Genomic DNA, 110,891 nt, shown 5'->3' on the forward strand with positions numbered 1-110,891 from the left:
GATCCGCTCCCGATCCCCCATCGCGTCGAGATCGCCGAGGCCGATGTTCTCCGCCGCGCTCATGTCGTAGGTCATGTAGTCCTGGAACACCGAGCCGATCCGCCGCCGCAGCTGTGCGGGATCGACATCCCTGATGTCGACGCCGTCCCAGAGGATCGCACCCCGCTCCGGGTCGTACATCCGGCACAGCAGCTTGACCACCGTGCTCTTGCCCGCGCCGTTGCGGCCGACGAGGCCGACCGAGTGTCCGTACGGGATGGTGAACGAGACACCGCGCAGTGCCCACTCGTGCTCGGCCGAGTATCGGAACCAGACGTCGCGGAACTCGATCCCCCGCCGCAGCCCGGGCACCGGCCCGGACCGCACCGGGAGGTCCGGCGGGGCCGCCAGCACCGACAGATAGTGACCGAAGAGCAGGGCCTGCTGGTGCAGCCTCGCGACCTCCCCGACGAGGCCGACGATCGCCCCTTGGACTCCGGCGACGGCGGCGACGAACAGCGCGATGTCCCCGACGGTCCGGCCCCCGCCGAGTGTCTCCAGCAGGGTCCAGAGCAGGCCCGCTCCCGCCAGCAGGGCGCTCGTGCCGCTCATGACACTCTGGACGGCGAGCTCCCGGCGGTCCGTGCGGCGGCGCTCGGCGTTGGCCGTCACGCGTTGCTCGCGCATCAGACCGCGAAGGTGGCCCGCGAGGCCGAACAGCCGGATCTCCTTGGCCGCCTGGACGCCCAGGAGGAGGTCCTGGAAGAAGATCTCACGGCGCTCGTTCGGGCCTATCACGAGCAGCATCGCGGCGCGGCGCCGGGACAGCCAGACCTCGGACGCGAGGCCCGGCACAGCGGTGGCCGCCACCAGGACGGCCATCCACGGGCTGATCAGGGCGAGCGCGCCGAGGAAGCTCACGCCCGCCAGCACCGACCTGACGGTCCCGAAGACGGCCGTGACCACCATGCCGGGCGTGGCGCCGCCGTACTGCAGGGCGAGTCTTAGCCTGTCGAGGAAGGCGGGTTCCTCGAACCTGGCCAGCCCGACGAACCGCTCGGTGGCGAGGAACAGGCGGTCCTGCGCGATGACGCCGACCCTCCTGCCGATTTCCTCCTTCAGGTACAGGGAGGCCTGGGGGACGACGGCCGCCGCGATCCCGCAGGCGGCCAGGGCCGCGCCCAGCCAGGCGATCGACGCAGGGGTCGCCGTCCCGTGGGCGACCAGGTCGAGCACGACCTTGGTCAGCCAGGCGACGGCCGGTGGGATCACCGCGCCGGCGACGGTCAGCGCGCCGTAGGCGGTCAGTCGCGCCCGGCCCGACTCCCAGGCCAGCCGGACGGCCGCCCAGACCGCTCTCACGCGCCCAGGCCCTCCATGCTGGTGCCGCTCGCGAGGATCGTGCGGGAGGCGGCGACGAGCGCGAAGGCGGGGAACCCGGACACCGACAGCGCCCTCGTGAGGCCGCCGCCGGAGCTTTCGATCACCACACGGGCGACGGGTTCGAGCGCGGCCCGCTCCGCCGCGACGTCCTCCTCTCGACCGGCCAGTACGGCGAGGACCGACGACCTCCCGCCCGCGTGGTTCTTGGCCGCGTCGACGAACGACGGCAGGCGCTCGGCGCAGGCGGGGCAGCCCGGTGAGAACACGCCGACGAGCGTGGGCGTCTCGGAGAAGGTGTCGTCGGAGACGGTCTCCCCGTCCGTGGTCACGGCGGTGAACGGCCCGACGACCGACCCGGCAGGGGCCATGACCGCCGGCCCGCGCCGCAACGCGGCCAACGCCTCCGAGTGCTCACGGAGCCTTCTGATGATGCCCACGGACAGGACGAGGTCCACGGCGCACAGGACACCGACGACCGCGACGAAGGCGATGAGGAACGGCATGAGATCTCCCTGCTCGGGCCGTGGTTTTCATCGGTTTTCCGGCGGCAACCGCCGCAGGACCACACCCAGGACCCGGTCGGCGGGCACGAAGCCGCGCTGGCGCGAGTCCAGGCTGGATCCGGGATTGTCGCCCAGGACGACCAGATGGCCGGACGGCACCCGGTCGGCGTTCCGGAGTGCGGGCGCGTCCGCGACCGGTGCGGGCACCGGATCGTCCCCGACCGCCGCCACCCGCTTGATGTGCCACTTTCGTTCCGGCCCCGGCTGGTGATTCCGGGGCCGCGGCGCCTCGATCACGACGACCTCGCCCACCCGTACGCGCCGCGCCGGGATGCGCCGCACCAGGACGCGATCGCCGGTGCGGAAGCTCGGCCGCATGCTGTCGCCGGAGACCGCGACCACGACGAACCGCCGGCGCAGCCAGGCGACCACGGCCAGGCCGGAGAGCGCCACGGCCACGACAGGAAGGAGGACCAGCCGCCTCCGGACCGGGTGGGGCACCGCTACCTGCTCTCCCGGGTGAGCCCGAACAGGTCGGCGATCTCTCCCGTCAGCACGACCAGGACCGTGACCAGGAGCGCGGCCATGGCCGCGACCGCCGCTCCCGCGAGTTCGGCCGGCCCGCGTACGGGGACGAGGACCGTCAAAGCCAGGCCGGTGAGGGCGATCAGCCCGAGGAGGGCGTTCCTGGCGAGGTCGGCGGGCCCGACCGGCAGTCTCCGGCCGCCGAAACAGTGGCAGGGGACCGCGAGCCCCCTGCGGATCGCGGCGTGGATGACGAAGGAGAACGCCGCCAGCGCGGCCAGCGCCACCGCGAACCCGGCGGACGCCGCGGCCGGGACGGTCATCAGCACGACGACGGCTCCCTCCGCGGTGGCGACCACGGTCGCGAGCGCGTGGCGCCGCTCCGCTCGCACGGCCCCCATACGGGCGGGAAGCAGCCGTGCCGTGGCGTCGGCGAACCGCAGCCAGGACTCCCGCCCGCGCAGCTTCGACGCGAGTGAGATCAGGAACGTCAGCCCGATGGCCATCCGGCAGGCGAGGAGCAGGTAGTTCATGGATTCCCCCTTCGGCTTGGGACTCCGTCGCGCACCGCACGTGATCGCCGAGAGGTGACCGGCGGCAGGGACCCGGCGGGAGCCGTCGGCTCCAGGGGGATGCCGTGACGCCCTGCGGCACGTCCCCCGGGGCCGCACCGGCAGGCACCGCGTGCGGACGTCGTCCGCACGCGGCCCGCCGCGGCAGGGTCTCAGCAGGTGCCGACCTGGCCGCAGTAGTAGCCGTAGTTGCCGCCGTAGCAGCACCACTTCTGCTGCATGCACCAGCACGGCACCGCTGCCGACGCCTCGGTCCTCGGCACCAGACGGGCGAGCAGACGGTCGCCCCAGGACTGGAACGTGCGAACCATGGAGACTCCTCCCTTCGCGGGCTGATCACTCGACCAGCCGTCATCACGTTCTCATCGGGGCGACGGAGATCAACCGACGAGACGTCGCGATGCGGTCCGGTGGCCCTCGCAGTCAGGGGTCCCGGCGCGGTGACATGCGAGGTCGCCGCCCGGACCGGAACCCGATCCGGCGCGGGTGACATCGCCTGTCATGAAAGGTTCAGGCCGGGAGCCGGAGCGTTCCAGGGTCAAGACACCAGGTGTGGTGTGGGCCGCCTTCGCGAGGTCCTCGCCTTGGAGAGGTCATTCCGGCTCGTTCCCGGCCGTCCCGCCCACGGTGAAGGGCGTGGTGACTCCCTCGTACATGAGGTGGGCGACGAGCCCCTCCGTGGCGTGCGGCAGGTTGTGGCAGTGGTCCATCCAGATGCCCGGGTTGTCGGCGACGAAGGCGATGTCGTACGACTCGCCGGTGCCGACCTCGAGCGAGTCCACCCACCACGGGCTGCCCGTCGCCCGCACGCCGTCTCGGCTCAGCACCACGGCGTGATGGCCGTGCAGGTGCATCGGGTGCGGCTCGCCGCTGTCGTTGACGATGCGCACCCGCACCACGTCGCCCTCGGCGACGACGAACATCGGCACGTCGGGGAACATGTGGCCGTTGATCGTCCACCAGACCCCGGGACGTCCGTCCAGGAAGCCCGGGCGGCGCCCGATCTCGTAGTCGAACCGCCGGTCGGGCCGGTCCGGATCGAACCCGAGTGACGCCGGAGTGCCGTAGGAGAGCAGGTCCAGTGTGGCCGCGGGCCGGGGAACGGCGGGCGCGTCGTACGACCGCGAGCCGAGCACGACGCCGGCCGGGCCGCCGATGTGGACCCGCACCGGCGAGCCGTCCTCGGGCATGGTCACCTCGATGTCGGCGCGGCCTCCCGCCGTGACCGTCACGGCGGTGTCCCGTACGGGAGCGGGCTCGTGCAGGTCGGTGCCGTCGACGGCGGCGAGCCGGAACGGGGCGCCGCCGACCCAGACGGGCGTCTGGCCGTTCTCCGTGTTGATCACCCGTACGCGCACCCGTTCGCCGGGACGCGCCTCGGCGCGGACGTCTCCCTCCCGCCCGTTGATCGTGCGGGCCCCGTCGTAGAGGTGCAGCAGCGCCACGACGTCGGCCGTGCCTGCCGGCGGTCGCGCCGCCGGGGTCACCACCAGGGCGCCCAGCAGGCCACGGCGCACCTGCTCGTGGGACACCTGGTGGGAGTGATACCAGAAGGTGCCGGCCTGGCCGGCGACGAAGCGGTAGGTGAACGACCGGCCCACGCCGACCGCGTCCTGGGTGACGCCGGCGACCCCGTCCGCGGCGTTGGGCACGTCGACGCCGTGCCAGTGCAGCGTGATGCCGTCCGGCACCGACTCGTTGACGAGGCGGACCTCCACCAACTGCCCGACGGTCACGTGGATGACCGGGCCGGGCGAGGCGCCGTTCAGCGTGTATCCGTCAACCGAGCGGCCGGTGGGCAGCCGGAACCGCTGCTTGCGCGCGACCAGGGTGATCGCGACGTCGGCCGGGCGGTCCGGGTCGGCCGTCAACGACGTCAGGCTCCGCGCCGACGCCGTGTGCTCGGAGTGCCCGCTGTGCTCGAGGTGCCCGCTGTGTTCGGAGTGTTCGGAGGTGCCGGCCACGCGTGTGAGAGCGCCGCCGTAGTCCGCGTACCCCATGTCCATGACGGAGTACGCACCGGGCATGAGACTGTCCTGCCACATCCAGGCCAGCGGGCCGAGCAGGGCGATGGTCGCGGCGCCCGCCAGAGCGAGGCGGAGGCGGGCGCCGCGACGGCGAGTCCTGTTCATGCGAGATGTCGTCAGGCGACGGTCTCGACACGGGCGTGCGACTGGGCGGGCGCGCTCACCACGGCGCCGCGGCCGCGACGCGCGGCGTGGACGGCAGCGCTGAACAGCAGCAGCGCGTTCAGGCCGTGCAGGGCGCCCAGGGCGGGGATCTGGTGGCCGAGGAGGCCCAGGGAGACCTGGACCGCGACGAGCAGGACCACGAGGGCCGCCCCCTTGACCGCTCCGGGGATCTTCGCGAAGAACGAGGAGACGAGGAGGAGCAGCGCGATCGAGGGGATGACCATCATCCCGTTCACGCCGTGGACCACGAAGGCGAAGAACTCGGGGAAGTCGATCCCCCCGCTCTCCGCGCTCGCCTTGTCGATCACGCCGCCCTGCTCGACGTACTTGAACAGCCCGGCGTCGCCGAGAACGACCATCATCGCCTGCACGGCGACCTCGGCCGCGACGAGGGAGGCCAGGACCTTGTAGACCAGTTTCATGACGCTCTTCCCATCCGGACCGGCAAGCCCTTCGACGTCCGGGCCCCGCGGTCCTCTCCTGTGCCGGCCGGCGCCCGTTTCCGCACGCCGGCCCTTACACAAGGGAAGTTAGGAACGCCTCCATGGCGAACACTTAATGCCGACTTCGGCACCTCTTGGCGTCGCAGAACCCCGCACGGAAGCGCAGCTCAGCGCGGCGCCGGGGGTCAGTCACAGCTCGCCCTGGTGCTCCAGCTGGCCGCGCCAGGAGGGGACGTCCGGGGCGGCATCCCGCTGACGCGGGGTGAACGCCTCCGCCATGACCCGGAACGTGGGGCACGGCCAGCGCCACATGCAGCTCCGGCACCGCAGGATCGGGTTGGCCGGGTCGCTCGAGATGCCGCCCGCGTCCCTGGGCTGGTGCAGATCGAGCAGCCGGATGCCGAGCTCGGAGAAGCTCAGCAGTTCCTCGCGCGCCTCGGCGAGGAAATCGAGGTCCTCGGCCGCCAGCCGGGCGCTGACCGGGACGTACCCCTCGCGGTTGACCAGGCCGCGCAGCGGCTCGGCCGCGTCGCGCCACGACGAGGCCTTCTCGGTGCGCACCTGGATGGTCTCCAGATGCTCGCGCAGCACGCGCCGTTGTGGATCCTCGGGTATCTCACTGTTCATCTGCTCTCGGGCCCGCTGTGCTCGGCGCCCGCCCTCCTTTGCGAAGTGACGACCAAGACGCGGAGGTTCCGGGCCCTCCATCCGGCGACGCCGGTGTCGCATAGCGTCAAGCTTCGCGCACTCCCCGTTTACATGGGGCCGGAATCGGGGACAAAGCGCGGACGACTCTTCGATGAATCCGATGGAGCGTGACCCGGGGCCGGGACGACGCTAGTGTGCGCCTCGTGGAGCTCAAAGTCGCGACGCAATCCCACGCCGGTCAGGCCGTCATGGCCGTCTTCGGCGAAATCGACCTATATACCGCGCCCCGGCTGCAGGCGGAGTTCACCCGTCTGCTGGAGACCGGGCCGGACCGGGTGGTCATCGATATGTCCGGAGTGGAGTTCTGCGACTCCACGGGCATGAACGTGCTGCTGTCGGCGCTCAAGCGGCTGCGCGAGCGGGGCGGCACGCTGGAGGTGGCGGCGCCGAGACCGGCGGTACGCAAGATTCTCCAGGTCACCGGCCTGGACTCGGTGTTCACCGTGCACGACACGGTGCCCGCCGACCTGCTCACGGCCGAGCATCAGGGCTAGGCGCATGGGGGAGATGGCAGTGCCCGAGCCGGACACCGCGGTGGTGATCCCGGCGAAGGACGAGGCCGACCGGATCGGCGCCACCGTGACCGCCGCCCTGAAGCTGCCCGGCGTGGATCTCGTGGTCGTGGTCGACGACGGCTCGTCCGACGAGACCGGCCGGGTGGCCAGGGCGGCGGGTGCCCGGGTCGTACGGCACAGCCGCAACCGGGGCAAGGCGGCGGCGATGGAGAGCGGCGCCGAGGCCGTGCGCCTCCTCGACGAGGACCATCCCCGGCACCTGCTGTTCCTCGACGCCGACCTGGGCGAGACGGCGGCGGCCGCCCTCCCGCTGATCGCGCCGGTACGTGCGGGCGAGGCCGACCTGGCCATCGCGAAGTTCGCGACCAGGGTCAAGCTCGGCGGGCACGGCATCGTCGTACGGCTGGCCCGCGACGGTATCAAGCGGCTCACCGGCTGGGAGGCGACCCAGCCGCTCAACGGGCAGCGGTGCCTCACCCGGGCCGCGTTCGAGGCGGCCCGGCCGCTCGCGCACGGCTTCGGCGTCGAGACCGGCATGACCGTCGACCTGCTCAGGAAGGGCTTCCGGGTGACCGAGGTCGAGGTCGAGATGTCGCACCGGGCGACCGGCACCGACTGGCGCTCCCAGTTGCACAGGGCCAAGCAGCTCCGCGACGTCGGCCTGGCCCTCGCCGCCCGCGAGCCCGCCGTGGACCAGGCGCGCGCCGCCCTCCGCCCACCGCGCCGCTGAGCCGCGCTGTCGAGCCGGGCCACCTGGTGGCTTCGCCCACGTCGGCGGGCCGGTGTGGTGGAATTCTCGGGTGGATTCGAGGGGGCGCGCACGGATCGCCGCCCGGCTGGCCCCGGCCGCCGGCGGCCTGTCGATCGTCCTCACGATCGCGATCGGCGCCCTCGGGCCGTCCGCGATGGTGCCCGGGCTGCCCGGGCGGTCGTGGCAGCCTCCCTACTCGCTCGATCTCGCGCCCGACGGCCGTCTCGTCGTCGCGCTGGCCGCCGCGGCGCTCGTCCTCGGCACTGCCGGCCTGGCCGCCGGTCTCGCGTACGCCGACCGGATGCCGCGGGCGCGCACGCTGGTCGTCGCCGGATGCGCCGCCGCCGCGGTCCTCGCGTTCCTCCCGCCCTCCGGGTCGGCCGACCACCTCAACTACGCGGCGTACGGCCGGATGGCGGCCCTCGGCCACGACCCGTACGCGACCGTGCCCGCGGACCTTCCCGCCGATCCCGTCGTCGGCCGCGTGGAGGAGTGGACCAGAACCCCGAGCGTGTACGGCCCGGTCGCGACGGCCGTACAGGCGCTGGCGAGCCACGTCGGGGGCGATTCTGTCCGCCTGACGGTCTTCGTGATGGCCCTGGTCAACGCCGCCGCCTTCGTCGCCACCGGCCTGCTGCTCCACCGCGCCACCTCCGGCGATCCCGTACGGCAGCGCCGCGCGGCCCTGCTCTGGACGGCCAACCCGCTGATCGTCTACGAGCTCGTGGCCGGGATGCACCTCGACACCCTGGCGATCGCGCTCGTCGTGGCCGGGCTGGTCGCCCGCCGGGGCGTGCCGCTCGGCCTGGGCGTCGCGGTCAAGGCCACCGTGGGCCTGGTGGCGCTGGGCACGGCGTGGGAGCTGCGCCGGAGCCCCCGGCGGCTCGCCCTGGTCGCCGGGCTGGCGGCGCTGACCGTGCTCGTGGCATACCTGCTCGCCGGGCCGCATTCGCTCGACCAGTTGCTCAACGCCAGCAAGTCGGTCTCGCTCGCCACGCCGTGGAAGCTCGTGCAAAGGGCGCTGCAGGGGGTCTTCGGGTCCGGGGCCTACCGGGCGTGGATCCAGGCGGGGTCGCTGCTCCTGCTGGCCGCGCTCGCCGTCCTCCTACTGCGCGGCCGTCCGGCGGCCGAGCGCGAGGGGCCGGTGGTCGCCCTGGCCGTCGCCGTGGCCTGGCTGTTCGCCACGCCGTACGCGCTGCCCTGGTATGACGGGCTGGGTTTCGCGCTGCTGGCCCTGGTCGCCTGGCCGGGCCTGGAGGCGTTCCTGGTCGCCCGGCTCGCCGTGCTCGCGCCGGCCTATCTTCCCGCGCGTCAGACGGACCAGCCGGACGACCTGCGGTGGCTCGTCGACGTGGTCAGGGGCTGGATGGCGCCGTCGCTCCTGCTGGCGCTGACGATCGCGCTGCTGTGGTGGGCGGCGCGGTCTGGAGCGCGCGTACGGACGCTGCCAGTGCCAGCGGCACCGCGACCGTCAGGGCCATCGCCGGAATCGCGATCCCCGAGTCGTTGATCAGGAACCCGGCGAACGCCGCGGTCAGCGCGCCGAACAGCCCGGCCCGCAGCTCCGGCGCCCGCTCGTAGGCCAGGCTCAGCGCGGGCGCGCCCCACCGGGACGGCCGGGCCAGCACGAGGAACAGGAACGCCAGCGCGACCAGCGACAGCAGTGTCAGCGGGAGGTTGCCCAGCGTGTGGAGCATCGCCCCGAGCTTGCGCCCGACGACCGAGCCGCCCTCGCCGCCGATGATCTGCTGGACGAACGCCCCGAGGTGGGTGCGCCGGTCGGCGGGGCGCAGCCAGTCGGCCACCGCGATCAGCGAGATGAGCATGACCCCCGCCACGGCGATCAGCCCGAGCCGGAGAACCGACACCCGCCTGCCCGCGGCCATCAGCACGAACACCGCCACGCCGAGGACGAACGACGGCACCCCGCCGAAGTCCGCGCCCCACGTCGGCCAGCCGTCCCCGGCGATCGCGAGCAGGCCGTACGCGACGCAGACGGCCACGGCGAGCCTCGGCCGGCGGCGCAGCGCGTGGGCGACGGCCGCCAGGAGCAGGATCGTGCCCGTCGAGTAGACGGCGAAGGCCATGTTGCCGAAGCCGTAGAACCTGCCGCCGGTCACCGGCTCGTAGCCGGCCACCGCGTTCACCTGCAGCCGCGAGCCCGTCACCACGTCGGCGAGGAGCGCGAGCGAGCTGATCCCGGCGACCACAGAGGCCGGTCCCAGCACGTGGCGGCGCCACGGCCCGGCGTACGCGAGCCCGGCCACCAGGACGGCGAAGCCCAGGATCGTGCCGAGCAGGGCGGGCATCGGATGCGCGAAGCCCCACCACGGCACGAGCTGCGCCAGGAAGATCGACACCGGGAGCGCGCCGCTGACCGTCGCCACGACCCGTGTGGTCGTCAGCATCCGCCGGTGGCGCCTGATCACGAGCGCGGCCAGGCCGTAGAAGAGCAGTTGCGCGGCGACCAGCGTGATGAAGAACGGCTCCCTGACCTCCCTGAGCACCTGACTCGCGAGGTCGGCGTCGGCCAGCCCGGGGGCCGCCTCGCTCACGGGCGGCGCCGCGCCGCCGCCCGACCACGCCCTGCCGACCGCGCCCTCGGGAGTGGGCAGGCCGAGCAGGTGCGTGACCGTCGTCGTGACGTCGGTGATCGTGACCAGCGCCCGCTGCCGGGTCGAGGCGGCGGTCAGCCACCCGTGCCCGTACGGGCCGCCCGAGGCGATCGCGACGTGCAGGTGGGCGATGGAGCCCTCGCCGCGGCCGGGGGAGTCGGACAGCCCCGCCACGAGCACGGTCGAACCGGCGGGCACCTTGGCGAGCACCTCGGCGACGGTCCGGTCGGCCGCGCTCACGGCCGCCCGCCGCGCCTGCCCGCGCCCGTCGTCGGCCGAGGCCCGGGTGATCTCTCCGGCCTCGGCGACGACGAGGGCGTACGGCGTGAGGTCGGGCAGCGCGGCGGGCGTCGCGGCGTACGTCGCGACCCTGCCGGACCCGTCGGCGGCGGCCAGGGCGGCCCCCGGGCCGATGGCCGCGATCTTCCCTCCGGCGGCGGTCACGGCGTCGGCGAGGAGCCCGAGCCGGGCCTTGAAAGGACTGGCCTGCTGCACGGCGACCAGTTCGGACCAGTTGGGGACCGTCGCCGTGCCGCCGGCGGCGGTGACGGGCTCGGGAAGGGGCCCGCAGCCCGCGCCGGGGGCCGCCGCCCGCTGGCCCGCGGAGACCGTCAGCCATCCGGCGGCCGGACAGGTCACCGGCAGCCCCTCAGGAGGGACCGCCCTCGTGGACAGCGACGCGCTGGAGCCGCGGGCGGCCAGCCCCCACAGCGCGGGGGTGCGCCGCGGGTCGAGGTCGTCCCAGCGGAGGCCGGGCACCCCGACCACCACGACCCGGCCCGTCACCGCGGCGGCCTGTGGCGAAGCCGACGCGGGAGCGGCGGGCAGGACGAGGGCCGCCACGACGAGCACCAGGATCGACGCGAAGAGCCCCGCCAGCCTGCGACGCACTGTTCCGCGCTCCCTCATGATCGATAACGGTGCGGACACGGTCCACGGTAGCCTGCCTGGTCATGACGACTGGCCGGATCGCCGGGGCCCGCCGGCCCGCCTGGGCGTGGGCGCTCGCCCTGGTGGCGCTGGCCGCCGCGGCGTCGCCGCTGATCGCCTACTGGCTGACCAACCCCGAGGACCAGCGTCTGGTGGACCTGGACGTCTACCGTACGGGCGGCTGGGCGCTGCTGCGGGGTCTGCCCGTCTACGACGTGATCACGCCGGCTCCCCAGTTGCTGCCGTTCACCTATCCGCCGGTGGCCGCGATGCTGGCGGTGCCGCTCGCCGTCCTGTCGTGGCCGGTCGCGCAGTGGGTGTGGACGGTCGCCATCGTCGCCGTCCTCGCGGTGACGGTCCGGCACGCCTTCCGGGCCTTCCTGGACGGCGTGCGCGGCGCTCTGGCCGCGCCGTTGCTGTTCGCCGTGCTGTGCGCCGCGTGCACCTATCTCATGCCGATCAGGGACCAGTTCAGGTTCGGCCAGGTGGACCTGTTCCTCCTGGCGTTGTGCCTGCTCGACTGCGTGGTGCGCAGGCCGTGGTGGCCGCGCGGGATGCTGATCGGCCTCGCCACGGCGGTGAAGCTCACCCCCGGCGTGTTCCTCGTCTACCTGGCGATCACCGCCTTCCCCGCCCGGGAGGGGGATGCAAGGCAGCGCCACGGGAGCACAGCACAGCGCCGGGCCTTCTTCATGGCGGTCTTCACGGCGGCCCTGCTCACGCTGCTGCCGTTCCTGGTGATCTTCGACGACGCCCGGGACTTCTGGTTCGGGGCGTTGCTCGACTCCGAGCGGCTGGGCGCGAACGCCGCCACCACCAACCAGTCGCTGCGCGGCATGCTGCTCAGGCTCTACCTGCCCGGCTGGCTGACCACGGTGCTCTGGCTCGCCGCCGTCGCCGTGATCGGCTGGTACGGCTTCCGCCGCGCCCGGCGGGCATACCTGGACGGCGACGTGACGACCGCGGTGGCGCTGACCGGGCTGATGGCGGTGCTGCTGTCGCCGGTGGCCTGGATCCACCACATCGCCTGGGTCGTGGTCGTGCTCGCGGCCCTCGCGGGGTCCGGGCGCGACCGGGTCCGGCTGCTGGTCGCGGCGGGTGTGTGGCTCTACTACGTGCTGCCCATCCCGTGGTGGGGAGTGACGCTCAAGGCGCTGGAGATCCCCGTGCTCAGCCCGGTCGCGGGGAAGATCGTGCAGAACGCGTTCGGGCTCGGCGCCATCGGCCTCGTCTGGCTCCTCGGCGCCTGGCTGCCCCGGCGGCGGGCCGCTGTCGCCGTTCCCACTGCGGCCTCTTGACCAATTCATTACGCTCGGTGCCGTGCTGGTTACCGTTGTGGAGTTGGCCGGTGTCCTGACGGGTGTGACCGGCGTGGCCGTCGGCCTGACCGCGCTGCGCGCCGCTCGCCGTTCCGTGCGGGTGTGCCTGGACGCCCTCGATCGGCGGGCCGCCGTCGAGGGCCCGGTGGACAGCAGGGCGATCCGCGACGTGGCGCTGTATCGGTATGACGCGCTCGACGAGATGACCGGAAGGCTGTCGTTCTCGCTCGCGCTCATCAACGGCTTCGGTGACGGCGTCGTGCTGACGTCGATCAACGGACGCACCGAGACCCGCACGTACGCCCGTGCCGTACGCGGGGGGAAGGGGCTGCAGCCGTTGTCGCCGGAGGAGGAGCACGCCGTGTGGGCCGCCAGGCTCGGCATCGGGCCGGAGGTCGAGCCGCAACGCCTTCCCCGCTGAGGCGGGCCGGCGTTCCCCGGGTTGGCGGCTCATGGCGGCGGCCCTCCACGGCGAGAGGCCGCCCACGGATGGGACGGCGGTTCATCGCGGCGCGGTTGTCCACAGGATGAGCGGGCCTGTCCACAGGACGAGCCGGACGTGCGTGTTTTCCACAGGAGTGTCTCCGCATGCCCGCCACACCTACCTGCGGATACCCTTGAGGACATGTCGAAGCTCGCGTACCTGGGGCCTCAGGGCACCTTCTGTGAGGCGGCCCTGCGACTCCTGGAGCCGGATGCCGAGCGCCTGCCCTGCGCCAACGTCGGAGTCGCGCTCGACGCCGCCCGCGACGGCGCGGCGGACGGCGCGGTGGTCCCGCTGGAGAACTCGGTGGAGGGGGCCATCACCCAGACCCTCGACGAGCTGGCCGGGGGAAGGCCGCTCCACATCACCGGTGAGCTGCTGCTCCCGGTCGAGTTCTCCCTGCTGGTGCGGCCCGGCACCGAGCTGGCCCAGATCAAGCGGGTCATCACCCACCCGGCGGCCCACACCCAGTGCCGTGGGTTCATCGAGCGCGAGATGCCCGGCGCCGTGGTGATCGCGGCCTCGTCGACGGCCGCCGCCGCCCAGGAGGTCGCCTCTCCCGAGTCTCCCTACGACGCGGCGATCAGCCCGGCCATCGCCGGGGAGTACTACGGGCTCGACGCGATCGCCTCGAACATCGGCGACCGCTCCGACACCGTCACCCGGTTCATCAAGGTGAACCGGCCCGGGCGGCTGCCCGAGCCCACCGGTGCCGACCGCACCTCGCTCGTGGCCTTCCTGCGCGACGACCACCCGGGCGCGCTGCTGGAGATGCTGAGCGAGTTCGCGGTGCGCGGGGTCAACCTGACCCGCATCGAGTCGCGTCCCACCGGGGACGGCATCGGCCGCTACTTCTTCCACTTCGACTTCGAGGGTCACATCGCCGACGCCCGGGTCGGGGAGGCCGTCGCCGGTCTTCACCGGCTCTGCGACGACCTGCGTTTCCTCGGCAGCTATCCGCGGGCCGACCGGGTTCCGACGCAGATCAAGGAGGGGACGACCGACACGGACTTCGCCGAGGCCGCCGAATGGCTCGGAAAGATCCGCGCCGGTCTCGCTTGACGGGCGGGAGCCGCACCGGCTCCGGTAGCCTTTGAGCCGTGATTGACCTGCGAACCCTTCGTGAGGACCCTGACCGGCTCCGGGCGTCGCAGCGCGTCCGCGGCGAGGACGACTCGGTCGTGGAGACCCTGCTGTCGCTCGACGAGCGCCGCCGTGCCGCGCTCAACAACTTCGAGTCGCTGCGCGCCGAGCAGAAGAGCATCGGCAAGTCGGTGTCCCGCGCGTCCGGAGACGAGCGCCAGGCGCTGCTCGACCGCGCGAAGGAACTGGCCGCGCAGGTGAAGGCGGCCGAGACCGAGGCCGCCGCGCTGGCGAGCGAGCTCGACGAGCTGCTCATGACCGTGCCGAACATCGTCGAGGAGGGCGCGCCCCCCGGCGGCGAGGACGACTACGTGGTGCTGGAGGAGGTCGGCGAGAAGCCGGTCTTCGACTTCGAGCCCCGCGACCACGTCGAGCTGGGCGAGTCGCTCGGCGCGATCGACATCGAGCGCGGCGCGAAGGTCTCGGGCGCCCGGTTCTTCTTCCTGACGGGTGTCGGCGCGCGGCTTCAGCTCGGGCTGCTCAACATGGCGATGCAGCAGGCGATCGAGGCGGGCTTCACGCCGATGATCACGCCTGTGCTCGTGAAGCCGGAGTCGATGCAGGGCACCGGATTCCACGTCGCCCACGACAAGGAGATCTACCGCCTGCCCGAGGACGACCTCTACCTGGTGGGCACCTCCGAGGTGCCGCTGGCGGCCTACCACTCCGACGAGATCCTCGACCCCCGCGCTCTGCCTCTGCGCTACGCCGGCTGGTCGTCCTGCTTCCGCCGCGAGGCCGGGTCGTACGGCAAGGACACCCGGGGCATCATCCGGGTCCACCAGTTCGACAAGGTCGAGATGTTCTCCTACTGCCGGCCCGAGGACTCCCACGAGGAGCACCTGCGGCTGCTCGCCTGGGAGAAGGAGATGCTCGAGAAGGTGGAGCTGCCGTACCGCATCATCGACACGGCGGCGGGCGACCTCGGTACCTCGGCGGCCCGCAAGTACGACTGTGAGGCGTGGATTCCCTCGCAGGGCCGCTACCGCGAGCTCACCTCGACCTCCAACTGCACCGACTTCCAGGCCCGCCGCCTGAAGGTGCGCTACAGGGACGAGGACGGCAAGCCGCACCACGTGGCGACGCTCAACGGCACGCTCGCGACGACCCGCTGGATCGTGGCGATCCTGGAGAACCACCAGCAGGCCGACGGCTCGGTGGTCGTCCCCAAGGCACTGCGGCCGTACGTGGGGCTCGACGTCCTGGAGCCGCTGTCCCGGTAGACCTACCGGCCCTCATCGAGGACCTCCGGCGTGGTGCCGCCCACCGCGTCCGGAGGTCTTCGTGTATGTCCGGGCGGTCCCTGCGGCGGCCGGGGGTTCCCTGGCGCGGCGTCGTGCGGCCGGAAGCCTCAGATGTCCCTGAAGTGCGATCTGCACCTTTGACGGCAGGGGCGTCAGATGTGATGTAAATCTCTCGGTTTGGATGAGAGTCGAGTGCGAAGAAGGCCCTCGCGCGTGAAACTTTCATGCGCGCGGGCCTTCCGCGGGTCCGCCGCAGCGCTTACGGCCGGGGCTCCCCAGGTACGCAAAAGGCGGGGCTCGCCAGCGCGAGCCCCGCCTTCGTCACGTCAGGTCAGAGGCCACGGACGTTCGACGCCTGCGGGCCCTTCGGACCGGCGATGACCTCGAACTCGACCCGCTGGCCGTCCTCGAGGTTGCGGTAGCCGCTGCCCGTGATCGCGGAGAAGTGCACGAACACGTCGGGCTCGCCGCCGTCCGGTGCGATGAAGCCGAAGCCCTTCTCAGCGTTGAACCACTTGACGGTTCCCTGAGCCATTACTGCTCTCCCTAAGGAAGTGAATCTTGGGGACCACACCTCGTGGACCCCGGGTGTGTCGCACAGCTCCCCGGGTGGCTCATACAGTCAAACTGGTTTTCGCTACGGGAACAGCTAATACAACGCCTTCACATCTAACACTATGTAGCCCGTTGGTGTTCCACGTCCGGGGGAGATTTCTCGCCCCGGGGGTGGCTGAGGGCATGGCACGGCATATCTCGGTGCACACTGGAACCTGTCATGACCTGCCCCCGCCTCGTCGCCACGGACCTCGACGGCACCGCTCTGCGCACCGACGGAACAGTCTCTCCACGTACCGCCGCCGCCTTCGCCCGGGTGGAGGAGGCCGGCGGCACCCTCGTCTTCGTGACCGGGCGGCCGCCCCGGTGGATGCACAGCGTCGCGGGAGCCGTACGGCACCGCGGGCTGGCCATCTGCGCCAACGGCGCGCTCGTGTACGACCTCCACACCGAGGAGATCGTCGAGTCGCATCTGATCGACCCCGACGTCCTCGAAGAGTGCGTCGCCCGGCTGCGGCGGAATGTGCCCGATCTCACGTTCTCCGTCGAGTACGAGGGAGGCTTCGCGCACGAGTCCGACTACGCGCTCGGGCGCTGGGACGCCCGGGAGCTGTCCTATGGGCAGATGGTGGCCATCGCGGCGCTGACCTCCCGGCCGTGCGCCAAGCTGCTCGCGCAGCACCCCTCGATGGACCCCGACGAGTTGCACCGCGGCGTGCTGGAGATCGTCGGCGACATCGTGACCCCGACCCACTCCAGCGGGCGGGCGCTGATCGAGATGAGCGCGTACGGCGTGACGAAGGCCACAGCGCTGGCCACGCTGGCCGAGGAGCGGGGGATCAAGTCCGCGGAGGTGGTCGCCTTCGGCGACATGCCGAACGACCTGCCGATGCTGACCTGGGCCGGCACGTCGTACGCGGTGGCGAACGCCCACCCCGACGTGCTGGCCGCCGTCGATCATGTGACGGCGGCCAACAACGACGACGGTGTGGCGGTCGTGCTCGAGACCCTGTTCTGAGTCAGCGGGCCGGGGTTCTACAGGTAGGGACCGCCCGCGCGGTGGCCCTGGTCGTCCTGTGCGGACTGGCCTATGCCGCCGGGGAGTGCGCGGCGCATCTGCTCCAGCTGCGCCCGCGCGGCCATCTGCTGGGCGAACAGCGTGGTCTGGATGCCGTGGAACAGGCCCTCCAGCCAGCCGACGAGCTGGGCGTGCGCGACTCTCAGCTCCGCGTCGCTCGGCGGGGTGTCGCTCTCGTCGCTGAACGGCAGGGACAGCCGTTCCAGCTCCGCCACCAGTTCGGGGGCCAGGCCCTCCTCGAGCTCCTTGATGGAGCTCTGGTGGATGTCCTTGAGCCGCTTGCGGCTGGCATCGTCGAGGGGAGCCGCCCGCACCTCCTCCAACAGCTGGCGGATCATGCTGCCGATCCGCATCACCTTGGCGGGCTGCTCCACCAGGTCGGCGACGGACCGCTCCTCGTGCTCGCCCTTACCGTCGCCGCCGGAGACCGAGAGGCCCTGCGGCCCCACGACCACGATCTGCGGCGTGCTCTCGTCTGCGTTCATCGATCGCTTACAACTCCTGATTCGCTCCGCTGGGCCACACCCTGCTCACCCGATCCAACCTAACTCACCTGACCAGCAGGAGCTTTCCGATGTGTTCGCCCTCCTCGAGCATCCGGTGGGCGCGGGCGGCCTGGTCGAGGGGGATCCGCTCGTGCACCACGGGCCGTACGGCCCCGGCGGCGACGAGCGGCCACACGTTGTCCACCACGCCCCGGCAGATCACGCCCTTGTCGTCCACCGGGCGGTTGCGCAGCCCGGTCGCGTGGATCGCGGCCCGCTTGGCGAGCAGCGTGCCGAGGTCGAGCTCGCCCTTCGCGCCGCCCTGCATGCCGATGACGACCAGGCGGCCGCCGGTGGCGAGGGCGCGCAGGTTCCCGGGCAGATACTTCGCGCCGATGATGTCGAGGATGACGTCGGCCCGGCCCTCGAACCGCTCGGCGAAGTCCTCCTCGCGGTAGTTCACGCCCTCGTCCGCGCCCAGCTCGCGGCAGCGCGCGAGCTTGTCCGCCGAGCCGGCCGTCACGAGCACGCGGGAGCCGTACGCCTTGGCGAGCTGGATGGCCATGGTGCCGATGCCGCTCGCGCCGCCGTGGACGAGCAGGGTCTCACCCTTGCGCAGGCGGGCGGTCATGAAGACGTTCGACCACACCGTGCAGGCGACCTCGGGCAGGCCGGCGGCCTCGTCCAGCGTGACGCCCTCCGGCACCGGCATCACCTGCTGCCAGGGGACCGCCACCCGTTCGGCGTATCCGCCGCCGGCCAGTAGGGCGCAGACGCGGTCACCGGGGGAGAGATGCGGGACGTTCTCGCCGACTTCGGTGACCGTTCCCGAGCATTCGAGCCCGGGGATCTCGGAGGCTCCGGGCGGCGGCGGGTAGAAGCCGCGGCGCTGGAGCAGGTCCGCCCGGTTGACGGCCGAGGCGGCGACCTCGATGACCACCTCACCTGCGCCGGGACGCGGGTCGGGCACTTCCTGCCAGGCCAAAACCTCAGGTCCGCCGGGTTCGGAAATCACGATCGCACGCATGTGACCTAAAGTAGCGTGGCGGAGAACTCGGCGGTTGCCCGCATTCACCGTATTACGTGGCGCTAATCTGCAATGTGTTTGCTACCCCATTAGCCCAGCCCGAGGGGGTACACGGTGGCGAGACATGATCGTGAGGATCCCCATTCTCTCGAGGACCAGCTGGCATGGCTTGACGCGATCAAGGAAATGCCCGACGAGGTGGAGATAGCGGTCAGCGCGGTCACCTCCGCCACGCTCGCCTCTCCACCGCCGCCGCCGCAGACCGACCCCGAGCCCGCCTCGCCGTACCCCGCCGACCCCTGGAGCCTCGTCCCGGCCGAGCCCGCGTCCGGCGGCCTGCTCCGCGGCACGGCCGACAGCGCGACCGGCTCCGCGTACGGCGCGCCGGCACAGGAGGATGCGCAGACCTCCGAGGCGTCGTCCACCGGTCCCGTCCGCGAGCCCTTCTTCGGCGCCGGCTATTCCGAGAGTTTTGGGTACGAAAGTAGCGAAAAGTCCGGATTTGGGTCCGGATATGGCGCCGACTCGGCGTACGGCGAGAGGAACTTCGGCGACACGAACTTCGGTGACACGACGAACGTGAGTGACACGACGGCCTTCGGCGATACGACGGCCTTCGTGACCAGGCCCGAGTCATCGCCCTCCGAGGAGCGTGAGGACCCGTCGCCGGCCGAGTCGCCCAGCGCGAGCACCGCGTTCGGCACACCGCCGGAGACGAGGGGTGAGGAATCCGCCACGTCGACCGGGCCGGTGAGCGCCCCGTCGTTCGGCTCGTCTCTCGGTTCGTCCTTCGGCGCGGCGCCGGAGTCGTCTTTCGGGGAGTCGTCTTTCGGGGCGGCGCCCGAGTCGTCTTTCGGCCAGGCGCCGGATCGTTCTGCGGAGTCGTCCTTCCCGGGGTCTTTCGGTGCCTCGTCCGGTGCGGGATCGGAATCCCCGGCAGCGTCCTCGGGCGCGACGCCGGAGACGCCGGGCGACGACCAGGAGTCGCCGGAGGGCGAGAGTCACCCCACCACGCCGCCGGGCGGCCTGAGCGGTTCCTCGTCCTTCACCACCCCTCTGTTCGGCGAACGGGCCTCCGGCGGTGCCTTCCCCGGCTCCCCGGCGGACACCGACGCCTACAAGAACATCGGCGCGTTCTCCGGCAGCGAGCCGCTCAAGCCCTTCGCCTCCCCGGCGTCCGGCTCCACGAAGGAGCCGCTGCGTGGCTGGCTGGAGCCGGCGGTGCCGGTGCCCGCCGCCCAGCAGGAACCCGCCGCCCCCGCCGAGCCGGAGGAGCCGCCCGCGCCGCCGGAGATCCCGTCTCCGTTCGCCACCCCACAGGCCGAGACCGCGCCGGACTTCGCGGACGACCGCTTCACCGGCTCCCTGCGGGAGGACCTGGCCGCCGAGGAGCGCAAGCCGTACGAGCCGGGTCCGATCGCGGCGCCGACGCCCCTGCCAGCGCCTGCACCCGCACCTCTACCCGCGCCCGAGCGCGCGTCGGCGCCGAGCCCCGCACCCGACCAGGCGCCCGCCGTGGAACGGGACGCGGTGGCGGAGCGGGAGGCCTACCAGCCCCCGCGCCGGCCGGCTCCCCCCGTCTCCGCCTTCAGCTCGCCCGCGCGTACGACGGGGAGGTCGGCAGGGTCGAAGCCGACCGCCGACAGCCTCGACCCGGTCACCCTGCTGAGGGGACGGAGAAACGCTCCCGCGACGGGCTGGCGGCGGCTGGTCTACAAGGCGTCCGCCGGGCTGATCAAGCCGGGTGAGGCTCCGGAGGTGCGGCGGCGCCGTGAACTCGTGCAGCGCGCCCGCACGCCCGTCGCCACCGGCCACCACCGGGTCGCCGTGCTCAGCCTCAAGGGCGGGGTGGGCAAGACCACGACGACCGTCGGACTCGGCGCCACGCTCGCGCAGGTGCGCGGCGACCGTGTCATCGCGGTCGACGCCAACCCCGACCGTGGAACGCTCTCCGACAAGGTCGAGCTGGAGACCGCGGCCACCGTACGCGACCTGCTGAACGAGCGCGCGCAGATCAAGCGGTACGTGGACATCCGGGCCTTCACCTCGCAGACGCCCTCGCGTCTGGAGATCCTGGCGTCGGACCGCGACCCGTCGGTGTCGGAGGCGTTCAGCGCCAAGGACTACCACGCGGTGGCGAACGTGCTGGAGAACTTCTACTCCATCTGCATCACCGACTGCGGCACCGGTCTCCTGCACTCCGCCATGTCGGGTGTGCTCGGCATGGCCGACCAGATCGTGCTGGTCAGCTCGCCGTCCGTGGACGGCGCCCGGGCGGCCTCGGCCACGCTGGACTGGCTGGAGGCGCACCACTACGGCGACCTCGTCCGGGCCGCCACCGTGGTGCTGTGCAGCGTACGGCCCCGGTCGAAGTCCACGGTGGACCTCGACAAGCTGGAGGCCCACTTCGCCGCCCGCTGCCGCACCGTGGTCCGCGTGCCGTACGACGCCCACCTGGAGGAGGGTGCGGAGATCGACCTGGATCGCCTCCAGCAGGCCACCCGGGACGCCTACCTTCGCCTGGCCGCCTCCGTGGGCGACGGCTTCGCCGGCCCACAGGCGCTGGCCGAGCCCAGGTTCTCGGAGATCCCGGACCACCTGTAGACAAGGGTGATCTCTTTCGCGGTCGCGGTCACGCGCCGAGGAGTGAGAGACTAGGCTGCTGCGTGGCGCTCCAGGGTGGGGTGCCGGGGAGAGCTCGCCTAGTGGACGATGGCGGCGGTCTTGAAAACCGCTAGGCCGGGTGACCGGTCTCGTGGGTTCGAATCCCACGCTCTCCGCTCAACCAGCCAAAACGGCGTCTGACCAGCGGTTTCGCTCGGTTCAGACGCCGTTGATTGTTACGGCCATGCGCAGCCGTACGCCACCCTGAGCAGCCCCCGGCCGCTGTCCGCGGGATATACGCGGGGTGGATTTTGAGGTATTTCGCCTGGTAGGCAGGACGTGCGACCGACAGCAGAGGAAACAGCGGGCCGGGGGATGCTGTCTGGCGTCCAGGACGTGAGAGCTCTTATACAGCACCTCATGCAGCTGCCAAGCTTGCCCGGCCGACAGCACTACAGGGCCAGTTGGTCCGGGTGCCTGGGGCGGGCGCCTGCTCATCTGCATGGCCGGAACCTAGGAGACATAAAGGACCATACTCCATAGAAAGGTGCTGTAGGTCGTCGGTCCTGGAACGGCGTTCGTTCCCGCCCACGCGCCGGCTCTCTCGATGACGAGTAGACGCTCAGAGATCATCGATGCAGAATGCCCGTATTGGGAACTGGTCTTGCAGCCGCTGGGGGCCATCAATTGACTGATCCCTATGCGGAGTCTGCCGTTTTCGCCGGGAACTCCATCGGCTCCCGGCGTCTATGGCATTCCATGGAATGGTGGCCCAGAGGCAAGCGAAAGAGGTAAAAATAGTTTCATGCTCCGCCGTGCCCAGATTGTGCTGTCCGTTCTCTTCATTGCGTTGCTCGGGGTGGCGACGAATGTGGCGACCGGGGTTCTGCCGTCGTCCTGGGACAAGCACCTATGGGTGGCGTGGCCGCTGATGATCGTAATCGTGATCGGTGCGGCAGTGCTGGAGGTCGCTCAGAAAGACGAGCAGCCAACAAGTTTTCCCTCGGCACAGGCTCGTACTGAACTTATCCGCCGGGTGCGGCGATTCTGGGTAGCCGGTGTTCTGGAGAAGTCGCTCTACAACGAGGCTCGGATTGAGCTTGACCTGGTGGTTCAGGAGTCCGCGGACCGGCCCTGGGACATCGCTGTAACATGGGTGAACGGTGCGCAGGAGCGACTACCGCCGGGAACGGGAATGGCGGAAGTTTTCTCGCTTATGGACCGGCGGGTTGTCATCCTGGGTGCTCCGGGAGCGGGTAAGACGACCATGCTCCTCGAACTCGCCAAGAGTCTCCTCCTGGCAGCCGAAGACGAGAGTAATCCGGTTCCGGTTATCCTGCCGCTCGCATCGTGGGCGCGGCACCGTAAGAGGATCGCGGACTGGATAGTCGATGAGCTCGTGGAAAGCTATGGCATGCCACGGCGACTCTCGAGCGAATGGCTGCAAAATCACCAGATCCTGCCCCTCTTCGATGGGCTTGACGAGGTTGCAGCAGAAAATCGCCCAGGATGCGTTTCTGCGTTGAATAAATACCTGCAGGGGAATCCGATCAGCAGTGCAATTTGCTGTCGTGAGGCCGAGTATGCAATGCTTCAAGAGCAAGTGAAATTGCACGGTATCGTGACGATCCAGCCGATGACGGAGGATCAGACCCAGCGCTTTCTTGCCGAGGCGGGGCCCGGGTTGAACGGGTTGCGAGCAGCGCTCACCGCTGACTCTGAATTGTGGCGGCTGGCCTCGTCGCCGCTATTACTGAGCATCATGGCCCTCGCCTATCGTGACGGCCCCGAGCTACCTCCGGCAACTCAGCAATCTGGCCCGCGCCGTCGCCTTTACGCCCAATACGTGAGGACAATGCTGCGTTGGCGCAAGAACCGAAAATATCCTCCGGAAGAATCTCGTCGTTATCTACATCTTCTTGCGAACCGGCTCCGCGGTGAACGGCAGACCGTGTTCACGCTCGATCTGTTAGGAGCCAAGTGGCTCCCCTCGGGTAGTTATCTGAGCGGCTCACATTTCGTTGTACTGCTCACTATCGCGTCCTCGTCCGTGTTCATGTTCCTCGCATCTTGGCCGCTGGCTGGGGCGACGGTGGCCTTGATCGCCGCGATTATTGTGGGGATTGGCCTCACTGCGCAAATACTCAGTAATGATTATGAGGATATTGCGGGCATTTCCTGGTGGAGTCGAGATGAGACAAGGCAGGTCTGGCTGCCCAGAGAACCGTCTCCGCGAGGAGACGTAACTGTCAATTCAGTGATGAAGTCTCTGGTCATGGCGGTTGGCGGTTTCGCGGTGCATGGGATTGGAGACAAAATTGTCGCGTCTGTGATCAGCCTGGCCGTTGCCGTTGTCATCGGGTTCAAGGAGTCCGCGCTTTCCGGGCCAATATATGCAATTGACTTATTCGTCTGCTATCTCCTAGTTTCTGGCCTGGTAGATGGCTTCATGCACGAGCTCTCGGAGTCGGGGCGAACCGTAGTCCGGAGACGAGAGGTGCCGAGTCCCTCACTACGTCCTCGGGTCCGCCTCGCTCTACGTGTCGGTCTCGCGTGGAGCCTGATCACTGGTTTTGTTTCCGTATATGTCACGGGGGTGGCACCGGCGGAATCGGTTCCTCCAGCCACTTATGGGCTTCTCGTCGGTCTGGCATCTCTCCTCTTGACCTTCGTCTCGATAGGTGGCGGGCCCCTTCTTGAGCAATTTGTGCTTCGGGTGGAGCTGAGCTGGTCGCACCGGTTCCCGTGGCCGTGTTTGCCGTTCCTTGACTTCATGACGGAGTGTCTGATCCTCCGGAGAGTTGGGCACGGGTACATTTTTGTGCATCGCGAACTCATGGATTTTCTCGCAGATCCCGAGGCGAGAACCGAACTCGAACGCCGCCCAGAGTAGATGTCCCGCGTGGTCCGGCCAACTAGCTTGATAGTGCACAAGAAGGATGCGCCTATGTCGGGACGATCGCACGGGATGCCGTGTCTCAGAGCGTATCGATCAGGTACGACAACGGCAGCGAACAATCGGCCTTGCTAGCGCCCCCGCTGGCACGAGTCCTTCGATGATCATGGCTGACGCTGACTCTCTAGAGACCGATTTCTCCGATGATCAGGCATGTCTGTCACGGGTGGACGGCTCTGACCATGTTATGGATCAGGTTCGCTCTCTGTTCTGACCACTCTGGAGTTCATCGAGGCCTCGCTGGCAGACGGCCCACTGGATGTTTTCGCTGCCAGCATCAGCGAGAACCACGCTGGCGACGATCGCGTCATGACAGGGCGGAGTTCCGTGCTGGCTGCAGCCGCCTCTGGCGGCCGCGCTGTTCCGGTTCTTGTACCAATTGGAGGGCTGAGGAGCCAGGATTTCTACGATGGTCGACTTCATGACCCTCAACGTAGAAACTTGCGTCATCCGCAGCAACCCCATGACGCCATGCACAGCCGTACGCCCCTCAGCAGCCCCTGGCCGATGGGGAGCCGCTCCCGACGGGTGGGCTTCCTCGCTGTCTCGCCGGTCTCAAGCGATTATGCGGGCGAGTGGATCAGTGGCCAGGCGACGGAGGGTCATGGCCGTCTGGATTGCCTGGCCGGCGAAGGGCTCAGGTCGTCTACCGGACTCGATTGCCTCAGCGATGGCAAGAAGATCATCGGGAGGCATCAGCGGGGTATGGACATCGCGAAGGTACAGCCGTCCGCTGGCAGAGGCGGACTCCACTATCTGCAAGTAGGGGATGCGCCGGCCGATCGTGGCATCCAGGCGCACGTGCGCCGTGGACAGGTCGAAGCGCTTGGCCTTCAGGGCCCCTTGAATGACGAGCACCGTGCCGAAGAGATCGGCGCGAAAGCGCAATACCCGCACACTCAGATAGGTCATCGCGAACACGGGAACGAGGGTGATCAACGCGACGCCTGCGATCGGGACTAGCGCGGACGAAGGCCCGCAGCCCAGATAGTCCCTTATTTCCTCCTGCTGGCTTGGCGGAGCATCATCCGGAATGAACTCGCAGAGGACCGGCCCATGTAAGGCTTCCTGAAATGCCGATGATCGCACGAGCGTGACCGCGGATATGGCCAGGTAGAGGATGCCGAGAAGAGTGGTCACCGGGATAGCGGTCTGCGCCAGGACGGACGGGCCTACGCGGAGCCGCAGAGGGGAAGTGGCCACCCGATCAAGGCTATAGATCTGGTGCTCTTCCCGATAGCCCTGTCCAGGCGACGGCAGTGCAGGGGGCACACCCTGGACGAGGAAACGCCGCCGCACGTTATACGGCAGAGTGCGGCAATGGGGCCGCACTCATGGAGTGCGGCCCCGTGCCTGTCGGTACGGTCAGTTGCGGCCCGCGCCCGGGCCGGAGCGGTGCGGGGCGCCCGCGGCGAGTGCCAGGTCCTGCTGGAGCACGTAGTACTGCGACTTGGGCTGCAGGTTCCCGTCATACAGCAGGGCGGCGCCCTCCTGCGGGTTGTCGAACCAGCCGGGGATCCAGGAATACGTGTCGCCGAATCCCCAGGGGGTGAACGAGATGCATTCGCGCACGGCCAGACACGCCTTCAGGGCGCGGGACCAGTAGCTCTCCTGGGCGTACCCGGCCAGCGGGTTGGTCGGGGTGTTCTCGTTCGGCGGGGCCTGCGTGAACGTGCGGACGTCCACCTCGGTCTCGGCCACCTTCAGGCCGAGATCCGCGAAGCGCTGCAGGTTGTTCTGCAGGTCCGGGAAGCCGTACTGGGTGTCCAGGTGGCCCTGGAAGCCGACGCCGTCGATGGGCACACGCTGCGCCTTCAGGGACCGGACGAGGTCGTACACGGCGTTGCTCTTCGCCCCGGTGAACTCGAGGTTGTAGTCGTTGTAGAAGAGGAGTGCCTTGGGGTCGGCCTCTCGGGCCCAGCGGAAGGCGTCGGCGATGTAGCCGAGGCCGCCCCACGCCTTGTACCAGATGGTCTGGCGGGGCTGTCCGTCGTCGTCGAACGCCTCGTTGACCACGTCCCACTGCCAGATGTCGCCCCTGAAGTGCTTCACCTGATCCTGGATGTGCTTCTTGAGCAGGGCCTTCAGCTCGTCGTTGGACAGGGTGGTGGTGTAGCCGTCGGAGGAGAGCCAGGTGGGCAGCTGGCTGTGCCACACCAGCGTGTGGCCGCGGACCAGCTGCTTGTTCTTCTTCGCGAAGGCGACCAGCCGGTCGGCGGCAGCCCAGTCGTATGTGCCGCGAGTGGGCTCCACCAGCTGCCACTTCATCACGTTCTCGGGAGTGACGCTGGAGAACTGCTCGGCCGTGATCCGGGTGTAGTCGGCGTTGCTGCCGAGTTCGTCCGTGTTCACGGCGGTACCGATACGCAGCCCGACCCGGTCGCCGAGGGCGCGCAGCGAGTCCGCGGGGTACTTGGCGGCCTGGGACTGTGCAGGGGCGGCGCCGGGTTCGGCCGAGGCCGAGCCGGTGAGAGCCATCCCGCCCAGCAGGACCGTGGCGCTCACGAGGCCGATGGACAGTACGGGACGAAGCAAAGGAACTCCTCGGGTTGGGGGGAAACGGGGGGTGATGGGTGGTGCGTTCAGGTCAGCCCCGGCGGGCGGGCAGCGACAGGTGCCATCCCTCCGACCGGAGCGCGGGGATGACGGCGTCCACGGCGTCGACGGTCTGGCTCCGGTCCCCGCCGCCGTCGTGCATCAAGACCACCGCGCCCGGCGTGATTCCTTCTCGCAGGCGGCGGATCAACTCGGCGGTGCCCGGCGGATCCCAGTCGCCGATCGCCAGGCGCCAGCCCAGCGCCTGCATGCCGAGATCGGCCGCGACGGTCGGCGTCTGCCCCCAACTGCCGTACGGGGCTCGGAAGTACGGGATGTGCGCCCCCGGCACCGCTGCGCGGATGGCGGCGCTCGTCTCCAGCAGATCGGCGCGGATCTGCTCCGCCGACCAGGTCGCCATGTCGTCGTGGTGCATGCTGTGGTTGCACAACGTGTGCCCGTCGGCGACGATCTGCCGGACGATTTCCGGATGCCGCCGTACGTGATCGCCCCAGAGGCAGAAGACCGCTTTCACGTGGTGCTCGCGCAGCACGTCGAGCAGGCGCAGCGTGTCGGGCGGGTTCGGGCCGTCGTCGAAGGTGAAGCCGACCGACAGCCCGCCACTGCGGGTCGAGTCCACGACCGTGGGGATCGGGTTGTCCGCCAGGACCGGATGTGCCATGCCCAGCACCAGACCTATGGCGGCCAGCGGGACTGAGAGAAGACGTGGCCGGCGTGGGCGTCGGCTTCGATTGACCACCACGACTCCTCTTCGGACGACAAGACTGGCCGAAAGTTTCGGCAGTGTTGCGAAAGCAATGCCGACCATAGGAACCTGTCTGTTGTACGTCAAGAGTCACGACCACCAGCGAGTTCGCGTGCGGCGTGGGTTCCATGGTGTGGGACATGAGAGTCGGCTCCCTTCGTACCGCGAAACGAGTGGCAGATGTTCCGAAACTTTTCGGCGGCGCCGCGGCGGGCGCGCCGGTGACGGTTCTTGCGACGTCCGCCTCCCTCCGCGCCGGGCAGGGGGCGATCGTGCGAGGTGGCCTTGCCGGCGGGATCACTGCAGCACCTCGGCGAGTACGTGGAAGAGGCCCGGGAGGTCGGCGAGCGGAGACCTTGTAGAGGGGACGCCGGTGAGAGCGCGGGACATGCGGTGAGAGCGCGGGACATGCGGTGAGAGCGCGGGACATGCGGTGAGAGAGTGCGGGACATGCGGTGATCTTCTTGCGCCCGCGCCTCCATCTGCGGCTCAGTCTCGGGCTCACCACCACGTGTGGCCGTATGTGGAGATCCTCTGCCGGTGAAAACCGGGTGACATTTCGGGTTGCTTGCCGGAATGTCGGTTGAGGACGATGAGTTTTGTCGGTGGCGCCTGTCAGGCTCTCAATGACCACAACTTCTGTGAGACCCAAGGCTGGGGCCGGCAAGGGCCTCGTCATGTCCCGACAACGCTGATCGAGGTGCCGTGTCCATCACCCAGTCCGATTCACCTGTGAAATCCGCGACGGCCGTTTCGAAGAGCACCCCCGGCACCCCGCCCGTGATCCGGCTGCTGGTGCTCGCCACGTTCGTGGTCGTCCTCAACGAGACGATCATGATCAATGCGATCCCCCGGCTGATGGGCGCTCTGCACATCACCGAGCAGACCGCGCAGTGGCTCTCGACCGCCTTCATGCTGACCATGGCCGCCGTCATCCCGATCACCGGATGGTTCCTGCAGCGGGTGACCACCCGTCGCGCGTACGCCACCGCGATGGGTTTGTTCCTGATCGGCACGACGTTGGCCGCCGTCGCCCCGTCGTTCGAGGTGCTGCTGGGCGCCCGGATCATCCAGGCGTCCGGGACCGCCGTGATGATGCCGCTGCTGATGACCACATTGATGCAGGTAGTGCCTGAGGCGGACCGGGGCCGCGTGATGGGCAACGTCAGCCTGGCCATCTCGGTCGCGCCCGCGATGGGCCCGGCGGTCTCGGGGTTGATCCTCCAATTCGGGTCCTGGCGGCTGCTGTTCGCCGTGGTGCTCCCCATCGCCGCGCTGATCACGTGGCGTGGCCTGAAGCAGCTCAAGAATGTCGGAGATCCCCAGGTCAGCACCATCGACTGGCTGAGCGTGGTGACCGCTGCCGGCGGCTTCGGCGGCCTGGTCTACGGGCTCAGCCGGTTCGAGGGCGGTGACGTCCGCGTTGCCGCCGCAGTCGTCGCGGCGGGCCTGGTCGCCATCGTCGTCTTCGTCGTCCGCCAGTTGTCGTTGCAGAAGCGCGGTGTGCCGCTGATGGACCTGCGCACCCTGCGCCACCGCACCTACACGGTCGCGCTGATCCTGATGTCGGTGGCCTTCATGGCGATGCTCGGTTCGATGATTCTGCTGCCGCTGTACCTGCAGAACGTCCGTGAGCTCAGCCCTCTGGAGACGGGACTCCTCGTGATGCCGGGCGGCCTCGCGATGGGGCTGCTCGGTCCGGCCGTCGGTCGCCTGTTCGACCGTTTCGGCGGACGGGTTCTGGTCATTCCCGGCGCGGTCGGAATCACGCTCGCGCTCGCCGGCTTCACACAAGTCACGATGACCATGCCCTACTGGCAGCTCCTGGGTCTGCACGCGTTGCTGATGGTGAGTCTGGCCGCGGCCTTCACCCCGGTGTTCACCCTCGGGCTCGGAGCGGTTCCTCCACGGCTCTACTCCCACGGCAGCTCGATCCTGAGCACGCTGCAGCAGGTCGCCGCGGCCTTCGGCACCGCGCTCGTGATCACCGTGATGAGCGCGCGAGCCGACGCCCTGAAATCCGCGGGAACCGCGGAGACGCTCGCCAACCTCGAGGGCATGCGGCTGGCCTTCATCATCGGCGCGGTGCTGTCTTTGGCCGTGGTCGTCACCGCTGTGCTCCTCCCGGCCCGTGCGGACAGCACCGTCGAGGTGGAGGAACCCGCCCGGTGAAGCGGCGTGACGGCTGCTCGTCTCCGTCCCGGTCACAGCCTGGGCGTTCACGCTGCCGTCGCCTCGGCCTGGGCCGGTGTGGGTTCGCAACACGGTACGGAACAACAGTCGGCTGAGGGCCAGCATCGCTCCCGGGGCCCACTACCCGAAGAGGGCCGCGCCTGCCGTTTTGGCGTAGTTTCGAGATCTACGGGCCGATGTGGAGGTGTTCGTGCGAGTCGTGGTGACACAGCCTGCGAAGTGGCACTCTGACGGCGACCGGAACTTCGACGCGGTGCTGCGCGACGCCGAGCGGTCGCGCATCCGGTTCGGTCCGGATGACGTGGTGGTGCTGCCCGAACTGGCCGGCGCGGAGCTCGGCGACCGGCAGTATGGGCGGCGGGTGGAAGGGCTCGCCCGGTCGCTGGGCAGCTGGGTCGTCGGCGGATCGCACCACTGCGCGTCCGGCTCCGGCACGGTCAACCGCGGAGTCGTGGCCGACCCCGGTGGATCGGTGGTCGCGGACTACGAGAAGCTCAATCCGTACGGCGACGAGCGGGCCGCCGGAGTCCTCGGCGGCAGCCGTCCCCGTGCCGTCGAGGTCGGCGGCCGTCAGTTGCTCGTCCTGTTGTGCGCGGACTTCTGGTACTTCGACTCGCTCACCGCCGAGTCCGGGCCCGACCTCGTGATCGTCCCGGCGTTCTCGGTCACCCAGCGGCCGTCGCCCGCCATTGCGCGCTCCCTCTGGCGGCACATGGCCGTGTCGCGGGCGTACGAGGTGACCGCGTTCGTGGCGATCAGCGATTGGGCGCACCCCTCGGCGTACCGAGGGCGGACGGGATGCGGGGTGGCGGGCTTCGCCGATCCCAATCCCGCGACCTCCCGAGGGCTGTTCCGCGGGCTCGGCAACAGGCGCTTGGCCGCCTTCGAGCCCGACTTCGCGGCGCTCACCGACCTGCGGGACAACCGGAGGGACAGGAACTTCGCCGCGGTGCCTTCCCGTCCTGTCGCCTGACCAGGAATTACGGTCGCCATACAACGGGCGAATCGGTTGTGAATACGCCGAACGGATGAGACGTTTTTCCGTCTGTGGCCGGATTGACATAAATTTCTCACAGTCAGTGCTCCATGGTGTCATCCCCAAATGGAGGGCCGTGTGCGAGCACGAGGGCGATTGACCGTCGGCGTCTCTTGCCTCATCGCCGCCCTGCTTCCCCTCTCGCCGGTCGCCGCGGGCACCGCCGATCAGGGCAGAGGCGGGCCCACCCCATCCGTCACCTGGACGCCCTGCGCGGAGGACCCCACCGCGGACTGCGGCACGCTGGCCGACTTCACCGCTCTCGTCGCCTTCAACCACGGTTGCGCGTGAGGACTGCCGGACGCGCACGGGGCCGCTGTTCGACCACGTGGACACACTCAGCGTCGTACGCGACCTCGACGCCATCCGCGCCGCTCTCGGCGAGGACGAGCTGACCTACTGCGGGATCTCGTACGGCACGCTCATCGGGCAGCTCTACGTGGAGCGCTTCCCCGGCCGCGTACGGGCCCTGGCGCTCGACAGCAACATGGACCACAGCCTGGGCGCCGGGGCGTTCCGGCCCCGTGGCCCGTGCCGTCCGGATCCATCCCCGGCCTGCCCGGCTGGCGATTCCGGTCCCGACCGATGACACCCCGGGCGTGGACCGTACGGCTCGCGCCCAGGACGGGCCCCGGTCCGTGCGCCGTGGCTAGACTCGGTCAGGTGACGTTCGATCTTCACGGGCGGACGAGGCGGCTGGAGCTGACCGACCAGGATCTGCGGTCCTTCGAGGCCGTTGTGCTGGAGGCCACGCCGGACGGGATCGTCCTGGACCGATCGGCCTTCTACCCGGGCGGCGGAGGCCAGCCGCCGGACCACGGCGTGCTGCTGTGGCAGGGCGTCGAGACCCACATCGAGGGCGTGCGCAAGGGGGACGACCTCTACCTCATCCCGGCGGCGGACGACCCGATCCCGCCCGCCGGCACGGTCGTACGGGCGGCGGTCGCCGACGAGCGGCGCTCCGCGCTCATGCGCACCCACTCGGGCCTGCACGTGCTGTGCGGCGTCGTGTTCCGCGACTACGGGGCCCTGGTCACCGGCGGGAACATGGAGCCGATGACCGCGCGGATGGACTTCAACCTCCCCGAGGTGCCGCCCGGCTTCAAGGAGGCGGTCGAGGACGCGTGCAACGCCGAGATCGCCGCCGACCGGCGGATCGACGTACGCGTGCTGCCGCGCGCGGACGCCTTCGCGATCCCCGACATCATCCGCACCGCGACGAACCTCGTGCCGGAGGACATCCCCGAGGTGCGGATCATCGACATCGTGGGCCTCGACACCCAGGCCGACGGGGGCACGCACGTCGCCTCGACCAAGCAGATCGGCAGGATCAAGGTCGCCAAGATCGAGAGCAAGGGTCGCGGCTTCCGCCGCCTCCGCATCGCGATCTCCGACTGACGGTCCCACCACCGCCGCCCGCGAGGCGGGGCTGCACCTGGTGCACCACGCCGGGGAAGAGGTTGCTGGTGGCCATCCACAGGATCAGCCTGGCGCTGTCGTTCGTCGTAACGTCGTACGCCGCGGGACGGTCAGAAGTCGATCCGCACGACGGCTCGCCTGAGGGTCGGCCTGCTCACCTCGGTGAACCCCGCGTCGAGGAAGACGTCGCGGCTGCCGACGTGGAGTTCGCCCCAGGTGATCTCGACGCCCGGGCGGGTGATCATCGGGTACGCCTCCAGGGCCCGGGCTCCCCGCGTCCGGGCGAAGTCGATCGTGGCATGTGCGAGCGCGTACGTCACTCCGCGCCGGCGGAAGCCCCTGCGGGTGACGAAGCAGGTCACGGCCCAGACGCTGTCGTCGGTTTGGTCCTCCTGCCGCCCGGTCCAGGGGACGCGGGTGCGGGTCAGCTGGGGGTAGGCCGTCCGGGGCTCGACCGCGCACCACCCGACCGGCTCACCGTCGAGATAGGCCACGAGACCGCTGGTCGACCGGGCTCCGGGGGTTCCGCAGCCGGTCTGCTCGCGCAGGCGCGCGGCACGCTCGGCGTCCGAGACCGAGCCCCACTGGTAGGTGAAGATCTTGTAGCGCTGGCAATGGCAGTCCGTCGTACCGAAGATCGCTCGCAGGTCGTCCCACGACGCCCGGTTGGCGGGGACGATGACGAGCCGATCGGCGGGAATCGGCTCAGTGATGTCCTGCCTCATCCCGCCGGCTGGTCCTCTCCGACCAGGCCGTCGACGGACTCGCGGATGAGGTCGGCGTGTCCGACGTGGCGGGCGTACTCCTCGATCATGTCGATCAGCAGGCGGCGGAGGCTGGGCGACTCGCCGCGTGAGCTGGTGTACGCCGCGAGCCGCCCGAGGCCGCCCTCGGCCAGCGCCTGCCGTACGTTGGCCCGGGAGCGGGCCACCGCCTCCTGCCACAACGCCGTCAACTGTTCGGGAGTGTCGTCGGCGGCCGTGCGCCACTCCCAGTCGGGGTCGGCGTCGAAGTCCACGGTGTCCCACGGCGGCGACGGCGGTCGCCCGAACAGCTTCTGGGAGAACATGTCGTCCTCCACCAGAGCCAGGTGCTTGCGCAGTCCTCCCAGGGTCATGGACGACGCGGCGGTGGTCGCCCGCAGGCCTGCCGCGTCGAGCCCGCCGCACTTCCACGCGAATATCCGGCGCTGACGGTCCAGGGAGCCCAGCAAGGTGTCGATCTCGTCGCCCGCGACCGGTGGCTCATGAAGGACGTTTTCGGTCATGGCGGACAGGCTACGGTGCATTCCGGACGATCCACTTCCGGAATGTGACGGGTTGCCGAATGACGCACGACGAAAGCCCGACCGCCCGGGCGCTCCTGCTCCTGGAAATGGTCCAAAGCAGCCCCGGCATCACGGCGGAGCGGCTGGCCGGCCGGCTCGGCGTCTCCGAGCGGGCGGCCCGGCGTTACGTCGGCATCCTGCGCGAGGCCGGCATCCCGATCGAGTCGGAACGCGGCCCCTATGGGGGATACCGGATCGGCCGGGGGCTACGGCTGCCTCCCCTGATGTTCACGCCGGCCGAGGCGCTCGGGCTGGTGATGGCCGTGCTGGACGGCCACCACGACACGGGGGACCCGGCCGATCCCGTGGGCGGCGCGCTCGGCAAGATCATGCGGGTGCTTCCGGAGGCGGTCGCCGGGCCGGCCGCGGCGGTGCGGAGCCTGAGCACGAGACACCCCGAGCCCGGGGCCAGGACTCCCGACCCGGAGACCACCGCCGTTCTCGCCCAGGCCTGCGCCGTGCACCGCCGGCTGCGGCTCCGATATCGCATCCACCCCGGAGACGAGCGGGTCATGGAGGTCGACCCATGGGCTGTCGTCGTACGCCGCGGCCGCTGGTATCTACTGTGCTGGTCGCACACGAGGAACGCCCGCCGGGTGCTGCGGGTGGACAAGGTGGCGTGCGTCGAGGTTCTCGACGTCCCGGCCGTCCCTCCGGCCGATCTCGACCCGGCGGAGATGCTGGAAGACCACTTGTCGGCAGGGTGGCGGCATGAGGTGGAGGTCGTCGTCGACGCGTCCGCCGAGGCCGTGGCCGAGTGGATTCCGCGCAGTCTGGGCCGCCTTGAGCCGATCGACGCGACCGGTACGCGCCTGGTGGGCAGCACGGACGAACCGGACTGGTACGTCCGGCAGCTCACGGCGATCCGGGCGCCCTTCCGCATCGTCGGGTCACGCGAACTGCGGGAGGCCGCCGAAGCCCTGGGACGACGCCTCCTCCACGCGGGCGCTTGACGCGGGCGTTTCAGGACGGCATGAGGATGGTGGAAAGGATGCGCCGGATGCGCGTCTCGCGCCGACCATGCCGGCCTTCGTCCGCGCCGCGCTACGCCTCACCCGCACCGACCTGGTCGCCAAGGTGGCGAAGAACCACGAGCGCATCCGCCGTACGACGACCGACGTCGCCCGCATCGGCGGGGTCCGGGTGAACGCCCGGTGGACCCGCGAGTTCCTCGACTACGATCCCGCGGAAGATCTCGCCCGGATCCAGGCGCCGGTGCCGGCCGTCACGGGGGACAAGGACCTCCAGGTGAACCCGGAGGACCTGGCCCGCATGGCGGAGCTGGTGCCGGGACCCATCGAGACCCATGTGATCCCCGATCTCACCCACATCCTGCGCAGGCAGCCCGGACCGCCGTCGCTGCGCGCGTACCGGCGTGAGGCGCGCGAGCCGATCGACGCGCGGGTCAGGGAGCTCGTCACCGGCCGGCTCTCGGCAAAGCTGTCGTCCCCTGCGCGAGACGCGGCGTGATGAGTTCATCCTTCCAGGCCGTCCCGCCGGGCAGTGATGGACCGCGAAGGGAGTTCGGCTACCCGAGGGAGCCGGTGACGAGCTTGTCGAACTCGCGGTCCGGCAGCGTCCTGTTGAGTTCGAGCAGTTTGTCGGCCATCCAGCCGACGGCGTAGCGGGTCTTGGGTTCACCGGCTTCGACGGCCTCGCGGATGGCCGCGGCCACGACGCCGGGATCGGAGGCCTGGCTGTCCACGCCGAGTTGGGTCTCGCTCCGCCTGGCCATGGCCTCGGCCATCGCCCCATAGGCGGTCGCGCCGGAGATCTCCCGCAGGTCCTGCGCGGTGTGATCCTCGAACCCGGTCTTGATGATCCCGGGCTGGATGATGACGACCTCGACGCCGAACTGCTCGACCTCCATGCGCAAGGAGTCGGAGTACGCCTCCAGAGCGTGTTTCGTGGCGTAGTACCAGCAGCCGAGCGGCAACGCGATCTCGCCGCCGATCGACGACACGTTGACGATCGTGCCGGACCTCCGCTCGCGCATGTGTGGCAGGACGAGCTGGACCAGCCTGGCCGGTGCGAAGAGGTTCACCTCGAACTGGTCGCGCGCCAGTTCCAGGGGGACGTCTTCGGCCGCGCCGTGCACCACGGTGCCGGCGTTGTTGACCAGGACGTCGATCCGGCCCTGCTCCTCGATGACGGAGCGGACGACCCGCTCCAGGTCGGCGGGCTCGCGCGCGTCCATCGGGTGCACGTGCCCCCCGGCGTCGGCGATGACGTCCATGTTCCGCACCCGCCTGGCCGCACCGTACACGATGTGGCCCGCCCGCAGGAGTTCCAGCGCGGTGGCCTTGCCGATGCCGGAAGAGGCTCCGGTGACGAGTACGACCTTCATGATCAAACCTCCCGGATGGGGACTCCGTGGGTCGGCATGCCGGCACAGGCGTCACGCCGTTCACGACTGGGGAGGCTACGGATGCCTTTTGCTCGGCGGCAACAAGCTCTTCGTATATGCGCAGGTGGACGGCGTTCGATTGGTGCAAAGAGCTGTCGCGGAATGCACCGGACGCTCCGTCGTGTTGCATTCGGCTACCGCCGACCAGGACGATCTGGCGAAGGACGAGGAGGACCGAATGCCCGCACGAAGCCGCCTGAGCTTCGAGGACCGCCGCCGCATCGCCGAAGGGCTGAGGGATGGGCTGACCTACGCGGAGATCGCCCGGCGGTTGGAGCGGCCCAGGTCCACCGTCAGCCGCGAGATCTCTCGCAACGGCGGCCCGCACGGCTATCGGGCCCACCACGCCCAGCAGGCGACGAACTGGCGGGCTCGCCGTCGGCGGCCGGTCTCGCCGCCCGAACCCCCGGACACGTACGGCGACCGGGACGCCCGCACGGTCCAGGAGTTCACCGAGGACTTCACCGCCATGATGATCCAGACGGGGATGTCACCGCTGACGGCCAGGGTGTTCGCCGCGCTGTTCGTCAGCGACGGAGCCAGCCTGACCGCCGCGGAGCTGGTCCAACGCCTCCACGTGAGCCCGGCGTCGATCTCCAAGGCCATCCGATGGCTCGAGCAGCGCGGCCTGGTCGGCCGCGAACGTGAGGTTCGGCGCGAGCGTTACGCCGTAGACGTCGACGTGTGGTATCGCACCTGGTCGGAGAGTGCCAGGTCGATGGCACTGTGGGCGGACACCACACGGCGTGGGGCGGGCGTCTTCGGCACCGGCACGCCGGTGGGCATGCGGCTGCACACGACCAGCCGGTTCTTCGAGCTCCTCAGCCGCGACATGGCACAGGCCGCCGAGCACTGGCGGCAGGTCCTCTCCCTCCAGCGACTCTCCTAGAGACCGATTAGAGCCGGCTGAATGAGCGCGAGCTCAGCGGAGGCCGGCGAACAGGTCGTCTTCCCGGTCGGGGGCGGCCACCCGGGACGTCGTCCGGATGAAGTACTCGCGCGAGAAGGCCTGGTGCTGGGCCTCCGGCGGCATCCTCAGGAAGGGGATGTTCTCGCCCTGGCTCGCGTGGGCCTGCAGGGCCTTCAGCTTGTTCTCCACGTACGGCGATACGTCCACGACGCTGGTGATGAGCTCGTCGGGCGTGCCGAAGTCGTCGGGGAGCTCGAAGTCGTCCGGGGCCATGCCGTTCGCCCGCATGAACTCGAACATCTGCCGGATGCCCTCACGCGGCACGGCGGTGTAGTAGAACTTGTCCGGAATGCCGGTCATATCGGCCGCCGCGACCGCGATGCGGTGGGCCTGGATGTGGTCGGGGTGCCCGTAGTTCCCGTTCTCGTCGTACGTGACGACCACCTGGGGGCGGTAGCGCTCCATCAGCGCGGCCAGCCGGGCGGCGGCCGTCTCGACCGGGACGTTCGCGAACGCGTCGGGGTGGCCGTTGCCGTCCCAGCCGTCCATGCCGGAGTCGCGGTAGCCGAGCAGCTCCAGATGACCGATGCCGAGGTGGGCGACCGACTCGCGCAACTCGGCCAGCCGCCGCTCGGCGACCTCGGCGTCGTCGTGGCCGGGCTCGCCCGGCTTCACCCCGCCGGGGCCGTCCCCCTGCTCGCCGTTGGTGCACGTCACCAGGACCGTACGGATCCCTTCCGCCGTGTACTTCGCGAGGATCCCGCCGGTGCCGATCACCTCGTCGTCGGGGTGCGCGTGCACGGCCATCAGGGTGAGCTCTCGGTCCATTTCGTCCCCCGGGGTGTCGTTTACCGTCACCCGGACGACCCTATATCGCCCGTTGACTCTCGCGCGGGCGCGCGTCGTTTGAGGCGGCCCGGCCCGGTTAGGCGACCGCTATGGGGATTTATCGGGACATGGTGGCGGGAGCAGTCGCGGGAGCGGCCGGGACGACCGTGCTCAACGCGATCACCTACCTGGACATGGCGGTGCGCGCGCGGCCGGCGAGCTCGCTGCCGGAGCAGGCGGCCGGCGCCGTCAGCGAGCGGCTCCACGTCGACCTCGGCGAGGAGGAGGACGCCCGTAACCGGGAGCAGGGGCTCGGGCCGATGCTCGGCATCCTCACCGGCGTAGGCGTGGGCCTGGCCTACGGCCTGTTCCGCCACGCCGTACGGCGGAGGGTCAGCCTCCCCGCCGCGGCGACCGGGGTGGGCATGGCCGCGGCGGTCGCGGGCGGCGCGCCGATGACCGCGCTCGGGCTGACCGACCCGCGTGAGTGGGGCGTCAGCGGCTGGACGGCCGACCTGGTCCCCCACCTCGGGTACGGCCTCGCCACGGTCGCCGCGTTCGAACTCACCAGGTCGTCCCGCCGCCGCTAGGGATACGACTTAGCCGGCGGTGCGGGGGGCCGGGTTCATGCGGCCCACCACCAGCCACCAGAAGAGCAGTTGCAGCAGGGCGAGCGCCACGGCGAAGGGCGGCAGCGTCCAGACTCCGACGCCCTGCGCGATCGCCCCGGCCAGCCACGGGAACACCGCGCCGCCGACCACCGACACTCCGTTCAGCAGCCCGATCGCCGTGGGCACCAGCCGGGTCACGGTGAGCCGCGGCGCGACGGCCATCGTCGTGGGGAAGATCGGCCCGAGCCAGAAGCCGAGCAGCACGAAGCTCACGCTGGCCACCACGCCGCCCGGCGCGATCCACGCCAGAACCGAGCTGACGGTGATGCCGGCCAGGCAGACGAAGGTCATCCCGGTCGCGGTCATGCCGAGCCTGGTGGCCGCCGGGCTGATCAGGAAGCGCCCGAGAGCGAGCCCGAGCCAGTAGCCGGAGACGGTGTATCCGGCCAGCAGGCTCCCCTGCCCGTGCTCGTCGACCAGGAAGGTGAACCCCCAGTTGCCGACGCTGATCTCCAGGCCGACGTAGACGGCCAGGAACACCGCGCCCAGCAGGACGGCGGGCTGCCGCGACGCGGTGGCCAGCAGGCCCGGACGCTCCGTCTGCTCCTCGGCCGACGTGGGCGGCGGGGCCTCGCGGGCGGGCAGGGTCAGGTGGAAGCCGACCAGCAGCGGCAGGCACACCAGGGCCAGGACCAGCCACACGGCCGTCCACGGCAGGAAGGTCAGGATCCAGGTGGCCAGCAGCGGCCCGAGAAGCGCGCCGACGCCGAAGAACGCGTGCAGGCGGTTGAGCAGCGTCGTCGCTCCGGGAAGGTCGGTGAGGTAGGCGTTCAGCACCGATTCGAGGATGCCGGTGCCGTACCCGGCCAGGATCTGGACCGCCACGAAGGCCAGGAACGGCGGGCGTACGGACGAGTAGAGGCCCGCCAGCACGAACGTGCCGCCGCCGAGGATGAGCGAGGCCCGGATCCCGAAGCGGTGGATCAGCAGGCCGGCGGTCGACCCGGCCAGCATGAACCCGGCCGAGAAGGTGAAGAACTGGGTGCCGACCGTGGCCTTGTCGAGGCCGTAGTCGTCGATCTGCGCCGGCAGCAACACCCCGCCCACCCCGGCGCTCAGGCCGACGAGGATGAAGGTGACGTAGGAGAGGGCGACCGGCGCCCACAGTCCACGCCGCAGTGCGGACACCTGACCTCCCGCGGTACGAGCAGCCTCCGGCCACCCGCATGCGGGATCGGCCGTATCCGTGATCAACGGTGATCCCGTTTTCCGGCGTCATGGTACTTGGTGTGCCTATTGCTCCAATAGGGGTTTATCGGGGGTTATCGTCGCCATGTGACGGATCACGCGAAGGTTCAGGCCAACGGCATCGGGATCGCGTACCGGACGTACGGCCCGGGCGACGCCCCGCCGCTGATCCTGCTGCACGGCCTGGGCGAGGGCATGGCCGGCTGGGACGGCGTGGCCGGCGCGCTGGCCGCCGACCGGCACGTGTACGCGCTCGACCTGCGCGGCCACGGTGCCAGCGACTGGCCGGGGGACTACGGCCTGGAACTCATGCGCGACGACGTCCTCGCCTTCCTCGACGCGCTGTCGCTCGGCCCGGTGGACGTGATCGGGCACTCGATGGGCGGCATCGTGGCCTACCTGCTCGCCGCGGAGCGGCCGGGGCGGGTGCGGACGCTGGTCCTGGAGGACGTCCCGCTCCCGGTGCCGCGCGAGCCGCCCCCGCTCGTACGGCCGGAGGGGCCGCTGTCGTTCGACTGGGCCATGGTGGAGGCGATCAGGCCGCAGATCGACCACCCCGACCCGGCCTGGCTGGGGCGGCTTGGCCGGATCACCGCGCGCACGCTCGTCATCGGCGGCGGTCCGGACAGCCACATCCCCCAGGACCGGGTCGCCGAGATGGCCCGCCGTATCGCCGGCGCCGCGCACGTCACGATTCCGGCCGGGCACCTGGTGCACGAGAACGCCCCCGACGCCTTCGTCCGCGAGGTCGCGGCCTTCCTCGGCTGGAGCGAGGCCGCGGCCTTCCGCGGCCAGAGCGGGGGTCGCGGCCTTCCTCCGCTAGAGCGTGGGCGGCAGTGAGAAGACGGCGAACAGGGTGGGGTCGCCGAACACGACGTTCCGGGCGATGCCCTCCTGGGCGATCGTGAACACCTGGAGCGAGTGGGCCCGGAAGACGCCGTCGCCGCCGTCCAGGTAGGCCGCGAGCGCCGGCTGCCCGTTGGCGCGCGTGGGGACCATCCGCCAGGGGCCCCGCGTGGCGCACACCCAGTGGATGAAGCGGCCGAACGCCTCCCGCCCGGCGAACCACGACAGGAACGGCGGCATCTCCAGGACGGCGTCCTCCCGCAGCAGCCGTTCCAGGGCCTCGACGTCGGCCTTCTCGAACGCCGCGACGTACCGGTCGAGCAGGTCGCGGCAGGCCGGGTCGTCCGGCTCTGCCAGGTCGTCCTCGGTGGGGGCCACCCGGGAGAGCTGGGCGCGGGCGCGCTGCAGGGCGCTGTTGACCGCCGCGACCGAGGTCTCCAGCAGGCCGGCGACCTCGCTCGCCCGCCAGGCCAGCACCTCGCGCAGGATGAGCACCGCCCGCTGCCGCGGCGGCAGATGCTGCAGGGCCGCGACGAACGCCAGCCTGATCCCGCCCTGCGACGCGACGACCGCGGCGGGGTCCACCAGCGCGTCGGGGATGGGCTCCAGCCAGGTCACCTCCGGCAGCCGCCGTTGCGGTCCCGCCTCAGGGTCGTCGCCGGGGCCGGTGAGGCCGGACGGCAGGGCCCTGCGCCCGCGCTGTTCGAGCGCCGTGAGGCAGGCGTTCGTCGCGATGCGGTAGAGCCAGGTGCGCGGCGAGGCCCGCCGCTCGTCGTAGTCGCCGGACGCCCGCCACGCCCGCAGCATGACCTCCTGCAGCAGGTCCTCCGCGTCGTGCACCGAGCCCAGCATCCGGTAGCAGTGCGTCATCAGCTCACGTCGGTAGGGCCCGGTGAACCGCTCGAACTCCTCGTCACTCCACATGTGCTCTCCCGCGTCGCGTCGCCGTCACCGGTATCTACCGCCGCGCTCGGCGGAACTCATCGATGAGTTCTCCGCCGTCCGCCGGTATGTACCGGCGGACCCACTGCGGAAGGACAAAGAGTGACAATCAGCCATACCGCCCGCCCTGCCCCGGCCCGTGCCGCGCGGCCCTGGCCGATGCTGGCGGTGCTGCTCGCCGGCCAGTTCATGGGACTGCTCGACCTCTACATCGTCAACGTGGCGATCCCCAGGATCGGCGCCGACCTGGGGGCGTCCGGGGCCGCCCTGCAACTGGTCGTCGGCGGCTACATCATCGCGTACGCGACCCTGCTGATCACCGGCGCCCGGCTGGGAGAGCTGTACGGCAGGCGCCGCATGTATCTGATCGGGGTCGCCGGCTTCACCGCGGGCTCGCTGCTGTGCGGGCTCGCGCCGGATGCCGGGACGCTGATCGCCTTCAGGTTCGTCCAGGGGGCCGCGGCGGCGGTGATGGTCCCGCAGATCATGAGCGTGATCCAGACCAGGTTCACCGGCAGGGCGAGGGCGACGGCGCTCAGCGCGTACACCGCGGTGCTCTCGGCCGGTTCGGTCGTCGGGCTGGCGCTGGGCGGGGTGCTGGTCGGCGCGGACCTGGCCGGCACCGGCTGGCGGCCGGTGTTCCTCGTGAACGTCCCCGTGGGCGTCGTGCTGACGCTAGTGGTGCCCCGGCTGGTGCCGCCGGACGCGCCGTCTGACCGGCCGCGCGGCACGCGCCGGCTCGACCTGCGGGGCCTCGCGCTCGCGCTGCCCGCCACGCTGCTGATCGTGCTCCCGCTCGTGCTGGGCCGGGAGGCCGGCTGGCCCGCCTGGACGTACGCGTCGATCACCGCGGGGGTCGCGGTCGCCGCCGTGTTCGCCGTGACGCAGCGCCGTACGGCGGCCCGGGGCGGCGACCCGCTGCTGAACCTGGACGTGCTGCGCGCGACCGGCATGCCGTCGGGCCTGACGGCGCTGCTCGCGCTGATGGTCGCCTACGGCGGGTTCCTGTTCACCTTCGCGGTGCACCTGCAGGGCGTCCTGGGGGAGAGCCCGTTGCGGGCCGGGATCACGTTCCTGCCCATGGCGGCGGCGTTCGGGCTGGGCAGCTTCTACTGGCGCAGGCTGCCTGGGCATGTCCACCACCTGCTGCCACCGGCCGGGCTGGCGCTCAGCGTCCTCGGCACGTCGGCCCTGGCCGTCTCGGTGACCGGCGGCCCGGTGATGTGGGCCGCGCTGGTCGTGTACGGCGCGGGCCTGGGCGTCTCGACCAGCCTGCTCACCCACGCCCTGGTGCACGTGCCGCCCGCCCGCGCCGCCGACGCGAGCGGCCTGCTCACGACGACCATGCAGTTCGGCCAGCTCACCGGTGTGGCGGTGTTCGGCGCGGTGTTCCTCGCCCAGGCCGACCCGCCGCGGCCGGAGGCCATGGGCACGACCGCGTGGTGGCTGACGCTGGCCGCGGCCGCCGGCGCGGCGGGCGCGGTCGCCCTGGCCCGCGCCGCGCGGCCCCGGTCCGCGTGACCCCGTATGCGCCCTGCCACGTGGGACCCGCTGCTCACGGGGGTCCCACGTGGCTCACTCCTTCGGAATCGCGGGTGGACGGCCGGTTCGCGGCGGCCGTCGTCTGGTGGCCGCCCCTGACCACGGCGGTGCCGCCCACGGCGACCGCGACGACCCCGGCCGCCGCCAGCGCCGTACGGTAGCGCTGCCGCGTCCGCCGCCTGCGGCGCTCGCCGAGCCCAGTCAGGAGGTCCACCGGGTCGGGCGCGCCGTCCGCGGCCCGGCGCAGCGCCGCCGCCAGATCCTGCTCGCTTCTCATACTTCCTCCATCTGGCTCGTACGGCGCCGCACGCGCAGCTGCCGAGGGCGCGGGCGGCCTGGCTGCGCACCGTCCCCTCCGAGATGCCGAGGATCCGCGCGATCTGCGCGTCGGGCAGGTCCTCGTAGTAGCGCAGGTCCGCCGCGTCGTCCGCGTCGCCGGTCAGCACGTACGCGTAGCGGTACAGTGCTCCGCCGCGCGCCCGGACGAAATCGTCGAAGGTGTCGTCCACGATTCCAGGGACGTCGCAGGCGCTTCGCACGTTGCATCCGGCGGTGTTGCGTCTCCTGCGGACGCCCTTTGCCATGGCGGCGTTACCGTGGGTGTACGCCCTGGGGAGTGATCCGCCATGCCTGACGGCCGACAGCTCGCGGACCGCGTGCTGGACGCGGTGAACGCTCACGACCTGGGCCGGCTGTCGACGTACTACGACCGGCACGCCGTCCTGGCCACCCCGTTGGGCGTGTGCGAGGGGCGCGAGCAGATCGTCCGATACTGGGAGAGCCTGTTCAAGGGCTTCGCCGACATCGCCGTGACGGTCTGGAACAGGGTGGAGTGCGCCGACCCCGGCTTCAGCGAGTGGACGATGACGGGCACGCACACCGGGTCCTTCGCGCTGCCGGACGGCGGTGTCGCGGGCGCGAGCGGCCGGCGGATCACCGTACGCGGCTGCGGGGCGTGTCACGCGAAGAACGGCCTCGTGGTCGCCCACCGGGACTATTTCGACCTGCTGGAGCTGTACTCCCAGCTCGGGTTCTCACTCGTCCTTGACTAGGTAACCGCCCCCCGCTTTCGGGTGATTTGTGGCTGTTTACGTAGCCTGAAAGTCTGGGAGAGGGGAGGCGTCATGCCCGATCCAGCGGACGCGACCGTGTTCTTCGTGGGAAACGCCACCATGATCATCCGTTCTCACGGGTTCACCGTGCTGACGGATCCGAACTTCCTGCACCAGGGGCAGCGAGCCCATCTCGGCTGGGGGGTGAGCACACGCCGCCGCACCGAGCCGGCGATGGAGATCGGGCAGCTTCCGCCACTGGACCTCGTCGTGCTGTCGCACATGCACGGCGACCACTGGGACAGGATCGCCAGGAACGGCCTCGACAAGGACTTGCCGATCGTCACCACCCGGCACGCGGCGGCCCGGCTGCGCCGTCAGGGATTCGGCCACGCGATCGGCCTGGAGCCCTGGGAGTATCACCACGAGCGCCACGGCGACGGCACGCTGACGGTGACGACCACGCCCGCCCGGCACGCGCCGGGCCCGGCGAACGCGCTGATGCCGCCGGTGGTGGGGAGTGTGCTCGACTTCGCCCACGCCGGCGAGGTGGACCTGCGCCTGCACATCAGCGGCGACACGATCATGGACGAGTGCCTGTCGGAGATCCCGCGCCGCTTCCCCGACATCGACGTCGGCATCGTGCACCTCGGCGGCACGCGGATCTTCGGCGTCACGGTGACCATGGACGGCGCCCAGGGGGTGGAGTGGCTCCGGCTGATGCAGCCGGAGTCGGCCCTGCCCGTCCACTACGACGACTACGAGGCGTTCGCCTCCCCGCTCAAGGACTTCCAGCAGCACGTCCGGAGCGCGGGGCTGTCGCACCTGGTGCACTACATCATGCGCGGGGAGACCTACCGCCTTCCCGTACGGCAGGCCGGCGTACGCCCGCACCGTCCGGTCATCGGGCCTGGCTGACAGGTTCGAGTCAAGGCCTATTGACAGCTCGCTCAGTAAGGGTGTTGCATCTTAATTCAAGCTCTAAAGCTTGCCTGAAGCGCTGGACACGCCGGCGCGCGCCCTCGCACACCGCGACGGTGCGGGCCGGAGATCCTGCTGGCATCCCCCCACCAACCGGAGATCTCCATGCGCAAACCCCGGCTCCTCATCATGGCCGCGGCCATGGTCGTCACCCTCGCCGGCGGCCTGGTCGCCGGCACGGGCGCCGACCCGGCCGACGCCGCCATAGGCCCCGTCACCTGGTCCGACGAGTTCAACGCCGCGGCGGGAACGCCCGTCGACGGCTCCAAGTGGAAGTTCGACATCGGCGGCGGCGGCTGGGGCAACAACGAGTTGGAGTACTACACCAACTCGACCCGCAACGTGTACCACGACGGACAGGGACACCTCGCGATCACCGCACGCAAGGAGAACCCGTCCAACTACCAGTGCCACTACGGCACCTGCCAGTACACCTCCGGCCGCATCCTGACCGCCGACAAGTTCAGTCAGGCGTACGGCCGCTTCGAGGCGAGCATCAAGATTCCGAAGGGCCAGGGCATCTGGCCGGCGTTCTGGATGCTCGGCGGCGGCAACTGGCCGAACACCGGCGAGATCGACATCATGGAGAACGTCGGCAATACGCCCAACACCGTCTATGGCACCGTGCACGGCCCCGGCTACTCGGGCGGCAGCGGCGTCGGCGGCAACCGGACGATCGGCGCGCCGCTCGGCGACGCCTTTCACACCTACCGCGTCGACTGGTCGCCCAACCTCATCGTCTGGTACCTGGACGGCTCGGAGTACTTCCGCGTCACGCCGGCCGACATCCGCGGCAACCAGTGGGTGTTCGACCACCCGTTCTTCCTGATCCTGAACGTGGCGGTCGGCGGCTACTGGCCGGGCAACCCCGACTCCACCACGTCGTTCCCGCAGACGATGCTGATCGACTGGGTCCGCGTCTCCGCGTGGACCAGCGACGGGGGAGGCGGGACCGGCGGCGCGCTGAAGTCCAACCTGAACGGCCGCTGCATCGACATCCCGAGCGCGAACCCCGTCGACGGCGCCCGCCTGCAGATGTACGACTGCAACGGCACCGCCGCCCAGCAGTGGACGATCAACGGTGACGGCACGGTTCGCGCGATGGGCAAGTGCATGGACGCCGCGTCGGCGGGCACCGCCAACGGCACGCCCATCCAGCTCTACACGTGCAACGGCACCGGCGCCCAGCGCTTCACGCTCACCCCGGCCGGCGACCTCGTCAACACCGCCGCCAACCGATGTGTGGACATCGTGGACGTGAACCCCAACAACGGGGCGCGCCTCCAGCTGTGGGACTGCACCGGCGGAGCCAACCAGAAGTGGACCCGCGGCTGACCGCGTGACCGGCGTGAGAGGCCCGGCGCTGTCCGGTCGACGCCTCTCACGCGTCACCCTCTCTCATGGACTAACCGCCAGGAGCAGGAAGGCGGCGCACAGCGTGAGATGGACGCCCGCCTGCAGGACGGTGGCCCGGCCGGGCACCACGGTCAGCGTCGCCACGACGACCGTCAGGCCGAGCAGCACGATGTGCGTCGGGCCGAGCCCGAGCAGCAGCGGGCCCTCCAGCCACAGCGACGCCGCGGCGATCGTCGGAATGGTGAGCCCGATGCTGGCCATGGCCGAGCCGAAGGCGAGGTTCAGGCTGACCTGGACCCGGGCCCGCCGGGCCGCGCGTACGGCGGCGAGGGTCTCCGGCAGCAGCACCAGCAGCGCGATCACGACGCCCACCGCGGACTGGGGAAGGCTCGCCGCGCGTACGGCCGTCTCGATGGCGGGAGACTCGACCTTCGCCAGGCCGACCACCGCGACCAGCGCGCTCAGCAGCAGTGCCAGGCTGGTCACGGCGGCGCGCGTGGTCGGCGGGTCGGCGTGCTCGACGGGGTCCCCGCCCTGGCCGCCGGACTCCACCGGGAGGAAGTAGTCGCGGTGCCGTACGGCCTGGGTGAGCACGAACAGGCCGTACAACGCGATCGAGGCGACCGCGGCGAACGCGAGCTGGGCCGGGGCGAAGGCGGGCCCCGGCCTGCTCGTGGTGAACGTCGGCAGGACGAGGCTCAACGTGGACAGCGTGGCGACGGTGGCCAGCGCGCCTCCGGTCCCCTCCGCGTTGAACACCGCCACCCGCCGCCGCAGCGCTGCGACCAGCAGCGACAGGCCGACGATCCCGTTGCAGGTGATCATCACGGCGGCGAACACCGTGTCGCGGGCGAGCGACGACGCGGCCGGTCCTCCTGACGCGGTCAGACTGATGATCAGCGCCACCTCGATCACCGTGACCGCCACCGCGAGCACGAGCGATCCGAACGGCTCGCCCACGCGATGGGCGATGACCTCCGCATGATGCACGGCCGCAAGCACGGAAGCCGCGAGGAAGAGCGCCGCGATCACCACGACGACGGGAGGAATGGTCCGCCCCCACGCCAGCGCGAGCACTGCCACGGCGAGGATCGGCACGGTCACGGTCCAGGTGGTGGCCAGTCGGCGGTAGCGCAGGATCACGTGATTCATCCTGCCCAAATAGGACTAACGGTAGAAAAAGTATTCAGAGCTGCTTGAGCAGCCAGCGGGGGCCGGTGACCAGAGCGCCGAGGTCCGTCACCCGCTCGCGCAGCCCTCGGTCGGCGGTGACGACGAGGGCGGTCTCCCAGGGCCGCACGCCGCGCACCGCCTCCACGATCGCGTCGTCACCGCTGCCTCCGGCCGCCACGACCGTCAGGTCCCCGGTCACGGGCCCCGGGTCGGCGGCCCCGGCCGCCGCCCCTTCGAGCACCACGACCATGCGCGGGAACCATCGGGTCAGGGCGGGCACTCCTTCCGGCATCTCGCCGAGGCCCTGCCCGCAGAGCGGGATCAGCTCGTTGAGCAGACGGTTCGCGGCGCCCGCGCGGTCCTTCCACCAGCCGTGCTCGGCCCGCGCGCCGATGATGTTGGCCATGTCGAGGACGACGACCACCGGGCTCAGCGCGGGCCGGATCCTCGGCCATGAGTCGGCGAAGCCGGGGTGTAGTTCCTTCGACACGACCTCGTCGGCCGCCACCCAGCGCATGTCCGCGCTCTCGCCGTTGGCGGGCGCGGCGTCGAGCAGCCCTTCGGCCTCCGCGATGACCGTCTGGAACGACCAGCCGCCGTGGTCGTCGACGTAGAGCCCGCGCACCCGGACGAGGTCGGAGTCCAGCGCCGCCTCCTCCCGGGCCTCGCGCAGTGCGCCGGTGATGGCGTCCTCATGGCTGTCGCACGCACCGCCCGGCAACCCCCACGTGCCGCCGTGATGGCTCCACCACGCACGCTTCTGCATCAGCACGTACGGCATGCCGTCGAGCGTGTGGTGCACGGTGAGCAGGCCGGCGGCGCCGTACAGTCCCCAGTGCTGGTGCCCCAGCGCGCACAGGGCCCAGCCGTCGCCGTCCTTCGCCGTCATGCACCCATCTTGCCGCAGCCTGCCGGCTCGCTCTGATGGTCACCACTGTTCGAGGGGGACCTCCACCCCGGCGACCAGATCGAAGAGGGTCACTCCGTCCTCGATGCGGACAACCTGGATCTGTGTCGCGAAGCGTACGTCCCGAAGACGCGTGGCGGCTTCGTGGGCGGTTCGCGGGAAGTGGTAGCGATCGGCCGCGCCGCCGTCCGGGATGGGCCGGGTCGAGCGGACCTCGAACAGGTCCGGCGGCCATACCGGGGGAAGGGGAACGGAGTGGTGCCAACCGGACATCTCTCTCCCGTCATGCCGTCTCCATAGCAGTTGACCTGTGGAACCTGATTGATCGCCAGTGCGTGACGGGGTCGTAGGCCGATCGTTATTAACCGGTAAGCGATCCTTTCCGACCCGGAGTCCGGAGCCCGTTAGCGTGTGAGCCCTCACTCGTGATTCCCCACTTTTCTGGAGAATCAGGAGATGTCATATCTGGAGAGACGCCCGCTTCCTGCGGCCGGAGGAGCGGGCGTTGTCCTCCCTTTTCTCTCCTCCGCGGTGCTGTCGCCGGTGCGGGTGGTGGTGGCCATTGCCCGTCGCCCTCTCCCAGGACTCGACTCTCTCCCCTGTCGGTGCATCGGCACCGGCAGGGGGTCGGGTATGAGGGGTGGCGACGGGGGTCCGGATGGGCGGGGTCTTCGACGGCGGCGGCCCGATGAACGCCGAGTCCGCCTGCGGCTGCCGCCCTGTTTCCGAGTTCTCGCCTGAACGTTTCACCCGGTCCCGGGTCCCGTTCTTCGTCGTCGGCAGTCCCTGTGCAAGTGAGAGACGTCGTACGCGAAAAGCCGCCGCGGCGCGGCGTTGACCGGCGATCGATGGGCTCATAGCTTGATGCGCGGTGTTCCTGTAGATGGATGTAGTTCAGGTGCACGAAAACCCTTGTGGGGTCAGGAGTCATTCCTCGGTCAGGGGCCCTGCGCGACCTGCAAGGAGCTCGGTTGTGAGAAGCAGAACCAGAACGGGTGCCGGGGTGGTCAGCGCCCTCGCCGGAGTCGCCGCCCTGGCCGGCGTGGTCACTGCCGGAACGGCGCAGGCCGCCACCGGGTGCGCCGTGACCTACACGACCAACGACTGGCCGGGTGGGTTCACCGCCACCATCACGATCCAGAATCTGGGCGACGCGATCAACGGCTGGACGCTCGGGTTCGCCTTCCCCGACAGCGGTCAGAAGGTGGACACCGGGTGGTCGGCCACCTACAGCCAGAGCGGGCAGAACGTCACGGCCAAGAACGTGGACTACAACGCCGCCATAGCGACCGGCGGGTCGTTGTCCATCGGCTTCAACGGCAGCTGGTCGGGGTCCAACCCCAAGCCGGCCTCGTTCACCCTGAACGGCGTCACCTGCACCGGCTCCACCACGACCTCGTCCCCCACGCCGACCGCCACCCCCACGCGCTCGCCCTCGCCCTCGCCCACCGCCACGCGCTCGCCTTCGCCTTCGCCCTCGCCCACCGCCACGCGCTCGCCTTCGCCTTCGCCCTCGCCCACCGCCACGCGCTCGCCTTCGCCTTCGCCCTCACCCACGACCACACCGTCGAGTGGTGCGCTGTACGTGTCGCCGATCGGCAGGGACGGCGCGGCGGGGACGCAGTCGGACCCGACGACCCTCACCGCGGCGATCACCCGCGCCACTCCCGGCGGGACGATCTACCTGCGCGGCGGGACGTACAACCTCGCGCAGACGGTCACCATCGCGCCGGGCAACAACGGCACCTCGAGCGCCCGCAAGACCCTGTCCGCCTATCCCGGCGAGACGCCGGTGCTGAACTTCTCGGCCCAGAGCGAGTCCTCGTCGAACCGCGGACTCGCTGTGAACGGCTCGTACTGGCACGTCTACGGCATCGTCGTCGAGCGTGCCGGTGACAACGGGATCTACGTCGGCGGCAGCAACAACATCATCGAACGCACGGTAACCCGGTTCAACCGCGACACCGGGCTGCAGCTCGGGCGGATCGCCTCCGACACACCCCGCGACCAGTGGCCGTCCAACAACCTCATCCTCAGTGCGGAGTCGCACGACAACGCCGACTCCGACGGCGAGGACGCCGACGGCTTCGCCGCCAAGCTCACCACCGGCACCGGCAACGTCTTCCGCTACGCCGTGTCCCACAACAACATCGACGACGGCTGGGACCTCTACACCAAGACGGATACGGGAGCCATCGACCCGGTCACCATCGAGGACTCCCTGTCCTACAACAACGGCACCCTCACCAACGGCAGCCAGGCCGGCAACGGCGACCGCAACGGCTACAAGCTCGGCGGCGACAAGATTTCCGTCAACCACATCATCCGGCGCAACATCGCCTATCACAACGGCCATCACGGGTTCACCTACAACAGCAACCCCGGCACGATGTCGATCTCGGACAACGTCAGCATCGACAACACCGAGCGCAACTTCTCCTTCGACGCCGGCACCTCGGTGTTCCGCGGTAACACCTCCTGCCGCAGCGGCAGCGGGAGCAACGACAAGATCGTCGGTAACGCGGACAGCTCCAACCAGTTCTGGTCCGGCTCGAACGGATCCCGGTGCTCCTCCTACACCGGCGCCCTGGGCTGGTCCTACGCCTCGGACGGGCACCTCGTCGTGACCTTCGGCGGCAGGCCGGTCACGCCGTAACCGGTCGTCTCGTCACCCGGCATGCGCTCCCCGGCGGACGGACCTCTCTCAGGGTCACCGCCGGGGCGACCCGCCCACCGTGCCGGAGGCGGTGGGCGGGGCCTGCCGGGATGAGGCCGTCCCCCGACCGCCCCGTAGGTGAATGCGAACCTTCACGCCTTCTCCACGAGCCTCACAGATAGCCGATTGAGCGTCGGCCCCGATCTCAGCGGCCGTTGACGGAGAAGTGCTGGTAGTCCTTGGCACCGGACCACGAGCCGCCCCAGCCCCAGCCGATCTGCTCGAAGGCCCGCACCACGCGGTCTCCGCTGTTGATAACGCCCGGCTTCTTGAGCGGCCGGTCCACGAACGCGTCCGCGTTGCGGTGGGCGTTGGAGCCGTTCGCGTAGACGTACGGGTTCTCCCGCGGGTTGAGGTCCACCGCCAGGCCGTACGCATGGTTGGACCAGCTGCCCGAGCCGGTGGCGTTGCGGCAGTTGAAGGCCGAGGTGTTGTCGGCGTCGATGGAGTCGTAGTCGCTGCCCTTGTAGACGTCGACGGGCTCCATCCGGCGGATGGGGTAGCGCATGTCGTAGAGCTTCCCGAAGACGGAGGCCACGTCCTCGGCCACCTTCTTGTTGACCACGAGAGTGCCGGTGTGCGCCTGGTCGTCGAAGCCCCAGTAAGTCATGGTGATCTTGCGCAGCCCGCTCAGCGGAACCGGGCAGCCCGGACGCCAGGAGTATCGGACGTCGTCGCGGGACACCTTCTCGATCTTCGCGGAGAAGGCGGGCGGCCCGCTCGGGCTCGGCGTGGGCTCGTTCCCGGGCGCGGGCGAGGCCGGCGCGGACGAGGGCGTGACGGGCGACGGGGTGGCGGACGCGGAGGAGATCGGCGCCGCCGAGGGAGCGGCAGGCGTGGACGAGTCCGCCGCCGGTGACGCCGGGGCGGGCGCGGACACCCGGGTCCGGGCGGTGGCGGACGCGCCGGCGTCGCCGACCCCTGCGCAGCCGGTCATTCCGACGAGAGCCGCCATCACTACCGCTGACCTGCGGTTCCACAAGGAGGTCATAGGCGCAGATTACCCGCGGCCGAGGCGTGCGCAGGCGGTCGCGCACGCTCCTGTGGACAGCGGGACGCCTGTGGACAAAGCTCCGGCGGTTGGCCGGAATCGCCGTATGGAAGGGGCGCAAGCCGTACGAATTGACGATCGGAATCGTCGTGGGCCGCCGCTAGGGTGGCGTCGTGCTTGAGCATCTGCGTTTCGGCGAGTTGAGCGTGCCGACCCACGCGTTTTTCGTGGGTCTCGGCGTGCTCCTCGCGAGCGTGGTGTTCGTCCTGGAGGCGCGGCGCCGGGGGGCCCTGCGGGAGGAGTCGCTCGTCGCCGTCACCGGCGCGCTGGTCGGCGGGGCGATAGGCATGCGGCTGTCCGGATGGGCCGAGCATCTCGACCCCGCGCTCAACCCCGGCCTTCTCGAGGCGTGGATGTTCGGCGCCCGGAGCATCCTCGGCGGCCTGACCGGCGCGTACGTCGGGGTGCTGGTGGCGAAACGGCTGATCGGCTACCGGGAGCGGACCGGTGACCTGTTCGCGCCCGCCGTCGCGCTCGGCATGGCCGTCGGCCGCATCGGCTGCTTCCTCACCGAGGCCCCCGGCCGTCCCACGAGCCTTCCCTGGGGGGTCCACGCGCCCGCCACCGTCCCGGAGTGCCCCGGCTGCCTGTCCGGGCAGGCCATGCATCCGTCATACCTGTACGAGACCGTGTTCCAGCTCGCCGCCTTCGGCGCGTTGCTGTGGGCGCGGAGCCGGGTCGACAGGCCGGGCGAGCTGTTCACCCTGTATCTGGGCGCGTACGCCGTCTTCCGGTTCCTCGTCGAGTTCACCAGGGCGAACGAGACGGTCTGGCTCGACCTGACCCGCCCGCAGTGGTTCCTCGTCCCGGGGCTCGTGCTCCTCGCCGTCCGCCTCGGGCTCGGATATCGCAAGGGGTTCTACGACCGGCTGCTCCCCCTGCGGGGCGAGCGGCGACCGCTGTTACCGGCCGCCCGGCTGTCGCCTGCGGGCGAGGAGGAGAGATGAGCACACCCCCCGAGCCGCCCGAGCGGCCGAACGACCCGCAGCCGGGCGATCCTCCCCGGCATCCGCCCGTGCCGCCGCCTCCCGGCGCGCCGTACGGTCCGGGCGGCCCGCCGCCGCCTCAAGGCCCGGCCGGCCCGCCGCCGTACGGACCGGGTGGGCCGTATGGGCCAGGTCCCGGCGGGCCGTACGGACCGGGTGGGCCGCGCCCGTGGCCGCCGCCCCAGGCGCAGAACACGACCGGCGTGGTCATCGCGATGACGATCGCGGGGATCGTGGCCTACGTGGTCGTCAACTTCGTGCTCTTCCTCGCGACCCTCGCGGCGGCGGACGGAGTCGCGAGCGAGCACAAGAACGTCGCGCTCATCGGTGGATCGGTGATCCTGGCCCTGATCGCGTTCGGCGGCGGAACGCTGCTGCTCCTTCTCCGTAAGCCCTGGTCGCGGGGGCTCGGGCTGGGGCTGATGATCGGCTGGGCGCTCATGACGATTTTCACCGCCGGCTTCTGCACCGGGATCAACCCCTCGCTCTACACGGACGGTGCACTGTGACCACCGGAATGCCACTGCGGGGAGACCGCATCCTCCGCTACGTCAACGCGTTCTGCCCCCGCTGCCACGACGAGCGGCCGGACCGCCCGCTGGCGGAGGTGCCGCGCCTGTCCGGCTGGCTCGCGGCCCGCGACGGCCGCGTCTTTCTGGAGCGCGGCTGCCGGACCCACGGCATGGTCAGGACCCTCTACGACGAGGACCCGGAGATCCTCGCCTACTTGGAGGAGTGGACCGCCCCCACCAAGGCCCATCTGCCCGACGTCGCCGGCAACTTCGACCCGATCCCGGAGGCGTACCTGCGGGGACTGCCGGAGATGCAGACCCAGCACACGTGCATCCTCCTGGAGGACGTGGCGGAGGCGTGCAACCTGCGCTGCCCGACCTGCTTCACCGACTCCTCGCCCGACCTGCGGGGAATCGTGCCGGTCCGGGAGGTGCTCGCCAACGTCGACCAGCGCCTGGCCCGCGAGAACGGCCGTCTCGACGTGCTCATGCTCAGCGGCGGCGAGCCGACCCTCCACCCCGACCTGCCCGAGTTGCTCGCCGAACTGACGGCCCGGCCCGTCACCCGCATCCTGATCAACACGAACGGGCTCCTGGTGGCCCGGGACGACGCCCTGCTCGACCTGCTCACCGAGCACCGCGAGCGCGTCGAGGTCTACCTGCAGTACGACGGCCTGTCGGCCGAGGCGTCCCGGCACCACCGGGGCGGCGACCTGCGGCGGTTCAAGGCGGAGGCGCTGCGGCGGCTGTCGGAGCGGGAGATCTTCACCACGCTGGTCATGACAGCTGCCCTCGGAGTGAACGACGGCGAGATCGGCGATGTGGTGCGCCTGGCCCTCGACACGCCGTACGTCGGCGGCGTGTCGATCCAGCCGCAGTTCGGCTCGGGGCGGTCCGGCGCGATCGACCCCATGGACCGGCTCACTCACACCGGGGTGCTCAAGCGGCTCGGCCCCCAGACGGGCGGCCTGGTCACCTGGCGCGACCTGACCGCCCTGCCCTGCTCGCATCCGCACTGCTGCTCGGTCGGCTACATGATCAAGGACGACGCCGACCAGTGGCGCTCGCTGACGGCGTTGATCGGGCACGACCGCCTCAAGGAGAATCTCGGGCTCGTCTCCAACCGCATCGCCGACTCCGAGATCCCCCGACAGCTCCGCATGGCCGTGCAGGAGTCGCTGCTCGGCCTGCTGTCGGAGCAGTCGTCGCTGTCGCACCCCGAGATCGGCAAGGTCTGGCGCGACATCTGCGAGAACTGCGACCTCGGGATGACGACCCTGCTGACGCTCGCGTCCTCGGCCCTGCCCGGGCGCAAGCGGCGGCTGCGCCGGTTGCTGGGCGAACGGGTCGTACGCATCACGATCAAGCCCTTCATGGACATGTCCACCATGCTGGAGGAGCGTCTGGTGCAGTGCTGCGTCCACGTCGGCACCCGCTCGGACCAGGACCAGTGCGCGCCGTTCTGCGCCGTGCAGGCGTGGCCCGCGCTCGCGCGTCAGCGCCTGTCCGCCGTCGCCGCGGCCGACGTCGGCGTACGGCTCCCGCTGCTGGAGATCACATGAGAGGCGTGACGCGGCGGTGACCGCCGACGGAGAACCGGCGCCCGGCGACCGGCCGACCGGCGTCGCGTACGAGCAGGCGCGCGCCGCCGAGTCGGCCCGGGCGTCCGAGGGCGGGCAGGCCAAGCCGTACGACCCGCTGAGGCTGTGCGTCTACGCGACGGTGGCGCTGCTCGCCTGGCTGTTCGGAGCGTGGGCCGTGCTCGGGTTCGCGGCCCTCGGGTTCGCCGGATACTGGCGGGCCCGCCGCGCCGGGCTGACCAGGAGCAAGTGCTATCTCAGGGACACCCGGCTCGTCCTCGCCTACCTGGGACTGATCACCCTGGTCGCCGCGGCGGCCCTCGTGCTCCCGCACACGCTCCGTTAGGCGTGAAGTGGGCCATGACATAGTCGTGGTCGTAGTCCCGATGCGTGAGATGGAAGTCCGACTCCGAGGCGCAGAGCTCGAAACGGGAGCTGAGCGCGAGACCGAAGCCGGTGCCCGTCGCACTGATCGTCGCACTGCCGGCGCACGGAGGATCGGGGGTGCCGCTATCCCGTGAGTCCGAGTTCGCCCGCGCGCAGCCCGGCCTGGAAGCGTGAGCCGGCCTCCAGCGCGTCCATGAGCTCCGCGACACGCCTGCGGTACGTACGCAGCGACAGGCCGAGATGCCGCGCCGCGGTCTCGTCGGTGTAGCCCGCACCGAGCGCGCGCAGGACGGCCCGGCTGTCGTCGTCGAGGTGCGGCGCGTCGCCGCGCAGGTAGGCGGTCAGCTCGGTGGCGGCGTCCCAGGCGGCCAGGAAGAGGGAGTACACGCCGTTCACCAGGGTGGGTGAGGTGGTCACGGTGTACTCGCGGGGGCCGGGCCGGTCCCGTTCCGCGAGGATCATCACGCGCCGGTCGATGACGATCGTCTCGTGCGGCAGCGGTGTGGAACTGATGCGCACCTCGACGCCGGTGGTCATGACCTCGCGCAGGTGCGCCCGCGCGGCCTCGTCGGCGAGGGCGACGGGGGTGAACAGCTTCTTGACGGCCAGACCGGAGGTGCCGGGGCCGGGCATCCGCCGGGTTATGGACTGCCGTGCCTCGGGCCGCGACCACGTGTCGAGATCGCGGGCCGCGCACGCGAACACGTGCCGGGCACCGGTGAACAGGTGACCGGCACGGGCCACGAGCTCCGCGTCGCCGCGGACCGTGATGACCTTATCGGCTGTCACCCCCTCATTATGACCCCGCAGGACGTGGCAGCTTGCTGCCATCGCGTTGGCCGTCGTCCTCGGCTGCACGAGGCTGACGGGTATGACGACGAACACGAACGCCGCGCTCGGCGGCACGTTCCTCCTCGGCGGCGACCTCCCCGTTCACCGGCTCGGCTTCGGGGCCATGCGGCTGCCGATCGGCACCTTCCAGGGCGCCGTCCGCGACCCGGAGACGGGCGTCGCCGTCCTCCGCCGCGCCGTCGAGCTCGGCGTGGACCACATCGACACGGCATGGTTCTACCGGCGGGAAGGCGTGGCTTCCAACGACCTGATCCGCCGGGCGCTCGCGCCGTACGCGGACGACCTGGTGATCGCGACCAAGGTCGGCCCCCTGCTCGACGAGACCGGAATGCCGAGCGGCGAGGCCGGCCCGGCCGAGCTGCGCGGGCTGGTGGAGGACAACCTGCGCACCCTCGGCGTGGAACGGCTCGACCTGGTCTACCTGCGGGTCGGCGGCATGAGCGGCCCGGGCGGCGTCTCGATCTCCGACAGGTTCGCGGTCCTGGCCGAGCTTCGCGAGGAGGGACTGATCAGGCACCTGGGCCTCAGCAACGTCGACGCCGATCAGTTGGACGAGGCGCTGGCGATCGCCCCGGTGGCCGCCGTGCAGAACAGCTTCCACGTGCAGGACAGGGGCGACACCGAGCTCCTGGCCCGGTGTGAGAAGGACGGCATCGCCTTCGTGCCCTTCTTCCCGCTCGGCGGCGGGTGGCGGCCCATCGACCAGGCGCGCCTGGCGGCGGTGATGGAGCGCCACGGGGCCACCGCCCCGCAGATCGCGCTCGCGTGGCTGCTGGCGACCTCGCCCGCGGTGCTCGCGATCCCCGGCACGGGGTCCCTCGACCACCTGGAGGAGAACATGGGGGCGGGACGGATCCGGCTGACGCCGGAGGACCTGGCCGCCCTGGAGGACTAGGCCGCGCTGCGGACCCGTGCGAGCCGGTGAACGACGGCGTTTGACGGAGCTTTCGTGGAAAGCTCGCGCAGGTGTTCGATGACGCGCTACAGTCATGGCCATCGGATCGAACACGGGTTCGGTCGAGTCCTGGCAGGTAAGGGGTGTGTGATGGCTGTGCCCACGGTGTCCGCCGCCCCCGTTCCGGCCGTCGCCGTTTCCGTGGCGTTCGATCCGATCGTGCCCTCCCCGGCTCCGCCCGCTGTCGTCCCGGTCGTCCCGGTTCAGGCTCCGCCCACCGCCGGGCGGTGCGTGCCGAGGCCGCGCCGGGCGACACGCCGTAGCGCTCTCTACGGAAATCTACGACGGCCGCTATATCCCGTCATAAAGTCCGAGAGCGTGGACCCCGTGCGCAATCCCTACGCCCCCGGCGCCGGCCAGCGCCCCCCGGAACTCGCCGGACGCGACCGCGAGCTGCAGCAGTTCGAGATCGTGCTTGAGCGGGTCGCCCGGGGCCGCCCGGAGCGGAGCATGGTCCTCACCGGCCTGCGCGGCGTGGGCAAGACCGTCCTGCTCAACACGTTCAAGTCGATGGCCATGCAGCGGCTGTGGGGCACCGGCAAGATCGAGGCCAGGCCCGACCAGTCGATCCGCCGCCCGGTGTCCGCCGCGCTGCACATGGCCATCAGGGAGCTCGCCCCCCGGCACCGCGCCCCCGAGCGCATCGAGGAGTTCCTCGGCGTGCTCAAGGCGTTCGCGATGCGCGATCCCGCCGCGGCGAAGGGCACCTCGCACTGGTCACCCGGCATCGACGTGCCCGCCGCGCGCGGCCGGGCCGACTCCGGCGACCTGGAGATCGACCTCACCGAGCTGTTCGTCGACGCCGCGGGCGTGGCGACGGACCTCGGCGTCGGGATCGCGCTGTTCATCGACGAGATGCAGGACGTGCAGGCGCCGGACGTCTCGGCCCTGTGCGCGGCCTGCCACGAGCTGTCGCAGAACGGCGGCCCGTTGATCGTCGTCGGCGCCGGCCTGCCCCATCTGCCGAGCGTGCTGTCGGCGAGCAAGAGCTACTCCGAGCGGCTGTTCCGCTACGCGCGCATCGACCGGCTCGACCGGGACGCCGCCGACCTGGCGCTCATCGCCCCGGCCGCCCGCGAGGACGTCGAGTTCACCCCCGACGCGCTCGACGCGTTGTACGAGGCGGCCGACGGCTACCCCTACTTCGTCCAGGCGTACGGCAAGGTCGCCTGGGATTTCGCCCCGCGCAGCCCGATCACGGCCGAGGACATCAAGGTGTCCGCCCCGGAGGCCGAGGAGGAGCTCGCGGTGGGCTTTTTCGGCAGCCGATATGAGCGGGCCACCCCCGCCGAGCGGGACTACATGCACGCCATGGCCCAGCTCGGCGACGACCCGGTGCCGACCGCCGAGGTGGCCGAGGCACTGGGTCGCAAGCCGTCGAGCCTGTCCCCGGCCCGCGACAGCCTGATCAAGAAAGGCCTGATCTACAGCGCCGAGCGCGGCGTGATCGGGTTCACCGTTCCGCATTTCGGGAGGTTCCTCCGTGCGCAGCCGCTCTGATCGGCGCGCCCATCGACCTCTCTACGGCTTTCTAGAGGGGAAGCTAGAGAGCCGTAGAGAGTTGAAGTGAAAGTCCTCGATGCGGGAATCTACGCCTGTATAGCGTCAGGCCGATACAGGCGTAGATTCCCGCAGAGAGGCGTCGCCGGGGTCATCGGCCGCAGCCACACGTCCGTCGGCGTCGACCACGACGGCGCGTACGGCGGGACGCCGACCGCTGAGCTGCACGGCGAACACGACCTCCGCGTCCCCCTGGGCGGGGAAGACGAAGAAGCGCCAGCACAGCTCACGCCACATGTCCGACGGCTCCTCCGTCAGCAGTGACCCTGCGTGGGCCCGCCACGCCGCGCTCGCCCGCAGGCGCGACAGCGCCCGTCCGGGCGGCATCGGCCGCTGCTCGCACGGCGGCCGGTGACGCAGGCGGGAGACGATCTCGTCGATCTCGGGTGAGCAGGCGAGCAGCAGGGCGACGCCCCCGCCGATCCAGGGCGCCGTCGCCGCGGTGACATGAGGCAGGCCTGTGACGCCGTCGGCCCCGGCGAGGGCCGCCATCGCGGTCAGCGCCGCGGCCCGGCCGATCGACCGCAGCCCGACCGGCGCGTCGCTCACGTCTCCGAAGCAGCCGCACCCCACGTCCGGCCGCCGCCTGCGCAGATCCCACAGGACGTACGTCGCCATGGCGAAGAACGCGGCCGGCAGCCACCGGGCGACCGGGTGATCCACGACCAGCAGGCCGGCCGCCAGGGCGAACTCGACCAAGGCGCAGGCGATCATGGCCGGCCTGGCGAAGCGCTCGGGCATGAGCACCGCCGGGCCGAGCCGGGCCAGCGCGCCCGGCGACGCCTCGCGCCCGACCGTGGCCAGCTTGGCGACGCCGCCCAGCGCCAGCGTCGCCACGAGGATCGGCAGCGCGGCGGCCGCGATTGTCGAAAGCACCGGTCACCCCAATCCGACGCGGGCGTTGAAGCAGCCCTTGGTCAAGTCTCCTCCGAGCGCGACGTACGAGGACGCGGTCAGTTCCACGATCCTGCCGCGCGGGGACGTGCCGCATTCCAGACATCGGTCACAGAACCGCCCAGTCAGGCACCCGCACGCGACGATCGGCAGCGCGTCCGCCCGGCCGTCGCACACGTTGCGTACGCGCAGCAGCGAGCCCAGCGCGAGGTACGGCAGGCCGGCGCAGGAGACGCCGGAGTCGTCACAGCCGGTGTCCTCGCGTTCGAGCATGGGATAGGCGACGCCCTGCGTGATGCCCTCCTCCGCGCAGTCCGTGAGGTCCGCCCACACCGCCGTGCCCGAGATGCCCGCCTCGCTTCCTCCGTACGTCAGCGTGGGCGGGGGCACGGCCGTGGCCCGGTAGGGCGGCTGCGAGGTCGCCGGGAGATGCGCGAACGACGTGCCCTGGTCGAGCAGCCCGATCGCGTCGAACAGGAAACCCGGCTCCAGCTTGGGATGCCGCACCCGGATCCGCCCGGAGTAGCGGTAGGGCACGACGATGGAGCGTTCCCGGCGATGTGGACCGCAGTCGAGTTCGACGGTGAGGTCGCGCCTGCCGCTGACCTGCCGGATGACGCCGGTGATCCGGGTGATGTCGGCCCAGACGCGCTCGGCGACCGTGCCTCCGCGCAGTGCCCGGATGACGACCCGGGCTCCGGCCGGCAGATCGGCGGGCGCCACCGTGCCCCCGCGCCACGCGGTTGCCCATGGCGCGATCACCAGGCGCCGCTGCTCGCCGTCGGCGGTCTCGAGGATGATCAGGTGCGGGCTCACGTCGAGGAGGTCGCCGCTGACCACGTCGAACGGCTCCGTCTCCTCCGGCGAGCGCGGCGCGGGCCGGGGGTCGCGGCCGAGAACCGCCGCCGTCAGCTTCCGCCTTCGCTCTCCGGCCCGGTTCGGCATCGCCCCTTCCACGCTCTCCAGCCTCACATGCCGGACGGGGATGGAGAGGCGTTTTTCCGGGCGATGGTGGCGTCCGGGATCAATATTCCTCCTCCCGGTGCAAGGCGTTGCCACCCGTTTCGGGCAAACCACTGCCCGGCAGGACGTACGGCATGCGCTACGGGCCGCCACCGGCTTGCCCGGTCTTTGCCCAGGCGGGTGCGAAACCTGGATTTCGGTTCAGCCGGATCCGGGGGCGCGGCTGCGATTCTGGCACGAGATGCCTCTCTGGCCGGGTTGGTGATCCCTGATCGTGAACCATGAGGAGTTCCGCACGTACGTCCAGTCTCGCGGGGCGGCCCTGCTCCGTGTGGCCAACCAGTTGACCGGCAACCCCACCGACGCCGAGGACCTCCTGCAGACCGCCCTCGCGCGTACGTACCTCGCGTGGGACCGCATCCGTGACCGGTCGTCGCTCGACGGCTACGTGCGGCGGGCGATGGTGAACATCAACATCTCCTGGTGGCGGCGGCGCAAGCTGGAGGAGTACCCCTCCGAGGAGCTTCCCGACGTACCGGTGCAGCAGGATGCGCGGCACCGGTACGACGAGCTGGAGCAGGCGCTCGACCGTCTCCCCGCCAGGCAGCGTACGGCGATCGTGCTGCGCTACTACGAGGACATGACCGAGCCCGAGATCGCCAGGACCCTCGGGATCAGCGTGGGCACGGTCAAGAGCTCGGTCTCGCGCGGCATGGCCAAACTGCGCGGCGACCTGGTCGTGCCCGACGCCCGCAAGAGGGTCAACTGACCGTCACCTCTCGCAGACCACGCCGTCATTGTCGCGGTCCTCGTACCACACGTACTCAGGGTCGGTGCCGCGGTAGTACGGGCCGTATCCGTTGGCGTTCGCATCCTCACAGGTGTCGTACTTGGGGTCGAGCGACCCGTTCGAAGCACTGGGGCTGGCGCTCGGGTTGGGGCTGGGAGTGGGGCTCGGGGAGGGCCGCACCGTGGCGACCGAGCCGGGAGTGGCCCCCTGCGGAATGGGCTCGAGGGAGTACGTCGTGCCGGGTGGGGCCGGAGAAGCGTCCACCGGCTCGATCGGCGCCGGGGTCGCGCCGCCGGCCCCCGGCGGGGGCTGGACGCTCTCACGCTTGTCGTACGTGTCGGCCGCCCAGCAGCCCGACCACAATCCCAGCTTGTCGGTCTGCGCGCGCACCTGCTCCCAGTACTGCCAGTCGGTGTAGCTGTGCTCGGGGAAGGAGTTCACGGTCTGGGCCAGGCCGTTCCTGACCATGTCGCCGTTGACGTAGACGCCCTTGGGCGACCACAGATAGATCAGGATGCGCCCCTGCTCGGGAACCTGCTCGGCGGCCCGGACCCACGCCGGCTTGCCGGCCGGTAGCAGGGCCTTCAACCGGGCGGCCGCCTCCTGGGACCAGCAGACGCCCTTGGCGGGGGCGTCCGCCTCCAGCAGGCCGATCCGTACGGTCCTGCCGCTCGTGGTGACGACATCGGCGGTGTCGCCGTCCACGACCTTCTTCACGGTCACCTGGACGGCGTCCTTCGGCACGGTCTTCGGCCGTGGCGTATTGACCGGCGTGGTCTTCGTCGTCTTGGGGACGGCCTTGGGGGTGATCGTCCTCGTCACGGTGACCGTCGGCTGCGGGTTGGGGCTCGGGCTGGTCGCGGCGGGCGTCTGCGAGGCCGTCGTACTCGGACTCGGACTCGCACTCGGACTCGGACTCGGACTCGGACTCGCCGTGGCCGCGGCGAACGCGGAGGTGGAAGCGGCGACGGGAACGGCGAGGGCCGCGGTGGCGAGGACGGCGAGTGCGCGTGAGGGGAAACGCACGGGCGCTCCATGGGCTCGGGTACGGGGGACTGCGTCGGCTGTCGTGGAGCCGTTTCCTGGATTACGGAGTCCACCAGAAATCGATCGTTTACGCCAGTCCGTCCGGTCGGTTCCCTCGAATCACGTTCTGCCGGGACTCAGCCCGTCCTGGCCCGCGCCGTCCTGCTCGCCTCCCGTACGCCGGCGGTCGCGCAGGGCCGTACGACGTCGCGGATCACCCGCAGCGCCTTCAGGAAATCGGCGAGCTGGGTTTCGGTCAGCAGCCCGGTGAACCAGGTCTCGATGTCCTTGACGTGCTGGGGGAGCACCGTCCGCAACCGTTCCGCCCCCACCTCGCTCAGCACGGCGTACGAGGCGCGGCGGTCGGTGGCGCAGGCATGCCGTTCGACGAGCCCGTCACGTTCCAAGCGGTCGACCACACGGGTGATCCCGCTCGTGGACAGCGACGTCTGGGCCGCGAGGTCGCTCATCCGCAGGCGTCGTTCGGGGGAACGCGCAAGGCGGATCAAGGTCTCGAAGTCGACCTCGGACAGTCCGGCGGCGGCCAGCGTGGGGCTGGTCTTGGCGACCAGCCCGGTGAAGACCTCCGCGAGCAGGCCCATCGCCGTGAGCCGGGGGTCGTCGAATGGGTCCATGACCCAAGTCTACGGCACGATAGTTGACGTGAGGAATATTTCTCCGGTAGACATTTGCTGAGTGAGACATCCGCACAGCAACAATCTGGGGAGCAGCCATGAGCATCCGTGAGTGGGAGGGCCTGAAGGTCCCGACGGCCGGCGAGTTCGCGCTGGACAAGGCCCACACGCGCGTCGGCTTCGTCGTCAAGCACATGATGGTCAGCAAGGTCCGCGGCCACTTCGCCGACTACGAGGGCAAGATCGTCATTGCCGAGAACCCGCTCGAGTCCAGCGTGGACGTCGTCATCAAGGCGGGCACGATCGAGACCGGTGCGGCCGACCGCGACGGCCACCTGCGGAGCGACGACTTCCTGAGCGCCGACAAGTTCCCCGAAATCACCTTCCGCAGCAAGCGGGTGAGCAACCTGTCGGGCAACGAGTTCACGCTCGTCGGCGACCTCACGATCCGTGACGTGACCAAGGAGGTCGAGCTCAAGGTCGAGTTCAACGGCGCCGCCAACAACCCGTGGGGCCAGGAGATCTTCGGGTTCGGCGCGGAGACCGAGATCGACCGCGAGGAGTACGGTCTGACCTGGAACCAGGCCCTGGAGACCGGCGGTGTCCTCGTCGGCAAGAAGGTCAAGATCGAGATCGAGGGCGAGGCCGTCCGCCAGGCGTAGCCTGTGCCGACGCTGAGGCGGGTTATCCACACTGTGTGCACAGCCCTTGTCCACAACCTGTGGACAAGGGCTGTGCATCGATCCAAACGTCCCGTGGCGTGGATTCCCAGCACAGGGGCGAACGTCACCCGGCAATCCGCTTTGCCGCCTTGGGCGATCGCCGGTACGCTGTGCTGAGCAACGCGCTACCAGGAGGCTTCGCCTAGTCAGGTCTATGGCGCCGCACTGCTAATGCGGTTTGGGTCTTAAGCCCATCCGGGGTTCAAATCCCCGAGCCTCCGCAGATCAAAGCCCCTCTCGCTGACTTCAGCGAGAGGGGCTTTTTGATCTCCACAGGGCCTCTAGTTGCAGTTCTAGTTGCAGTTGCTCTCAGCCTTCGGGTTGCGGGCGCTTTCAGTCCTCGCCCCACAGGGCCGCCCCCATGCGCTCGCTGGCGTCCTGCACCTGGGGACTGGCGATGTGGGTGTAACGCTCAGTGGTCGTCACCCGCGCGTGGCCGAGGATCTCCTGCACGACCCGGATGTGGACGCCCTGCTCGACGAGTAGGGTCCCGGCGGTGTGGCGGGCGTCGTGGAGGCGGGCTTCCCTGACCCCGGCCTGGCGCAGGAGTGCCTTCCACATCTTGTAGTCCTCGCTGCGCTCCATCGGCCGGCCCCGCCTCGTCGGGAAGAGCAGGTGCGTGATCCTCCCAGAGCTCACCGGCCTCCGCGCGTTCGGCGTCCTGGCGCTTCTTGTGCTCACGGAGGATCGGAAGCAGCTCGGGCGGACACTGGAGGGTCAGACGGCTCCGGCCCTTGCGTTGCCGAAAGACGATGCCGCCGCCCGTACGCTTCGGGCACCGGTCGGCGTGGCCGGTGCAGTCCTTGGCGCATGTTCGCGTCGGGCAGACGTGGCCGCGCTTTGTCTCGAGTAGGCCAGCCGCCCCGTCGCCTGGTGGACGTACGGCTTGACCTCCAAGCCCTCGAACTCGGCCGGGGCCAGCGGCACGCCCGGCAGCGACGGCGGGACGACCGGCTGAACCTCGGCGAGGATCTTCACGGTCACCGTCTTCTGCGCGGCCTTGAGCGAGGGGTCGGCGTCCATCACCGGGACCTGCCAGATCGGCAGGCCGGTCGCCTTGTCCTTGGCCTGGGTGTCCCGCTTGGCGTCGAAGTCCTTCGCCGCGGTCACCTCGCCCACGACGTAGCAGCCGTGCGGGAACAGCAGCTCGAAGCTGATCGGGATGGGTCCTTGCATGCCACGTTCACCATCTCCTTGTCTACCCCCCTAGACGGCGACGGCCGTTCCGTCACGAGAACTGTCTAGGGGGCTATGCGGAAGACGATAGCTTGCATCTACCCCAACTGTCTAGGGGGGTAAACGACAGTCGTGAGGGAGGTTGTAGGCCAGCAGCGTGGGGTGCGATTAGAACGTCAGATATGGGTGCGAATCTGTCGCACGGGATGTCCGAGCGCGGCACCGAGGACGGCTAGTTCCTCGTCGCTGAACCAGGCGCGTTGGGGATTCCAGACGGCAATCTCGAAGCGGGCGAAGCCGCATGGCCAGTCGTATTCCAGGGCATCGAGCGATGAGTCGGCACCGCAGCAAGGGGCCTTGACGGTGAGGTTCGCGAAGCCCTCGTCGGAGTGTGCTTCCAGGAGATCGTGCCACCATTCGGTGTCGATCGAGGCGCCGCAGTGCGGGCAGCCGATCCTTTCCAAGTTCGCGCCACAGGCGATGACGGCAATGTTGTCGTGCCACTCCACGTCTACTTCGGCATCCACGCCGTCTGGCTCGCCCGGGGCCAGGTCCGCCACGATTGCCGCAGCGCGTTCGGCCGCGTCCCGTGCGGGCTGCCAGTGCGGATCAGTCGGAATGATCGACAGGATGTCGTCGCTCACAGACGTACTCGATTCGCCCCTACCTCATTCATGGACCATGACGTTAGCCGCTGTTGCGTCGTCGTGGGTCTTGCTGCGTGGCCAGCGTTCGCCGTGGGGGTCGGAACGCTCGGCTTCGCGGACCCTGCCTATTAGCCCAGTCGGACCGTCCTGCGTGAGGACGTTGAGGAGCTGCCGCCAGGTGATGAGCCGGTAGCGGCTGACGGCGTCGGTGGCCCCATCGGTCACCAAGGCCGCGGCGTGTACCTGGCCGGTGGGGATGGTGCCGGTGAGGGCTTGGTCAGCGGCGAGAGGGTCGGTGGAGGCGACCCAGAAGCCGCCGTCGCGGTTGCGGTATTGGCCGAGGGTTTCGACGTACTCGCGGCGGGCTTCGGCGTGTTCGGGTGTACCGACGGGCAGGCTGTCGAGCCGTACCCGGTGAGGTGCGGCAACCTGTTCTAGCCGGTCATCGCAGATCACCATCGGCTCGGGTGTGCCGGTGTCGAGGATGAGGGTGGAGTCGCCGAGGACGAGCCAGTCGAGGTGGTCGGCGGTGTGGCGGAGCATGATGACGGTGGCGGAGGGGGAGCCGCCGTGCGTCAGGTCGCAGGTGAAGTCGTGCAGTGAGGTGACGCGCTTGATGCCCTGGGCGAGGAGTTCGGGCAGGGGGCCGGCGCTTTGGGTCATCTCGGCGAGCAGGGTGGAGCCGAGGGTGTGGGAGTACCAGCGCACGCTGTGAGAGCAGGTCGAGGTGACACCTGGGGGGATGCTGGCGCCGTCGAGCAGGACGACGGCGTCGGCGGTGGCGCCGATGAAGTCTTCGTTGGGCCGGTCGGGGTGGGCGGGCTGGCTGGCGAAGGCGACGCGCATCAGGTGTCCTCGTGCCGGTAGAGCGGGCTGGCCAGTTCCGCCCGCACTGGTTCCCCACTTTGCGGGTCGTATTCGACTCCCACCACGCAGGAGAATCGGCGGTCGCCGACCTGCCCCCACAACGTGGCGATCTCGCTGGCCAGTAGGTGGATGACGCTGAGGGAGCCGTTGGGGTGGATGCCGGCGATGGCCAGGAACGACCCGTTGCCGTCCGGGCGGGGCAACCGACCGAGGAAGGCCGAGTCGGTCGGCTGGGCGGGGTCGAGCTGGGAACCGGACCGGTACTCGCGGCCGGTGCGGGTGTCGAGGAGCTTCCAGCCGGTGTCGTCGCGGTCCCAGCGGATGACCGGGTCGGCGTCGTACGCGGTGCGCATGGCCTCGGACATGCGGGGGCCGCAGATGACGAGCAGCCCTGGGCGGTTGAGGTCGATCTGCCCGTCAACGGTGACGTTGTCGGTGGCCACGGTCAGGCCGAAGGTCCGGGCGAGGTCTTCCAGGCGCTTGCCGGCGCGCATGTCGTCCAGCGCGACCATGGAGCGGCCGGTCGCGGCGTCGTGCCGCAGCGGGGTCACCACGGTTACCGACCCAACGCCGAGGAACGCGCCTTCGGGGGCGGGGCCGGTGTGGCGGATCTGGTGGATACGCCCGCGGGACAGGCCGGCCTTCTCGGCGATCTGCGCGTACGACATGCCCTGGGCGTGGAGTTCTTGGATGACACGGCGGCGCAGCCGGGCCAGTTCGGTGACTTCTTGCTGGGCGGCGTTGAGTCGTTCGGTGGCGACCCGGAGCAGCAGATAGGGATCGTCGATCGCGGCGATTTTGTCCAGGTCGCTCGGTGGCACGGCTCCTCCTCGATGGTATGCACCCGAGTCTAGGCCCCTAGACGAAATGCCGTCTATCCCTCTTGACAGTACGGTTTTGAGGGGTTTGCCAGCGGTTGGGTCCACGGCCCGGATCGCCGAGCGCCGGTTGGGGACACCGCGCGGACTCACCGAGCCATCCCCCGTCAGCAGGGCCGCCCAGATCTCACGCGCCTGGGCGATGGGCCAGCGATGGGTCTCGCGGATCTCGGGTGCGTCCTCGTTCTGGAGAGTGCGTCGGATGAACCCCTGTCCACCCGCCTGGCACAACCCATAGACAATGGCCAGGCAGTCGCAGGTCCAGGCGAGCACGCGCACCCGCGCCCCGTCCGAGGGCTCGAACCAGGCCAATTTCCTGCACCCCGGGTTGCCGGCGATCGGGGACGTGCGGGCTCACGCAGCTCATCACCGGCACGTCGCCTGGGCGGCGGCTGCGATGGGGTCGACCTTGAGCAGCGCCCAGACGGTACGGCCGGCCTGGTTTCCGTACACGCCCCAGTTGTCGGCCAGGGAGGCGACCAGCAGCAGGCCGCGGCCGCCCTCGTCGTCGGTGGGGCGGACGAGCCGGGGAAGGCCGGGGCCGCCTTCGTCGGTGACGCCGATCCAGATCTGATCGGGTTCGGCCTGGATGCTGACGATGAACTTGCCGCCAAAGCGGGCCGAGGCGGTGTGCCGGACGGCGTTGGTTGCCAGTTCGCTCACGATGAGTTCGGCCGACTCGACCACGGGCCAGGCTCCGAGGGAGGCGGTGATGAAGCGGCGGGGCTTCGGTGACCGAGGCGGGGCGGCCGAGGAAGTGCCGGGACAGGCGCCATGGGGGGCATGGGACACGCTCCGTCGTATAGGGGGGTAGACATGCCTTCGACTGGAGCGTATGACCAACGCTAGAACTATCTCAAGGAATACGACGCATAAATGCGTCACTCATCGAGCTGCTTCGCCAGCTCCCCGAAGTCCGCCCCGATCTCACCCAGCAACGCCCGCAACTCATCCCCGTACACAGCCGCGCCAGCGAACGCCTCGAACGCCTCTTCATGGGCGCCGATCTCGTCGGCCTCCGTCAGTGTGAGATCACCGGTCAGGCTCTCCACCACACTCACGGACCCGTCGAAGATGGTGAACCCGTGCAGGGGGAAGGCTGGCGTCTCTGTCTTCCACGACACGATGCCAAGCCGGACGTGCGGCAGCGTCGAGACCTGGGCCAACCGGTCGAGCTGGGCCAGCATCAACGACGGCGATCCCGGCCAGGTACGCACCGCGCCCTCAGTCAGCACAAACGCGAACCGCCGGCTCTCCTCGAACAGCACGGCTTGAGCATCGACCCGTACCGCGGCGGCCTTGGCCGCATCGTCCTCATCCACATCCCGGCCGATCGCCACCGCCAGCCGCGCATACTCCGCCGTCTGCAACAGGGCTGGGATCATCGCCGAGGAGAAGGCCGCCATCCACTTCGACGAGCGCACCCGCGCAGCGTTCGCCGCCTCCCTGCCAGCAAGACCGCCCTTTAGCCGGGACACCTCATCTCGTAGCCGCACGAGCAGCATGTCCAACTCGCGACGCGCATCATTATCGAGTTGGAGAGCAGCCGACACCCGCTCAACCGTCTCCGGTGTCGGCAACAGCTGCCCCGTCTCCATCCGCGAAATCGTCGGCTGCGCCACCCCGGCCAGCTGCGCCAACTCCTTACCCGTTAACCCCGTATCCTTACGCAGTCGTCGCAGCAACATACCCAACTCGCGCAACCGCTCCTGGCGTTCCTCCACTTGGATTTTCTATCACAAAACTTGATCGTTGTGAGTTGTAGGGGATGCATTGAGTGGAAGAGGTTGGTTTCGCTCTGAACGTTCCGATTCCTATACATCCTTGCCCAAACTCTCAAGGATCTTGGCGAGAGCTTCCTGGGATTCCGCGTGACTGCTCTCATCCAAGTCCTGATTTATTCGTTGAATAAGCTCATCTTGTGACCAGACAAGACCCGTTAGATATGAGATTACATAAGCGGCTACCCTCTGGCTGGGCACAGGTCCTTCACGCGAGATTGGCTGCTCCTCTGCTTCCCTCCAAAGAAAAGCCGCCACGTGATCAGTTGCCCCGCCTATTGAGAAGGGCCTTAAAATGGGAAGTGCGTGAATTAGCCAGGCGCAAAGCCTTTGCTGCTCGCTGTTCTCCGAGGACATCCATATGGAGAGTGCACGAATTCGCAACCTGTTCAACGTATCTAGGGGTAGATCGAGCAGTCGAGCACCCCAGCAGAGCGACCAGATCACTACTACCTGTAGAGATTCCGACTCAGCGGTTTCGTCTAAAAAGATAGATATCGCTTCAGAAATTGCCGCTTCGAGCTCATCTATAGAGATCTGCTGCGGAAAGGCCTCCACCTCGTCCTCGGAGAGGAGCTGGCGATTCTGGACCTCGGTATATGCCGCCTGAGCTAGGGCCGATGCACCAAACAATCGATCATTGTGATCCGTGCTCGTCAGTAGGTCGAGTATCGTTGGGAATTCGGCGTCATGATCGTGCAGCTTGTGGTAGAAAGCGCCAAGCGCTGACGCTGGGGTCAGAGGGTCGCTAGCGTTGCGGGTGAAACTGTCGAGACAGGCTTGCTTGAACTGGTCGGCGTACCGAGTTTCAGCTAATGAGGTAGCCATTTCTTCCGCGGTCTGTCCGTCTGGATCTCCTGCGCTAATCCAATCAAGACACGCGTCAATCGCATCGCGGGCAACTTCAGGTGTTACCGGAACCTCGTCCTCTAGACACGTTATAAGGCTGTCATACGAGCTAGAGATGGAATTATTCTCCTCGCCTGTTGACTGTGTCCGCTCCCTCAGCAGACCTATCAGATGCTTGACTATTCCTGATGCTCCTCTACGGCTCAAGACTGCAGTGAGGGCGATAGTTTCACGCCAGCTATCGTCCGTAAATCTTTCCGCAATGACGTCGACGGGACTAAGGTCCAAGAGGGCTGTGGGCAGATAGCTATTAGCAATCGCTACCGCGGCAAGATACTCTTGAAAAGTTAAGTGTTTAAACTCATAGACATCTACGAGTTGGCCATCCTGCTCTAACAAGCCGCTCGCCGTCAGCAGGCTGCTTCTCTCTTCTACTCGGTGAAGAAACTCGGATGCAGGTAAAGCGGTGTAAGCTAAAACATCTGGCAAGTCGGCACGAGCTTTATTCAAATAATCGACTAGCGTAGGTCCAGTAATGCTGGTTACGCCTTCGCTCATCATGCAATATGCCGTATAAGCGAGCTGTGGTATTACCTCTTCCAGATCGAGCGGGTCGTGGCCTTCCACGTTCCAGGTCATAAGCAGAACTTCAATCGCCTTCTGGTAGAGCACACTGCGTCGGCGAGGCAGCTGGCCCATCCACCGTCGAACCAGAAGAAGCGTCGTGAGTAACAGAGGATTTGTAGCCAAGCGAAGTACTCGATCTGAAGCATGAATAGCTTGCGCAAGCGATAGAGCAGCCTCAGTGACGGCTGCGCTGGATCCCACGACATGACGATGCCATGCGATAGTGAGCTCGGTGATTGCTTTTGTAGATAACGGAGCAACTCGAAATGGTTGACAAAAGGAGCGCACAGCGCCGGCCACGGCCCTGTAGCCGGTCTCTCTAGAAGTAAGTATAAGCTGCACATTTGGATAAAGGGAGAGAAAGGTCCTCAATTGGATAACAAAGGCTTGCCTGTCCGATGGACTGTGAATCTCATCAAGCCCATCTACGAGAAGGAGTAATTTCCCTTCCCGCAATATGGATGCGACCATCTCCTGAAACGATTGAGCCATATCCGGCATCTCGGCTCGGACCGCCAGGTCTCGGATTACTTCGATGATGGGCCGCTTGGCCAAGCTTCCGAGGTGTCGACACTTAATGACTACCGGAAGCCAGTCCTCGCTTGGTAGTGGATCGGTCGACGAAGGGGGACGGTCGGCATCTGCATAGGATACTGCCAGATGCTTAATTAGAGTCGTCTTCCCTGATCCCGGCAAGCCTAGTATTGCTATGTGTTTAAAGTTCGCTATAGCGTAACCAATGGAAGACGATTTATGCGCTTCAAATCTTGCCCATGCGTGAACGTCATCTGGTGCCTGATACTCCCGGTTGTCCCGAATTTCATCCAAGTTGATATCCACGTACAAGTCATCGAGGACGAAACTTCGTGAACCGATTTCATGGTCAACTGGCAAGCCTTCAAGAGTTATAAAGTTGTACTCCCTGCGTACGTATTCGAGGTACCTTTCCCTCATGTTAGATACCTCAGGCTTCGAGGGTGTTATGAGAGGGTTGACGAGCTCATAACGAGCGGCTTCGTGATTAATAGATAGTGCTACTTGTCTCAATTCGACACATATTTCCCCTGCTAATAGCTCCCCGTCTGCGTGAATAAGGCAGACCTGTGTCCTGAGGTGTGCGCGCTGAATGTAGATAGCCCATATCCATCCTTGTTCACATGCCAATAGCTCCACGTTTGGATCTATGGTTCCATCTATGCCCGAGGCCTCGCAAGCGCGAGACGCTGTTTCTATTGCGCGCTCGCTAGCCACGACGACCCCACCCGCAATAAGCTGACGAACAAGATCTTTGCTATCGATAAGTATGACGCGTTTCGGAGACATGGATTGCTCCTGCGCGAGGACGGAATCACGAAATCCTCCGATTGATACAAAGTAACCGTGGATTGTTGTCCCCGGATTCTCTCGTCGCTCGGCATCCAGGGCTCCAATAAATTTATTGACATCACTTCCTCCTATTCGCCCTATGGATGCCTTGCACTCCGCTCTCATCTTAGAATCCTCGAAGCGATGAGCGCCCGAAATGTCCAATTCGCGGCCAGACTTTGCGACGTTGAACAGGAAACCTTCGTACCCTAAGGTGTGGAACAAGTCTCCTGTGAGTCGCGTAAGTAGGTCCCCCTTGGTATTGTTGTCGATCGCTATGATAGATACCTTGGCTGATATCTTTTTGTGAGGCATGATTGTAATTCCAAAGGTGTAGATGTATGTTTGCTTGATTTGTGGCCCTCGCTTGGCCTTCAAAGTTCTATCGTTTTAATGCCTGCTGATGTTACATGAGGCGGGCCAGTGTGCCATCTATAGCGTTCAGCTCCCGGCAAGCACTACGGCCGGCTGTTAGGGGCGACTTCTGACGCGACGTTTGTACGAGGGGCGGGCGCGCCTCGGCAGGCTTAGGCCCCGCAGCTATCGCATCCAATAGCATTGTTGTGTGTTGTCTAGTCCCACGACATGATTGACAGTTCTGTCCCACCACATGCTTGACGGGCACCCTAGGAAACATGACCGGCCTTGCGGGGCCGGGCCGCTTTGACGCTGCGGACGGGTTGAGTGGTGGTGCGGCGGACCACGCGGGTGTCGTCGGGCAGTTCGATGGTCAAGGTGGTGTCGCTGACGTGCACCGTGACGATCGCGCGGGCGTGAATGCGGCCGAGGGCGACCTTCTGCCCGACGACCATGATGACCCCGCTGTTGCTGGCCACCCGCTGCACCGTGACCGGCTCGGCCGAGGGCCTCGGTGGCGGCCCACGAAAGATCGACCGAAAACGGCACCTGTCAAACATGTCCTGGGACTGATGTGTCAAGCATGTCGCGGGACAGGACACATTGTTGTGTGTGTGCTGCCGAGTTGACCTTATTGGGATCAAGACGGCGGCGCTGCGCGCCGCCGCACCGCGGCCCGTCGCTCGCTCGCCGTCCGGGCGTGCGGCCTGGGGGCCGGTCCCGGCCGGCAGCGGCTAGGGCCGCTCGCCGCACACCAACCCGCCGTACCCAACGTAGTCGCCGCCCGCAGCGCAGCGCCCCCACACCCTGTACCCCGAGCGCACCGTCGGCCCAATCAGCGATCAGGAATGGCGACCCAGTCCTGTGCCCACCAGCGATAGCCGCTGTCGTCTTTGATCACACCGACGATCCTGTTACGGCGGATCTCCACGATGTAGAACTCCTCGTGGGGATCACGGAAGCGGAACCCACACACGGGGCAGCCGGTGAGAACCCCTTGCGCCCATACGCCTGGAATCCCGGGGTTTCCTGTCCACTCCCAGCGGTTCTCCCAGACGAGGTCCTGGCCAACCTGGTAGTCGCAGAGGATGAGATCGCCATAGTAGATCTGGACGAACCATCCCCTGCGGTCCTTGCGGCACCTTGGGCAGTGGATCGGCTCGGGAACCATGACCTGGTTGAACATCCCCATGAGGCAGATCCTTGGCACCCTGTCTGAGCATCGGCAACCGTATATCGCCTCCGGCGGGCGCTCCGGCTCCGGGATGGCGCCGAGCTGGAGACTGCGGGCCGTAGATGGCTGAGGTAGGAGCCGCGCATCCCTCCTGCCATCGACCCAGGCAGAGCCCAGCAGACCGACTCCTCCGGCTCAAGCCCGTCTATGGCCCTTGGCGTCCAATGGCCGAGGAACGGCGAGCGGCTAAGGTACACGCGAAGACGGGCTTGCCCCTCCGTCGCCGGCCCGCTGCCGCTTCGCGGTGGGTCGACGGCATACGGGATGCGCGGAGGGCGAGACGTGCGCGTCCGCGCAGGTCACGAGCCCGCTCTAGTTGCAGTTTCAGTTGCAGTTCCCCGCCGTCCCAGGCAGTTCCAGGAGGATCGCCGGGCGGTGTTGGTCCAGGTGGAACGGATCGGGACGGCCGAGAGCCGAGCTGCTAATGCGGTTTGGGTCTTAAGCCCATCCGGGGTTCAAATCCCCGAGCCTCCGCAGTTCAAAGCCCCTCTCGCCGGTCTTCGGTGAGAGGGGCTTTTTGATCTCCACAGGGCCTCTAGTCGCAGTTGCCTTCAGCCTTCGCCCCACAGGGCCGCCCCCATGCGCTCACTCGCGTCCTTCACCTGGGGACTGGCGATGTGGGTATGGCGCTCCGTGGTCGTCACTCGCGCATGCCCAAGGATCCCTTGCACTTGCCGTGTCGGAGCCCACGAGTCCGCAGCGGAACGATCAGTCGAAAGTCGTCGTTGGATCGCTCGATCCGTCTTCCGGCGGTGCCCTTAATTGGATGAGGTCACTGTGGTTCTCCTCGGCAACGATGGCCCTCCGCCTCTGGTCGTGGATGCGCGGCGTGCTCGTGAGCGCGGGCATCAGATCTATGTGACTCGAATCGTGGCGGAGCCGAAGAAGCCCGATCAGAGCCAGACGATGTGGAATGTCGCCGAAGAGATCGAACTCATCGAGCAGGAAGGATGGCGCTTCGATCAGATGGTCGAGAGCGTAACGACCACGCCCTTCCGCTACTCTCAGGCGTTCACGTGCGTCTTTCGCCGGGACAGTTGACGACAAAGGCGGCTGTCGCGTCGTCGTGGGTCTTGCTGCGTGGCCAGCGTTCGCCGTGGGGGTCCGATCGCTCGGCATCACGGACCTGCCGAATCAGTTCAGCTGGCCCTTGCTAGGCCAGGGTGTCGAGGCGCGACGCCCAGGTGGTGAATTGGTAGCGGTTGACGGCGTCGGCGGCTCCGTCGGTCAGCAAGGTAGCGGCGCGGACCTGGTCGGTGGGGATGGTGCCGGTGAGGGCTTGGTCTGCGGCGAGGGGGTCGGTGGAGGCGACCCAGAAGCCACCGTCGCGGTTGCGGTATCGGCCGAGGGTTTCGACGTACTCGCGGCGGGCTTCGGCGTGTTCGGGGATGCCGCCGCGCAGGCTGTCGAGGCGTACGCGGTGGGGTGCGGCGACCTGTTCTAGCCGGTCGTCGCAGATCACCGTCGGCTCGGAGGCACAGGTGTCGAGGATGAGGGTGCTGTCGCCGAGGACGAGCCAGTCGAGGTGGTCGGCGGCTTGGCGGAGCATGATGACGGCGGCGGAGGGGGAGCCGCCGTGGGTCAGGTCGCAGGTGAAGTCGTGCGGTGAGGTCACGTGCTTGATGCCCTGGGCGAAGAGTTCGGCAGGGGGCCGGCGCTTTGGGTCATCTCGGCGAGCAAGGTGGCGGTATCGAGGTGGGGCGGCCAGGTCAGTGGCGCGCAGGATGAGCGCACGCGAAGTCCCGACTGCTGACCCACGCGGGTTGGGATCGCGGTCGGGCCAGGCGGGATTCCTCGGGACGGCGCGCGATGGCTTGGTGGGTGTGGCTCACTTTCAAGCCCCGCCGGGGTTGGGCGTGGGCAGGTCTTGCTGGATGCCGGTGAGCAGCCAGCTCAGGCCCTGGTGAAAGTTGTCGTGCATCTCCGCGGTGCTGGGCTGGTGCTCGGTGCCGGTTTCCTGTGGCAGGTGGCTGGTGAACGCGGCGAAGCCGATCGTGTAGACGATCAGCACTCGTAGTGCTTCGGTTACGGTCGGTTCGGAAATGCCTGTCCGGCGAAGGAGCGTGGCAGTGATCTCGCCGAGACGCTGTGCGTTGGGGCCATGGGCGCCCTGGCGGCTGAGGTAGAGCGGTACGAGGTCGGGGTGGGCCAGGAGCACGGTGTAGGTCGAGGTCATGAGTTGGTGTAGGCCGGCGGTCGGATCGTCGATGTCGGCTGCTGGTACGTCGACTTCCGCGAGCACGTCGTCGAGCAGGTCGTCGAGCAAGGATGTTTTGTTCGCTATGTGGCTGTAGAGGGCGTTCGGCGCGACGTCGAGGCGTCTGGCCAGAGCGCGCATCGACAGGGCTGCCAAGCCGTGCTCGGCCAGCAGTTCGCGGGCGGCCCCGAGCACGGCCGTACGGGTGAGGCCGGCTCGGTGGCCGGGAGCACGTCCATGTTCCACGACCCTTACTGTACGGTGTCCAGTATCAATTGGACGTTGTACAGTTGAGGGTGAGTATGAGCAGCATCCCTGGTCTGGTCGAACAGACGGTGCCGGTGAACGGCGCGGGAGTGCATGTCGTTCATGGCGGTGCCGGGCATCCGGTGCTGCTGCTCCACGGCTTCCCCCAGACCCATCTGGCGTGGCGGCATGTGGCCGCGTCACTGGTCGAGGACTTCCGGGTGGTGTGTGCGGACCTGCCCGGCTACGGCGCCAGCGACCCGCCCGCGGGAGGCGACAGCCCTGCCGGGTACACGAAGCGTGCCACGGCCGCGGCGATGGTAGCGGTGATGCGCGAACTCGGTCACGAACAGTTCAGCATCGTCGGGCACGATCGGGGAGCGCTGGTGGCCTTCCGAGCCGCACTCGACCACCCCGACGTGATCAAGCACCTCGCGGTGCTCGACGTGATCCCCACGGTCGACAACTGGGCCGCGCTCCACGGCGCCGGCGGGGTGTTCGCGTTCCACCTGTATCTGCTCGCCCAACCATCCGACCTGCCCGAGCGGTTGATCACAGCCGACCCGGACACGTTCTTCGGGCATTTCCTGGACACCTGGACGGTCGAGCCAGACGCGATTCCCATGGACATACGGGCCGCCTACCTGACCGCGGCCCGCGCACCACGAGCGATCCACGCGATCTGCCAGGACTACCGCGCCAGCGCGTTCATCGACACCGAACACGACCGAACCGACCGCGACGCCGGCCGCCGGCTGACGATGCCGGTCCTGGCGATGTGGCAGGACCCCGGCGACATCGTCCTGCCGTTCGACCCACAGCAGGTGTGGGCCGGCTGGGCACCCGACCTGCGCACCCACGTCCTGCCCTGCGGGCACTTCCTTCCGGAAGAACGTCCAGACGAGGTCACCGCCGCTATCCGCGGCCTCATCGCCCGGTGAACCCGGCAGAACCTGCCCGCAGCCCGGCCTGCCGCCCCCGTGCCGTGCCGACCTACGCCACAGCTCGGGCGCGTACACCCACCAGGAACCCGCCTGGCGGGCAGGTCCAACCAGCACACGTTGCGATCCGGGGCAACATCAGGCCCGCAATAGCATCCGAGCATGGACACGCCGTCAGATCTCGACCGCGCGTTGGACGCTCTCTACGCGAACTTCTCCCGGTATCCGCTTCCAGCCAAGACCGACGTGTGTGACCACTGCGTGTCCGATGAACAGGTTCGCGCGACGCGCGCAGCACCCCTCCACATGCTCACCGCATCCGCATTGGGGCCGTACGCCGGCCATGCCCTGTCCACCTGGGGGGACCTCGACGAGTTCAAGCACTTCCTACCCCGGCTTCTCGAACTGCTCATCCTCGAAGAACTCGACGGCTTCTTTCACGCCGAGTCCCTGATGAGCCGGGTCAGCGCCAGTTGGAGAAGTTGGAGACAACAGGAGCAGGAAGCAATCATCGCCGCCGTCGGCGCATGGTGGCGGCACACGCTGAACCACTATCCGCGCGACGTCGACATCATGATGTTGATCGAAATCATCGCCGACGGCCTGGAGTTGGATCTGGCTCCCTACCTGGCGGAGTGGGAGTCCAACACCACCGAGGCGGCGGCCCGCCACATGGCGTGGCTCATGCACGACTTCACCGTCGCCGTCGCCCAGGACGCCGAGTGGTATGCGCTCCTGGACAGATGGATCAGGGGAACGGCACCCGCGGCGATCCTGGAGCGTGCCTTCTTCTCCGCCGGCTCACCGGAAGTGGCCCAGGAACTCTCCGACGCACTCGAGACTCACCGCATCTGGAGCCGACACTGAACCGCCATTGGGCCGCCATCGGCCGGGCCCTCCGGCTACGGGGGGCCCGGAGCTGGAGAGCGCGGGCCGTAGGGGGCTGAGGCAGGAGCCCGCGCATCCCTTCTGCCATCGACCCAGGCTGTTCGCACGATCCCTGTTGGTGGCCGCTATTCCTCACCCGAGTAGATCAATTTGTATTGCGGGCCGTCCAGCCATTCCAGGTCCAGGTGCGCTCCGCTGTCCCTCTGTACCAGCGCCATCGCGCTCGCGTGGGACAACGGGGCGGAGGGTTCCGGCAGTCTGCGCAGGAGGTGATCCAGCGCGTGCGGATCCGGCCCGTACACCTCGCCAGGGTCCAAACGAGGCATGGTGAGTCGCACGCGTCCATCAGTCGCGTAGGTCAGACAGGCATTCCCGTTGACGTTCCATTCGAGATGCCACACCCGAGCGCCGACGCTCAGGCGCTCCAGCTCAGAGGGTCTGTAACAAGAGAAGAGCCCGCCCCGGAGATCGAGGAGCATGATCGAAGGGCCGGCCTCGTCGATGAACACCCCGGAGCCCTCGACATCGGATTCCTCAAGCTCGTAGTCAGGCCCTGCGACCAACTCGGCTACCTGGATGCTGATCGGCCCGCCGAGTGACTGAAGGACCGTCCAGGAGAGTCCGACATCAAGGGCGACATCGAGCATTCGCTCGTAGTGCAGGGCAAGTTCGTCATGCGCCATGGGCGAATGATCACATCGCACGCCGACAGTTCTGAACGTCTGAGTGGGCGTCGCGCCCCTGGCCGCGGTGACGTCGCGGTGACGTCGCGGGTTGCCGCGACGAGGATGGCCCTCGACCGTGATCGTGGTCGAGGGCCATCCTCGTGCCAGGGCAAACGGGCCGGCGCCCGGCTGGATTCAGCGCTTGGCCACGAAGACGTGCGCGGCGGTCTGTGTGGGGAGTTCGGCGGTCTCCCCGCCGCTGCCGACCATCACGCGGCCGGGTGACGACGTCACGCTCACGACCGCGCCGGGCCGTACCCCGGCGTGCCGCAGGGCGTACATCAGCCGGGGGTCGGTCTGGATCGGCTCCCCGATGCGCCGTACGACCGCGCTCGCGCCGTTGGGCCCGGGCTCCAGGTCGCTGAGGCTGACGATGCTCTCGTCGAGGAACGGATCCGCGATGCCCTCCTCGCCGAGCTCCTCCAGGCCGGGGATCGGGTTGCCGTAGGGCGACTCCGTCGGGTGGCGCAGCAGGTCCAGGACGCGGCGTTCGACGGCCTCGCTCATGACGTGCTCCCAGCGGCAGGCTTCGGCGTGGACCTGCTCCCACTCCAGCCCGATCACGTCGACGAGCAGGCACTCCGCGAGCCGGTGCTTGCGCATCACGCGCGTGGCCATCCGCCGTCCCTCCTCCGTCAACTCCAGGTGCCTGTCACCGGCGACGTGCAGCAAACCGTCGCGCTCCATGCGGGCGACGGTCTGGCTGACGGTGGGGCCACGCTGGTTCAGGCGCTCGGCGATACGGGCACGCATGGGGACCACGCCTTCCTCCTCGAACTCCAGGATGGTGCGCAGATACATCTCCGTGGTGTCGATGAGTCCGGACATGCTGTTCGTCAGGCGGGGGTTTCGGCGGTCGCGGTCAAGACCGCGCGGCCGAGAGTATGGCCGGCCATGGTGAAGCCGAGGAGGGCCGGGGTGGCGTCGGCCGGGACGCCGATGGACTCGACATCGAGGGCGTGCACCACGATGAAGTAGCGGTGCGGGCCGTGCCCGGCCGGCGGCGCGGCGCCGACGAAGCGGGCCGCGCGGACGTCGTTGGGCAGTTGGAAGGCGCCCTCGGGCAGGCCCGAGCCCGTGTCGTCGCCGGCCCCCTCGGGCAGCTCGGTGACGGCGGCGGGGATGTCGGCGACCGCCCAGTGCCAGAAGCCGGACCCGGTGGGGGCGTCCGGGTCGTAGACGGTGACGGCGTAGCTCTTGGTGCCTTCCGGGGCGCCGCTCCAGGACAACTGGGGGGAGATGTCCTTGCCGCCGGGGATGCCGGAGGAGAACTGCTCGGGCGCCCAGGCGGCGCCGTCGGTGACGGTGGTGCTGGTGACGGTGAAGGAGGCCGCCTCGGGGAGGCGGGCGAAGGGGTCGTTGGCGCTCATCGCGTCGTTCCTTTCAGGCCGTGCTGCGGGCTGGCGGTGATGCGGCCGGCGGAGAGCCCGCGGTTCGCGTAGAGGCATCGCCGTCGCCTCTCGCCGACTGTTGAATCGACTCTAACACGAAAAATCGATTATTTGTCGGATCGTCTATGATGACCGCATGACCCAGACGGCTCACCCCTCGAACTCGTCGGGGAAGCAGATGCTCTCCGAGCAGGTCTACGCGCACCTGCGGGATGCGATCATGCGCGGGGACTACGCCCCCGGTGACGCGCTCAAACCGCAGGACCTCGCCAAGGAACAAGGCGTGAGCCTGGCCGTCGTGCGCGAGGCGCTCGTACGGGTGGTCGGCGAGGGCCTCGCCGACCGGTTGCCCAACCGCGGCTTCGCCGTCCCGGCCTTCTCCGACCGCCGCTGGCAGGAGATCGCGGAAGCCCGCCGGACCATCGAACCGGTCGTACTGCGCATGTCCATCGAGCGCGGCGACGTCGACTGGGAGGCCCGCGTACGAGCCGCTCACCACCGTCTGGCCCGCACCCCGGCGTTCGTGCCCGAGGAGGGCGAGTACTACAGCAGCGCATGGTCCGAGGCCCACCGGGTCTTCCACCGGACTCTGCTGGAGGGCTGCGGCAACCCCGTCCTGCTGGAGACGTTCGACCGGATGTGGACCGCGAGCGAGCTGGCTCGCCGCTGGGCGGCGCAGCGCAACCCCGACAGGGACGCCATCGGCGAGCACCGCCGGCTGGAGGAGGCGGCGCTGGCCCGCGACGCCGACACCGCGGCCGAGGTGCTGGCCCAGCACCTCACCCAGACCGCGGCCGCCCTGACGAGCTGTGCTCCCCAGACCAAGGAAGCCTGATACGCGCCTCGCCCCAACCTGACCGGACGGGTACACCCGATCATCGGAGCGTGGCCGGATCGCGGCCCCCATGTGCTCGCTCGTGTCCCTTCGGCTGAGGACCGGCGGCGTAAGCGGGCGGGCCGGGTCCAGGTGGACTGGAGGCTCTGCCTACACCGCGCCGGCTCCGTAAGTGTTCCCATACGCTCTTCCGGTGCCGACATGGAAGAACGGGCGAACGGGGCGTCGCTTGTGGGCATGGTCCGTGGTCGCGGTGAGCGCGTCGCTGGTGCCATGGGTGTTGCTCGCGACGACGGATGGCGGAGGTTCCGAGCCGCCCTTGCCTTTGATGTTGGTCGCCGTCTCCCTCGGCGGGGTCTCAGCGCGGGATCTCATCGCCCTGGACGTCTTCGTCATCGGCCTCCTGCCGCTTCTGACAGGCGTCGCAGCCGGGACGAGGTCTCGCGTACTGGTCGGCGCCGCCTGCGGCATCTGCGGCGTCCTGGGCCTGCTCCATCTGGTGCATTTCCTGGCGGAGCTTCCGATAACCCGCCTGCCGGCGGACGCCGACTTGGTCGTCGGCAGTCAGCCGGACTTCTACCTCGGCACGCGCCCGTATGGAGGGTTCTGGGCGCTGGCTCCCATCGCCTACGCGGTCAGCGCCATCGCACTCCTCGTCGCCACTTGTTGGGAAGGCCGTGGTGCCGGGCAGGACGTTTGACCTGCCTCCGATCAACAGGTCCGGCGCGGGCCACAACCACCGGCCCGTGATCGAGCCCCGTCGAGGGGCTGAAAAGGACTTAACTTCCCCAGGTGGCGTTCTGCAGCACGGTGGCGAGTCCGGGAGTGGCCCACTGGTCGACGATCAGGAGCCTCTCCTTCGGCAGGTACCACTCGCGCTGCTTGAACGTCGACTTCTCCGTCGCGTCGTCGTACGTGACGCAGCGCCCCGGCCATACGCGGTAGTGCGCCTTGTGGCCCTCTCCGATGTTCCGGTAACCGACCGCGATCGCCTTGCCGAGGACATGGCCGAGCTTGGGGTCGGTCGGGCAGGGCGCCACGTCGACGGCGGGATAGAACGGTCCGTTGACGGGGTTGTAGGGATGGAAGCCCTCGCCCCCGGTCTTGAGCGTCTTCGCTCCCATCACCCAAAAGCCCCGGCACCTGGGCTCGAAGTAGTGGCTCTTGGGCTTGGCGCAGGCGCCGGTCACCACGTGCACCTGGTCGGCGCTCCGATAGACCCGCCAGGTGCGGGGGATCTCCAGGGTCAGCCCGCCGGACAGCCGCAGGGACGTGGTGGAGGAGGCGGAGGCGCGGTCGGCGCCGGCCACGGCGACGGTCCCGATGACGGCACCGGCAGCGGCGACCAACGAGATCATTTTTCTCATCACGGGGCAAATAGTAGTGATGATCTATATACAGGTCATTTAGGGTACGTCGCTCGTCGGCCAGGTAGATCTCGATGCCGCGAAAGGGGCGGATGTGGGCTCTTCGTACGTTGTCACCGGGGGTGGGCGTGGCGTCGGACGTGCGCTCGTCGAACGGCTCCTTGGCGACGCGAACAGCGTCGTCGTGATCGAATTCGACCCGTCGGCGATCGAGTGGACCCGCACCCACCCGGCGGGTTCCCGGGTCATCGCGGTGGCCGGCGACGCCGCCGACGAGGCCGTCGCGGAGCGGGCCGCCGACCTGGCACAGGCGGCGGGCCCACTCGCCGGCTGGGTCAACAACGCCGCCGTGTTCCGCGAGGCCTCACTGGACTCCCCGTCCGCGCGTGAGGTCCTGGACCTCATCGGGGCGAACCTCAACCCGGCGGTCGTCGGATGCATGACCGCGATCCGCCGCTTCCTGAACGCCGGTGCGGGCGGGGCGATCGTCAACGTCTCCTCCCACCAGGCGCAGCGGCCGGTGCGTGGATCCCTGCCGTACGCAACGGCCAAGGCCGCCGTCGAAGGACTCACCCGGGCACTCGCCGTCGACTACGGACCGCGCGGCGTCCGGGTCAACGCCGTCGCCCTCGGCTCGATCAGCACCGAACGCTATGAGGCGTTCCTCAGCAGCCAGGAGCCCTCGGCGGCCGCACGCGTCGAGAACGAGATGGGCCTGCTGCACCCGGTCGGCAGGGTGGGACGCCCGGAGGAAGTGGCCGCCGCCGTCGCCTACCTGCTGTCCGAGGACGCGAGCTTCATCAACGGCGCGACCGTCCCGATCGACGGGGGCCGAGCGGTGCTCGGACGCGACCCCGAAGAAGCCTGAAAGCCCGGCTCACCCGCGGCGGTCAGCGGCCGAGGCCGGCGTCCCTGGCGCGGATGATCGCCTCCGCTCGGTCGGCGGCCTGGAGCTTGGTGAGCACCGCGTGCACATGGTTGCGTACGGTCTTCTGGGACAGGAACAGCCGCGCGGCGATCTGGCTGTTCGACAGACCGGCGGCCACCAGGTCGAGCACCTCGTGTTCCCGGGCGGTCAGGGCCGGGAACAGCGAGACCCCGCCGCTCTGCGGCCTCGGCGCCAGGAAGTCGGCGATGCGCGAGGCCAGGACCGCGCCGAACACGACGCCCCCGCCGGCCACCGTGCTGATCGCGCGTACGACCTCGTCCGGCTCGGCGCCCTTGAGCAGATAGCCGCGGGCACCGGCGCGGAGCGCGTCGAAGATGGTGCCGTCCTCCTCGGACATCGTGAGCACCACGACGCCGATATCCGGGTGCTTCTCGAGGATGCGACGGGTGGCCTCGATGCCGTCCATGTCGGGCATCTGCACGTCCATGACCACCACGTCGGGTGCTCGCTCGTCCACCTGTTGAAGGGCCTCGACGCCGGTCGAGGCCGTCCCGGCGACCTCGACCTCGTCGATGCTGCTCAGCAGTGCCGCGAAGCCTTCACGGAACACCGGATGGTCGTCCACCACGAGGACCCTCACCGGCCGCTTACCGGTCATCTCCCACCTTTCCTGTAGACGTGAGCACGGGCGTCTGCCCGGACGACGTGACGGGCAGCCGCGCCCACACCCGCGTACCGGCCGGCTCCGCGGAGGTCACGATGCACGACCCGCCGAGTTCGGCGGCCCGTTCGCGCAACGACACCAGTCCCACACCGGCCACCGGCTCGGCGGCGAGGCCGACGCCGTCATCGACGATCAGCACGTCGAGGTGCCCGCCTTCGACGTCGCGGGTGAGCGACACCACGCACTCGCCGGCCTGCGCGTGCCGGACCACGTTGGTGATCGCCTCCGACGCGATTCGGTACGCGGCGACCTCCACGGCGGCCGGCAGGCCGGTGAGGTCACCCCGCTCCTCGACGCGTACGGTCAGTCCCGGGGCTCGCAGCCGCTCCGCCTGCTGACGGATCGCCCCGACCAGGCCGACGTCGTCCAGCGCGGGCGGACGCAGGCCGTGCACCAGCCGCCTCACCTCGGCGAGCATCCCGGTGAGCTCCTGACGAGCCAGGCCGAGGATCCGGTCGGCGTCCTCGTTCGACCGGCGGGCGGTGATCCGGGCGGTGTCGATCCGGGACGCGACCGCCGCCAGGGTCGGCCCGAGGCCGTCGTGGAGCTCGCGGCGCAGGCGGCGGCGCTCGTCCTCCACGGCCGACACGATGCCCTCACGGCTGCGCTGCAGTTCCTCCGCGAGCCGTACGGCACGGGCCGCCGCGGCGGCCTGGCGGATCAGGTCGGCCAGCAGCCGTTCGTCGCCGGACGTGAGCCGGCGGCGGGCGGCTCGGCGCGGCAGCAACAGCCGCCCGATTATCTCTCCCCGATAGGTGATGGGGAGCGCCTGCGTCTCGGCGGGACGCTCGCCGTCCTCGACGAGCAGCACCTCGCCGCTGACCTGGGTGATCTCCACGCCCACGTAGGGCGTACGGAAGGCTCGGGCCACCGTCTTGGCCAGCGTGACGAGTTGCGCCTCCGAATCGTCGGTCCGCTCCAGCCGCTCGGCGAGCCCGGACATCACGTGGTAGGGATCGTCCCGATCGCCGAGGATCCAGCGTCGCACCAGACGCCACAACCGGTGCCGGAGTTGCGCGTACAGGATGGCGACCGCGAAGACGGCGATGACCAGCCGCTCCCCCTCGTTCAGGCGTGGCCCGAGCAGCCGGCCGGCGCCGCCCAGGACCAGCAGGTCGAGGGCGAACGTCAGGGCGAGCAGGAGGCCGTACACGAGCGTCCCGCCGAGCAGCCGGTCGACGTCGACGAGATCCGGGCGCACGATCCCGATCGCGACCGACGCGGAGGTGAGGACCACGGCGACGGTCAGGCCGACGGCGCCGAGCCAATCGGGCAGCAGCCGGAACGTCAGCATGACCAGGAGGTCGACCACGGCCGCCCACAGCAGCCAGCGCATCCGGGCGCGGTCGACGCCGGTCACCGTACGGTAGCGCCGCACCACCACGACGAACGGCGTGACCAGGCTCAGTGGCAGGCTCAGCTGTGCCACCAGCAGCACACCGGTCCAGACGGCGTCCGGCAGCGGGAGATAGAGGGCCTCGAGGTTCAGCCTGCGCAGCGGCTCGGGCAGCGGGGTGGATTCCGCGGTCGCCTGGGCGATGGCGGACGGCGCCGCGATGAGGGCCAGCGGGAGCAGGCTCGTCAGCGCGAGGCTGAGCAGCGAGGCGACCCGCCACCGTCCGGAGGGCAGCTTCCCGTCCGGGAACAGCAGCAGTGCCAGGGGGAGCAGCAGCACCAGGCCCGCGCCGAGCCGCTGGTAGACGATGAAGGCGGCGGACGCGCCGGGGAGCGCGGGATCGTGCGTGGTGGCGTAGGCGAGCCACGACGACGCCACTCCGTCCAGCGCCCACCAGGCGCCGAAGGCCGACATCAGGCGTCCGAGGAGATGGCGCGGACAACTGCGGAGCACCATCATTCCGGCCGCGGCCAGTGCGACACCCGCTATCGCGTCGAACCCGCCCGGCTGCAGTTCGAGCACGGCACGGTGGGCCTGCGGCACCCGCAGATCGATGAGCGCTGCCACCGGTGTGGCGGTCACGGCGATCCCGAGGAGCACAGGCCCGAGGCTCAGGCGCGAAGGCCGACGAACCGTCACAATCTGCACCAGGAAAGTGTGCCTCAGCAGGTGGCCGATGTCCCTAGGACGAGGGTCCCACCTGGCCTGGGACGCGAGAGAGGCCGGGAATCGGGACACCATGCCCTGACCGTCTGGGTCGGCCGTTCATGAGGATCGTCCTCGTTGCCGCTCCCGACCTCACGAGTCGGCCGCCTCCCAGCCGAAGGAACAACGATGACCGAGACCTCGTCCGTACACGCCCAGCGCAGCGCCGGTGCGTCTTCGCCCGCGCCGCTCGCAGAAACGACCGTACGCCGGCTGGCCCTGGGCCTTTCCACCGGCGCACTGACCTGGTCGGCCGTCAGCTTCGTCTACGGCTTCGACCCCGAGGCCGAAACGGCACTCAAGATCACAGATCTGGGCGGTCTGGCGTTCCAGCTCGGCGCCTGGTGCCTTCTGGCGATCATGGTCCGTACCCGTGCGACCGGCGTGAGCCGCGTGGCACGCGCCATGCTGCAGGTCGAGCGAGTGTTGCTGGCCCTGGCCATGGCGTGGAGCGTCTCCCACGCCTTCCTGCCCGCCTCGCGTGACAGCGTCTGGATGGGGATCCTCGACGCGTTCTGGCCGCTGTCGATGCTGGGCATGTTCGTGATCGGCGTCAAGGTCGCCGTCAGCGGGCGGTGGCGCGGGGCGGCCCGCTTCTGGCCGCTCGTCGCCGAAAGCTGGGTGGTCGTGACCCTCCCGACCATGGCGATCTTCGGCACGTCCGTGTCGGACGTCGTCGGCGCGGCCCACCTGCTCGTGGGCTACACCACGCTCGGCCTCATCATCGCGTTCCGTCCCGAGCTCGTACGCGGCAGGGACTGAACCCGAGCTCTCAGAATCCCGGGGCCGTGACACCGGCGACGCGGGTGAGGTCGAGCTTGGTCTCGTCCTCGCTGCCGGGTACGGCCGTGTAGATGACGATCTTCAGGTCGGTGTCCGAGTCGGAGAGCACATCGCAGTCGACCATGATCTCTCCGACCGCCGGATGCCGGATCGTCTTGCGGTCCTCGGCGTGGCTGCCGACGGCGCCGGAGTGCCACAACCGGGCGAACCGGGGGTTGCCGTCCAGCGTCCGGCGGATCAGCCCGCTCAGGCGCGTGTCCTGGGGGTAACGGCCGGAGGCGCGGCGCAGGTCGGCGACGATGGCCCGGTCGGTCGCCTCCGCGTTCTCCGAGACGACGGGCCATGCCGCGAGGCGCCCGCGATCGGACGGTACGGGAAAGCGCGAACGCACCAGATTCCGCTCCTCGGGCGCGAGTACGGAGGGGTCGCCGAGGAGTGCCGCCCAACTGCGGTTCCACCACACCAGCCGCCAGTCGGCGGCGAACACGGCGACCGGCGCGTCGCCCAGCCGGGTGAGCACCCGCTGCATCCCGGGCGGGATGTGATCGCTGATCACGCCGTCCGGGGGCGGCTGCAGCCCGGCCAGCCGGTAGAGGTGATCGCGCTCGGCGCGGTCGAGTTGCAGCGCCCGCGCCAGCGCGGCGGCGACCTGCGCCGACGGCGTGGTCGCCCGGCCCTGCTCCAGCCGTACGACGTAGTCCACCGAGACGCCCGCGAGGTCGGCAAGCTCCTCGCGGCGCAGCCCGGCGGCACGGCGTACGCGGCCGGCGGGCAGGCCGACAGCCGCGGGGGAGAGCCGGTCGCGCCAGGCGCGGATGGTCGCGCCGAGGCTCGTCTCGTCCGTCGTCATGCGCCCATTCTGCGTCGGCGGCGAGACGCCAGGGTGGTACTGCCCGTCCTACCGGCGAGCTCTCCCTGGTTGCCCGCGCCCGGAAGGCCGACGCTCAAGGCATGACCATCACCTTCATCACCGGGGCCAACAAGGGCCTCGGCTTCGAGACCGCCCGTCGCCTCGTCGACCTCGGCCACACCGTCATCCTCGGCGCCCGGGACCCCGAACGCGGCCGGACGGCGGCCGACAAGCTCGGCGTACGCTTCGTGCGGATCGACGTCACCGACGACGCGTCCGTCGCCGCCGCGGCGGGCGACGTCGCCGCGCACGAGGGCCACGTCGACATCCTGATCAACAACGCCGGGATCCTCGGCCCGCACGTGCCCGCCGACGCGCTGACCGCGGACCACGCCCTCGAGGTCTTCCAGACGAACGTCGTGGGCATCGTCCGCGTGACGAGCGCCTTCCTGCCCCTTCTCCGTGAGTCGGAGCACCCGGCGATCATCAATGTCAGCAGCGGGACGGGATCGTTCGCGCTGACCCACGACCCCGAGCGGGTGGAGTCGACGGTCGTGGGGCCGCTGTACACGTCATCGAAGGCCGCGGTGACGATGCTCACGACGCAGTACGCGAAGGCGCTGCCCGGCATCCGGGTCAACGCCGCCGACCCCGGCTACACCGCGACCGACCTCAACGGGCACAGCGGCCCCCAGACCGTGACGGAGGGGACCGACGCGATCGTGACGCTCGCGACCGAGGGAGCCGACGGCGGAACGGGCCGGTTCATCGACCGTTTCGGGCCCGTGCCCTGGTGACGGCCAGGCCGGAACCGGCGGAGCGGTCGAGCGGTGTCCTGCGGCGGCACCGACCGGTCGGCGCGCCGCGGACTGGACGGGATCGTTTTGAGCGGTGTCGCGGGTGATGGCTACCGTTTCCCGATGATCACCTTGCCTGATGTCCTCGCTCGTGCGGCCGGCGGGCACCTGCCCGAGCCGGGGGCCGGTCCGACCATCGTTCCGCAGCCGTCCGCACGTCATGCGGGGGTCATCGCCTTCACCGCGCACAACGTGATCTTCGCCGATGTCGGCGAGGACTGGATCAGATCCCGGTTGCCCGACGACGATCTGTCGGCGCCGCTCAACCCGCCGTTCCTCGCAGACCTGGAAGAACGTACGGGACGCCGGGTCAACAACATCGACATGCTCGCCCTGGCCGCCCCCGCCGAAGGCTCCCCGCCCATCGAGCTGGTCGAAGTCACGGACGCGGCCCATCCGCGCGTCGAGCGTGCCCACCGCTACCGCGACGACGTACGCGTCTGGACCTGCCCGGGAGGGCTCGTGCTCATCGGACGGGGAGTGGGCGGGCGGTGGGAGGTCGCGCTCGAGGTCGAGCCGGCCGGCCGCGGGCGTGGCCTCGGCCGCACCCTCGCCCGTGCGGCCCGGCATCTCACCTCGCACCCGCTCTGGGCGCAGATCGCCCCGGGCAACGCCGCGAGCGTACGGGCGTTCCTCGCCGCGGGCTACGTGCCGATCGGCGCCGAGGCACTCCTCGTCCCGCCCGCCATGTGACGATCCGGCCGTGGGGATCGTACGGACGATCAGGGCAGGGCGTCGCTCAGACGACGGCGGAGCCGGGGCTCGTGGGCGGGGTCCGTGTGGAGGGTCAGGGTCAGCCCGGCCTCGGCGGCGCCGGCGAGGACGGCCAGCAGGGTGGCGAACTGCCCGGGAGGCTCGGCGTCGAGCAGGTCCTCGGCGTGCGCCACGGCCAGATGGACCGGGCCGACGTCGCGCAGGGAGTCGGTGAGGGCGTCCCAGTTGCGGCCGAAGTACGCGGGGAGGCCCAGGACCCGTGCCACCTCGTCGAAGAAGGCGGCACGGGTCCGGCAGGCCCGCCCGTCGACCACCGCCGTGGCCGGATCGGTGGTCACCGTGAGCCACGGAGGCAGCGGACGCGCGGCGGAGGCCATGAGAGGTCCTAGAGCCGGTAGAAGTCGGTGTAGTGGTTGGGCGAGAACCAGGTCACGCCGGTGCTGCGGTTGACGACGATCCGATACGCGTCACGCGAGGCGCCGTACGCGCGGGAGTAGACGTCGTACTCGTAGTAGGTGGCGCCGCTGGGGAGCTGGCCCTCCCGGTTGTAGAAGCGCCCGCCGGTGTAGTTGTACTTGCCGTCCGGCCAGGTGTACCAGCCGCTGCTGGTGGGGTAGCCCTTCCCGGCCCAGATCGCGTTCGCCGAGCGGGCGTCGGCACAGCGGGAGATGGTGCAGGTGCTGTAGACCGACGCGTGGGCGGGGACGGTGCCGGTCACTCCGGTGAGGGACACGATGGCGGCGATCACGACGGTGAGCCGTCCCGGCCAGGACGGCCGGAAGCGTCGCGGAGTCTGCACGAGACCTCCTTGTGGGGGCGAGGGGACAGACATTCGCCAGCATCACCTCGAAACCGGGACGAACAAAGGTGGAGATTGGTGAACTCCCGTCGTCTTTTTCCGTATCCCCCGGGGTGGGCGTGGTTCCCCTATAGATCGATCCAGGATTGACACATGAGCGAAGCCGAGAACAGTACGTACGCGCCGGACCCGGTGACGAAGGCCGGCTACGTGCTGGAGTTCGAGGACACCTTTGACGGGGACAGGCTCGACGAGAGCCGCTGGATCCCGCGTTATCTGCCCCAATGGACCACACGTGCCGCCTCGGCCGCCCGATATCGCGTGGGCGACGGCCGCCTGCGCCTGCTGATCGAGGAGGATCAGCCGCCGTGGTCGCCGGAGACGGAGGGCCGGATGCGCGTGTCCTCACTGCAGACAGGTGTGTTCTCCGGGCCGGTGGGCAGCGCCGTCGGCCAGCACGGGCGGGGCGGCCGGGCCGTCGTCCGCGAGGCCCAGGACGAGGCACGGCTCTACACCCCGCACTTCGGCCTGATCGAGATGCGCGCCCGGGCCACCGACGACCCGCGCGCCATGGTCGCGCTGTGGATGATCGGCTTCGAGGACGCGCCCGAGCGCTCCGCGGAGATCTGCGTCTGCGAGATCTTCGGGCGTGACGTACGGCCGGACGGGGCGGCGGTCGGTATGGGCGTCCACCCGTTCGGCGACCCCGTGATCATCGACGACTTCGCCGCCGAGGTCCTCCCCATCGACGCGCGCGAGTTCCACGTGTACGCGGCCGAGTGGACCCCGGATCGGGTGACGTTCTTCGTGGACGGCCGCCAGGTCACGACCATCCGGCAGTCCCCGGACTATCCGATGCAGCTCATGCTCGGCATCTACGAGTTTCCCGACGCCGAGGGGCCCGAGCGCGTGGGGCCGTACCCCAAGGAGTTCGCGGTCGATTACGTGAGGGGCTATCGGCCCGTGACGGGTTGAGCCGTACGAGAGGCGCGGCCGGTGGGTATGAGGCATTTGAAGCGCTATGCCCGGATGGTCGAGGCCGATCAGCCGGTGCTCGGCCGTCCGGTGAAGGATCGGGGGATCTGATGCTGAGATGGCTCATCGTCCTGGTGGCGGCCGTGGTCGCGGCGCTGTCAGGGGTCACCGCAGGTTACGCGGCGCCACCGGATGTCAGCGACCAGGACCAGGCATTCCTGGTCGGTGCGCACCAGGACAACCTCGCGGAGATCCGGGGCGGGCAGCTCGCCGAACGGCATGCCGGCAAGCAGTCGGTCAAGGACGCCGGCAGGAAGTTCGTGGAGGACCACACCTCCCTCGACGACCAGCTCAAGCGGGTGGCCGAGAAGCTGGGCGTGGACCTGCCGGGCAAGCCGAGCGAGGAGCAGCAGGCCGAACTGCGGCAGTTCGCCGCCAAGAGCGGCACCGCGTTCGACCGTGCGTGGCTCGACGCGCAGGTCAAGGATCACCGCAAGACCCTGGACTCCCTGGACAAGGAAGTCTCGAGCGGTTCTTCCCAGGAGGTGAAGAACCTGGCCCGGGACGCCAATCCGGTGGTCCAGGAGCATCTCAACCTGGTCGAGAGCATTCAGAGCGGTGAGTGACGACCGGTGCCGGCCGGGGCTGGTCTCCGGCCGGCACGTCCCCTCCCGGCGAGCTCAACCGAACAGCTTGACCAGCAGCAGGATGATGAGCGCCCAGCAGACGAGACCCGCGACCACGACGGCGATCAGTCCGCGGAGGCGATACCGCTTGCCGGGTGGGCCGGGTTGCTCGTCCACGTTCCCTCCAAGCCGGGGTGTGTTCCGGCGTGAACCCCGCCTTGTGCTGATACCCCCCAGGTCACGAGCCGTTCGTCACTGAGAGAGACGTGTGTGTTGCCTGATGTGACAGCACTCGCTCACGCCCCCCCGGTGGAACCAGTGTGGACGGCAACGCTCTCCGAGTCCCCCGATTCCTGCCGGTCCCGGGTGTGTGTGAATAGGGTGCGGTCATGCGGATCTTCACGAACCTCGCCGAACTGAAGGCGGCCAAGGGTGAGCATCTCGGGTACAGCGACTGGCGAGAGATCAGTCAGGAGAGGGTGAACGCCTTCGCCGACGCGACGGACGACCACCAGTGGATCCACGTGGACCCGGAGCGGGCGAAGGACAGCCCGTTCGGCGGCACCATCGGCCACGGATACCTCACGCTCTCGCTGCTGCCGTCGCTGCTCGGCGAGCTGTATCGCGTGGACGGCCTGCGCATGGCCATCAACTACGGGCTGAACAAGGTACGCTTCCCCCGGCCGGTTCCCGTCGGGTCCCGCGTACGTGCGGGGGCGGAGATCACCGACGTCAAGGGAACTCCCTCCGGCACCCTCGCGAACCTTCGCGTCACGATCGAGGTCGAGGGAGTCGACAGGCCGGCCTGCATCGCCGACACGCTCACGCTCTTCGTTCCCCAGGAGTGACCCCGCCTGCCCTCAGCCGGGCTCCGGTGGTACGGGGGGCGGCTTGACCGGGGGCGGGACGACTTATTGGCGCAAGCAGGGGTGACGGGTCTGGTAGAGTTACACCCGTTGCAGGGCACCGCAGGTGAACAGGCAGCAAAGCGGCCGTAGCTCAATGGATAGAGCATCTGACTACGGATCAGAAGGTTAGGGGTTCGAGTCCTCTCGGCCGCGCACATCGAAGAAGGCCCGTGATCAGGGGAAGCCTGGTGACGGGCCTTAGTGTTTCCGGGGATCATCCGGCCTCTTCCGCGTCTGTGGGAGCCACCGTGGGAGCCACCCGTTTCGGTCGGCGCAGTAGAGCGCTCGAAATGGCCTCCGTCGCCGCTCGCTTGTCGCCCTCCATGAGGTGCCCGTACACGTCCTTGGTGATCGCGATGCTCGCGCGTCCGAGGACGTCGGAGACGACGTGGAGAGGCGTCCCCTGGGCGAGCATCAGCGAGGCCCCCGAGTGCCGGAGCTCGTGTGGGTGCCAGTGCCCGAGCCCCGCCTTCTGAGCGAGGTTGGAGAACAGGTGCGAGAAGGTGTCCGGATCGGACGGATTGCCGAAAGCGGTGGGGAAGATCAGCCCGTGCTCGGTCCACCCCGCGCCGGCCTGGAGGCGTTCCGCGTTGTGCGCGCTCCTGTGACGCTTGATCGCGTCGATAAGCTCGGGAGTAAGGGAGAGGGGACGCCGTGACTTCTTGGTTTCGTTGATCACGAGCTTGGTCTTCCGGGCCGCATTCGAGTCCCGGTTCTTGATTCGCTTCACGGCATGGGTGACGCGGAGAGTTCCGGCGTCCGGATCGAATCCGCTCCGCATGAGCCCGAGCGCTTCGCCGCGATGCAGGCCGAACACGAGGGCCAGGAGGACGAGTACGCCCATCCGGTGCTCCGCGACCTCATCAAGCTGGCGCGCCGCCTCGCGGCCCGCGCTCGCTCGGCGGCCGGGCGTGCGGCCTGGGGGCCGGTCCCGGCCGCCGGCAGCTCGGGCCGCAACACCGGACAACAAGCCGATACCCTCCTGCTTCATGCGGCCATGGCGACAAGTGGACGGACCGCTCCTCTACCTGCCTGCTGACCAAGACGTCTGGAACCAGCTACGGCCCCAACTGCAGCTCGGCCAGCGACTTACCGGAACCGTCGTCTGGGTCCCGCAGCCCGGCACGATAGGCATAGGTATCGATGTCGACCTCCCCATTGGCGGCTTCGTCGATGTCCTCCTACTGCCTCGCGACACCACCCGCTGGCCCGCCCAAGGAAGCCGACTGGCCTTCCATGTCTGGTGGATGGACGACCGCCCTCAGATCCGCCTGCTACCGGCCGACCCCCACCTCCGACGCGAAGACTTCGACGAGTGGATCCTCCACGAAAACAGCCTCGCCGCCGACGCCTTTCGAGCTCATCGCAGCACTCGCTAGGCAAATCGTCGCAGATGCTGCTCAAATCAACGGGAGACGTCCTACCGCCTCCGGCGGGGGCGCTCCGGCTCCGGGGTGATCACCAGGGCCCTCCTCATTGTGACCGGCCGTCGCCGCCGCCGCATGCTGCAGGCCTACCTGCGCTGGCGCAACGCCAACGCCCGCCATCCGACTGCGGTCGCACGAAAGCAGGGACTCCAGGGGGACGCGCGAGCGGCCTGCGTGATCAACGATTGGTCGCGTGATCGAGACCATCGCGGGGATCGGCATGTCACCCCTGGAGATCCTGCTTCTGCTGGGCGTCGTCGGCCTGCTGTCGTCGCGGTGGTGCCCGCCCCCAGCCCGGCGGCCGGTCGCGCTCGCCGCGGCGGCGGTCGTCGCCCTGTCCGGGATCGTGCTGACCGTGCGTGGGTTGCACTGGCAGATGGCGCCCGCGCTCGCCGGCGTCCTGGTCGCGCTCGCGTTCGCCGTGCCAGTACTCGCCGGACGCCCGGCGCGGCGGGTGAGACGGTGGCTCACCCTGCCGGGAGTCGTGGTCTGCCTCGGCTTGGTTTGTGCGAGCGCGGCCGCCGCCTGGGCGGTGCCCGTGCCTGTGTTCCCCGGGCCGTCCGGTCCGTACGCGGTGGGCACAGCCGTGATGCAGTGGACCGACGCCTCTCGCCCGGAGCCCGCCACCGATGAGCCCGGCGACCACCGCACGGTCGTGGTCCAGTTGTGGTATCCCGCGCCCAAGGGCACGGCCGGTCCCCGTGCCCGGTATCTCGGCCGCACCGAGCGGGAGGCGCGTACGGTCGCCGACGGCCTGACCGGCTACATCGGCGTGCCCACCTTCCTGCTCGATGACGCGGTCCGTGCCCGCACCGGCGCCGTGTACGACGCGCCTGCGGCGGCCGGGCGGTTCCCGATCGTGCTGTTCTCTCCCGGGCTGGGAGGCGTGCGCACCCAGAACACCGCGTGGGCGGAGGAACTGGCCGGCTCCGGCTACGTCGTCGCGGCCCTCGACCACCCGTACGACTCCGCCGCCGTCGTGCTCGACGATGGACGGACGATCCGCACGCGGGTCGTGGCCACCGGCGACGACGAGGAGGACAGACGGCTCGCGACCGGCTGGACGGCGGTCAGGGCCGCCGATCTCAGCTTCGTCCTCACCCAGCTCGGCCGCCTCGACAGGGGCGAGATCCGCGGCCCGCTGACCGGACGGCTCGACACCGCGCGGGCGGCGGCGACCGGGCACTCCATCGGCGGAGGCGCCGCTCTGCAGGCCGCCCGCCAGGACTCCCGGTTCGCGGCGGTGATCGACCTGGACGGCTACCCGTACGACCCCGCGCCCCGGCCCTACCATCAGCCGGTGCTCGCGCTCACCCATCCCGTCGACCCGGCCGACAACCCGTCGTACATCCCTCGTCTCACCCGGATCCTCGCGCTGAGCACGTCGGAGAGCTACCGGATCACGGTCCCCGGCGCGGCGCACCTCACCTTCGCCGACGCGCCGCTCTACCTGCCGCCGATGCCGTCCGTTGTCGGCTCCCTCGGCCGCACCGGGGGCCTGTCCGTCACCACGGCGGCCACCAGGGCCTTCCTCGACGCCACCCTGCGTGACAAACCCGGCGACCTGGCCACGCTCCTGCGCCCGTACGGCGACCTCACCGTCCACCGGCCCGCGCGGAAGGACGACACGGGGGACCGTGACTAATGCGCTGTCCGCCGACGTTCACCAGGGTCGAGGGAGCGGAGCGGAAGCGTCGTGCCCAGCGGAGCGGGCTTCGCGAGGGACCGGAGGTTCCTTCCGACGCAGTGACCGGACCGGCCAAGGTTCGTGGACACCCACTAGCGTGTCCCGCTTGGCGCGGCCTGCGGGCATGATCATTCCCGATGCTTTCCCAAAGCTCCGTCTGCGGCCGTGCATGCCTTAACCTTTGCGCAGCTCACAGGCCTGTTTCCGCCGATTCCGATCACCGGAATGGGCCTTTTTGATCTTTGTACAGCAACCCGTTGCATGCCGATGAGGTTTTGGTGTCTCGGGTCGCCACAGCGTGGACAAGGTGTGCAGCTGTTGCCTGCACGTCGAGTGCATGGCGCCTCAGAGGAGAGTGCCCTGATCGTCCCGCCCATCGGCTCCGGGCAAGCCCAGCAGACCAGCCAGGTCAAGCCCGGCTGTGCCGTAGAGCAACCAGCGCACGAGGAAACTCACCGGGATCATGTACACGCAAAGCCAGGCTTGACCCTCCCCTGCCGGCCCGCTGCCCCTTCGGGGGCAGGTCGGACTCCGCTCACCATTCCCGGCCGGCGATCAACTCCTCCGCGTCCGCCTCCGCGAACCCGTATGCCGACGCCACGAACCAGAAGTCTTCGGCGATCGCCTCTCGTGCGAAAGTCTCGATCTCACTGCCGGCCGCCTCGAACTCCGCCTCCAGCGCGTTGAACTCCTCCGTCGCGGCCTCCGTGAGCACGTACAGCGCCGCCAGGTCCGGCGGCCGCTCGGCCTCGATCCGCTCGCAGAGCCGCAGGAGGATGGCTTTCCCCTTGTCGACGACGTGATTGGGAAAGTACTCGTCCTCGTACATGCCCTTGAGAAAGGCATGCTCGGCCACCTGCCGGTTCGTCGGCGCCACCGCGATCTCCCACTCCGTCGACAGCTCGGTGATCCGATGCTGCACTACGCCACCGACAACATCTGCCCGGTCTGGGGCGACACGGGCGGCCGTGAGCTGGATCCCTTTTGCGGTTGTGCCGACATATGCCGATACGACAGAGTCTTCCCGATCATCGTTGTGGATCTACGTCGACATGGGAGGAAACGGCATGGCGGGTCGCCCGTACGCGCGGCTGAAGAGTCCGCTCCGGCGGACGCGGGGGCCCCTGGCGCTGTTCTCGGCGGCGCTGGCGTCGTCCCTCCTGGTCGCGGTCCCCGCGGCGGCCGCCCCGGCGACCGGTGCCGGGACGCTCCTGGCGAAGTCCGCGGCTTCCACGGCCGGGATCGCCGAGGACGACCTCCTGGCGCGGCTCAGGGCCGTCCCCGGTCTCCGGGTGGTGTCGGTGAAGAAGGGGCGGGCGAAGGGCTACAAGGACTACACCCTCACCTTCACCCAGCCGGTGGACCACCGGAACCCGCGCGGCGGCACTTTCCAGCAGCGGCTCACTCTCTCGCACCGGTCGGTGGACCGGCCCGTGGTCCTCTACACCAGCGGATACTTCATGCCGGAGAAGGTGTGGCTCCAGGAGCCCACCTATGGGCTCGACGCCAACCAGCTCTCCGTCGAGCACCGTTTCTTCGGCGCCTCGCTGCCGAAGCGGAAGGACTGGGCGAAGCTCGACATCTGGCAGGAGGCGAGCGACGAACACGCGATCGTCGAGGCGCTCAAGCAGGTCTACGACGGCGCCTGGATCGGCACCGGGGCCAGCAAGGGCGGCATGACGGCCGTCTACCACCACCGGTTCTATCCGCGCGACCTCGACGGAGTCGTGGCCTATGTCGCGCCCGACGACGCGGTCAACGCCGACGACCGCGTCTACGAGCGGTTCTTCGCGACCGTGGGCACGCCGTCGTGCCGGGCCGCCCTGCGTACCGTGCAGCGGGAGGCGCTCAAGCGTCGCAAGAGCCTGGTGCCCCGGCTTACGGCCCTGGCCAAGCGTGAGGGCCTCACCTTCCGCCGCACCATCGGCACGGCCGACCGCTCCTTCGAACTGAGCGTGCTCGACTCCGCCTGGACGTTCTGGCAGTACTTCCGGCAGCAGGACTGCAAGGGCATCCCCGGTGAGAAGGCTTCCGACGCCGCCATCTTCCGATGGGTGGACAAGATCCAGACCTGGAAGCTGTACACCGACCAGGGCATCGAGCCGTACCTGCCCTACTACTACCAGGCGGCCACCCAGCTCGGCTGGGCGTCCCTGAGCTTCGCCCACCTCAAGGGCCTGACCCGGTATCCGGGGCTCTACCAGCCGAACTCGGTGCTGCCCGCGTCCCTCCGCTCCCGCTTCGACGGCAGGGCGATGCGGGACGTGGACGCGTGGGTGACCCGGCAGGCGAGCCGGATGATGTTCGTCTACGGCGGGCGGGATCCCTGGAGTGCCGAGCGGTTCACGCCGAAGGGGACGGACTGCCATGTGTTCGTCGCCCCGCGCGCCAACCACGGCGCGAGCATCAGCCACCTGTCCTCTCGCGACTTCGCCGAGGCCACGGACACCCTCAGGCGGTGGGCCCGGCTCACCTGAGCGCCTCCGGGCACGGATGGATCAGGGGCCTGGCCGATTCTCAGAAGTCGGGAAACACCAAGGACAAGAGCAGTATCTCGGCACCGAGCACCAACAGGAACTTCACGGCGAATGGGCCGGGCCGCACCTGGCGCGTTTCCCCGTCCGGGTTCTGCAGTGCGTGAGCGGCCGCTTCTCTGATCTCCTCACCCTGCCCGATCGTTGCCGTGAACAGGGCGATCATTGTCGCGGCGTAGATCGTCAGGCCCCTCGCCGTCGCCGCTCGCTTGTCGCCCTCCATGAGGTGGCCGTACACGTCCTTGGTGATCGCGATGCTCGCGTGTCCGAGGACATGGGAGACCACGTGCAGTGGGGTCTCCTGCGCCGGCATCAACGAGGCGGCGGAGTGCCGTAGCCCGTGGGGTGCCAATGGCCGAGGCCGGCCCTCTCAATCACCTGTCAGGCGGCGCGTACGCCTGTACGGGGAGCCTGTCGGACAGGCTGACAACACGATCTCCTTGTGAACAGCGTGAGCGGTCCGAAACCGTGGATCCGCCGCAGGAATCACCTGCCGGCGTTCACCACCAGGAGAAACGATGAAGCTGCCTCCATGCGCCGCCGCCCTCGTGGCGGCCGCCCTGCTCGCTTGCTCGACCGGAGCGTCCGGGATGTCGGCGGCACAGGCAGCCGACACCGGTGCCCTTCCGAGCGTGAACATGGAAGCCACTGTCAAGGCGGCCCAGATCGACCCGCGGCGGTCTGACGACACGCTGACCCCGGGCGCCAAGGCCAGCGTGCTCCTCGTTGAGCGGGCGCTGCGCGACCGGCACCTGCTCGACGCGAAGTGGGTGGACGGTTACTTCGGCACCACAACCGTCGTCGCCTTCGCGAAGTTCCAGAGGTCGCTCGGCCTCGCTGGTCTCGCCGCCAACGGCCTTCCGGGCAAGGCGTCGCTCACCAGGCTCGGCGCCGGCCGTTTCACGGTCACCCACCTCATCGGGCCGGGTGCTCGGGTGTCCGCCGGCGGCGTCGTCATCGACACCCGCACGCGGAGCATGCTGGCCGAGGCGAAGCGGCTGCTCGGCCGCGACCTCGTGCTGTTGCAGGGGTCGTACAACCGCGGCGGCGACCCCACGTCCGCGGGCACCCACGACGGCGGCGGCGTCGTCGACATCTCGGTCGAGGGGATGGATTCCGCCACCCGCATCGCCGTCGTCCGTGCGTTGCGACGTGTCGGCTTCGCGGCATGGGTGCGTAGCCCCGATCAAGCCGACTGGCCGTGGCACATCCACGCCGTCGCCATCAACGACACCGACCTCTCCAGCCAGGCCCAGCATCAGATCGGTGACTACTACCTCGGTCTGAACGGGCTCGCCGGCCGTGGTCCCGACGACGGCCCGAAGGTGACCATCCGCACCTGGGAGGAGTACCAGCGCCGCTGACCATCCGGAACCCAGGCAGCACAGACACGAAGGAGAACACCATGGGAGCGCTCAACAAGATCCTCACCGCGGCGTCCGCCGCGATCGTGCTCGGCGGGGCGGTGCTCGCCACCGCCTCGCCCGCCTCGGCGGCCACCCGCAACGGCGTGTGCGAGACCGGCGAGTTCTGTTACTACTTCAACAGCAACAACCAGGGGTCGCTCTCCGACTTCACCGGATCCGTCGGTGACTACGGCACCCGCCAGCCCTCCTGCTTCGACTTCAAGGGACCGGGCACCGGCAAGGGCAAGTGCGTCAAGAACGCCGCCGCCTCGGTCTGGAACCGCAGTGGTAAGACCGTTCGCGTCTACTTCAACAGCAACTACGGCGGCAGCGTCTACCAGGACTTCGCGCCCGGGGCCAAGGGCAACCTCAAGGCCGGCCTCAAGAACCAGAACGCCTCCCACCAGTTCGGCCCGTCGTCATCGGTGCGCGTCGACATGTCGTACGCGCTGTACAAGGCCGGCGGCGGCTACATCAGCTGCGGCTTCGACGGTTACGTCCACACCTCCGGCCGGCATGAGGGCATCGACATCACCCGCAGCGTGGGTTCGGATGTCCACGCCCTGGTGAGCGGTCAGATCATCAACCTCGTGCACGGGCGCAACGGCGGCTCCGGGCTCTCCACGATCGCCGTCTACAACGCCTCGCTGAACAAGACGATCATCTACCTGCACTCCGCTCCGCTGTCCTCGCTGCGTGTGGGCCAGCAGATCTCGCGCGGCCAGATCATCGCGAACGAGGCGTGGCACGGGGTGTCGTCCAGGAAGGCCGCGCACACCCACGTCGAGATGCGCCCCGGACGGCAGAAGCTCGCCGCCAAGAGCGTCCGCGACTCGACTCTGAGCAACCCGAACCCGAACTCGTTCTGGATCTCCCAGGGCTACAACATCCGCTAGCGCAACGGGGCCTCTGATGAAGCACCGGGGCCTCTGATGAAGAGGAAGGCAACTGTGTCTCCACGAACTGCACGGCTGATCTCGCCTCTGGCCGCGGCGTCCGCCGCGATGGTGCTCGGCGGGGTGGTGCTCGCCACCGCCTCGCCCGCCTCGGCGGCCACCCGCAACGGCGTGTGCGAGACCGGCGAGTTCTGTTACTACTTCAACAGCAACAACCAGGGGTCGCTCTCCGACTTCACCGGATCCGTCGGTGACTACGGCACCCGCCAGCCCTCCTGCTTCGACTTCAAGGGACCGGGCACCGGCAAGGGCAAGTGCGTCAAGAACGCCGCCGCCTCGGTCTGGAACCGCAGTGGTAAGACCGTTCGCGTCTACTTCAACAGCAACTACGGCGGCAGCGTCTACCAGGACTTCGCGCCCGGGGCCAAGGGCAACCTCAAGGCCGGCCTCAAGAACCAGAACGCCTCCCACCAGTTCCTGAGCTCCGCACCGCCGACCGGGTGCAAGACCGACGGCACACACAGCAAGCTGCCCACGACGATCCTCGTCTACCGGGAATCCCTCAATCGCGTGGACCGGGTGGAGTTCAAGACGTACGTCAAAAATGTCCTGCCCAACGAGTGGCGGTCGCACTGGCCGAGGGAGTCTCTCAAGGCAGGGGCGATCGCGGTCAAGCACTTCGGCTGGTACTGGGCGCTGAGGTCGGCGAGCAAGACGCCGAGCGGCCAGTGCTACGACGTCTCCGACCACACGTCCAGCCAGGTGTACAAGCCCGGCTCCGCGACGGCGGCGACGAACGCTGCGGTGGACGCGACATGGGGCACCCGCATGACGCGCAGTGGGAAGATCTTCAAGGCCCAGTACTGCTCTACGACGACGGCGTGCCGCCACTGGGTCACCGGCGACTGGATGTCGCAGAACGGTTCTCGCGACAAGGCCGAGGCGGGCTGGAGCTACTCCAGGATCCTCAAGTACTACTACACGGGGATCGTTCTCGAACCTTGAACCCCCGCAGACCGTTCGCCCCTGGTTCCCCGCCGTGCCGTGCACGGCGGGGAACAGGCGTCAGCCGACGATGATCTGAAAGTTGAGTGGCCGGCCTCCGGGGAACGCGACCCGTCCCGAACCCTCCATCATCTTGAACCGCACGTAGCACAAGCCCGGCTTACTCGGCGTGGTGATGTCGGTCCGGATGTCGACCATCTCTCCGGGGCCTGTGTCCTTGATCGGTACGTCGGGGACGGTCTGGCATTGATCGGGTTGCTGCGGGAGATCGAGGCGATGCAGCGAATATCCCTTCCACGGCACCGTCCCGGCGTTCTTGAGCCGCCACACTTTGGTCACGGTCTGACGGGGGCCGACGCGCGTGCAGTCGGGGAGCGTGATGTCCCCGATGAACTTCGCCGAATCACCCTCGTGCACAGGTGGACTCCACGGCGGATTGGTGGCGCGCACCGGGCAGTCGGTTGCCGACAGCCAGGTCTGCGACGGGCCCTCGGAGGGGTTCACACTGTGCCCGTCGGTCCCGGAGCCACGATTGACGGCGACCGCGATGAGGACCACTGTCGCCATACCGACGGCCGCTACTGCGAGCGCGGCCGCAGCCGGGCGGGTTGGTCGGAATCGCCCCCGGCCCCCTGGCGCAGAGGGGACCGGCCGGACGTCGCCCGCGATCTCGTCGGGCGGGGGCGGCGTAGGCAGAGATGCCGAGGTCTCCGCAGCCGACCGTGGGGCTTGCGACCCCGTGGTGCTGTGCACGGTACGACCTTCCGCGACGTCCGTGGCGAAGACTTCGAGTCCATCAGGCGGACGGGCCGTCAAGGTGCCCGCGCGGCTTGAAGGATTCCCGGCGGTCGCCGATCTGACCGCCAAGTTCGCACTCTCCCAGCGTTCGCGGTACGCGGCCGGGTCTGCGCCGCACGCCTTGACGAACTCGACGGTGGTCTCCCAACTCGGGAGCCGGTTACCCTTCGTGGCTTCGTGCAACGTCGTGTGGGAGATCGCCCCCGACCGGCCAGACATTTCTCGGAAAGGTGGGTTGCCGACCGACTTGCGAAGTTCTCGCAGTGCCGCCGCGAAGTCCTCGATCGCCTCCGCCCGTGCAGGCATGTCGTCCACCCGGGTGAAGCTAACAGCGCCCACGGTGCCCACTCAAGCTTACGGAGCATCTCGCATACGTCCTCCTGTGCCTCGCTCGCCGGCCACAATGGGAGCCACCCGTTTCGGCCGGGCCAGTAGAGCGCTGGAAATGGCCTCTGTCGCCGCCCGCTTGTCGCCCTTCACGACCTCGACACCCTGCCCGCGAGATCGCCGAGGAACTCGCCATCACGATCCTGCCCGCCACCGCCACGCACCTGGGCACCTTCCACGCCCAGGCCCACGGCCACGCCGACGGCGTCACCGTGCGGATGACCTGCTACACCGCCGAACACCACGGCACCCCAACCGCCGCCGGCGAGATCGAGGAAGTCACCTGGCTGACCTACGCCGACCGCCACCGGGCATCCCTCGTAGACCAGATCATCTTCGACCACCTACACGAGACCGGCCAACTCCACTGACTATTTCTCAGACCACACCAGGAATCAGATAAGTGGTTTGGACGTCTTGTGGCCTCTTCGTGGAGGTTTGCTTGCCGCCCATGCCGCTTCGGCCCGGTCCCTGGCCTGCTTAAGGCCGGCCGCAGAGGATTCGCGGGCCAAGGTGAGGCTACAGGGCCGGTCATGCAATGTTCCATCACAGGTGGAGTAGCGGCAGACATGGTGCTCTCGCTCTCTCGCATCCGGGATGGTGGGTTTCATGCATGTACGCGTAAAGGCCCTTCGGGGCTGATCCCGAAGGGCCCAACCGCACCAACCCTGATCTGCCATCAGACAGGCTCTAGATCTGATTGGCATATGCCATGTGTTGCGATGGATGTTTTCTCGTTGTGACTCCGAGAGTTCTTGTGCTCGCATCGGACCGGTAACCGCGTTGGCAGTTGTCCAAAGCAGACATATGCCATCGGCATTGCGGGCTTGCGAAATCCGGCAAGTCCACGTCAGCTCATCTGGACGTCCTGCGGCGTCCAGGCTAACGATGGGTCGTAAGGGCAATCGTCGCGCGATACCACATTCGTCGCGCGAAACCGAAAGGAGACGCTAATGGTCGGTAAGCGAATCTCTGCGCTGGGCGCAGTTTTCGTCGGAGCCCTGACTCTGGGGCTGGGTCAGGCATCTCAAGCCTCAGCCGTAGCGAGCCCGGCGAACACGTCGGTGGTCAGCGCTTCAGAGACCGCCGCAGCGCACGACGCCTTCTCCTCGATGCTGACGTCGAGCCCTGGACACCGTACCGATCTCGCGCCTCGCACCTACGACCAGGGCGGCGGCGGCGGTGGCGGTGACGGCGGCGGCGGTGGCGGCGGCGGTGACGGCGGCGGCGGTGGCGGCGGCGGTGACGGCGGCGGCGGTGGCGGCGGCGGGTGACACCACCGACACGACCACGGCCACGACCACGGCCGCCAGTGAGTGTCTGACAGATGGACGCTCGAAGACCACCGGGACCGAGTGCCGAGGCCGGTTAGCCGAGCACTCACAGCAAAGACCGCAGGGGGCTCCGCCCCCTGCACCCCGGCCCTCCTCTGAGATGAGCCGGGAGGGCGCGGGTTCTGGGGGTCATCTCCTCGCCGGTCCCCGAGGGATGCTCTCGCGCGTACGAAGGCGGCCACCTCTCAGGGGGACACCAAGGGAGACGAGTTCACCTATGAGGTGAACAGCCGACTGATCGTTGTGACGCTCAGTCTCCGCAGCCACCGCTTCCGCGAGGGCGATGACCCTGACCGGCTCCTTGACGACATGCGCGAACTCGGTCTCTTCGACGCAAGCGGCGACCTCGTCCTCAGCGCCCTCGTTCTGGCTTCGCGAGCCACCGGAGTTGAACTTTCCAGGAATCGGTACATCCGTCCCAGTCTCACCCCAGATGATCCGCAGGCCGGCCGAGGTGTGTAGATGGCTGGCAGGACTCCGACTCGAACGCGTTCCCCTGGAACACGCCGTTCACCTGCACGGATTCGAGGTCCAATCCGTCGTCGGGCACGCCGTCCACGTGCGGCAACGTCTCGGTTGCGGATGGCGTCTTCCACGGCTGCTCTGTCGCGCTTATGTGAATATGTTCCGGCGGCATTCGAAACCCTCGAAATGGGCGAGTGGGAGCGTCTCTGCGCATACGTCAAGTGTGGACAACCAAATCAACGCTGCAATCATCGAGGATACCGAAATGATCGTCAGCGTGAATGCCGGGATGGGGCGAAGTCGGTCCAGCTGCATCTGGCCAGCTGATACCGGATGTTGCGAGGGATGTGTTCTCGTTGCCCCTCCGAGAGTTCTTGTGATCGCATCGGTCAGGTAAACCGTGCGGACGTTCATCCAAAGCAGATGCATGCCATCAGCATTGCCAGCTCGCGAAATCCGGCAAGTCCACGTCAGCTCATCTGGACGTCTTGCAGCGTCCAGGCTAACGATGGGTCGTAAGGGTAATCGTCGCGCGATCCGACAGTTGTCGCGCGATATCGAAAGGAGAGGCTAATGGCCGATAAGCGACTCTCTGCGGTGGGCGCTGTTTTCATCGGAGCCCTGGTTCTGGGGACGAGTCAGGCATCCGAAGCCTCAGCCGTAGTGAGCCCGGCGAACACGTCGGTGGTCAGCGCTTCAGAGACCGCCGCAGCGAACGACGCGTTCTCGTCGCTGCTGACTTCTAGTCCCGGACACCGCACTGAGCACGCGCCTCGCACCTACGACCAGGGCGGTGGTGGCGGCGGCGGCAACGGCGGCGGCGGTGGCGGCGGCGGCGGCGGTGGCGGCGGCGGCGACCATCGCGGCCGCGACCACGGCCGTCATCACGGTCACCATAAGGGTCACCACCGCCGTCACCACCGCGGTCACCACCACCACCACCACCACCGCCACTACCGCTAGCTCCACGAACGACGAAGACCCGCCAGGTGATCGGCTTGGCGGGTCTTCTGGGACTCGTCGAACAGGGCCGCCTCAGCTCTTGAAGGAGCTCACCGACGTGCAACCCGCCGATGTGCTTGCCCGCGTGAGGGCGGCGCTCGGCGATCACCACCGCCCTCCGGGCTACATCGAGGTAGGGCCGGCTGAAGGCGGTTCGGCCATGACGGCGGCTGCAGTGAACTCAGACATTCGAATACTCTACGCTTGTTGACCGATTGCTCCCTTCGGTCTAGGTTTGTTGAGCAGAGCCGCGTCGATGAGGGAGGCGGGGTGCCCGCGACTCCGCGCGACCTGCTCGACCGCTTCCAGCAGGCGATGCTGGACTTCTCGCCTGACTCGCTTGCCGATCTGTTCGCCGATGAGGCGATCTACGAGTTCGTGTTCTGGACGCCGCATCGCGGTCCGTCGCAACGGTACGACGGGCGCGAGGAGATCCGCGCCGGCTTCAGGGCGGCATGGGGGTCGGTGTCCGAGCCCCCGCTGACCGGATTTCGCGAGGTGTGCGTTCACGAGACGGCCGACGCCGAAGTGATCATCTCTGAGGGTGAGATGAACGCTGTCAATCATGCGACCGGGCGGCCGTTCACCTCCCGGTTCGTGCTCGTCCTGCGCGCCCGCGACGGCCGTATCGTCCACTTGCGCGACTATTCGGACGTGCTGCGGACCGCGGCCGGGCTCGGGCGTCTGACTCAGCTCTTCGATCAGGTGCATGCCGAGTCCGCGCTGTGAAAGAGGTCGTGTGGTCGTCGCTCTTTCGAGCGCTCTGGGCCGACCGGCACGGGTGACTTCCGGGGTGGCTTCCGCGAACACGCTCATGGCCGCTCGCTTGCCGCCCTCCGTGCCCGGCCTGTGGTGACAGTCGGTGGACGGCGCGGATGGGCCGCGTGAAAACTGTTTGGCATGCGAAGGGGCGCCGTCTAGCGTGGCGCCGTGGCGACTCAGGTGATCGTTCTCAACGGCGGTTCCAGTTCGGGCAAGTCCGGGATCTCCCGGTGCCTGCAGGCGGTACTGCCGGATCCATGGCTTGCCCTCTCAGTTGACACCCTGGTGGACGCGATGCCTGCCTCCCTGAAGGCATCGGATGCGGGGATCGACTTCGCCCCGGATGGTCGGGTCGTCGTCGGGCCGGAATTCGGGAAGCTGGATGCGGCGTGGACGGAGGGGATCGCCGCGATGGCCCGTGCGGGCGCTCGGCTCATCGTGGATGACGTGTTCCTCGGCGGGGCGGCGTCCCAGCAACGCTGGCAGAAGGCTCTTGCCGGACTGGAGGTGCTCTGGGTCGGTGTGAGGTGCGACAGCGCGGTCGTCGCGGGGCGAGAGATCGCCCGGGGCGACCGTGTCAGGGGAATGGCCGCGTTGCAGGCGGAAGTGGTTCACGAGGGCGTGGTCTACGACCTTGTGGTGGACACCACGCACACCGAGTCCTTGGCGTGCGCGGAGACGATCGCCACCCAGGTGCGCCGCTAGCACCGGCATTCCTGCAGTCCTTCGTCGACCACGCCGTCCACGACAAGGCCCAGCAGGCGCAGCCGCAGACCCTCTCCCACGCGCTGGCCGACTCGCCGGCCGGTCAGCTCGCCTGGATCGGACAGTTGCCGGCTGGTAGCAGGTCCGTCTGAATGGAAGGCCGATCGGCGCTACCGGCCGGCCAGGGACGACGCGAGCTTCAGCCAGCTCTCGAGGGTGGTTGCCGCGGCGCCGCTGTCGATGGCCCGGCGCGCGTCCTCCAGGCAGGTCGCGAAGGCGTCGCGCAGGCCCTCGCCGAAGCCGCGGTGAGCGGCGAGGGCTCCGGCCGCGTTGGCGAGGACGGCGTCACGTGCGGCACCCGCTTCACCGGTCAGGACCCGGTGGACGACCGAGGCGTTGTAGGCCGCGTCACCGCCGCGGAGCGCATCCTGCGCGCTGCGCGCCAGTCCGAAGTCGGCGGCGTCCAGCGTCTCCTGCCGGACGCCACCGCTCTCGGTGATCCAGACGTTCGTGGGCGCGGCGGTGGTGATCTCGTCGAGGCCGTCCTGCCCGCACACGACCAGGGCGCTCGCGCCTCGTTCCGCGAGGACGTTGGCCAGGACCGGGGCGAGGGAGGGGTTGGAACAGCCGACAAGGGCGGCACGGGGACTGGCGGGGTTGGTCAGCGGCGCCAGGTAGTTGACGGCGGTGGGGACGCCGAGCGCCTTGCGCACTGGGCCGGCGTAACGCAGCCCCTGGTGGAAGCGTGGAGCGAAGGTGAAGCCGATGCCGACGTCGCGCACGCACCGGGCGATGTCGTCGGGCGTGAGATCGAGCGGCAGGCCCAGGGCTTCCAGGACGTCGGCGGCGCCGGCCTTGCTCGACGCCGATCGGCCGCCGTGCTTGACGACCGGGGCGCCGGCGGCGGCCACGACGATCGCCGCCATGGTGCTCACGTTCACGGTGTGAGCACCGTCGCCGCCGGTGCCGACGATGTCGACGACCTCCGCACCGTCGACGGGCAGGGGCACGACCCGTTCCATGAGGGCGTCGAGCATGCCCCTGAGTTCCGCGGTGCTCTCACCCTTGGCCCTCAGGGCGACGAGGAACCCGGCGAGCTGGGCGGGGTCGGCCGCGTCGTCCATGACCTGCCGCATGGCCCAGCGGGTGTCGTCCGCGTCGAGGTCGTGCCCGCGCAGGAGCGTCGCGAGCAGGCGTGGCCAGGAGCGGGACGGCTCGGTCATCAAGGTCCTCTCGACATGGGCACGACGGTGCTCGGGCGGTGCTCCCAGCGTAGTGACCGGCACCGTGAGTGGTGGACACGAACTGAACTGGCCGAACTCGACGGATCCGCGCGCGTCGCCGTTCCCGGCTCCGGGGGGTAGCGTGGCTCGAAGATCGAGATTAGGGGCAGGGGGACCGGTGCTGCCGATCGGCGAGATGCTTCGGGTGCTGAACGTGCTGGATGCCGCCGGATGTGAGGTCTGGGTCGCCGGCGGCTGGGGGATCGACGTCCTGGTCGGACGCGTCACCCGGGAGCATCACGACCTCGACCTGCTCCACCGCGCCGAACAGGAGCGGCTGGTGATCGGCGAGCTGGAGTCGTCCGGGTACGCCGAACGGCCCGGTGCGGTGCCCGGGCGGCCGGCCAGGTTCGTCATGGCCGACGGCCATGGGCACGAGCTCGACCTCCATCCGCTGCACGTCGCGGAGGACGGCTCAGCCGTGCAGCACCTGGACGACCGCGGCGCGGCACTGCACTACCCGGCCGCGGCCTTCGTCACGGGCACGATCGAGGGTGTGCGAGTGCGCTGCCTGTCCGTCGGTCAGCAGGTCGCCTTCCATCAGGGCTACGAGCCCCGGGACCGCGACCTGCACGACATGGCGAGCCTGCGTTCGGCGTTCGGCGTCACGACACATTTCTGACCCGCCTACGGGAGGTGCCGGGGGCGAGCGATCAGGTCGCGTACAGGAGCGACAGCGGCTGCGACGGCTTCCGATCGCCCAACTGCGTGGCGGTCCGCCCGATGTAACGGCTCAAGGACCGTGCCAGGTGCGGCTGGTCGAAGTATCCGAGCCGGTGGATCACGTCGTGGGCCGGCACGCCCTGCTGGATCAGGACCGCCGCCCGCCTGGCGCGGTCGATCTGCCGGACGGCGCCGCGCGTGAGCCCGGTCGACGCCAGGAAGCGCCGCTGCAGGGTGCGTTCCGACACGTCCGGTGACGCGCCACCGAGGACCGCGGCGACGAGCGGGTCGCGCTCCAGGACACCCTCACGCACCAGCCGTTGCACGAACGCCTCGGCGTTGTCCCAGCCGGGCAGATGCCAGGTGGAACCCTTCAGCCAGAAGGACCTGTGCGTCGTGTCGGGAATCTCCGCGGACCCGTCCACGAGCCGGCCGAGGGGAAGATGGGGCATCGCGGTGCCCAGGGAGAAACTGATCCCGAAGAACGTGGCGTCCTCGGGAACGGGGGCCTGGCTCGCCCTCGTCTCCGGCCCCTGGACGGAGGCGCTGACCTGGCCGCGGTGTTCCCAGAAGACCAGATCCCAATGGGCCGTCGCGACCGCCGTCATCTGTTCCACGTCACGGCTGCTGCTGCGCCACACCCGTTCGATGTACGGCGAGTCGGACGATCGGCTCTCGATGTCCAAGCCCATCCGGGTAACTCCCCCTGACTCGCGGAAGATGGTCATGCGGGGCGCGTCCAGGTCGTTTTCCCGATCATGCTACGCCCGTGGCCACCCCGACGACAGGGTAACGAGCAGGCGGCACCCGCTGAACGGGTGCCGCCGGTCATCCGCGGAGGTCCGTCAGAACGCTCCTGCCGGGCCGGGCAGGACCGTCTCGAAGAAGCCCTGCGCGGTGTACGTGCCGATTTCGCGAGCCCTGCCGGTGCCGACGTTCACCCCGCGGGCGGTGATGGTCACGTAGGGCGGCTCGCGCTGTTTCGCCGGCTCGGCGGGCCGGTCGTCCTCGGACGCCGGTTCGCATCGGACGGACATGGTCAGGGCGGTCACCTCGGTGGCGTCGCGCCGCTCTCGGCGAGGTGTGCGTCTCCCCGTGAGCAGGTAGGCCGTGCGCATCAGCGATTGCTAACGGGCCGTGACGAACGTACGGAAGCTGTCGTCGCGGCCCGACCTGACTCCTCGCACCCGTTACCGACGCCGGGGAGGTGTCCGAAGGCTGGGCCATGACTTTCAGACGGGGCTGATCCCGGTGTTGCGGATGTGCTCGTAGACGATCGACGTGCGGACGTCGGCGACTTCGGGCCGTTCGGTGAGCTTGTCGATCACGAACGCGTACAGGCTGGCGTTGTCCGGCACCGCGACGTGCACGATGAAGTCCTCCGTGCCGGTCGTCACATAGACGCCCAGGGTGTCGGGGAGCGCGCTGACCCAGTTGCGGAAGCCCTCGATGTTGCGCCGTGAGGGGGGACGCACGCGGATGGCGATGAGAGCCTGGACCGGGCGCCCGATCGCCGCCAGGTCGACGTCGAGGACCGCGCCCCGGATGACGCCACGCTGACGGAGCGCCCGCGTACGGTCGAGTGCCGTGGTCGGCGAGACCCCGACCGAGGCGGCGACGTCACGGTTGGTCTTCCGTGCATCCGACTGCAGTTCCGCCAGGATCGCCTTATCAAGTTCGTCCATGCCCGCCCACACGCCCTTACTTCCGATACAAGTACGGATTCCTTGCAGTGCAATCGTACGGATGCCTAGCATCAACGGCGTACTACCGAACGCATGGATAGGAGGCCCGGATGATGGCCGATGAACAGACGACCTCGGGTGTCGGGTTCGCCCCCGAGGAGATCGACCCGGCCCTCCCGACCCGGGCGGCCCGCCTCAAGTGGGTGATCGTGGTCGACCGCGACCTTCCCCCGGGCCGTGCCGTGAACGCCGCCGTCTGCGTGGCCGCGGCGACCTCGACGGCGGTGACCGGACTCCTCGGCGACGACGCGGTGGACGCCGACGGCGGCGCCCACCCGGGCCTGCCCTGGGCGGGCTGCTCCGTGCTGGCCGCGGACGCCGCCACGCTGCGCGCCGTCCGCGCCAAGGCCGCGTCGTCCGCCGGGTGCTTCGTCGCGGACATGCCCGCGGCGGCCCAGCAGACCCGCGTCTACGCCGACTACCTCGCCGTGATGAAGGAGACCGCGGCCGACGGCGTCGAGTACTACGCGGTCGGC

The 110,891-nt window shown here is 69.1% G+C and carries 119 protein-coding genes, 3 tRNA genes and 1 pseudogene (2 of these 123 cut by a window edge); 58 read left to right on the top strand and 65 right to left on the bottom strand.

All coding sequences use genetic code 11. From position 1 onward, the window contains the following. The 8 genes from IL992_RS03720 to IL992_RS03755 form a co-directional block, all read right to left on the bottom strand. On the bottom strand, nt 1-1,341 hold the 5' portion of the coding sequence (locus IL992_RS03720) for an ABC transporter ATP-binding protein (protein ID WP_193201902.1). 435 nt of this gene lie to the left of the window's left edge; only the first 1,341 of its 1,776 coding nucleotides appear in the window; its start codon is at nt 1,339-1,341; the stop codon falls past the left edge of the window. Next, the gene (locus IL992_RS03725) at nt 1,338-1,865 is read right to left on the bottom strand and encodes a TlpA family protein disulfide reductase (RefSeq protein ID WP_193201903.1); all 528 of its coding nucleotides are present in this window, start codon (nt 1,863-1,865) and stop codon (nt 1,338-1,340) included. The genes IL992_RS03720 and IL992_RS03725 overlap by 4 nt, the downstream gene beginning before the upstream one ends. A 27-nt stretch (nt 1,866-1,892) precedes the next feature. Beyond that, nucleotides 1,893-2,366 (bottom strand): S26 family signal peptidase, encoded by a 474-nt coding sequence (locus IL992_RS03730; RefSeq protein ID WP_319018315.1) that lies wholly within the window; start codon nt 2,364-2,366, stop codon nt 1,893-1,895. 2 nt (nt 2,367-2,368) lie between these two features. Beyond that, nucleotides 2,369-2,923: a MauE/DoxX family redox-associated membrane protein gene (locus IL992_RS03735; RefSeq protein ID WP_193201904.1), complete on the bottom strand. Its 555-nt coding sequence runs from the start codon at nt 2,921-2,923 to the stop codon at nt 2,369-2,371. 191 nt (nt 2,924-3,114) lie between these two features. After that, nucleotides 3,115-3,273, bottom strand: coding sequence for a hypothetical protein (locus IL992_RS03740; RefSeq protein WP_193201905.1), 159 nt, complete (start codon nt 3,271-3,273; stop codon nt 3,115-3,117). A 282-nt stretch (nt 3,274-3,555) separates the two neighbouring features. After that, a complete protein-coding gene (locus IL992_RS03745) occupies nt 3,556-5,094 on the bottom strand; it encodes a multicopper oxidase family protein (protein ID WP_193201906.1) in 1,539 nt (512 codons plus the stop codon). A gap of 11 nt (nt 5,095-5,105) precedes the next feature. Next, the gene (locus IL992_RS03750; RefSeq protein WP_193201907.1) at nt 5,106-5,576 is read right to left on the bottom strand and encodes a hypothetical protein; all 471 of its coding nucleotides are present in this window, start codon (nt 5,574-5,576) and stop codon (nt 5,106-5,108) included. Between the two features lie 210 nt (nt 5,577-5,786). After that, on the bottom strand, nt 5,787-6,188 hold the full coding sequence (locus IL992_RS03755) for a hypothetical protein (RefSeq protein WP_226872301.1): 402 nt from the start codon (nt 6,186-6,188) through the stop codon (nt 5,787-5,789). A gap of 260 nt (nt 6,189-6,448) precedes the next feature. Here IL992_RS03755 and IL992_RS03760 point away from each other — a divergent pair, with 260 nt between their 5' ends. The 7 genes from IL992_RS03760 to serS all read left to right on the top strand — a co-directional run bounded on the left by IL992_RS03760 (nt 6,449) and on the right by serS (nt 15,285). After that, nucleotides 6,449-6,799 carry an STAS domain-containing protein gene (locus IL992_RS03760; RefSeq protein WP_030511009.1) on the top strand — a complete coding sequence of 117 codons (351 nt, stop codon included), beginning with the start codon at nt 6,449-6,451 and terminating at the stop codon, nt 6,797-6,799. 4 nt (nt 6,800-6,803) lie between these two features. Then, nucleotides 6,804-7,550, top strand: coding sequence for a glycosyltransferase family 2 protein (locus tag IL992_RS03765; RefSeq protein ID WP_226872302.1), 747 nt, complete (start codon nt 6,804-6,806; stop codon nt 7,548-7,550). Nucleotides 7,551-7,620: 70 nt separating this feature from the next. Continuing rightward, nucleotides 7,621-9,081 (top strand): polyprenol phosphomannose-dependent alpha 1,6 mannosyltransferase MptB, encoded by a 1,461-nt coding sequence (mptB, locus tag IL992_RS03770; RefSeq protein WP_319018316.1) that lies wholly within the window; start codon nt 7,621-7,623, stop codon nt 9,079-9,081. A 2,058-nt stretch (nt 9,082-11,139) separates the two neighbouring features. After that, nucleotides 11,140-12,414, top strand: a complete 1,275-nt coding sequence (locus tag IL992_RS03775; RefSeq protein ID WP_193201908.1) for a glycosyltransferase 87 family protein — start codon at nt 11,140-11,142, stop codon at nt 12,412-12,414. A 22-nt stretch (nt 12,415-12,436) separates the two neighbouring features. After that, on the top strand, nt 12,437-12,856 hold the full coding sequence (locus tag IL992_RS03780; protein ID WP_193201909.1) for a DUF4446 family protein: 420 nt from the start codon (nt 12,437-12,439) through the stop codon (nt 12,854-12,856). Between the two features lie 204 nt (nt 12,857-13,060). Then, nucleotides 13,061-13,981 (top strand): prephenate dehydratase, encoded by a 921-nt coding sequence (pheA, locus tag IL992_RS03785; protein ID WP_193201910.1) that lies wholly within the window; start codon nt 13,061-13,063, stop codon nt 13,979-13,981. A 38-nt stretch (nt 13,982-14,019) separates the two neighbouring features. After that, nucleotides 14,020-15,285: a serine--tRNA ligase gene (serS, locus tag IL992_RS03790; protein ID WP_193201911.1), complete on the top strand. Its 1,266-nt coding sequence runs from the start codon at nt 14,020-14,022 to the stop codon at nt 15,283-15,285. Nucleotides 15,286-15,637: 352 nt separating this feature from the next. Here the strand turns inward: serS and IL992_RS03795 are convergent, their stop codons facing one another. Beyond that, a complete protein-coding gene (locus tag IL992_RS03795; protein ID WP_041952879.1) occupies nt 15,638-15,841 on the bottom strand; it encodes a cold-shock protein in 204 nt (67 codons plus the stop codon). A 240-nt stretch (nt 15,842-16,081) separates the two neighbouring features. On the opposite strand from IL992_RS03795, the gene IL992_RS03800 reads away from it, so the two are divergent. Next, a complete protein-coding gene (locus IL992_RS03800; RefSeq protein WP_193201912.1) occupies nt 16,082-16,879 on the top strand; it encodes an HAD family hydrolase in 798 nt (265 codons plus the stop codon). 17 nt (nt 16,880-16,896) lie between these two features. On the opposite strand, the gene IL992_RS03805 is transcribed toward IL992_RS03800, so the two are convergent. After that, on the bottom strand, nt 16,897-17,424 hold the full coding sequence (locus IL992_RS03805; RefSeq protein WP_193201913.1) for a bacterial proteasome activator family protein: 528 nt from the start codon (nt 17,422-17,424) through the stop codon (nt 16,897-16,899). 64 nt (nt 17,425-17,488) lie between these two features. Beyond that, nucleotides 17,489-18,451 (bottom strand): NAD(P)H-quinone oxidoreductase, encoded by a 963-nt coding sequence (locus IL992_RS03810; protein WP_193201914.1) that lies wholly within the window; start codon nt 18,449-18,451, stop codon nt 17,489-17,491. A 186-nt stretch (nt 18,452-18,637) separates the two neighbouring features. Between IL992_RS03810 and IL992_RS47490 the strand changes: the two genes are divergently transcribed. From IL992_RS47490 to IL992_RS03825, 3 genes are all read left to right on the top strand, one after another. Then, nucleotides 18,638-21,055, top strand: coding sequence for a nucleotide-binding protein (locus IL992_RS47490; RefSeq protein ID WP_193201915.1), 2,418 nt, complete (start codon nt 18,638-18,640; stop codon nt 21,053-21,055). Nucleotides 21,056-21,142: 87 nt separating this feature from the next. After that, nucleotides 21,143-21,231 (top strand) — tRNA-Ser (locus IL992_RS03820). A 629-nt stretch (nt 21,232-21,860) separates the two neighbouring features. Then, on the top strand, nt 21,861-23,948 hold the full coding sequence (locus IL992_RS03825) for an NACHT domain-containing protein (RefSeq protein ID WP_193201916.1): 2,088 nt from the start codon (nt 21,861-21,863) through the stop codon (nt 23,946-23,948). Between the two features lie 255 nt (nt 23,949-24,203). Here IL992_RS03825 and IL992_RS03830 read toward each other — a convergent pair whose 3' ends face one another. The 4 genes from IL992_RS03830 to IL992_RS03845 all read right to left on the bottom strand — a co-directional run bounded on the left by IL992_RS03830 (nt 24,204) and on the right by IL992_RS03845 (nt 27,228). Then, nucleotides 24,204-24,434, bottom strand: coding sequence for a hypothetical protein (locus IL992_RS03830; protein ID WP_193201917.1), 231 nt, complete (start codon nt 24,432-24,434; stop codon nt 24,204-24,206). 132 nt (nt 24,435-24,566) lie between these two features. Then, entirely contained in the window at nt 24,567-25,151 is a 585-nt protein-coding gene (locus IL992_RS03835; protein ID WP_193201918.1) for a hypothetical protein, read from the bottom strand. 225 nt (nt 25,152-25,376) lie between these two features. Then, nucleotides 25,377-26,546 carry an endo-1,4-beta-xylanase gene (locus IL992_RS03840; protein ID WP_226872303.1) on the bottom strand — a complete coding sequence of 390 codons (1,170 nt, stop codon included), beginning with the start codon at nt 26,544-26,546 and terminating at the stop codon, nt 25,377-25,379. Between the two features lie 52 nt (nt 26,547-26,598). Further along, complete coding sequence (locus IL992_RS03845) at nt 26,599-27,228, bottom strand: polysaccharide deacetylase family protein (RefSeq protein ID WP_193201919.1); 630 nt, start codon at nt 27,226-27,228, stop codon at nt 26,599-26,601. Nucleotides 27,229-28,044: 816 nt separating this feature from the next. On the opposite strand from IL992_RS03845, the gene IL992_RS03850 reads away from it, so the two are divergent. The 5 genes from IL992_RS03850 to IL992_RS48200 all read left to right on the top strand — a co-directional run bounded on the left by IL992_RS03850 (nt 28,045) and on the right by IL992_RS48200 (nt 31,939). Beyond that, nucleotides 28,045-29,484: an MDR family MFS transporter gene (locus tag IL992_RS03850; RefSeq protein ID WP_319018317.1), complete on the top strand. Its 1,440-nt coding sequence runs from the start codon at nt 28,045-28,047 to the stop codon at nt 29,482-29,484. Nucleotides 29,485-29,695: 211 nt separating this feature from the next. Further along, a complete protein-coding gene (locus tag IL992_RS03855) occupies nt 29,696-30,478 on the top strand; it encodes a carbon-nitrogen hydrolase family protein (RefSeq protein WP_193201920.1) in 783 nt (260 codons plus the stop codon). 141 nt (nt 30,479-30,619) lie between these two features. Continuing rightward, nucleotides 30,620-30,832 carry a hypothetical protein gene (locus IL992_RS45810; RefSeq protein ID WP_226872304.1) on the top strand — a complete coding sequence of 71 codons (213 nt, stop codon included), beginning with the start codon at nt 30,620-30,622 and terminating at the stop codon, nt 30,830-30,832. Between the two features lie 25 nt (nt 30,833-30,857). Next, nucleotides 30,858-31,130 (top strand): alpha/beta fold hydrolase, encoded by a 273-nt coding sequence (locus IL992_RS45815; RefSeq protein WP_404804730.1) that lies wholly within the window; start codon nt 30,858-30,860, stop codon nt 31,128-31,130. A 74-nt stretch (nt 31,131-31,204) separates the two neighbouring features. After that, nucleotides 31,205-31,939 carry an alanyl-tRNA editing protein gene (locus IL992_RS48200; protein WP_319018318.1) on the top strand — a complete coding sequence of 245 codons (735 nt, stop codon included), beginning with the start codon at nt 31,205-31,207 and terminating at the stop codon, nt 31,937-31,939. A gap of 131 nt (nt 31,940-32,070) precedes the next feature. Here IL992_RS48200 and IL992_RS03870 read toward each other — a convergent pair whose 3' ends face one another. Together IL992_RS03870 and IL992_RS03875 are read right to left on the bottom strand one after the other, a co-directional pair. Next, nucleotides 32,071-32,685, bottom strand: coding sequence for a GNAT family N-acetyltransferase (locus tag IL992_RS03870; RefSeq protein ID WP_193201922.1), 615 nt, complete (start codon nt 32,683-32,685; stop codon nt 32,071-32,073). Next, the gene (locus IL992_RS03875) at nt 32,682-33,227 is read right to left on the bottom strand and encodes a DinB family protein (protein ID WP_193201923.1); all 546 of its coding nucleotides are present in this window, start codon (nt 33,225-33,227) and stop codon (nt 32,682-32,684) included. Before IL992_RS03875 ends, IL992_RS03870 begins: the two co-directional genes overlap by 4 nt. A gap of 59 nt (nt 33,228-33,286) precedes the next feature. On the opposite strand from IL992_RS03875, the gene IL992_RS03880 reads away from it, so the two are divergent. Further along, nucleotides 33,287-34,240 (top strand): helix-turn-helix transcriptional regulator, encoded by a 954-nt coding sequence (locus IL992_RS03880; protein ID WP_193201924.1) that lies wholly within the window; start codon nt 33,287-33,289, stop codon nt 34,238-34,240. A gap of 67 nt (nt 34,241-34,307) precedes the next feature. Then, nucleotides 34,308-34,757: an alpha/beta fold hydrolase gene (locus IL992_RS03885; RefSeq protein ID WP_193201925.1), complete on the top strand. Its 450-nt coding sequence runs from the start codon at nt 34,308-34,310 to the stop codon at nt 34,755-34,757. A 58-nt stretch (nt 34,758-34,815) separates the two neighbouring features. Here IL992_RS03885 and IL992_RS03890 read toward each other — a convergent pair whose 3' ends face one another. Continuing rightward, entirely contained in the window at nt 34,816-35,634 is an 819-nt protein-coding gene (locus tag IL992_RS03890) for an oxidoreductase (RefSeq protein WP_193201926.1), read from the bottom strand. A 238-nt stretch (nt 35,635-35,872) separates the two neighbouring features. Between IL992_RS03890 and IL992_RS03895 the strand changes: the two genes are divergently transcribed. Then, nucleotides 35,873-36,583, top strand: coding sequence for a GbsR/MarR family transcriptional regulator (locus IL992_RS03895; protein ID WP_193201927.1), 711 nt, complete (start codon nt 35,873-35,875; stop codon nt 36,581-36,583). A gap of 33 nt (nt 36,584-36,616) precedes the next feature. Here the strand turns inward: IL992_RS03895 and IL992_RS03900 are convergent, their stop codons facing one another. Continuing rightward, nucleotides 36,617-37,462 (bottom strand): PIG-L family deacetylase, encoded by an 846-nt coding sequence (locus IL992_RS03900; RefSeq protein ID WP_319018319.1) that lies wholly within the window; start codon nt 37,460-37,462, stop codon nt 36,617-36,619. Between the two features lie 80 nt (nt 37,463-37,542). Between IL992_RS03900 and IL992_RS03905 the strand changes: the two genes are divergently transcribed. Further along, a complete protein-coding gene (locus IL992_RS03905) occupies nt 37,543-38,022 on the top strand; it encodes a hypothetical protein (RefSeq protein ID WP_193201928.1) in 480 nt (159 codons plus the stop codon). A 9-nt stretch (nt 38,023-38,031) separates the two neighbouring features. Here the strand turns inward: IL992_RS03905 and IL992_RS03910 are convergent, their stop codons facing one another. Beyond that, nucleotides 38,032-39,231 (bottom strand): MFS transporter, encoded by a 1,200-nt coding sequence (locus IL992_RS03910; protein ID WP_319018320.1) that lies wholly within the window; start codon nt 39,229-39,231, stop codon nt 38,032-38,034. Nucleotides 39,232-39,378: 147 nt separating this feature from the next. Between IL992_RS03910 and IL992_RS03915 the strand changes: the two genes are divergently transcribed. Continuing rightward, complete coding sequence (locus tag IL992_RS03915) at nt 39,379-40,131, top strand: alpha/beta fold hydrolase (protein ID WP_319018321.1); 753 nt, start codon at nt 39,379-39,381, stop codon at nt 40,129-40,131. Here the strand turns inward: IL992_RS03915 and IL992_RS03920 are convergent. Continuing rightward, entirely contained in the window at nt 40,111-41,061 is a 951-nt protein-coding gene (locus tag IL992_RS03920; RefSeq protein WP_193201929.1) for a sigma-70 family RNA polymerase sigma factor, read from the bottom strand. The two genes, IL992_RS03915 and IL992_RS03920, sit on opposite strands and share 21 nt — an antisense overlap. Nucleotides 41,062-41,181: 120 nt before the next feature. On the opposite strand from IL992_RS03920, the gene IL992_RS03925 reads away from it, so the two are divergent. After that, the gene (locus IL992_RS03925; RefSeq protein WP_319018322.1) at nt 41,182-42,600 is read left to right on the top strand and encodes an MFS transporter; all 1,419 of its coding nucleotides are present in this window, start codon (nt 41,182-41,184) and stop codon (nt 42,598-42,600) included. 34 nt (nt 42,601-42,634) lie between these two features. Here the strand turns inward: IL992_RS03925 and IL992_RS03930 are convergent, their stop codons facing one another. Together IL992_RS03930 and IL992_RS03935 are read right to left on the bottom strand one after the other, a co-directional pair. Further along, a complete protein-coding gene (locus tag IL992_RS03930) occupies nt 42,635-42,898 on the bottom strand; it encodes a hypothetical protein (RefSeq protein WP_193201930.1) in 264 nt (87 codons plus the stop codon). Between the two features lie 52 nt (nt 42,899-42,950). Then, nucleotides 42,951-43,205 (bottom strand): annotated as a pseudogene (locus IL992_RS03935) (sigma factor-like helix-turn-helix DNA-binding protein); the annotation flags it as partial. A gap of 42 nt (nt 43,206-43,247) precedes the next feature. On the opposite strand from IL992_RS03935, the gene IL992_RS03940 reads away from it, so the two are divergent. The 3 genes from IL992_RS03940 (at nt 43,248) to IL992_RS03950 (ending at nt 45,989) form a co-directional block, all read left to right on the top strand. Further along, nucleotides 43,248-43,673 (top strand): ester cyclase, encoded by a 426-nt coding sequence (locus IL992_RS03940; RefSeq protein ID WP_193201931.1) that lies wholly within the window; start codon nt 43,248-43,250, stop codon nt 43,671-43,673. A gap of 72 nt (nt 43,674-43,745) precedes the next feature. Further along, on the top strand, nt 43,746-44,591 hold the full coding sequence (locus IL992_RS03945; protein ID WP_193201932.1) for an MBL fold metallo-hydrolase: 846 nt from the start codon (nt 43,746-43,748) through the stop codon (nt 44,589-44,591). Nucleotides 44,592-44,759: 168 nt separating this feature from the next. Then, nucleotides 44,760-45,989 (top strand): glycoside hydrolase family 16 protein, encoded by a 1,230-nt coding sequence (locus tag IL992_RS03950; protein WP_193201933.1) that lies wholly within the window; start codon nt 44,760-44,762, stop codon nt 45,987-45,989. A 63-nt stretch (nt 45,990-46,052) separates the two neighbouring features. On the opposite strand, the gene IL992_RS03955 is transcribed toward IL992_RS03950, so the two are convergent. From IL992_RS03955 to IL992_RS03965, 3 genes are read right to left on the bottom strand one after another with little or no spacing between them, the layout of a single operon-like run. Then, nucleotides 46,053-47,162: a calcium:proton antiporter gene (locus tag IL992_RS03955; protein WP_193201934.1), complete on the bottom strand. Its 1,110-nt coding sequence runs from the start codon at nt 47,160-47,162 to the stop codon at nt 46,053-46,055. A 34-nt stretch (nt 47,163-47,196) separates the two neighbouring features. Next, entirely contained in the window at nt 47,197-48,072 is an 876-nt protein-coding gene (locus IL992_RS03960; protein WP_193201935.1) for an NUDIX hydrolase, read from the bottom strand. Nucleotides 48,073-48,111: 39 nt separating this feature from the next. Continuing rightward, entirely contained in the window at nt 48,112-48,363 is a 252-nt protein-coding gene (locus tag IL992_RS03965) for a hypothetical protein (protein ID WP_193201936.1), read from the bottom strand. Nucleotides 48,364-49,063: 700 nt separating this feature from the next. On the opposite strand from IL992_RS03965, the gene IL992_RS03970 reads away from it, so the two are divergent. Continuing rightward, nucleotides 49,064-50,746 carry a cellulose-binding domain-containing protein gene (locus IL992_RS03970; RefSeq protein WP_319018323.1) on the top strand — a complete coding sequence of 561 codons (1,683 nt, stop codon included), beginning with the start codon at nt 49,064-49,066 and terminating at the stop codon, nt 50,744-50,746. 205 nt (nt 50,747-50,951) lie between these two features. Here IL992_RS03970 and IL992_RS03975 read toward each other — a convergent pair whose 3' ends face one another. Then, entirely contained in the window at nt 50,952-51,797 is an 846-nt protein-coding gene (locus IL992_RS03975) for a M15 family metallopeptidase (RefSeq protein ID WP_226872305.1), read from the bottom strand. Between the two features lie 173 nt (nt 51,798-51,970). On the opposite strand from IL992_RS03975, the gene IL992_RS03980 reads away from it, so the two are divergent. The 4 genes from IL992_RS03980 to IL992_RS03995 are packed head-to-tail and all read left to right on the top strand — an operon-like array spanning nt 51,971 to nt 55,281. Continuing rightward, nucleotides 51,971-52,804 (top strand): prolipoprotein diacylglyceryl transferase, encoded by an 834-nt coding sequence (locus IL992_RS03980; protein WP_319018324.1) that lies wholly within the window; start codon nt 51,971-51,973, stop codon nt 52,802-52,804. After that, entirely contained in the window at nt 52,801-53,352 is a 552-nt protein-coding gene (locus tag IL992_RS03985; RefSeq protein WP_193201938.1) for a hypothetical protein, read from the top strand. Before IL992_RS03980 ends, IL992_RS03985 begins: the two co-directional genes overlap by 4 nt. Next, entirely contained in the window at nt 53,349-54,917 is a 1,569-nt protein-coding gene (locus IL992_RS03990) for a radical SAM protein (protein WP_319018325.1), read from the top strand. Before IL992_RS03985 ends, IL992_RS03990 begins: the two co-directional genes overlap by 4 nt. A gap of 16 nt (nt 54,918-54,933) precedes the next feature. Then, nucleotides 54,934-55,281: a hypothetical protein gene (locus tag IL992_RS03995; RefSeq protein ID WP_226872306.1), complete on the top strand. Its 348-nt coding sequence runs from the start codon at nt 54,934-54,936 to the stop codon at nt 55,279-55,281. Between the two features lie 164 nt (nt 55,282-55,445). Here IL992_RS03995 and IL992_RS04000 read toward each other — a convergent pair whose 3' ends face one another. Continuing rightward, on the bottom strand, nt 55,446-56,111 hold the full coding sequence (locus tag IL992_RS04000; protein WP_193201939.1) for a helix-turn-helix transcriptional regulator: 666 nt from the start codon (nt 56,109-56,111) through the stop codon (nt 55,446-55,448). A gap of 82 nt (nt 56,112-56,193) precedes the next feature. Between IL992_RS04000 and IL992_RS04005 the strand changes: the two genes are divergently transcribed. Further along, a complete protein-coding gene (locus IL992_RS04005; RefSeq protein WP_193201940.1) occupies nt 56,194-57,069 on the top strand; it encodes an oxidoreductase in 876 nt (291 codons plus the stop codon). A gap of 378 nt (nt 57,070-57,447) precedes the next feature. Further along, on the top strand, nt 57,448-58,629 hold the full coding sequence (locus tag IL992_RS04010) for an ATP-binding protein (RefSeq protein WP_079320107.1): 1,182 nt from the start codon (nt 57,448-57,450) through the stop codon (nt 58,627-58,629). A gap of 105 nt (nt 58,630-58,734) precedes the next feature. Here IL992_RS04010 and IL992_RS04015 read toward each other — a convergent pair whose 3' ends face one another. Next, a complete protein-coding gene (locus tag IL992_RS04015) occupies nt 58,735-59,565 on the bottom strand; it encodes a MauE/DoxX family redox-associated membrane protein (protein ID WP_193201941.1) in 831 nt (276 codons plus the stop codon). Nucleotides 59,566-59,568: 3 nt separating this feature from the next. Next, on the bottom strand, nt 59,569-60,540 hold the full coding sequence (locus tag IL992_RS04020) for a hypothetical protein (RefSeq protein ID WP_319018326.1): 972 nt from the start codon (nt 60,538-60,540) through the stop codon (nt 59,569-59,571). Nucleotides 60,541-60,814: 274 nt separating this feature from the next. On the opposite strand from IL992_RS04020, the gene IL992_RS04025 reads away from it, so the two are divergent. Next, a complete protein-coding gene (locus IL992_RS04025; protein WP_193202269.1) occupies nt 60,815-61,315 on the top strand; it encodes a SigE family RNA polymerase sigma factor in 501 nt (166 codons plus the stop codon). A 3-nt stretch (nt 61,316-61,318) separates the two neighbouring features. Here IL992_RS04025 and IL992_RS48205 read toward each other — a convergent pair whose 3' ends face one another. Together IL992_RS48205 and IL992_RS04035 are read right to left on the bottom strand one after the other, a co-directional pair. Beyond that, nucleotides 61,319-62,362 (bottom strand): thermonuclease family protein, encoded by a 1,044-nt coding sequence (locus tag IL992_RS48205; RefSeq protein ID WP_193201942.1) that lies wholly within the window; start codon nt 62,360-62,362, stop codon nt 61,319-61,321. 137 nt (nt 62,363-62,499) lie between these two features. Then, nucleotides 62,500-62,997 carry a MarR family winged helix-turn-helix transcriptional regulator gene (locus IL992_RS04035; RefSeq protein WP_193201943.1) on the bottom strand — a complete coding sequence of 166 codons (498 nt, stop codon included), beginning with the start codon at nt 62,995-62,997 and terminating at the stop codon, nt 62,500-62,502. A gap of 98 nt (nt 62,998-63,095) precedes the next feature. Between IL992_RS04035 and IL992_RS04040 the strand changes: the two genes are divergently transcribed. Next, the gene (locus tag IL992_RS04040; RefSeq protein ID WP_193201944.1) at nt 63,096-63,659 is read left to right on the top strand and encodes a YceI family protein; all 564 of its coding nucleotides are present in this window, start codon (nt 63,096-63,098) and stop codon (nt 63,657-63,659) included. Between the two features lie 191 nt (nt 63,660-63,850). Next, nucleotides 63,851-63,940, top strand: a tRNA-Ser gene (locus IL992_RS04045). Between the two features lie 112 nt (nt 63,941-64,052). On the opposite strand, the gene IL992_RS04050 is transcribed toward IL992_RS04045, so the two are convergent. The 10 genes from IL992_RS04050 to IL992_RS04095 all read right to left on the bottom strand — a co-directional run bounded on the left by IL992_RS04050 (nt 64,053) and on the right by IL992_RS04095 (nt 73,458). Continuing rightward, nucleotides 64,053-64,358, bottom strand: a complete 306-nt coding sequence (locus IL992_RS04050) for a tyrosine-type recombinase/integrase (RefSeq protein ID WP_193201945.1) — start codon at nt 64,356-64,358, stop codon at nt 64,053-64,055. A gap of 78 nt (nt 64,359-64,436) precedes the next feature. Then, nucleotides 64,437-64,895 carry a plasmid replication, integration and excision activator gene (locus IL992_RS04055; RefSeq protein ID WP_193201946.1) on the bottom strand — a complete coding sequence of 153 codons (459 nt, stop codon included), beginning with the start codon at nt 64,893-64,895 and terminating at the stop codon, nt 64,437-64,439. Between the two features lie 176 nt (nt 64,896-65,071). Further along, complete coding sequence (locus tag IL992_RS04060) at nt 65,072-65,539, bottom strand: hypothetical protein (RefSeq protein WP_193201947.1); 468 nt, start codon at nt 65,537-65,539, stop codon at nt 65,072-65,074. A gap of 24 nt (nt 65,540-65,563) precedes the next feature. Continuing rightward, nucleotides 65,564-66,388, bottom strand: coding sequence for a protein phosphatase 2C domain-containing protein (locus IL992_RS04065; RefSeq protein WP_193201948.1), 825 nt, complete (start codon nt 66,386-66,388; stop codon nt 65,564-65,566). After that, nucleotides 66,388-67,230 carry a sigma factor-like helix-turn-helix DNA-binding protein gene (locus IL992_RS04070; RefSeq protein WP_319018327.1) on the bottom strand — a complete coding sequence of 281 codons (843 nt, stop codon included), beginning with the start codon at nt 67,228-67,230 and terminating at the stop codon, nt 66,388-66,390. The genes IL992_RS04065 and IL992_RS04070 overlap by 1 nt, the downstream gene beginning before the upstream one ends. A gap of 423 nt (nt 67,231-67,653) precedes the next feature. Beyond that, the gene (locus IL992_RS45830) at nt 67,654-68,172 is read right to left on the bottom strand and encodes an ATP-binding protein (RefSeq protein ID WP_319018328.1); all 519 of its coding nucleotides are present in this window, start codon (nt 68,170-68,172) and stop codon (nt 67,654-67,656) included. Then, nucleotides 68,169-69,011 (bottom strand): Scr1 family TA system antitoxin-like transcriptional regulator, encoded by an 843-nt coding sequence (locus IL992_RS04080; RefSeq protein WP_193201950.1) that lies wholly within the window; start codon nt 69,009-69,011, stop codon nt 68,169-68,171. The genes IL992_RS45830 and IL992_RS04080 overlap by 4 nt, the downstream gene beginning before the upstream one ends. A 90-nt stretch (nt 69,012-69,101) precedes the next feature. Then, nucleotides 69,102-72,224, bottom strand: a complete 3,123-nt coding sequence (locus IL992_RS04085; protein ID WP_193201951.1) for an NACHT domain-containing protein — start codon at nt 72,222-72,224, stop codon at nt 69,102-69,104. Between the two features lie 311 nt (nt 72,225-72,535). Further along, the gene (locus tag IL992_RS04090; protein WP_193201952.1) at nt 72,536-72,745 is read right to left on the bottom strand and encodes a hypothetical protein; all 210 of its coding nucleotides are present in this window, start codon (nt 72,743-72,745) and stop codon (nt 72,536-72,538) included. A 356-nt stretch (nt 72,746-73,101) separates the two neighbouring features. Further along, on the bottom strand, nt 73,102-73,458 hold the full coding sequence (locus tag IL992_RS04095; RefSeq protein ID WP_193201953.1) for a hypothetical protein: 357 nt from the start codon (nt 73,456-73,458) through the stop codon (nt 73,102-73,104). Nucleotides 73,459-74,277: 819 nt separating this feature from the next. On the opposite strand from IL992_RS04095, the gene IL992_RS04100 reads away from it, so the two are divergent. Continuing rightward, nucleotides 74,278-74,541: a hypothetical protein gene (locus tag IL992_RS04100; RefSeq protein WP_193201954.1), complete on the top strand. Its 264-nt coding sequence runs from the start codon at nt 74,278-74,280 to the stop codon at nt 74,539-74,541. Nucleotides 74,542-74,653: 112 nt separating this feature from the next. Here the strand turns inward: IL992_RS04100 and IL992_RS04105 are convergent, their stop codons facing one another. Both IL992_RS04105 and IL992_RS04110 read right to left on the bottom strand, forming a co-directional pair. Next, nucleotides 74,654-75,115, bottom strand: a complete 462-nt coding sequence (locus IL992_RS04105; protein ID WP_193201955.1) for a hypothetical protein — start codon at nt 75,113-75,115, stop codon at nt 74,654-74,656. Nucleotides 75,116-75,334: 219 nt separating this feature from the next. Beyond that, on the bottom strand, nt 75,335-75,943 hold the full coding sequence (locus tag IL992_RS04110; protein ID WP_193201956.1) for a TetR/AcrR family transcriptional regulator: 609 nt from the start codon (nt 75,941-75,943) through the stop codon (nt 75,335-75,337). A gap of 56 nt (nt 75,944-75,999) precedes the next feature. Here IL992_RS04110 and IL992_RS04115 point away from each other — a divergent pair, with 56 nt between their 5' ends. Both IL992_RS04115 and IL992_RS04120 read left to right on the top strand, forming a co-directional pair. Continuing rightward, nucleotides 76,000-76,884 carry an alpha/beta fold hydrolase gene (locus tag IL992_RS04115; RefSeq protein ID WP_193201957.1) on the top strand — a complete coding sequence of 295 codons (885 nt, stop codon included), beginning with the start codon at nt 76,000-76,002 and terminating at the stop codon, nt 76,882-76,884. A gap of 162 nt (nt 76,885-77,046) precedes the next feature. Then, on the top strand, nt 77,047-77,751 hold the full coding sequence (locus IL992_RS04120; protein ID WP_193201958.1) for a hypothetical protein: 705 nt from the start codon (nt 77,047-77,049) through the stop codon (nt 77,749-77,751). 146 nt (nt 77,752-77,897) lie between these two features. Here the strand turns inward: IL992_RS04120 and IL992_RS04125 are convergent, their stop codons facing one another. The 3 genes from IL992_RS04125 to IL992_RS04135 form a co-directional block, all read right to left on the bottom strand. Next, nucleotides 77,898-78,455 (bottom strand): hypothetical protein, encoded by a 558-nt coding sequence (locus IL992_RS04125; protein ID WP_193201959.1) that lies wholly within the window; start codon nt 78,453-78,455, stop codon nt 77,898-77,900. 177 nt (nt 78,456-78,632) lie between these two features. After that, nucleotides 78,633-79,325, bottom strand: coding sequence for a metal-dependent transcriptional regulator (locus tag IL992_RS04130; protein WP_193201960.1), 693 nt, complete (start codon nt 79,323-79,325; stop codon nt 78,633-78,635). Between the two features lie 8 nt (nt 79,326-79,333). Continuing rightward, nucleotides 79,334-79,867, bottom strand: coding sequence for a YbhB/YbcL family Raf kinase inhibitor-like protein (locus tag IL992_RS04135; protein ID WP_193201961.1), 534 nt, complete (start codon nt 79,865-79,867; stop codon nt 79,334-79,336). Between the two features lie 157 nt (nt 79,868-80,024). Here IL992_RS04135 and IL992_RS04140 point away from each other — a divergent pair, with 157 nt between their 5' ends. Both IL992_RS04140 and IL992_RS04145 read left to right on the top strand, forming a co-directional pair. Beyond that, the gene (locus IL992_RS04140) at nt 80,025-80,723 is read left to right on the top strand and encodes a GntR family transcriptional regulator (protein ID WP_193201962.1); all 699 of its coding nucleotides are present in this window, start codon (nt 80,025-80,027) and stop codon (nt 80,721-80,723) included. 193 nt (nt 80,724-80,916) lie between these two features. Further along, on the top strand, nt 80,917-81,423 hold the full coding sequence (locus IL992_RS04145; RefSeq protein ID WP_193201963.1) for a hypothetical protein: 507 nt from the start codon (nt 80,917-80,919) through the stop codon (nt 81,421-81,423). Between the two features lie 79 nt (nt 81,424-81,502). Here IL992_RS04145 and IL992_RS04150 read toward each other — a convergent pair whose 3' ends face one another. Further along, nucleotides 81,503-82,081, bottom strand: a complete 579-nt coding sequence (locus tag IL992_RS04150; protein WP_193201964.1) for a hypothetical protein — start codon at nt 82,079-82,081, stop codon at nt 81,503-81,505. Between the two features lie 103 nt (nt 82,082-82,184). Here IL992_RS04150 and IL992_RS04155 point away from each other — a divergent pair, with 103 nt between their 5' ends. Next, a complete protein-coding gene (locus tag IL992_RS04155) occupies nt 82,185-82,958 on the top strand; it encodes an SDR family NAD(P)-dependent oxidoreductase (protein WP_193201965.1) in 774 nt (257 codons plus the stop codon). A gap of 22 nt (nt 82,959-82,980) precedes the next feature. Here the strand turns inward: IL992_RS04155 and IL992_RS04160 are convergent, their stop codons facing one another. Then, nucleotides 82,981-83,637 (bottom strand): response regulator, encoded by a 657-nt coding sequence (locus tag IL992_RS04160; RefSeq protein ID WP_193201966.1) that lies wholly within the window; start codon nt 83,635-83,637, stop codon nt 82,981-82,983. Further along, nucleotides 83,627-85,699, bottom strand: a complete 2,073-nt coding sequence (locus IL992_RS48210; RefSeq protein WP_193201967.1) for a sensor histidine kinase — start codon at nt 85,697-85,699, stop codon at nt 83,627-83,629. The genes IL992_RS04160 and IL992_RS48210 overlap by 11 nt, the downstream gene beginning before the upstream one ends. A gap of 234 nt (nt 85,700-85,933) precedes the next feature. On the opposite strand from IL992_RS48210, the gene IL992_RS04170 reads away from it, so the two are divergent. Then, nucleotides 85,934-86,566, top strand: coding sequence for a hypothetical protein (locus tag IL992_RS04170; protein ID WP_193201968.1), 633 nt, complete (start codon nt 85,934-85,936; stop codon nt 86,564-86,566). Nucleotides 86,567-86,576: 10 nt separating this feature from the next. Here the strand turns inward: IL992_RS04170 and IL992_RS04175 are convergent, their stop codons facing one another. Then, the gene (locus tag IL992_RS04175; RefSeq protein ID WP_193201969.1) at nt 86,577-87,437 is read right to left on the bottom strand and encodes a helix-turn-helix domain-containing protein; all 861 of its coding nucleotides are present in this window, start codon (nt 87,435-87,437) and stop codon (nt 86,577-86,579) included. 101 nt (nt 87,438-87,538) lie between these two features. Between IL992_RS04175 and IL992_RS04180 the strand changes: the two genes are divergently transcribed. Beyond that, a complete protein-coding gene (locus IL992_RS04180) occupies nt 87,539-88,234 on the top strand; it encodes an SDR family NAD(P)-dependent oxidoreductase (RefSeq protein WP_193201970.1) in 696 nt (231 codons plus the stop codon). Nucleotides 88,235-88,357: 123 nt separating this feature from the next. Beyond that, a complete protein-coding gene (locus IL992_RS04185; RefSeq protein ID WP_193201971.1) occupies nt 88,358-88,987 on the top strand; it encodes a GNAT family N-acetyltransferase in 630 nt (209 codons plus the stop codon). Between the two features lie 29 nt (nt 88,988-89,016). Here IL992_RS04185 and IL992_RS04190 read toward each other — a convergent pair whose 3' ends face one another. Next, complete coding sequence (locus tag IL992_RS04190) at nt 89,017-89,385, bottom strand: barstar family protein (RefSeq protein WP_193201972.1); 369 nt, start codon at nt 89,383-89,385, stop codon at nt 89,017-89,019. Nucleotides 89,386-89,393: 8 nt separating this feature from the next. Continuing rightward, nucleotides 89,394-89,807, bottom strand: a complete 414-nt coding sequence (locus IL992_RS04195) for a ribonuclease domain-containing protein (RefSeq protein ID WP_319018329.1) — start codon at nt 89,805-89,807, stop codon at nt 89,394-89,396. Between the two features lie 153 nt (nt 89,808-89,960). On the opposite strand from IL992_RS04195, the gene IL992_RS04200 reads away from it, so the two are divergent. Then, entirely contained in the window at nt 89,961-90,782 is an 822-nt protein-coding gene (locus tag IL992_RS04200; RefSeq protein ID WP_193201974.1) for a glycoside hydrolase family 16 protein, read from the top strand. A 110-nt stretch (nt 90,783-90,892) separates the two neighbouring features. Further along, nucleotides 90,893-91,408, top strand: coding sequence for a DUF4142 domain-containing protein (locus tag IL992_RS04205; RefSeq protein WP_193201975.1), 516 nt, complete (start codon nt 90,893-90,895; stop codon nt 91,406-91,408). A gap of 54 nt (nt 91,409-91,462) precedes the next feature. Here the strand turns inward: IL992_RS04205 and IL992_RS47500 are convergent, their stop codons facing one another. Beyond that, a complete protein-coding gene (locus IL992_RS47500) occupies nt 91,463-91,585 on the bottom strand; it encodes a hypothetical protein (RefSeq protein WP_264294895.1) in 123 nt (40 codons plus the stop codon). Between the two features lie 212 nt (nt 91,586-91,797). Between IL992_RS47500 and IL992_RS04210 the strand changes: the two genes are divergently transcribed. Then, nucleotides 91,798-92,256 carry a MaoC family dehydratase gene (locus IL992_RS04210; RefSeq protein ID WP_193201976.1) on the top strand — a complete coding sequence of 153 codons (459 nt, stop codon included), beginning with the start codon at nt 91,798-91,800 and terminating at the stop codon, nt 92,254-92,256. 140 nt (nt 92,257-92,396) lie between these two features. Then, nucleotides 92,397-92,469: transfer RNA gene (locus IL992_RS04215), tRNA-Arg, on the top strand. Between the two features lie 61 nt (nt 92,470-92,530). On the opposite strand, the gene IL992_RS04220 is transcribed toward IL992_RS04215, so the two are convergent. Continuing rightward, a complete protein-coding gene (locus IL992_RS04220) occupies nt 92,531-93,307 on the bottom strand; it encodes a site-specific integrase (protein WP_193201977.1) in 777 nt (258 codons plus the stop codon). A gap of 16 nt (nt 93,308-93,323) precedes the next feature. Here IL992_RS04220 and IL992_RS04225 point away from each other — a divergent pair, with 16 nt between their 5' ends. Continuing rightward, entirely contained in the window at nt 93,324-93,695 is a 372-nt protein-coding gene (locus IL992_RS04225) for a hypothetical protein (protein WP_193201978.1), read from the top strand. 241 nt (nt 93,696-93,936) lie between these two features. Further along, complete coding sequence (locus IL992_RS04230) at nt 93,937-95,388, top strand: alpha/beta hydrolase family protein (RefSeq protein WP_319018330.1); 1,452 nt, start codon at nt 93,937-93,939, stop codon at nt 95,386-95,388. A gap of 577 nt (nt 95,389-95,965) precedes the next feature. Here the strand turns inward: IL992_RS04230 and IL992_RS04235 are convergent. Beyond that, entirely contained in the window at nt 95,966-96,352 is a 387-nt protein-coding gene (locus IL992_RS04235) for a DUF5713 family protein (protein WP_404804728.1), read from the bottom strand. 145 nt (nt 96,353-96,497) lie between these two features. Here IL992_RS04235 and IL992_RS04240 point away from each other — a divergent pair, with 145 nt between their 5' ends. After that, entirely contained in the window at nt 96,498-97,907 is a 1,410-nt protein-coding gene (locus IL992_RS04240; protein WP_193201979.1) for a S28 family serine protease, read from the top strand. 40 nt (nt 97,908-97,947) lie between these two features. Here IL992_RS04240 and IL992_RS04245 read toward each other — a convergent pair whose 3' ends face one another. Beyond that, a complete protein-coding gene (locus tag IL992_RS04245; protein ID WP_226872308.1) occupies nt 97,948-98,316 on the bottom strand; it encodes a tyrosine-type recombinase/integrase in 369 nt (122 codons plus the stop codon). Nucleotides 98,317-98,482: 166 nt separating this feature from the next. Between IL992_RS04245 and IL992_RS04250 the strand changes: the two genes are divergently transcribed. Genes IL992_RS04250 through IL992_RS04260 form a run of 3 tightly spaced genes read left to right on the top strand, consistent with a single transcriptional unit; the run spans nt 98,483 to nt 101,271 of the window. Then, nucleotides 98,483-99,328, top strand: a complete 846-nt coding sequence (locus IL992_RS04250) for a peptidoglycan-binding domain-containing protein (protein WP_193201981.1) — start codon at nt 98,483-98,485, stop codon at nt 99,326-99,328. Nucleotides 99,329-99,369: 41 nt separating this feature from the next. After that, nucleotides 99,370-100,266, top strand: a complete 897-nt coding sequence (locus IL992_RS04255; protein WP_193201982.1) for a peptidase inhibitor family I36 protein — start codon at nt 99,370-99,372, stop codon at nt 100,264-100,266. Between the two features lie 54 nt (nt 100,267-100,320). Continuing rightward, a complete protein-coding gene (locus tag IL992_RS04260; RefSeq protein ID WP_193201983.1) occupies nt 100,321-101,271 on the top strand; it encodes a SpoIID/LytB domain-containing protein in 951 nt (316 codons plus the stop codon). A 60-nt stretch (nt 101,272-101,331) separates the two neighbouring features. Here IL992_RS04260 and IL992_RS04265 read toward each other — a convergent pair whose 3' ends face one another. From IL992_RS04265 to IL992_RS04280, 4 genes are all read right to left on the bottom strand, one after another. Beyond that, nucleotides 101,332-101,838 carry an NBR1-Ig-like domain-containing protein gene (locus IL992_RS04265; RefSeq protein WP_193201984.1) on the bottom strand — a complete coding sequence of 169 codons (507 nt, stop codon included), beginning with the start codon at nt 101,836-101,838 and terminating at the stop codon, nt 101,332-101,334. Between the two features lie 707 nt (nt 101,839-102,545). After that, complete coding sequence (locus IL992_RS04270) at nt 102,546-102,800, bottom strand: hypothetical protein (RefSeq protein WP_193201985.1); 255 nt, start codon at nt 102,798-102,800, stop codon at nt 102,546-102,548. A 732-nt stretch (nt 102,801-103,532) separates the two neighbouring features. Beyond that, nucleotides 103,533-103,760 (bottom strand): hypothetical protein, encoded by a 228-nt coding sequence (locus tag IL992_RS04275; protein ID WP_193201986.1) that lies wholly within the window; start codon nt 103,758-103,760, stop codon nt 103,533-103,535. Nucleotides 103,761-104,951: 1,191 nt separating this feature from the next. Further along, entirely contained in the window at nt 104,952-105,209 is a 258-nt protein-coding gene (locus tag IL992_RS04280; RefSeq protein WP_193201987.1) for a hypothetical protein, read from the bottom strand. A 318-nt stretch (nt 105,210-105,527) separates the two neighbouring features. Between IL992_RS04280 and IL992_RS04285 the strand changes: the two genes are divergently transcribed. Next, nucleotides 105,528-105,986 carry a nuclear transport factor 2 family protein gene (locus tag IL992_RS04285; protein WP_319018331.1) on the top strand — a complete coding sequence of 153 codons (459 nt, stop codon included), beginning with the start codon at nt 105,528-105,530 and terminating at the stop codon, nt 105,984-105,986. Nucleotides 105,987-106,187: 201 nt separating this feature from the next. Next, nucleotides 106,188-106,724, top strand: coding sequence for a chloramphenicol phosphotransferase CPT (cpt, locus tag IL992_RS04290; RefSeq protein ID WP_193201988.1), 537 nt, complete (start codon nt 106,188-106,190; stop codon nt 106,722-106,724). Nucleotides 106,725-106,894: 170 nt separating this feature from the next. Here the strand turns inward: cpt and trpD are convergent, their stop codons facing one another. Next, entirely contained in the window at nt 106,895-107,947 is a 1,053-nt protein-coding gene (gene trpD / locus IL992_RS04295; RefSeq protein WP_193201989.1) for an anthranilate phosphoribosyltransferase, read from the bottom strand. Nucleotides 107,948-108,125: 178 nt separating this feature from the next. On the opposite strand from trpD, the gene IL992_RS04300 reads away from it, so the two are divergent. Then, nucleotides 108,126-108,629, top strand: coding sequence for a nucleotidyltransferase domain-containing protein (locus IL992_RS04300; protein ID WP_319018332.1), 504 nt, complete (start codon nt 108,126-108,128; stop codon nt 108,627-108,629). 31 nt (nt 108,630-108,660) lie between these two features. Here the strand turns inward: IL992_RS04300 and IL992_RS04305 are convergent, their stop codons facing one another. From IL992_RS04305 to IL992_RS04315, 3 genes are all read right to left on the bottom strand, one after another. Next, complete coding sequence (locus IL992_RS04305) at nt 108,661-109,362, bottom strand: helix-turn-helix domain-containing protein (protein WP_193201990.1); 702 nt, start codon at nt 109,360-109,362, stop codon at nt 108,661-108,663. 153 nt (nt 109,363-109,515) lie between these two features. Next, complete coding sequence (locus tag IL992_RS04310; protein WP_193201991.1) at nt 109,516-109,788, bottom strand: hypothetical protein; 273 nt, start codon at nt 109,786-109,788, stop codon at nt 109,516-109,518. Nucleotides 109,789-109,902: 114 nt separating this feature from the next. Beyond that, complete coding sequence (locus IL992_RS04315) at nt 109,903-110,355, bottom strand: Lrp/AsnC family transcriptional regulator (protein WP_193201992.1); 453 nt, start codon at nt 110,353-110,355, stop codon at nt 109,903-109,905. A gap of 110 nt (nt 110,356-110,465) precedes the next feature. Between IL992_RS04315 and IL992_RS04320 the strand changes: the two genes are divergently transcribed. After that, nucleotides 110,466-110,891, top strand: the 5' portion of a protein-coding gene (locus IL992_RS04320; RefSeq protein WP_226872309.1) for a DUF2000 domain-containing protein. The gene runs 60 nt beyond the window's last position; the window shows 426 of its 486 coding nt (coding positions 1-426); it begins with the start codon at nt 110,466-110,468; its stop codon lies beyond the right edge, outside the window.

This window comes from Microbispora sitophila, assembly GCF_014892245.1.
GTDB classification, from domain to species: Bacteria; Actinomycetota; Actinomycetes; order Streptosporangiales; family Streptosporangiaceae; genus Microbispora; species Microbispora siamensis.

Coding starts and splice junctions, on each gene's coding strand:
- IL992_RS03725 (WP_193201903.1), bottom strand. CDS start 1,865: ATGCCGTTCCTCATCGCCTTCGTCGCGGTCGTCGGTGTCCTGTGCGCC.
- IL992_RS03735 (WP_193201904.1), bottom strand. CDS start 2,923: ATGAACTACCTGCTCCTCGCCTGCCGGATGGCCATCGGGCTGACGTTC.
- IL992_RS03740 (WP_193201905.1), bottom strand. CDS start 3,273: ATGGTTCGCACGTTCCAGTCCTGGGGCGACCGTCTGCTCGCCCGTCTG.
- IL992_RS03745 (WP_193201906.1), bottom strand. CDS start 5,094: ATGAACAGGACTCGCCGTCGCGGCGCCCGCCTCCGCCTCGCTCTGGCG.
- IL992_RS03750 (WP_193201907.1), bottom strand. CDS start 5,576: ATGAAACTGGTCTACAAGGTCCTGGCCTCCCTCGTCGCGGCCGAGGTC.
- IL992_RS03765 (WP_226872302.1), top strand. CDS start 6,804: ATGGGGGAGATGGCAGTGCCCGAGCCGGACACCGCGGTGGTGATCCCG.
- IL992_RS03775 (WP_193201908.1), top strand. CDS start 11,140: ATGACGACTGGCCGGATCGCCGGGGCCCGCCGGCCCGCCTGGGCGTGG.
- pheA (WP_193201910.1), top strand. CDS start 13,061: ATGTCGAAGCTCGCGTACCTGGGGCCTCAGGGCACCTTCTGTGAGGCG.
- IL992_RS03795 (WP_041952879.1), bottom strand. CDS start 15,841: ATGGCTCAGGGAACCGTCAAGTGGTTCAACGCTGAGAAGGGCTTCGGC.
- IL992_RS03800 (WP_193201912.1), top strand. CDS start 16,082: ATGACCTGCCCCCGCCTCGTCGCCACGGACCTCGACGGCACCGCTCTG.
- IL992_RS03805 (WP_193201913.1), bottom strand. CDS start 17,424: ATGAACGCAGACGAGAGCACGCCGCAGATCGTGGTCGTGGGGCCGCAG.
- IL992_RS03810 (WP_193201914.1), bottom strand. CDS start 18,451: ATGCGTGCGATCGTGATTTCCGAACCCGGCGGACCTGAGGTTTTGGCC.
- IL992_RS47490 (WP_193201915.1), top strand. CDS start 18,638: ATGCCCGACGAGGTGGAGATAGCGGTCAGCGCGGTCACCTCCGCCACG.
- IL992_RS03825 (WP_193201916.1), top strand. CDS start 21,861: ATGCTCCGCCGTGCCCAGATTGTGCTGTCCGTTCTCTTCATTGCGTTG.
- IL992_RS03830 (WP_193201917.1), bottom strand. CDS start 24,434: ATGAAGTCGACCATCGTAGAAATCCTGGCTCCTCAGCCCTCCAATTGG.
- IL992_RS03845 (WP_193201919.1), bottom strand. CDS start 27,228: ATGGCACATCCGGTCCTGGCGGACAACCCGATCCCCACGGTCGTGGAC.
- IL992_RS03870 (WP_193201922.1), bottom strand. CDS start 32,685: ATGAGGCAGGACATCACTGAGCCGATTCCCGCCGATCGGCTCGTCATC.
- IL992_RS03875 (WP_193201923.1), bottom strand. CDS start 33,227: ATGACCGAAAACGTCCTTCATGAGCCACCGGTCGCGGGCGACGAGATC.
- IL992_RS03880 (WP_193201924.1), top strand. CDS start 33,287: ATGACGCACGACGAAAGCCCGACCGCCCGGGCGCTCCTGCTCCTGGAA.
- IL992_RS03885 (WP_193201925.1), top strand. CDS start 34,308: ATGCCGGCCTTCGTCCGCGCCGCGCTACGCCTCACCCGCACCGACCTG.
- IL992_RS03890 (WP_193201926.1), bottom strand. CDS start 35,634: ATGAAGGTCGTACTCGTCACCGGAGCCTCTTCCGGCATCGGCAAGGCC.
- IL992_RS03895 (WP_193201927.1), top strand. CDS start 35,873: ATGCCCGCACGAAGCCGCCTGAGCTTCGAGGACCGCCGCCGCATCGCC.
- IL992_RS03905 (WP_193201928.1), top strand. CDS start 37,543: ATGGGGATTTATCGGGACATGGTGGCGGGAGCAGTCGCGGGAGCGGCC.
- IL992_RS03920 (WP_193201929.1), bottom strand. CDS start 41,061: ATGTGGAGTGACGAGGAGTTCGAGCGGTTCACCGGGCCCTACCGACGT.
- IL992_RS03930 (WP_193201930.1), bottom strand. CDS start 42,898: ATGAGAAGCGAGCAGGATCTGGCGGCGGCGCTGCGCCGGGCCGCGGAC.
- IL992_RS03940 (WP_193201931.1), top strand. CDS start 43,248: ATGCCTGACGGCCGACAGCTCGCGGACCGCGTGCTGGACGCGGTGAAC.
- IL992_RS03945 (WP_193201932.1), top strand. CDS start 43,746: ATGCCCGATCCAGCGGACGCGACCGTGTTCTTCGTGGGAAACGCCACC.
- IL992_RS03950 (WP_193201933.1), top strand. CDS start 44,760: ATGCGCAAACCCCGGCTCCTCATCATGGCCGCGGCCATGGTCGTCACC.
- IL992_RS03955 (WP_193201934.1), bottom strand. CDS start 47,162: ATGAATCACGTGATCCTGCGCTACCGCCGACTGGCCACCACCTGGACC.
- IL992_RS03960 (WP_193201935.1), bottom strand. CDS start 48,072: ATGACGGCGAAGGACGGCGACGGCTGGGCCCTGTGCGCGCTGGGGCAC.
- IL992_RS03965 (WP_193201936.1), bottom strand. CDS start 48,363: ATGTCCGGTTGGCACCACTCCGTTCCCCTTCCCCCGGTATGGCCGCCG.
- IL992_RS03975 (WP_226872305.1), bottom strand. CDS start 51,797: ATGACCTCCTTGTGGAACCGCAGGTCAGCGGTAGTGATGGCGGCTCTC.
- IL992_RS03985 (WP_193201938.1), top strand. CDS start 52,801: ATGAGCACACCCCCCGAGCCGCCCGAGCGGCCGAACGACCCGCAGCCG.
- IL992_RS04005 (WP_193201940.1), top strand. CDS start 56,194: ATGACGACGAACACGAACGCCGCGCTCGGCGGCACGTTCCTCCTCGGC.
- IL992_RS04035 (WP_193201943.1), bottom strand. CDS start 62,997: ATGGACCCATTCGACGACCCCCGGCTCACGGCGATGGGCCTGCTCGCG.
- IL992_RS04040 (WP_193201944.1), top strand. CDS start 63,096: ATGAGCATCCGTGAGTGGGAGGGCCTGAAGGTCCCGACGGCCGGCGAG.
- IL992_RS04055 (WP_193201946.1), bottom strand. CDS start 64,895: ATGCAAGGACCCATCCCGATCAGCTTCGAGCTGCTGTTCCCGCACGGC.
- IL992_RS04065 (WP_193201948.1), bottom strand. CDS start 66,388: ATGCGCGTCGCCTTCGCCAGCCAGCCCGCCCACCCCGACCGGCCCAAC.
- IL992_RS04085 (WP_193201951.1), bottom strand. CDS start 72,224: ATGCCTCACAAAAAGATATCAGCCAAGGTATCTATCATAGCGATCGAC.
- IL992_RS04095 (WP_193201953.1), bottom strand. CDS start 73,458: ATGGGGATGTTCAACCAGGTCATGGTTCCCGAGCCGATCCACTGCCCA.
- IL992_RS04115 (WP_193201957.1), top strand. CDS start 76,000: ATGAGCAGCATCCCTGGTCTGGTCGAACAGACGGTGCCGGTGAACGGC.
- IL992_RS04120 (WP_193201958.1), top strand. CDS start 77,047: ATGGACACGCCGTCAGATCTCGACCGCGCGTTGGACGCTCTCTACGCG.
- IL992_RS04125 (WP_193201959.1), bottom strand. CDS start 78,455: ATGGCGCATGACGAACTTGCCCTGCACTACGAGCGAATGCTCGATGTC.
- IL992_RS04130 (WP_193201960.1), bottom strand. CDS start 79,325: ATGTCCGGACTCATCGACACCACGGAGATGTATCTGCGCACCATCCTG.
- IL992_RS04135 (WP_193201961.1), bottom strand. CDS start 79,867: ATGAGCGCCAACGACCCCTTCGCCCGCCTCCCCGAGGCGGCCTCCTTC.
- IL992_RS04140 (WP_193201962.1), top strand. CDS start 80,025: ATGACCCAGACGGCTCACCCCTCGAACTCGTCGGGGAAGCAGATGCTC.
- IL992_RS04150 (WP_193201964.1), bottom strand. CDS start 82,081: ATGATCTCGTTGGTCGCCGCTGCCGGTGCCGTCATCGGGACCGTCGCC.
- IL992_RS04160 (WP_193201966.1), bottom strand. CDS start 83,637: ATGACCGGTAAGCGGCCGGTGAGGGTCCTCGTGGTGGACGACCATCCG.
- IL992_RS04170 (WP_193201968.1), top strand. CDS start 85,934: ATGACCGAGACCTCGTCCGTACACGCCCAGCGCAGCGCCGGTGCGTCT.
- IL992_RS04175 (WP_193201969.1), bottom strand. CDS start 87,437: ATGACGACGGACGAGACGAGCCTCGGCGCGACCATCCGCGCCTGGCGC.
- IL992_RS04180 (WP_193201970.1), top strand. CDS start 87,539: ATGACCATCACCTTCATCACCGGGGCCAACAAGGGCCTCGGCTTCGAG.
- IL992_RS04185 (WP_193201971.1), top strand. CDS start 88,358: ATGATCACCTTGCCTGATGTCCTCGCTCGTGCGGCCGGCGGGCACCTG.
- IL992_RS04190 (WP_193201972.1), bottom strand. CDS start 89,385: ATGGCCTCCGCCGCGCGTCCGCTGCCTCCGTGGCTCACGGTGACCACC.
- IL992_RS04200 (WP_193201974.1), top strand. CDS start 89,961: ATGAGCGAAGCCGAGAACAGTACGTACGCGCCGGACCCGGTGACGAAG.
- IL992_RS04205 (WP_193201975.1), top strand. CDS start 90,893: ATGCTGAGATGGCTCATCGTCCTGGTGGCGGCCGTGGTCGCGGCGCTG.
- IL992_RS04210 (WP_193201976.1), top strand. CDS start 91,798: ATGCGGATCTTCACGAACCTCGCCGAACTGAAGGCGGCCAAGGGTGAG.
- IL992_RS04220 (WP_193201977.1), bottom strand. CDS start 93,307: ATGAAGCAGGAGGGTATCGGCTTGTTGTCCGGTGTTGCGGCCCGAGCT.
- IL992_RS04240 (WP_193201979.1), top strand. CDS start 96,498: ATGGCGGGTCGCCCGTACGCGCGGCTGAAGAGTCCGCTCCGGCGGACG.
- IL992_RS04250 (WP_193201981.1), top strand. CDS start 98,483: ATGAAGCTGCCTCCATGCGCCGCCGCCCTCGTGGCGGCCGCCCTGCTC.
- IL992_RS04255 (WP_193201982.1), top strand. CDS start 99,370: ATGGGAGCGCTCAACAAGATCCTCACCGCGGCGTCCGCCGCGATCGTG.
- IL992_RS04265 (WP_193201984.1), bottom strand. CDS start 101,838: ATGGCGACAGTGGTCCTCATCGCGGTCGCCGTCAATCGTGGCTCCGGG.
- trpD (WP_193201989.1), bottom strand. CDS start 107,947: ATGACCGAGCCGTCCCGCTCCTGGCCACGCCTGCTCGCGACGCTCCTG.
- IL992_RS04305 (WP_193201990.1), bottom strand. CDS start 109,362: ATGGGCTTGGACATCGAGAGCCGATCGTCCGACTCGCCGTACATCGAA.
- IL992_RS04310 (WP_193201991.1), bottom strand. CDS start 109,788: ATGCGCACGGCCTACCTGCTCACGGGGAGACGCACACCTCGCCGAGAG.
- IL992_RS04315 (WP_193201992.1), bottom strand. CDS start 110,355: ATGGACGAACTTGATAAGGCGATCCTGGCGGAACTGCAGTCGGATGCA.